Source organism: Flavobacterium sp. FlaQc-28, from assembly GCF_044007415.1.
GTDB lineage: Bacteria > Bacteroidota > Bacteroidia > Flavobacteriales > Flavobacteriaceae > Flavobacterium.
Genome location: NZ_JBIPCM010000002.1, coordinates 576,716 through 692,058, shown reverse-complemented (window position 1 = coordinate 692,058; position 115,343 = coordinate 576,716). Strand labels below are relative to the sequence as shown.

At 33.0% G+C, this 115,343-nt stretch carries 100 protein-coding genes and 1 pseudogene (2 of these 101 running past the window's edge); 60 read left to right on the top strand and 41 right to left on the bottom strand.

The window, feature by feature from the left end; genetic code table 11:
- The 13 genes from ACHRVL_RS08930 to dnaK form a co-directional block, all read right to left on the bottom strand.
- Nucleotides 1–36 carry the 5' end (the start) of a M20/M25/M40 family metallo-hydrolase gene (locus tag ACHRVL_RS08930; protein ID WP_089052278.1) on the bottom strand. The gene continues 1,356 nt to the left of window position 1, outside the view, so the window shows 36 of its 1,392 coding nt (coding positions 1–36); its start codon is at nucleotides 34–36; its stop codon lies beyond the left edge, outside the window.
- A 173-nt stretch (nucleotides 37–209) separates the two neighbouring features.
- The gene (locus tag ACHRVL_RS08925; RefSeq protein WP_395411977.1) at nucleotides 210–2,141 is read right to left on the bottom strand and encodes a family 43 glycosylhydrolase; all 1,932 of its coding nucleotides are present in this window, start codon (nucleotides 2,139–2,141) and stop codon (nucleotides 210–212) included.
- A gap of 24 nt (nucleotides 2,142–2,165) precedes the next feature.
- The gene (locus ACHRVL_RS08920; RefSeq protein WP_395411975.1) at nucleotides 2,166–2,951 is read right to left on the bottom strand and encodes a glycerophosphodiester phosphodiesterase family protein; all 786 of its coding nucleotides are present in this window, start codon (nucleotides 2,949–2,951) and stop codon (nucleotides 2,166–2,168) included.
- Nucleotides 2,952–3,044: 93 nt separating this feature from the next.
- The gene (bglX, locus tag ACHRVL_RS08915) at nucleotides 3,045–5,345 is read right to left on the bottom strand and encodes a beta-glucosidase BglX (protein WP_395411974.1); all 2,301 of its coding nucleotides are present in this window, start codon (nucleotides 5,343–5,345) and stop codon (nucleotides 3,045–3,047) included.
- 10 nt (nucleotides 5,346–5,355) lie between these two features.
- Nucleotides 5,356–6,069, bottom strand: coding sequence for a prolyl oligopeptidase family serine peptidase (locus ACHRVL_RS08910; protein ID WP_395411972.1), 714 nt, complete (start codon nucleotides 6,067–6,069; stop codon nucleotides 5,356–5,358).
- A gap of 12 nt (nucleotides 6,070–6,081) precedes the next feature.
- Nucleotides 6,082–7,455: a glucoamylase family protein gene (locus tag ACHRVL_RS08905; RefSeq protein WP_395411970.1), complete on the bottom strand. Its 1,374-nt coding sequence runs from the start codon at nucleotides 7,453–7,455 to the stop codon at nucleotides 6,082–6,084.
- 73 nt (nucleotides 7,456–7,528) lie between these two features.
- Nucleotides 7,529–8,992 (bottom strand): RagB/SusD family nutrient uptake outer membrane protein, encoded by a 1,464-nt coding sequence (locus ACHRVL_RS08900; RefSeq protein ID WP_395411968.1) that lies wholly within the window; start codon nucleotides 8,990–8,992, stop codon nucleotides 7,529–7,531.
- Nucleotides 8,993–8,996: 4 nt separating this feature from the next.
- A complete protein-coding gene (locus tag ACHRVL_RS08895; RefSeq protein ID WP_395411966.1) occupies nucleotides 8,997–12,005 on the bottom strand; it encodes a SusC/RagA family TonB-linked outer membrane protein in 3,009 nt (1,002 codons plus the stop codon).
- Nucleotides 12,006–12,249: 244 nt separating this feature from the next.
- Complete coding sequence (locus ACHRVL_RS08890; protein WP_395411964.1) at nucleotides 12,250–14,994, bottom strand: histidine kinase; 2,745 nt, start codon at nucleotides 14,992–14,994, stop codon at nucleotides 12,250–12,252.
- A gap of 105 nt (nucleotides 14,995–15,099) precedes the next feature.
- A complete protein-coding gene (locus tag ACHRVL_RS08885; RefSeq protein WP_395411962.1) occupies nucleotides 15,100–16,284 on the bottom strand; it encodes an acetate/propionate family kinase in 1,185 nt (394 codons plus the stop codon).
- Between the two features lie 89 nt (nucleotides 16,285–16,373).
- Nucleotides 16,374–18,467 (bottom strand): phosphate acetyltransferase, encoded by a 2,094-nt coding sequence (pta, locus tag ACHRVL_RS08880; RefSeq protein ID WP_395411960.1) that lies wholly within the window; start codon nucleotides 18,465–18,467, stop codon nucleotides 16,374–16,376.
- 57 nt (nucleotides 18,468–18,524) lie between these two features.
- Nucleotides 18,525–19,595, bottom strand: a complete 1,071-nt coding sequence (corA, locus tag ACHRVL_RS08875; protein WP_395411958.1) for a magnesium/cobalt transporter CorA — start codon at nucleotides 19,593–19,595, stop codon at nucleotides 18,525–18,527.
- A gap of 230 nt (nucleotides 19,596–19,825) precedes the next feature.
- A complete protein-coding gene (gene dnaK, locus ACHRVL_RS08870) occupies nucleotides 19,826–21,709 on the bottom strand; it encodes a molecular chaperone DnaK (protein WP_099719694.1) in 1,884 nt (627 codons plus the stop codon).
- Between the two features lie 427 nt (nucleotides 21,710–22,136).
- On the opposite strand from dnaK, the pseudogene ACHRVL_RS08865 reads away from it, so the two are divergent.
- The 3 genes and pseudogenes from ACHRVL_RS08865 to ACHRVL_RS08855 all read left to right on the top strand — a co-directional run bounded on the left by ACHRVL_RS08865 (nucleotide 22,137) and on the right by ACHRVL_RS08855 (nucleotide 23,510).
- A pseudogene (locus ACHRVL_RS08865) lies at nucleotides 22,137–22,533 on the top strand (NUDIX domain-containing protein).
- Between the two features lie 51 nt (nucleotides 22,534–22,584).
- Nucleotides 22,585–22,971, top strand: a complete 387-nt coding sequence (locus tag ACHRVL_RS08860; RefSeq protein ID WP_089052290.1) for an RDD family protein — start codon at nucleotides 22,585–22,587, stop codon at nucleotides 22,969–22,971.
- Between the two features lie 101 nt (nucleotides 22,972–23,072).
- Entirely contained in the window at nucleotides 23,073–23,510 is a 438-nt protein-coding gene (locus ACHRVL_RS08855) for a thioesterase family protein (protein WP_089052291.1), read from the top strand.
- Nucleotides 23,511–23,591: 81 nt separating this feature from the next.
- On the opposite strand, the gene ACHRVL_RS08850 is transcribed toward ACHRVL_RS08855, so the two are convergent.
- The gene (locus ACHRVL_RS08850) at nucleotides 23,592–24,284 is read right to left on the bottom strand and encodes a hypothetical protein (RefSeq protein ID WP_395411956.1); all 693 of its coding nucleotides are present in this window, start codon (nucleotides 24,282–24,284) and stop codon (nucleotides 23,592–23,594) included.
- Nucleotides 24,285–24,643: 359 nt separating this feature from the next.
- Here ACHRVL_RS08850 and ACHRVL_RS08845 point away from each other — a divergent pair, with 359 nt between their 5' ends.
- From ACHRVL_RS08845 to ACHRVL_RS08825, 5 genes are all read left to right on the top strand, one after another.
- Nucleotides 24,644–25,033: a DUF1398 domain-containing protein gene (locus ACHRVL_RS08845; RefSeq protein WP_089052292.1), complete on the top strand. Its 390-nt coding sequence runs from the start codon at nucleotides 24,644–24,646 to the stop codon at nucleotides 25,031–25,033.
- 63 nt (nucleotides 25,034–25,096) lie between these two features.
- Nucleotides 25,097–25,900 (top strand): ThuA domain-containing protein, encoded by an 804-nt coding sequence (locus ACHRVL_RS08840; protein WP_395411955.1) that lies wholly within the window; start codon nucleotides 25,097–25,099, stop codon nucleotides 25,898–25,900.
- 11 nt (nucleotides 25,901–25,911) lie between these two features.
- Nucleotides 25,912–26,769, top strand: a complete 858-nt coding sequence (locus ACHRVL_RS08835; protein WP_395411953.1) for a sulfurtransferase — start codon at nucleotides 25,912–25,914, stop codon at nucleotides 26,767–26,769.
- An 81-nt stretch (nucleotides 26,770–26,850) separates the two neighbouring features.
- Entirely contained in the window at nucleotides 26,851–28,092 is a 1,242-nt protein-coding gene (locus ACHRVL_RS08830; RefSeq protein WP_395411951.1) for an ATP-binding cassette domain-containing protein, read from the top strand.
- A 7-nt stretch (nucleotides 28,093–28,099) separates the two neighbouring features.
- Nucleotides 28,100–28,711, top strand: coding sequence for a family 16 glycoside hydrolase (locus tag ACHRVL_RS08825; protein WP_395411950.1), 612 nt, complete (start codon nucleotides 28,100–28,102; stop codon nucleotides 28,709–28,711).
- Between the two features lie 90 nt (nucleotides 28,712–28,801).
- Here ACHRVL_RS08825 and ACHRVL_RS08820 read toward each other — a convergent pair whose 3' ends face one another.
- A complete protein-coding gene (locus ACHRVL_RS08820) occupies nucleotides 28,802–29,845 on the bottom strand; it encodes an RluA family pseudouridine synthase (RefSeq protein ID WP_395411949.1) in 1,044 nt (347 codons plus the stop codon).
- Nucleotides 29,835–30,458, bottom strand: coding sequence for a PASTA domain-containing protein (locus ACHRVL_RS08815; RefSeq protein WP_089052298.1), 624 nt, complete (start codon nucleotides 30,456–30,458; stop codon nucleotides 29,835–29,837). Before ACHRVL_RS08815 ends, ACHRVL_RS08820 begins: the two co-directional genes overlap by 11 nt.
- Nucleotides 30,459–30,880: 422 nt before the next feature.
- Between ACHRVL_RS08815 and ACHRVL_RS08810 the strand changes: the two genes are divergently transcribed.
- From ACHRVL_RS08810 to ACHRVL_RS08795, 4 genes are all read left to right on the top strand, one after another.
- Nucleotides 30,881–31,852 (top strand): D-alanine--D-alanine ligase, encoded by a 972-nt coding sequence (locus tag ACHRVL_RS08810; RefSeq protein ID WP_395411948.1) that lies wholly within the window; start codon nucleotides 30,881–30,883, stop codon nucleotides 31,850–31,852.
- A 159-nt stretch (nucleotides 31,853–32,011) separates the two neighbouring features.
- The gene (gene coaD / locus ACHRVL_RS08805) at nucleotides 32,012–32,470 is read left to right on the top strand and encodes a pantetheine-phosphate adenylyltransferase (protein WP_395411945.1); all 459 of its coding nucleotides are present in this window, start codon (nucleotides 32,012–32,014) and stop codon (nucleotides 32,468–32,470) included.
- A 44-nt stretch (nucleotides 32,471–32,514) separates the two neighbouring features.
- Complete coding sequence (locus tag ACHRVL_RS08800) at nucleotides 32,515–33,858, top strand: WG repeat-containing protein (RefSeq protein ID WP_395411943.1); 1,344 nt, start codon at nucleotides 32,515–32,517, stop codon at nucleotides 33,856–33,858.
- An 87-nt stretch (nucleotides 33,859–33,945) separates the two neighbouring features.
- Nucleotides 33,946–34,524, top strand: a complete 579-nt coding sequence (locus tag ACHRVL_RS08795; RefSeq protein ID WP_089052303.1) for an alkylphosphonate utilization protein — start codon at nucleotides 33,946–33,948, stop codon at nucleotides 34,522–34,524.
- Between the two features lie 188 nt (nucleotides 34,525–34,712).
- On the opposite strand, the gene ACHRVL_RS08790 is transcribed toward ACHRVL_RS08795, so the two are convergent.
- Both ACHRVL_RS08790 and ACHRVL_RS08785 read right to left on the bottom strand, forming a co-directional pair.
- Nucleotides 34,713–35,162: a hypothetical protein gene (locus tag ACHRVL_RS08790; RefSeq protein WP_395411941.1), complete on the bottom strand. Its 450-nt coding sequence runs from the start codon at nucleotides 35,160–35,162 to the stop codon at nucleotides 34,713–34,715.
- 180 nt (nucleotides 35,163–35,342) lie between these two features.
- On the bottom strand, nucleotides 35,343–36,704 hold the full coding sequence (locus tag ACHRVL_RS08785; protein ID WP_395411940.1) for a DEAD/DEAH box helicase: 1,362 nt from the start codon (nucleotides 36,702–36,704) through the stop codon (nucleotides 35,343–35,345).
- A 293-nt stretch (nucleotides 36,705–36,997) separates the two neighbouring features.
- Between ACHRVL_RS08785 and ACHRVL_RS08780 the strand changes: the two genes are divergently transcribed.
- The gene (locus tag ACHRVL_RS08780) at nucleotides 36,998–38,725 is read left to right on the top strand and encodes a M14 family metallopeptidase (RefSeq protein WP_395411938.1); all 1,728 of its coding nucleotides are present in this window, start codon (nucleotides 36,998–37,000) and stop codon (nucleotides 38,723–38,725) included.
- A gap of 549 nt (nucleotides 38,726–39,274) precedes the next feature.
- Here ACHRVL_RS08780 and ACHRVL_RS08775 read toward each other — a convergent pair.
- Nucleotides 39,275–39,505, bottom strand: coding sequence for a DUF4287 domain-containing protein (locus ACHRVL_RS08775; RefSeq protein WP_129024450.1), 231 nt, complete (start codon nucleotides 39,503–39,505; stop codon nucleotides 39,275–39,277).
- Nucleotides 39,506–39,624: 119 nt separating this feature from the next.
- Nucleotides 39,625–40,233, bottom strand: a complete 609-nt coding sequence (locus ACHRVL_RS08770; protein WP_395411936.1) for an NUDIX hydrolase — start codon at nucleotides 40,231–40,233, stop codon at nucleotides 39,625–39,627.
- Nucleotides 40,234–40,240: 7 nt separating this feature from the next.
- On the opposite strand from ACHRVL_RS08770, the gene pyrE reads away from it, so the two are divergent.
- The 3 genes from pyrE (at nucleotide 40,241) to ACHRVL_RS08755 (ending at nucleotide 42,409) form a co-directional block, all read left to right on the top strand.
- On the top strand, nucleotides 40,241–40,888 hold the full coding sequence (pyrE, locus tag ACHRVL_RS08765; RefSeq protein WP_089052308.1) for an orotate phosphoribosyltransferase: 648 nt from the start codon (nucleotides 40,241–40,243) through the stop codon (nucleotides 40,886–40,888).
- A 236-nt stretch (nucleotides 40,889–41,124) separates the two neighbouring features.
- Nucleotides 41,125–41,517 (top strand): orotate phosphoribosyltransferase, encoded by a 393-nt coding sequence (locus ACHRVL_RS08760; RefSeq protein WP_089052309.1) that lies wholly within the window; start codon nucleotides 41,125–41,127, stop codon nucleotides 41,515–41,517.
- Between the two features lie 235 nt (nucleotides 41,518–41,752).
- Complete coding sequence (locus ACHRVL_RS08755) at nucleotides 41,753–42,409, top strand: hypothetical protein (protein ID WP_395411934.1); 657 nt, start codon at nucleotides 41,753–41,755, stop codon at nucleotides 42,407–42,409.
- Between the two features lie 50 nt (nucleotides 42,410–42,459).
- On the opposite strand, the gene ACHRVL_RS08750 is transcribed toward ACHRVL_RS08755, so the two are convergent.
- On the bottom strand, nucleotides 42,460–43,200 hold the full coding sequence (locus tag ACHRVL_RS08750; protein ID WP_395411932.1) for a biotin--[acetyl-CoA-carboxylase] ligase: 741 nt from the start codon (nucleotides 43,198–43,200) through the stop codon (nucleotides 42,460–42,462).
- A gap of 93 nt (nucleotides 43,201–43,293) precedes the next feature.
- Between ACHRVL_RS08750 and rsfS the strand changes: the two genes are divergently transcribed.
- The 8 genes from rsfS (at nucleotide 43,294) to ACHRVL_RS08710 (ending at nucleotide 50,041) form a co-directional block, all read left to right on the top strand.
- Nucleotides 43,294–43,665: a ribosome silencing factor gene (gene rsfS / locus ACHRVL_RS08745; protein WP_026729351.1), complete on the top strand. Its 372-nt coding sequence runs from the start codon at nucleotides 43,294–43,296 to the stop codon at nucleotides 43,663–43,665.
- A 15-nt stretch (nucleotides 43,666–43,680) separates the two neighbouring features.
- A complete protein-coding gene (gene ftsH / locus ACHRVL_RS08740) occupies nucleotides 43,681–45,606 on the top strand; it encodes an ATP-dependent zinc metalloprotease FtsH (RefSeq protein ID WP_089052312.1) in 1,926 nt (641 codons plus the stop codon).
- Nucleotides 45,607–45,721: 115 nt separating this feature from the next.
- Nucleotides 45,722–46,327, top strand: coding sequence for a lactate utilization protein B/C (locus ACHRVL_RS08735; RefSeq protein WP_089052313.1), 606 nt, complete (start codon nucleotides 45,722–45,724; stop codon nucleotides 46,325–46,327).
- A gap of 1 nt (nucleotide 46,328) precedes the next feature.
- A complete protein-coding gene (locus ACHRVL_RS08730; protein WP_395411930.1) occupies nucleotides 46,329–47,219 on the top strand; it encodes a phosphatidate cytidylyltransferase in 891 nt (296 codons plus the stop codon).
- The gene (locus ACHRVL_RS08725; RefSeq protein WP_395411929.1) at nucleotides 47,209–47,862 is read left to right on the top strand and encodes a phosphatidylserine decarboxylase family protein; all 654 of its coding nucleotides are present in this window, start codon (nucleotides 47,209–47,211) and stop codon (nucleotides 47,860–47,862) included. Before ACHRVL_RS08730 ends, ACHRVL_RS08725 begins: the two co-directional genes overlap by 11 nt.
- Entirely contained in the window at nucleotides 47,863–48,132 is a 270-nt protein-coding gene (locus tag ACHRVL_RS08720; RefSeq protein WP_089052316.1) for an acyl-CoA-binding protein, read from the top strand.
- A gap of 9 nt (nucleotides 48,133–48,141) precedes the next feature.
- On the top strand, nucleotides 48,142–48,921 hold the full coding sequence (locus tag ACHRVL_RS08715) for a superoxide dismutase (RefSeq protein ID WP_395411926.1): 780 nt from the start codon (nucleotides 48,142–48,144) through the stop codon (nucleotides 48,919–48,921).
- Between the two features lie 61 nt (nucleotides 48,922–48,982).
- Nucleotides 48,983–50,041, top strand: a complete 1,059-nt coding sequence (locus ACHRVL_RS08710; RefSeq protein ID WP_395411923.1) for a glycoside hydrolase family 130 protein — start codon at nucleotides 48,983–48,985, stop codon at nucleotides 50,039–50,041.
- A 50-nt stretch (nucleotides 50,042–50,091) separates the two neighbouring features.
- On the opposite strand, the gene ACHRVL_RS08705 is transcribed toward ACHRVL_RS08710, so the two are convergent.
- Nucleotides 50,092–51,963: an alpha-amylase family glycosyl hydrolase gene (locus ACHRVL_RS08705; protein ID WP_395411921.1), complete on the bottom strand. Its 1,872-nt coding sequence runs from the start codon at nucleotides 51,961–51,963 to the stop codon at nucleotides 50,092–50,094.
- A 334-nt stretch (nucleotides 51,964–52,297) separates the two neighbouring features.
- Here ACHRVL_RS08705 and ACHRVL_RS08700 point away from each other — a divergent pair, with 334 nt between their 5' ends.
- The 8 genes from ACHRVL_RS08700 to ACHRVL_RS08665 all read left to right on the top strand — a co-directional run bounded on the left by ACHRVL_RS08700 (nucleotide 52,298) and on the right by ACHRVL_RS08665 (nucleotide 62,054).
- The gene (locus ACHRVL_RS08700) at nucleotides 52,298–53,980 is read left to right on the top strand and encodes an OstA-like protein (RefSeq protein ID WP_395411919.1); all 1,683 of its coding nucleotides are present in this window, start codon (nucleotides 52,298–52,300) and stop codon (nucleotides 53,978–53,980) included.
- A gap of 38 nt (nucleotides 53,981–54,018) precedes the next feature.
- Entirely contained in the window at nucleotides 54,019–54,498 is a 480-nt protein-coding gene (locus ACHRVL_RS08695) for a hypothetical protein (RefSeq protein ID WP_395411916.1), read from the top strand.
- Between the two features lie 101 nt (nucleotides 54,499–54,599).
- The gene (locus ACHRVL_RS08690) at nucleotides 54,600–55,799 is read left to right on the top strand and encodes an aspartate aminotransferase family protein (protein ID WP_395411914.1); all 1,200 of its coding nucleotides are present in this window, start codon (nucleotides 54,600–54,602) and stop codon (nucleotides 55,797–55,799) included.
- A 217-nt stretch (nucleotides 55,800–56,016) separates the two neighbouring features.
- Nucleotides 56,017–57,414 (top strand): tetratricopeptide repeat protein, encoded by a 1,398-nt coding sequence (locus ACHRVL_RS08685; protein ID WP_089052322.1) that lies wholly within the window; start codon nucleotides 56,017–56,019, stop codon nucleotides 57,412–57,414.
- A complete protein-coding gene (locus ACHRVL_RS08680; RefSeq protein ID WP_089052323.1) occupies nucleotides 57,414–58,163 on the top strand; it encodes a shikimate dehydrogenase in 750 nt (249 codons plus the stop codon). The genes ACHRVL_RS08685 and ACHRVL_RS08680 overlap by 1 nt, the downstream gene beginning before the upstream one ends.
- A gap of 102 nt (nucleotides 58,164–58,265) precedes the next feature.
- Nucleotides 58,266–58,991, top strand: coding sequence for a lipid A phosphoethanolamine transferase (locus tag ACHRVL_RS08675; RefSeq protein ID WP_395411912.1), 726 nt, complete (start codon nucleotides 58,266–58,268; stop codon nucleotides 58,989–58,991).
- Between the two features lie 291 nt (nucleotides 58,992–59,282).
- On the top strand, nucleotides 59,283–61,274 hold the full coding sequence (locus ACHRVL_RS08670) for a DUF349 domain-containing protein (protein WP_395411910.1): 1,992 nt from the start codon (nucleotides 59,283–59,285) through the stop codon (nucleotides 61,272–61,274).
- Nucleotides 61,275–61,634: 360 nt separating this feature from the next.
- Nucleotides 61,635–62,054, top strand: a complete 420-nt coding sequence (locus ACHRVL_RS08665; protein ID WP_395411907.1) for an OsmC family protein — start codon at nucleotides 61,635–61,637, stop codon at nucleotides 62,052–62,054.
- A gap of 70 nt (nucleotides 62,055–62,124) precedes the next feature.
- Here ACHRVL_RS08665 and ACHRVL_RS08660 read toward each other — a convergent pair whose 3' ends face one another.
- Together ACHRVL_RS08660 and gyrA are read right to left on the bottom strand one after the other, a co-directional pair.
- Nucleotides 62,125–63,396 carry a tetratricopeptide repeat protein gene (locus ACHRVL_RS08660; RefSeq protein ID WP_395411905.1) on the bottom strand — a complete coding sequence of 424 codons (1,272 nt, stop codon included), beginning with the start codon at nucleotides 63,394–63,396 and terminating at the stop codon, nucleotides 62,125–62,127.
- 43 nt (nucleotides 63,397–63,439) lie between these two features.
- On the bottom strand, nucleotides 63,440–66,082 hold the full coding sequence (gene gyrA, locus ACHRVL_RS08655) for a DNA gyrase subunit A (RefSeq protein ID WP_395411902.1): 2,643 nt from the start codon (nucleotides 66,080–66,082) through the stop codon (nucleotides 63,440–63,442).
- A gap of 258 nt (nucleotides 66,083–66,340) precedes the next feature.
- Here gyrA and ACHRVL_RS08650 point away from each other — a divergent pair, with 258 nt between their 5' ends.
- The 4 genes from ACHRVL_RS08650 to ACHRVL_RS08635 all read left to right on the top strand — a co-directional run bounded on the left by ACHRVL_RS08650 (nucleotide 66,341) and on the right by ACHRVL_RS08635 (nucleotide 71,653).
- Nucleotides 66,341–68,887, top strand: a complete 2,547-nt coding sequence (locus ACHRVL_RS08650; protein ID WP_395411901.1) for an ATP-dependent Clp protease ATP-binding subunit — start codon at nucleotides 66,341–66,343, stop codon at nucleotides 68,885–68,887.
- A 140-nt stretch (nucleotides 68,888–69,027) separates the two neighbouring features.
- The gene (gene rimK, locus ACHRVL_RS08645; protein ID WP_089052330.1) at nucleotides 69,028–70,395 is read left to right on the top strand and encodes a 30S ribosomal protein S6--L-glutamate ligase; all 1,368 of its coding nucleotides are present in this window, start codon (nucleotides 69,028–69,030) and stop codon (nucleotides 70,393–70,395) included.
- Nucleotides 70,396–70,421: 26 nt separating this feature from the next.
- Nucleotides 70,422–71,042: a hypothetical protein gene (locus ACHRVL_RS08640; protein ID WP_395411898.1), complete on the top strand. Its 621-nt coding sequence runs from the start codon at nucleotides 70,422–70,424 to the stop codon at nucleotides 71,040–71,042.
- Between the two features lie 92 nt (nucleotides 71,043–71,134).
- Nucleotides 71,135–71,653, top strand: a complete 519-nt coding sequence (locus ACHRVL_RS08635; protein WP_395412180.1) for a DUF421 domain-containing protein — start codon at nucleotides 71,135–71,137, stop codon at nucleotides 71,651–71,653.
- An 89-nt stretch (nucleotides 71,654–71,742) separates the two neighbouring features.
- On the opposite strand, the gene ACHRVL_RS08630 is transcribed toward ACHRVL_RS08635, so the two are convergent.
- Genes ACHRVL_RS08630 through hutH form a run of 3 tightly spaced genes read right to left on the bottom strand, consistent with a single transcriptional unit; the run spans nucleotide 71,743 to nucleotide 75,324 of the window.
- Complete coding sequence (locus ACHRVL_RS08630) at nucleotides 71,743–73,086, bottom strand: anion permease (protein WP_395411896.1); 1,344 nt, start codon at nucleotides 73,084–73,086, stop codon at nucleotides 71,743–71,745.
- A gap of 30 nt (nucleotides 73,087–73,116) precedes the next feature.
- Complete coding sequence (locus ACHRVL_RS08625; protein ID WP_089052333.1) at nucleotides 73,117–73,761, bottom strand: DUF47 domain-containing protein; 645 nt, start codon at nucleotides 73,759–73,761, stop codon at nucleotides 73,117–73,119.
- A 48-nt stretch (nucleotides 73,762–73,809) separates the two neighbouring features.
- Nucleotides 73,810–75,324: a histidine ammonia-lyase gene (gene hutH / locus ACHRVL_RS08620; RefSeq protein ID WP_395411894.1), complete on the bottom strand. Its 1,515-nt coding sequence runs from the start codon at nucleotides 75,322–75,324 to the stop codon at nucleotides 73,810–73,812.
- A gap of 558 nt (nucleotides 75,325–75,882) precedes the next feature.
- Here hutH and thrA point away from each other — a divergent pair.
- The 5 genes from thrA (at nucleotide 75,883) to ACHRVL_RS08595 (ending at nucleotide 83,246) form a co-directional block, all read left to right on the top strand.
- The gene (thrA, locus tag ACHRVL_RS08615) at nucleotides 75,883–78,330 is read left to right on the top strand and encodes a bifunctional aspartate kinase/homoserine dehydrogenase I (RefSeq protein ID WP_395411893.1); all 2,448 of its coding nucleotides are present in this window, start codon (nucleotides 75,883–75,885) and stop codon (nucleotides 78,328–78,330) included.
- 145 nt (nucleotides 78,331–78,475) lie between these two features.
- Nucleotides 78,476–79,396 (top strand): homoserine kinase, encoded by a 921-nt coding sequence (locus ACHRVL_RS08610; protein WP_395411891.1) that lies wholly within the window; start codon nucleotides 78,476–78,478, stop codon nucleotides 79,394–79,396.
- 420 nt (nucleotides 79,397–79,816) lie between these two features.
- Complete coding sequence (gene thrC / locus ACHRVL_RS08605; RefSeq protein WP_395411889.1) at nucleotides 79,817–81,106, top strand: threonine synthase; 1,290 nt, start codon at nucleotides 79,817–79,819, stop codon at nucleotides 81,104–81,106.
- A 243-nt stretch (nucleotides 81,107–81,349) separates the two neighbouring features.
- Complete coding sequence (locus ACHRVL_RS08600) at nucleotides 81,350–82,576, top strand: AAA family ATPase (protein WP_395411888.1); 1,227 nt, start codon at nucleotides 81,350–81,352, stop codon at nucleotides 82,574–82,576.
- Nucleotides 82,577–82,580: 4 nt separating this feature from the next.
- Nucleotides 82,581–83,246, top strand: a complete 666-nt coding sequence (locus ACHRVL_RS08595) for an HNH endonuclease (protein ID WP_395411886.1) — start codon at nucleotides 82,581–82,583, stop codon at nucleotides 83,244–83,246.
- Between the two features lie 88 nt (nucleotides 83,247–83,334).
- Here the strand turns inward: ACHRVL_RS08595 and ACHRVL_RS08590 are convergent, their stop codons facing one another.
- Together ACHRVL_RS08590 and ACHRVL_RS08585 are read right to left on the bottom strand one after the other, a co-directional pair.
- Entirely contained in the window at nucleotides 83,335–83,730 is a 396-nt protein-coding gene (locus ACHRVL_RS08590) for a helix-turn-helix domain-containing protein (RefSeq protein WP_395411884.1), read from the bottom strand.
- A gap of 125 nt (nucleotides 83,731–83,855) precedes the next feature.
- Complete coding sequence (locus ACHRVL_RS08585) at nucleotides 83,856–84,920, bottom strand: endonuclease/exonuclease/phosphatase family protein (RefSeq protein ID WP_395411882.1); 1,065 nt, start codon at nucleotides 84,918–84,920, stop codon at nucleotides 83,856–83,858.
- A gap of 242 nt (nucleotides 84,921–85,162) precedes the next feature.
- Here ACHRVL_RS08585 and ACHRVL_RS08580 point away from each other — a divergent pair, with 242 nt between their 5' ends.
- Together ACHRVL_RS08580 and ACHRVL_RS08575 are read left to right on the top strand one after the other, a co-directional pair.
- Complete coding sequence (locus tag ACHRVL_RS08580; RefSeq protein WP_395411879.1) at nucleotides 85,163–85,750, top strand: hypothetical protein; 588 nt, start codon at nucleotides 85,163–85,165, stop codon at nucleotides 85,748–85,750.
- Nucleotides 85,751–85,773: 23 nt separating this feature from the next.
- On the top strand, nucleotides 85,774–86,280 hold the full coding sequence (locus ACHRVL_RS08575) for a GNAT family N-acetyltransferase (protein ID WP_395411877.1): 507 nt from the start codon (nucleotides 85,774–85,776) through the stop codon (nucleotides 86,278–86,280).
- A gap of 130 nt (nucleotides 86,281–86,410) precedes the next feature.
- Here the strand turns inward: ACHRVL_RS08575 and ACHRVL_RS08570 are convergent, their stop codons facing one another.
- The gene (locus ACHRVL_RS08570) at nucleotides 86,411–87,286 is read right to left on the bottom strand and encodes a hypothetical protein (RefSeq protein WP_395411875.1); all 876 of its coding nucleotides are present in this window, start codon (nucleotides 87,284–87,286) and stop codon (nucleotides 86,411–86,413) included.
- 368 nt (nucleotides 87,287–87,654) lie between these two features.
- On the opposite strand from ACHRVL_RS08570, the gene ACHRVL_RS08565 reads away from it, so the two are divergent.
- Nucleotides 87,655–88,203 carry a HutD family protein gene (locus tag ACHRVL_RS08565; protein ID WP_395411873.1) on the top strand — a complete coding sequence of 183 codons (549 nt, stop codon included), beginning with the start codon at nucleotides 87,655–87,657 and terminating at the stop codon, nucleotides 88,201–88,203.
- A gap of 303 nt (nucleotides 88,204–88,506) precedes the next feature.
- On the opposite strand, the gene ACHRVL_RS08560 is transcribed toward ACHRVL_RS08565, so the two are convergent.
- The 3 genes from ACHRVL_RS08560 to ACHRVL_RS08550 all read right to left on the bottom strand — a co-directional run bounded on the left by ACHRVL_RS08560 (nucleotide 88,507) and on the right by ACHRVL_RS08550 (nucleotide 90,762).
- Nucleotides 88,507–88,890 carry a DUF3037 domain-containing protein gene (locus ACHRVL_RS08560; RefSeq protein WP_395411871.1) on the bottom strand — a complete coding sequence of 128 codons (384 nt, stop codon included), beginning with the start codon at nucleotides 88,888–88,890 and terminating at the stop codon, nucleotides 88,507–88,509.
- The gene (locus ACHRVL_RS08555) at nucleotides 88,880–89,662 is read right to left on the bottom strand and encodes a HipA family kinase (protein WP_395411870.1); all 783 of its coding nucleotides are present in this window, start codon (nucleotides 89,660–89,662) and stop codon (nucleotides 88,880–88,882) included. The genes ACHRVL_RS08560 and ACHRVL_RS08555 overlap by 11 nt, the downstream gene beginning before the upstream one ends.
- Nucleotides 89,663–89,904: 242 nt before the next feature.
- Nucleotides 89,905–90,762, bottom strand: a complete 858-nt coding sequence (locus tag ACHRVL_RS08550; RefSeq protein ID WP_395411867.1) for an NAD(P)H-hydrate dehydratase — start codon at nucleotides 90,760–90,762, stop codon at nucleotides 89,905–89,907.
- A 391-nt stretch (nucleotides 90,763–91,153) separates the two neighbouring features.
- Between ACHRVL_RS08550 and gcvT the strand changes: the two genes are divergently transcribed.
- The 7 genes from gcvT to ACHRVL_RS08515 all read left to right on the top strand — a co-directional run bounded on the left by gcvT (nucleotide 91,154) and on the right by ACHRVL_RS08515 (nucleotide 98,111).
- Nucleotides 91,154–92,236 (top strand): glycine cleavage system aminomethyltransferase GcvT, encoded by a 1,083-nt coding sequence (gene gcvT, locus ACHRVL_RS08545; protein ID WP_370431735.1) that lies wholly within the window; start codon nucleotides 91,154–91,156, stop codon nucleotides 92,234–92,236.
- 219 nt (nucleotides 92,237–92,455) lie between these two features.
- Nucleotides 92,456–94,486, top strand: a complete 2,031-nt coding sequence (locus tag ACHRVL_RS08540; protein ID WP_395411865.1) for a S41 family peptidase — start codon at nucleotides 92,456–92,458, stop codon at nucleotides 94,484–94,486.
- Nucleotides 94,487–94,690: 204 nt separating this feature from the next.
- On the top strand, nucleotides 94,691–95,404 hold the full coding sequence (locus tag ACHRVL_RS08535; RefSeq protein WP_026729302.1) for a YebC/PmpR family DNA-binding transcriptional regulator: 714 nt from the start codon (nucleotides 94,691–94,693) through the stop codon (nucleotides 95,402–95,404).
- 380 nt (nucleotides 95,405–95,784) lie between these two features.
- Complete coding sequence (locus tag ACHRVL_RS08530) at nucleotides 95,785–96,294, top strand: hypothetical protein (protein WP_395411863.1); 510 nt, start codon at nucleotides 95,785–95,787, stop codon at nucleotides 96,292–96,294.
- A gap of 37 nt (nucleotides 96,295–96,331) precedes the next feature.
- On the top strand, nucleotides 96,332–96,925 hold the full coding sequence (locus ACHRVL_RS08525; protein WP_395411862.1) for a hypothetical protein: 594 nt from the start codon (nucleotides 96,332–96,334) through the stop codon (nucleotides 96,923–96,925).
- Nucleotides 96,926–97,082: 157 nt separating this feature from the next.
- Complete coding sequence (locus ACHRVL_RS08520; RefSeq protein WP_395411860.1) at nucleotides 97,083–97,559, top strand: hypothetical protein; 477 nt, start codon at nucleotides 97,083–97,085, stop codon at nucleotides 97,557–97,559.
- Between the two features lie 354 nt (nucleotides 97,560–97,913).
- Entirely contained in the window at nucleotides 97,914–98,111 is a 198-nt protein-coding gene (locus ACHRVL_RS08515) for a hypothetical protein (RefSeq protein WP_395411858.1), read from the top strand.
- 123 nt (nucleotides 98,112–98,234) lie between these two features.
- Here the strand turns inward: ACHRVL_RS08515 and ACHRVL_RS08510 are convergent, their stop codons facing one another.
- From ACHRVL_RS08510 to ACHRVL_RS08500, 3 genes are all read right to left on the bottom strand, one after another.
- A complete protein-coding gene (locus ACHRVL_RS08510) occupies nucleotides 98,235–99,149 on the bottom strand; it encodes a LamG domain-containing protein (protein WP_395411856.1) in 915 nt (304 codons plus the stop codon).
- Nucleotides 99,150–99,520: 371 nt separating this feature from the next.
- A complete protein-coding gene (locus ACHRVL_RS08505; RefSeq protein ID WP_089052352.1) occupies nucleotides 99,521–100,561 on the bottom strand; it encodes a PLP-dependent cysteine synthase family protein in 1,041 nt (346 codons plus the stop codon).
- A 72-nt stretch (nucleotides 100,562–100,633) separates the two neighbouring features.
- Nucleotides 100,634–102,694 (bottom strand): S9 family peptidase, encoded by a 2,061-nt coding sequence (locus ACHRVL_RS08500; RefSeq protein ID WP_395411854.1) that lies wholly within the window; start codon nucleotides 102,692–102,694, stop codon nucleotides 100,634–100,636.
- Nucleotides 102,695–102,843: 149 nt separating this feature from the next.
- On the opposite strand from ACHRVL_RS08500, the gene ACHRVL_RS08495 reads away from it, so the two are divergent.
- Nucleotides 102,844–103,164 carry a YbaB/EbfC family nucleoid-associated protein gene (locus ACHRVL_RS08495; protein ID WP_089052354.1) on the top strand — a complete coding sequence of 107 codons (321 nt, stop codon included), beginning with the start codon at nucleotides 102,844–102,846 and terminating at the stop codon, nucleotides 103,162–103,164.
- A gap of 128 nt (nucleotides 103,165–103,292) precedes the next feature.
- Here the strand turns inward: ACHRVL_RS08495 and ACHRVL_RS08490 are convergent, their stop codons facing one another.
- On the bottom strand, nucleotides 103,293–104,312 hold the full coding sequence (locus ACHRVL_RS08490; protein WP_129026167.1) for a low specificity L-threonine aldolase: 1,020 nt from the start codon (nucleotides 104,310–104,312) through the stop codon (nucleotides 103,293–103,295).
- 381 nt (nucleotides 104,313–104,693) lie between these two features.
- Here ACHRVL_RS08490 and prfB point away from each other — a divergent pair.
- The 8 genes from prfB to hemN all read left to right on the top strand — a co-directional run bounded on the left by prfB (nucleotide 104,694) and on the right by hemN (nucleotide 112,519).
- A protein-coding gene (gene prfB, locus ACHRVL_RS08485; RefSeq protein WP_123872295.1) for a peptide chain release factor 2 occupies nucleotides 104,694–105,792 on the top strand; the annotation gives its coding sequence in 2 pieces (ribosomal slippage) (nucleotides 104,694–104,756 and nucleotides 104,758–105,792; 1,098 coding nt in all).
- 63 nt (nucleotides 105,793–105,855) lie between these two features.
- On the top strand, nucleotides 105,856–106,302 hold the full coding sequence (gene msrB / locus ACHRVL_RS08480; RefSeq protein WP_395411852.1) for a peptide-methionine (R)-S-oxide reductase MsrB: 447 nt from the start codon (nucleotides 105,856–105,858) through the stop codon (nucleotides 106,300–106,302).
- Nucleotides 106,303–106,644: 342 nt separating this feature from the next.
- On the top strand, nucleotides 106,645–107,643 hold the full coding sequence (gene lpxD, locus ACHRVL_RS08475; RefSeq protein WP_395411850.1) for a UDP-3-O-(3-hydroxymyristoyl)glucosamine N-acyltransferase: 999 nt from the start codon (nucleotides 106,645–106,647) through the stop codon (nucleotides 107,641–107,643).
- 167 nt (nucleotides 107,644–107,810) lie between these two features.
- Complete coding sequence (locus ACHRVL_RS08470; protein ID WP_395411848.1) at nucleotides 107,811–109,439, top strand: acyl-CoA carboxylase subunit beta; 1,629 nt, start codon at nucleotides 107,811–107,813, stop codon at nucleotides 109,437–109,439.
- Nucleotides 109,440–109,559: 120 nt separating this feature from the next.
- The gene (locus ACHRVL_RS08465) at nucleotides 109,560–109,982 is read left to right on the top strand and encodes a DoxX family protein (RefSeq protein WP_395411845.1); all 423 of its coding nucleotides are present in this window, start codon (nucleotides 109,560–109,562) and stop codon (nucleotides 109,980–109,982) included.
- 119 nt (nucleotides 109,983–110,101) lie between these two features.
- Complete coding sequence (locus tag ACHRVL_RS08460) at nucleotides 110,102–110,449, top strand: hypothetical protein (RefSeq protein ID WP_395411844.1); 348 nt, start codon at nucleotides 110,102–110,104, stop codon at nucleotides 110,447–110,449.
- Between the two features lie 108 nt (nucleotides 110,450–110,557).
- A complete protein-coding gene (locus tag ACHRVL_RS08455) occupies nucleotides 110,558–111,028 on the top strand; it encodes a hypothetical protein (protein ID WP_395411842.1) in 471 nt (156 codons plus the stop codon).
- Nucleotides 111,029–111,154: 126 nt separating this feature from the next.
- On the top strand, nucleotides 111,155–112,519 hold the full coding sequence (gene hemN / locus ACHRVL_RS08450; RefSeq protein ID WP_395411840.1) for an oxygen-independent coproporphyrinogen III oxidase: 1,365 nt from the start codon (nucleotides 111,155–111,157) through the stop codon (nucleotides 112,517–112,519).
- A 39-nt stretch (nucleotides 112,520–112,558) separates the two neighbouring features.
- Here hemN and ACHRVL_RS08445 read toward each other — a convergent pair whose 3' ends face one another.
- The 4 genes in view from ACHRVL_RS08445 to ACHRVL_RS08430 are tightly spaced (at most 15 nt apart) and all read right to left on the bottom strand, a layout consistent with a single transcriptional unit that may run on beyond the window.
- A complete protein-coding gene (locus ACHRVL_RS08445; protein ID WP_089052364.1) occupies nucleotides 112,559–113,260 on the bottom strand; it encodes a sulfite exporter TauE/SafE family protein in 702 nt (233 codons plus the stop codon).
- 7 nt (nucleotides 113,261–113,267) lie between these two features.
- The gene (locus tag ACHRVL_RS08440; protein ID WP_395411838.1) at nucleotides 113,268–113,717 is read right to left on the bottom strand and encodes a FixH family protein; all 450 of its coding nucleotides are present in this window, start codon (nucleotides 113,715–113,717) and stop codon (nucleotides 113,268–113,270) included.
- 15 nt (nucleotides 113,718–113,732) lie between these two features.
- Nucleotides 113,733–115,151 carry a cytochrome c oxidase accessory protein CcoG gene (gene ccoG, locus ACHRVL_RS08435; RefSeq protein WP_395411837.1) on the bottom strand — a complete coding sequence of 473 codons (1,419 nt, stop codon included), beginning with the start codon at nucleotides 115,149–115,151 and terminating at the stop codon, nucleotides 113,733–113,735.
- 11 nt (nucleotides 115,152–115,162) lie between these two features.
- Nucleotides 115,163–115,343 carry the 3' portion of a cbb3-type cytochrome c oxidase N-terminal domain-containing protein gene (locus tag ACHRVL_RS08430; RefSeq protein ID WP_089052367.1) on the bottom strand. The gene runs 758 nt beyond the window's last position, so the window shows 181 of its 939 coding nt (coding positions 759–939); its start codon lies off the right edge, out of view — the gene reads right to left on this strand; its stop codon occupies nucleotides 115,163–115,165.

Below are 115,343 nucleotides of genomic sequence, written 5' to 3'. Positions count from 1 at the left end.
TAAAACTAAAGCAGTTAAAAGAATCGTTTTTTTCATAGTTTTTATAGCGTTTTGGTCTTTTGTTTGAGTTTTTTTTTAGCTTAGATCACAAAGGAACAAAATTCGTTTAAAACTGTTCGAGTTTTTCCCTAAACCTTTCTCAAAAAAAAACTCCAATCGCAAACCTGTTTCGTTTGCAATCGGAGTTCCCTTATTTTATTAGATTAAGATTACTTTACTTCGATAAGTTTAGCTTTATCTCCTATTCCGTTTTCATTAAAAGCTTCAATTGTAAAATAGTACTTTGTGCCTTTATCTAAACCTCTAAAGTCATATGTATTTTCACCGTAAACCATGATGCTGTTGTATAATTTATCAGGAGCAATTCCGTAGTAAATATTATATCCAACTGCATCTGTTTGTTTTTTCCATGAAATCATTGCATTACGTGAATCCGCTGCTTTTCTATCTACTTTAAAAGAGGAAACAGCTTTTGGTTTTGCCTGCAATCCATTTCCAAAAACTCTGAAATCTGAAACTGCAAATAAACCTGATGCATTATGAATATTAACCATCTTGATGTATCTGGCTTTTATTGACTTTGTAAGCTCAACATAATCATGGGGAACGTCTTTTGCATTTTTAGATTTATCGACAACTAATGTCCAATTTTGAGCATCATCAGACATAAAGATTTTATATTGATAATAAATATCCATTGCCTTATTGTATTGTGTTGCTTTATGATCTGCATAATTGATCTGCAAAGCCTTGATCTCCATTGGTCTTCCCAAATCCATCTGCAGCCATTCGCCAGAATCACTTGTTTTGGCTGACCAGTAGGTTTGAATATTTTCATCGGTTAGATTCTCAGGGCCGTAACAGAACTTTTCGTATACTTTTTTACCTCCGTTATCCATTCTGTGTGTTTCCACTTCCATACATTCTTCAGATGAAGAAACGGTTACCGGCTTTTTGTACGAAAGCAGCATCCATCCTGATGAGGCTCCTTTTGTTTGATCGCGCTGACTTGTTGGAAGCACAATTGGAAAATCTCCATAAGAAGTTATTGAATACATTACATCATCTTTATCAAATCCTGCTGGAAACATATCGATACGACGCTCGAAACGGTCTTTAATAGATATTTTACACGTTCCCGTATTCCAATAATTCCCATAATTATCTGCAAATGTATTTCCGTGACCTGCACCAATTACAAATCCGCCTGGTTTGTATGACATTGGATTGTGTTTTTGATAAGTAAAAGGTCCTAACGGATTATCTCCTACATGAACTCCGTTTGCATAACCTTTAAATTCTGTTGCTGGTGCACCATATTGCATATAATATTTTCCGTTGTGTTTTGTCATCCAAGCGCCTTCAATAAAATTTCCCCAAGGCGCTGGTTCCATATCATTGTTTGGTCCAAAACGTTCCCATCCATGATTTGCAGGATCCAAAATTGCAACTTCTTTTACTTGACCGTACACTTTTTGAATATCTTCAACTTCGGTAGCTTTGTACAATTCTGCATAATCAGCTTGATTTCCTTTTGGAAGCCATGTATCATAATCTACTTCTACGCCAACAAGCGGCAATTTTCCGCTTGAACCGTAATACATATATACTTTTTTATCATCGTCTTGAAAAATGGCAGGATCCCATGTTGGCAGCATTGCTTTGTCAACATGTCGCAGCCATTGACCTAATTTTGGATCATCGGTTTTCCAGATTGGATGATCTTTTTTCCAAGTAGAGCCTACATAAAATAAGGTATCGTTTACAACCCAAGCTGCCGGCGCACACTGGTCGTCATCTGCTGGTTTTCTTTGAAAACTTCCGTAGACAAATTTCCAATCAGACATATCTTTACTCCAGAAAAAGCCTGCCTGATTTGTGGCAAACAAATAGTATTCGCCTTTAAAGGTAATAATAACAGGATCTGCACTTGAACGTCGAGATATTGGAATTCCATTATGATTTTCGGTTGTATAGTTGTATCCAATGTTTATAGGATTGCAATAGGTTGTTGCAGGTTTATTTGGGTCAAACCATTCTGTTTTACCGGGAATAGTAGTGTTTTGTGCCAAAGCAATGGAACTACAAACCATTAAAAGCAACGAAAGCACTTTTGAATGTAGTGTATATCTATTTTTCATTTTTTGAAATTTGAAATTTGAAAACTATTTTTTCTCTTTTATTCTTTGTGCCAAAAGTTCAGGCTCATTTGTCGTTATATAGTTAAACTTACTCTCGATAATCCAATCCATATCAGAAGCTTCGTTAACGGTCCAGGCATTCAGAATAATATTGTTTTCTTTGGCTTCTTTAATCCATTCTGGATGTTTTTTGAAGACTGAATAATGATAATCAACGCCATTAATATTGTCTGCTTTTACTTCTTTTGGTGATTTATTTCCTTCTAAATATTGTAAAACGGTTTTGTGATCAACTGCTCTAATTTGTTTTAATATTTCATAATCAAAACTAATGTAACAGGTGATTTTATCAGCTTTCAGCTCTTTGATGGTTTCAACTACTTTCAAAGCCGTCTTTTTTCCTCGTTCTTTACTTATCTCTGATGGTTTTATTTCACAGACTAAAAGAGTGTGTTTGTTATTTTTAATCCCTTCTGAAATATACTCGTGTAATGTTGGCAGTTTCTCTCCGTTTGAAAGTTTGAACTTTATCAAATCTGCATAATTTGTTTCTTCAATAAGTAACTTGTTATAATGTGCATCGTGATTGATTACAAGGGAATCATCGGCAGTTCGCCAAACATCAAATTCAGAACCTGCATTTTTCAAATCGATAGCATGTCTTAAAGCGGCGATAGAATTCTCTGGGAGATTATTCTTTTTCCATGCACCGCGATGCGCCACAATACCATTATTCTGCACACTGCAAGAATGGAAAGCTATTATTACTACGAAAAAAAGAAGTGCTTGAAATATTTTACTAGTATTCATTTTTTTTTGAAATTATAATTGAATAAAACGTCTTTTTAGAAAAAAAGCCCTCCGTCAACCAAACGAAGGGCTTTTAACTAACCAATAAACCAACTATTTAGTTAACTCAAAACTAACTTTCTTGTCGGCAGTTGAACTTCCTCCAACGAAAATATCAAACTGTCCAGGTTCTGCTACAAATTGTAAATCAGAATTATAAAATTTTAAATCTTCAACTGTGATATCAAAAGTCACGGTTTGTTTTTCACCTTTTTTAAGTGCAATTTTTTGGAAACCTTTCAATTCTCTAACCGGTCTTGTTACTGAACCAACTAAATCTCTAATGTATAATTGAACTGTTTCTTTTCCGTCATAATTTCCAGTATTTGCTACATCAACTGTAACTTTTAATTTTCCGTTGAAATTCATTTTATCAGATGAAATTTTCAAGTTTGAATAATCAAAAGTCGTATAGCTTAAACCAAAACCAAACGGAAATAATGGCTCGTTTCTTTCATCGATATAGTTAGATCTGAATTTTTCAAATTTTCCTTCTGTGTTAGAAAGTGGTCTTCCTGTATTTTTATGTGCATAATAAATTGGCAATTGTCCAACGCTTCTTGGGAAAGTTGAAGTCAATTTTCCTGAAGGATTTACATCTCCAAATAAAACGTCAGCAATTGCATAACCTGCTTCTGAACCTGCGAACCAAACATTTAAAATAGCTGGAACAGTTTCGTTTTCTTCTTTAATAACTAACGGACGACCGTCGAATAATACTAAAACAACTGGTTTTCCTGTTTTTAATAATGCGTTTAATAAATCTTTTTGCGCTTGTGGAATTTCTAAATTCGTACGGCTGCTAGATTCTCCACTCATTTCTGCAGATTCTCCAAGAGCAGCAACAATTACATCTGATTGGTTTGCTACTTTTAAAGCTTCTGCCAATAATTCTTCTTTTGAACGAGAATCACGGTGCAATGTTTTTCCAAACATTGTTGCGTTAGTTTCAAAAGTTTCATCGTAATCTAAGTTGCTTCCTTTTGCGTATAATACTTTAGTTGATTTTCCTGCTACTTCTTTGATTCCTGCTAATAATGAGATAGCATTCTCCATTTTTGTCGCTACACTCCAAGTTCCTGGCATATTTTCTTTAGCATCTGCCAATGGCCCAATCAAAGCAATAGTTCCAGATTTTTTAAGAGGCAATACTTGGTTTTGATTTTTTAATAAAACCAATGATTGTGCAGAGATTGATCTTGCTTCTTTTCTGCTGCTTAAAGTAAAGATTTCTGTTTTTGCTCTTTTTTCGTCACAATACTTATAGGGATCACTAAATAATCCTAAATCGTATTTTGCTTCAAGAATAAGTTTAACAGCATTGTCGATTGTCGCCATTGTAACTTTTTTCTCGTCTAAAGATTTTTTCAAAGTAGTTAAAAAACCTTCTCCAACCATATCCATTTCAACACCAGCATTTAGAGATTGAGCAGAAACTGCTTGTAAATCTCCCATTCCGTGCTCGATCATTTCAGGAATTCCTGTAAAATCAGTTACTACAAAACCTTTAAAGCCCCATTGTTTTCTTAAAACATCTGTCATTAACCATTTATTTCCAGTTGCAGGAATTCCGTCAACTTCGTTAAAAGAAGCCATAACAGAACCTACACCCGCATCAACAGCAGCTTTGTAAGGAGGAAAATAATCGTTGAACATTCTAATATGACTCATGTCTACAGTATTGTAATCACGACCACCTTCTGGCGCACCATATAAAGCGAAGTGCTTTACACATGCCATAATTGAATTGTTTTTAGAAAGATCATGTTGTTGGTATCCATTGACCATTGCTTTTGCAATTTCACTTCCTAAATATGGATCTTCACCTGAACCTTCAGAAACTCTTCCCCAACGCGGGTCACGAGAAACATCAACCATTGGTGAGAATGTCCAGTTGATACCGTCTGCACTAGCTTCTTGCGCAGCAATTTGTGCACTTCTTTCGATTAATCCCATATCCCAAGTACAAGATAGTCCTAACGGAATTGGAAATGTTGTTTCGTAACCGTGAATAACATCCATACCAAAAATCAACGGAATTTTCAATCGGCTTTCTTCAACTGCAATTCTTTGTACTTCTTTAATTTTTTGAACAGATTTAATATTGAATAAACCTCCAACTTTACCTTCAGCAATTTTTTTAGCCACATCAGAACTATTTGCTTGTCCTGTTGTAATATCTCCAGAAGTTGGTAAATTAAGCTGACCTAATTTTTCGTCTAATGTCATTTTTGACAATAGTTCAGCAACAAACTCTGACTTTGGTTTAATTTTTACTGTATTTTTAGTATTCTTTTTTTGGGCATAACCCAAAACAGCACATCCTAAAAATAGTAAGACTAATTTGTTTTTCATTCTATTATATTTATTTGTTCGTATTCGTTTTTTTCTGCTTAAACATCCAGTCATAAATTTCTGGATTGTCATAAACTCTTGTCCAGCTGTCGTGATTTGCATCATCAAAAATGGTCAGCTTTATATCTTTTGCATTACATTTTTTTAATTCTTTGTAAATCGTAATCGCATAATTTACATTGACCACATCATCTAATAAACCGTGGTAAATTCTGGTTGGAATGTTGGCTATTTCACAAGCTTTTTCTAACTGAATTAAATCTACAAAACCAGCGACAGGTACATTTGCAGCAAATAGATCAGGATGTGCAAAAGCCAAATTCCATGAAGCCCAGCCTCCTGAGCTTAAACCAGTAACATATATTCGTTCTGAATCAATTTTGTTTTCTTTCTGAATTTTTATAATCAGCTGATAAATTGATTCTATATCCCAATTTTCGTCTTCTTTACATTGCGGCGCCAAAACATAAGCATCCAGCTGATGGTTTTTTAGATATTTTAAAGGCCCATTAATTTTGACTTTTTCAAGGTCAGTTCCTTTTTCTCCATCTCCTGAAATAAAAACTATTAATGGCTTTTTCTCTTTTGTATTTACCGGCTTATGCAAAACATATCCCAATTCATAATTGGTTACCACAACCGTTTTTATTTTTCCTGTTGTCTCGCTTTGTGCAAAACCAACTAGAGAAAAAAGTAATAACAATAAGCCTGCTTTATATTTCATAAATGCTAAATCTTAAATTCCGTATTTTTCGGATTTAAATCCAAGTTTTGTTAAGCCTTGTTTTACTTCTGGAGCGTTCATAAATAATTTCCATAATAGTCCTGTACGATAATTTTCAAGCATTACTACTTCTGGACCTTGATCTATAGCTAGATATCGTTTTGCCACCCAATTGTTTTCTAAACTTAATGCATCATAAAAACCAGCTTCTCCCCAAGTTTCTTTTTTATGGTTTTGATAAAGGTTTCTCATTAAAGCAATAGACTCTTTTGATGTGTATACAATTGAACTTATTGCTGCTGTTGGTGATATAACCCCCACATCATTAGTTGGAAAATGTGCATTATACCCTATTGATCCGTCAGGATTTCTAGAATAAGAAGCTGTTAATCCCCAATAATCAGCACCATAACTGCCATATTTTTTAGGATTCTCAACACAATATTCATAATCTATTTTAACCTGATTTACATTTAAATCCCAGTAGTTTGCATATTTATCGGTTAACTGATTCGGATCTAAACCTACATAAGAATAATGCGCCCAAAATAATGGCCCTCCAAATTCTTCCGCTCCATTATGCTTTAGAATTAAAGGAATATTGTATTTTGTTTTTGAAGTAACAATTCCGCCGCTTCTAGCCCAGCCTTCATGATACGCTTTTGCATCGATAGTATGCGTTGGCGATGCTGCTGCCAAAACGTATGTAATTAAACATTCGTTATATCCTTCAAGGGGAAAATTCATCTGCCAGTCGTAGTTAGGTGACCAGTGCCAGTACAGCACATTTTTATTGTTGGTATACCATTGCCAGTCCACACCTTTCCAAAGTGCATCATATTTTGCAGCAACCGCTTTTTCTTTTTCAGAACCTGTTTTAAGATATTCACGAACGGTAATCATTCCCGCAACCAAAAATGAAGTTTCGACTAAGTCGCCGCCATTATCCTTGGTTCCAAAAGGTTTTACTTTTCCTGTATTTCCGTCAATCCAATGTGACCATGCTCCGTGAAAACGATCTGCTTTGCCTAAAAAGTCAGCAATTTTGTTCAGTCTTTCTACTCCTTGTGCTTTTGTAATATAACCTTGAGACATTCCTGACACAAGTGCCATTAAACCAAAACCAGAACCTCCTGTTGTAACAATGTTTGAATCATTCTCTGGATAATTTCCGTCAGGATGATAACGCTCTCTTGCTAATCCAGAATTTGGCTCTGCATAATCCCAGAAATACTTAAAGGTTTGTTTTTGAACAATTTCAATAAGCTGTTCATCTGTCAGATTAACACTAGAAGTTTTTTCTTCTGTATTTCCTTTAGATTTAACAGCAGAGGATCCGCATCCAAAAAAAGTAAAAGCTAAAAATAAAACTGAAATTCTAATCATTATAAAAATTTAAAATATTGAATAAATAATCACTTCCTCTAAACTTTTAGAGGAAGTGATTTTAAGATGTTAATTAATAACCACCCGGATTTTGTTGAGAAAGTCCATTTGCTTCTCTTAAGAATGAAGTTGGTATAGGCCATAATTCATGTTTTCCAACAATAAAAGTTTTGCCATCTGCTGCCATAGCCGCTTCGGCTTGTCCTGTTCTAACTATATCAAACCATCTGTCGTGCTCAAAAGCAAATTCTAATCTTCTTTCTTTATAGATTGCTTTTCTGATATCTGATTGAGAAGTAAAAGGAGTATCTCCTAAACCTGCTCTTTTACGAATTTGATTTACTAAGGGAATAGCCTCTGAAGTTTGTCCTAATTCGTTTAATGCTTCAGCTTTCATTAATATAACTTCGGCATATCTTAAATATCTAAGATTTGTATCTGTAAATTCCTGATTGTAAAAAGATGATGAATATGCTTTATAATTATATCTTTCATTTGCAACAGTTGACGCCACTTCTCTACCGTCATACAAAACTGATCCTCTGAAAATAATTGTAGCCGCACGTCTAACATCTCCTGTTTCATATGCATTTGCTAAACCTTCAGTTGGTGTATTGAATCCCCAACCCCAGCCTCCAGCTCCACGAGGTGCTTGAGAAACAGTATAATTTCCAATTCCAAATCCAGGGCTTGAAGTAGAACCTACTCCATTTATTTCGAAAATAGATTCTGGACCAAATTCTCCTTCTTTTTTAAATTGTAAGGAATAATCAGGAACTAAAGAATAACCCGTTACTTTATCACAATTGTCAATTACTTTTTGCCAATTTTTTTGATACAGATTTACTTTTGCTAGTAAAGCGTATGCTGCTCCTTTAGAAGCTCTAACAACATCTGCTCCAGTATAAGCTGATTTTAAAGGCAAAGCTTCGATAGCATCATTTAAATCTTGCTCTATAAAAGCATAAACTTCTGCTACTGACTTACGTGTCAATTGCATTTTTCTGTCTTCTTCAGATACAGGAACTGTAGCTAAATGATCAATAATTGGAACTCCTCCATATCCTTTTACTAAAGTAAAATACATGAATGCTCTCATGAATTTTGTTTCTCCAACTAATCTTGCTTTTAAATCCGGTGATGCCTTATCTAGTTTAGGAAACATTGCTAATGCTTGATTACATCTGTTAATTCCAGCATAATTCGCGTTCCAAGTGGATTGAAATGATGGAGTTGAAGCGTTATAAGTCAAAGCATCAACAATATCTTTGTCTCCACCTGCATCTCCTGGGTCAGAACCTTTATCAGCATCATCACTAATAATACTTGAAACAGCATTCCATCCAAAAGATGACATTTCCCATCCTAAAAATTGATTGTAAATTGCAGTTACAAAGCCTTTAGCTCCTTCATCACTATTAACCAAAGCAGGATCTGCAGGAATAGCTTCTGTTGGATCTACATCCAAAAAGTCATTTGAACATCCGGATAATAGTAATCCAGAAAGAACAAACATTGATATATATAATCTTTTCATAATATTAAAATTTTAAATTAACTCCCATAACAAATGATCTCAATGATGGGTAAGCATCTAGCTCAACCCCTTGAGTACCTTCAACTAACTTACCATCAGACACAACATCTGGTGAAAATCCAGAGAATTTTTGTGTAATAAATGGGTTAATCGCATTTACATAAATTCGGCAATAGTTAATAAATTTATCTTCTTTAAGAGGAAGTTTGTATCCTAAAGTAATGTTATTGATTCTAAAAAAGTCTGCAGACTCCAAGTAATAAGTTGAAGCAAAAGGAGTTAAATTAGAAGGTGCCGGAATTGAAGATGTTGTATTTGTAGGTGTCCAAAAACCATTAGCCATAGAAGCTTCTACATTTTCTCCTCCAAATCTTTGTGCTTTTTTTCCATTATATACTTTTGCTCCTCCAGTTCCGTAACCGTCAACAGAAAAATCAATGTTTTTGTAATTCAATCCTAACGTAACTCCATAATTAGAAGTTGGTAAAAGAGAACCTACATATTTTTTGTCTTTAAGCTCATCTAAGCCTGATTGCGCAACTTTAGAACCATCTGCTTTGTAGTACAACATTTGACCATTTGCTTGATCAACTCCTGCATACTCATACATAAAGAAACTACCTAATGGTTGTCCTACTGAAGTATTATCAAGAATTTTGGTATTTTGACCATTTCCTAAACTTCCTCCAATAATTGGATTTAACTGAACATTTTTAAGGCTGGTAAGTTCATTTTTATTATGAGAAAAATTCCCTCCTACCCAGTAACTTAAATTATCGTTTATTCTATCATCCCAACGTAAAGAGATTTCGTAACCTTTGTTAGATACTTCCCCAACATGCGCTGGTGTAGCAACTGTAATTCCAGAAGTTGAATATGGTTTAACATTCAAAATTGTATTTGTTGTGTTTTTATCATACACGTCAAATGACCCTTTTAATCTATTGTTTAATACTTCAAAATCAAAACCTCCTGAAAGTTCTTCAACAATTTCCCAAGATAAATTTGGATCTACTTGCGAATTAATTGTAGTACCAGAACCCAAACCTGAGTAATCTAATCCAGAAGTTAATAATTGAGTATTAAGAGGTACATTTTGATTTCCTAATCTACCCCAAGAACCTCTAATTTTTAATAAATTAATTTGCTCAACATTACTTAAAAAACTTTCTTTTGAAACTACCCATCCTAAACCAACAGATGGAAATGTTCCCCAACGTTTGTCTTCAGCAAATTGCGAAGATCCATCACGTCTTACGGTACCTGTAAGTAAATATCTGTCTAACAATTTATATTGGAAACGAGCAAAATAAGAGGCCAATCTTCTTTGATTTAAAGCTTCATCTTTCAAACCTGTAACAGTACCTGCTACATTAACATCTTTTAAAGACCAATAATTCGAGTTTGCATTTACATTCTTTCTGTCAATAGTTAACTTTTCTCTAGTACCTTGCACATTCGCCTCGATACCCGCTGTAACTTCAACGTCATGAATTTCAGCAAAAACTTTATTATACGTTAAATAGTTAGATAAGTTCCAATTAAAATATTGGTCTCTATTTCTTGTCAAAGTGTTCACATTCAAATCACCAGGATATTTTGATGCTACACGAGTAGGATCTGCAGATAACCAAAGAGCTTGATTGTCTACATAATTATACTGTTTGTAAGTATAAAATTCCCCGTTGAATTGTGAAGTAAATTTTAAAGATTTAATAATGTCATAATCTAATTTTAATCCACCTTGCAACATAACAGTTTGCTGCTGCTCGTTTGTATAATCTAATTGAGCAACTGGATTTCCAACATTATTGAAAGAAGCACCTGTTTCAGCTACAACTCCATTAGAAACAAATGGCACACCATATTTCCCATCAGCATAACGCACAGGAACAAGTGGAGATTGTCTATAAGCATTAGTAAATGCGCTTAAAGGCATTGGTGTATTTTTTATCGTACTAACACTTAAGTTTTGGCTAATTTTAACTTTTTCAGAAAGTTTAAACTCGTTATTATTTCTGATAGTTGTACGTCCGTAATCAGAGCCGTTTAAAATTCCTTTTTCTTCATAATTTCCAACACTAAAAAAGTATTTCACATTTTCTGAAGACCCTGAGATTGCAATATTATTTTGAGTGTAAGACCCAGTTCTTGTAATCGCATCAAGCCAATCTGTGTTGTAAGGCTGGTTTGCAGAAAATCTGCCTTGAGGAAAATCTTTGATATAAGCAGCATTACTATAACGAACGTACTCGTCAGCATTTGCCATTTTTACCGTTTTTAGCGGCGTTCTAACTCCTGCAAAGCTTTCAACATCTACAGTCATTTTTCCTTTACCTGCTTTGGTTGTAATCATAATTACACCATTTGCACCTCTAGTTCCATAAATAGCTAATGAAGAAGCATCTTTCAAGATCTCATAAGATGTAATATCATTAGTATTAATGTTGTTGATGTTCTCAGTAGGCATACCATCTACTACATACAGAGGATTTCTTCCTCCTAATGCTGTACCAGCCCCTCTGATCAATACTGAAGGAGTACTTCCTGGTGCATCTGAAGTAGATACTTGTACACCAGCTGCTTTACCTTGGATAGCCTGAGAAGCATTTATTACCTTCATTTTGGTAATTTCCTCAGATTTGATTGAACTTACAGCAGATGTGTTATCAATCTTTTTTCTTGTACCGTATCCAATTACAACTACTTCTTTTAATGCAGTATCTTCTGCTTCTTTTAAGGTAATTGTCATTGGTGCGGCAGTTGCCGGTACAGAAACTGAATTAAAACCCAACATAGAGACTTTTAATATATCTCCTGGTTTTGCATTAATAGTAAAGTTTCCGTCGAAATCTGCATCAGCAGTAGCACGAGCATCAGATGAAGCGATTATTGCTCCAGGAATTCCCATTCCGCTGCTGTCTACTACTTTTCCTTTAATTGCTTGCGCTTGTCCCATCATATAAGATGGCAACAATAAGAGCGCTAAAAAGCTAAAAATAAAATTTTTCATACAGTATGTAATCGTTTAAGTTAGTAGAGCCAAATTAAACAATTACAACGTTGTAGTACATCAGATACCACTACAACATAACTACATCATTGTGTTAAAATTTAAAACTATACACATGATTATCAACCACATAAATGTTAAATAAAATCCATTAACACAACGTTATGATGTAGTATTGATGTATTAGAATTATATAAAAAATGAGATAGAAAAATATAAATTATACAAAATTTAAAACCAAATCTTACAGACTTAATAAGAACTTTGACAGGTTTTCTTCTTGCGTAAGACTTAATTTCTTTCTTAGACGATATCTGTGCAGTTCAACACCTCTAAAAGAAATATTCATTAAAGGAGCTATTTCCTTCGAAGAAAGGTTCATTTTAAGATACACACAAAGTTTTATATCTTTTGGAGTTAGATGAGGATACTTTTTAGAAAGGTTAATAATAAACTCATTGTGGATCTGATTCAAATTTGTTTCAAAAGTCTCCCATTCGTGTTTATTAACCTCATTTATTTTTATTGCCTTTTTGATTTCGCTTTTCAGCTTATTAAAATCTTTTTCTGTTTCAAGAATACCTTGAATATTTTCAATCATTTCGCTTTGTTTAGCAATCGACAAAGATTTACCTGCAACTTCAGATGATTTTGTCTGTAATTCAAGCTCTAGAATATGTTTCTCAAATTCTTGAATATTCAGCTCATTCTCTTTCTTAAGTTCCATTTCAAGAATCTCACGCTGATGTTTTAACTCTTCTGCCTGTAATTTTAATTTTTGTGTATAACGAAGCTTGTTCCACTTATAATAGAAAAATAAAACTGCCGCCACAACAAGTAAATAAAGCAGCACCATCCAAAATGAAAAATACCAAGGCTGCGAAACTTTAAACTCAAAACTCGAAACTTTATCATAACTAGCTCCGTCGTGTTTAAAAATCGCTACAGAATGCGATCCGCTGCTTAAGTTGTTTAAAACAATAGCACCATTTGAGATTGGGATGTATTTTTTGTCATTGTTAATTTGATAAAACAAATTTGGCTTACTGGCTCCATAAATTCCAGAAATCACATTTATTCTAAGTTCCGTATTGTGCTTTATTTTACTTTCGTCCGGAAGAAGTTCACCATTATTATAAGCTTCAATTCTTACGCCTTTGTTCTGCTTATTTTCATATTCTAATTGAAGAGAAATAAATCCATCATCAAGATTCAGTAAATAATGATTATTACTTCTAAAAATTCTTAGATTTTCATTAATCAATTTTCCTTTATAGTATTTCTCTTGAATAATATTCCAAACAAATTTATTTTCATTTGCATAAATATGATAAAGAACACCTTCTTGAAGAACAATAAAATGATTCTTATCTATGGCAACTACATCAGAGATATTTTTAAAATTGGTATTGAATAATTCATTCTCTTCTAATCTATTTGTGATCGAATTAAACGTATACCAAACGTTATTAATTAGAAAAAGGATCTCGCCTCTAAATTCAAAAATCTTAACTCCAAAATCATTTTTGATTTTACTTAGCTGTGTAATGTTCTCAACTTTCTTAGTCTTGAAATTATCATCTAAGAAAACTCTATATAAACCGCGATAATTATCTGCCGCCCAAATTTCATTTTTTTTATTCTGGGCAACATATTTTATAGGTTTTGATAATCCGTCGATTTTTTTGCTTTGAGTAAGATCCGAAGCATTGTTATATAATAAAATTCCGCTGTAAGTTGATTGAAAATAAGTATCATTAATAATACTTTTTGATAAGTTCCAACCTCCATTTACATTATTAATCTTTGTCAAACCACCATTTTCATAACAAAATGTACCATCATTATGACCTATAACATATTTACTTCCAATTTTGGTGATATTCCATCCCTGCCCCTGTGTATTGGGCATCATTTTGAAGTTTCCAGAATCAAACTCAAAAATACCATGATTTGAAGCAATTAAATATCCTTTATCAATAGTGGCAACGGAGTAAACAGAGCCCAAGATTCCAGAATTGTCGTAAAAAAACGAAATTGGAGAATTTACCTCAACATGAGCAATTCCGTTATCTAAACCCAGCCACAAATCTTCTTCTTTGTCAAAACCAATGCTTAACACCGAGTTATTCATCAAAACATTGTTTCGGTCAATATTTTTAAATGTATTAGTATTAAAATCGTAGATAAACACACCTTTATTACCGGTGCCAACCACCAATTTATTGTTTTTAATAAACTTGGCAACATTAATTCCGTTAGACTTTAATGTTTCATTCAATGGATTATTCCAAGCTCTGAGTCCTTCTTTTTCAGCAACAAAAATTCCTCGCTTTTGTGTAAAAATATAAATTTTGCCGTTATATTTTTCGATCGCATGCACAACGGTATTTTTCAAAATTTCCCAGCCTTTTGGAATTGCTATTTTTGTTCCATTCATTCTAAAAAGACCTTTCTCGACAGAAGCAACATAAAGACTCTTATCTACTACAAAGCAATAGGAAACTAAAAAAGGAAATTTAATTCTTTGAATATGTTTTCCGTTATAAATAAAAACATCGTTGAAAGATTGAAAATACAACGATCCGTTAAACCTGAATATTTTCCAGATTTCTTCGTTGTCTTTCTCATCAAATAAATGAAGGTTTTTGGTAATAGAAACATAATGCATTTTACCATTTTTTCTATACCAATATCCAAATTCTTTATACGATCCTGAATAAATTCGATCACCTTCAATCAAAATCGAGCGAATTATCGTTTTATTTGGCAAAGAATACTTTTCCCAAATGACACCATCGTAACGTAATAGATAATGATTGTTAGCAAAATACATCGCCTTATCTTTACCTTGAGCAACGTTCCAGATTTGATTATCACCTTGATAATCTGATTTATTATAATTTTCGACGAAAGGAAGTAATTCTTGTGCTTGAATTTGAAAAGCAATGAAAAAGAAGAATAGTAATTTAAAAAGTTTCGATTTCAAAATATTCGGATTTATACCTCAAAGATACTGACAAATATTTAATATGAAGCCATAAAAAAAAGCTCCTGATCAAGGAGCTTTCTTATAATCTTTAATTCAAAATCTTTAGTTATTCAGCAGTTGATAAACCTGATTTGCAATTTCATATTCTTCATCAGTTGGAACCACAAGTATCTTTGCTCTTGAACTTGATTTGTTGATTTCTCTAATTTCTTTCGAACGAATTTGATTTTTGTCATCATCAATTTCAATTCCAAAATATTCCATATCGGTACAAACTAACTTTCGCATATACGATGAGTTCTCACCAATTCCAGCTGTAAAAATTATGGCATCCAATCCGTTTAATGAAGCTGCATACGCCCCAATAGTTTTTCTAATTCTATAAGCGTTCATCAATAAAGCCAGCTGACAATCTTTATTTCCTTTTTCAGCCTCAGATTCAATATCACGCAAATCACTGTAACCTGTAAGGCCTAGCATTCCGCTTTGTTTCAACAAAATAGAATTTACTTCATCTGGCGTATAACCCAAATTTTTGACCATATAAAATATTACAGATTGATCAATATCTCCTGCTCTTGTACCCATTATTAAGCCATTTGCAGGCGAAAATCCCATTGTTGTATCAATACTTTTTCCGTCTTTTACAGCTGTCATACTACATCCGTTTCCTAAATGGATTGTGATAATTTTAGATTTATTTTCTAAGTAGTCTATTGCCTTTTCAGATACGTATTTATGACTTGTTCCATGGAATCCATATACGCGGACTTTATTCTCAGTTAAAAGATAATTTGGTATTGCATATTTATAAGCTTGAACTGGAATTGTTTGATGAAATGCAGTATCAAAAACTGCAACTTGTTTAGCTTCAGCAAATATCTCTTCTGCAACATTTATTCCTACCAAATGCGCTGGATTATGAAGCGGAGCCAATTCTGAAAGTTCTTTAATCTTTTCTTTTACTTCTTCTGTAATAATTGTTGTATCAGAGAAATAACTTCCTCCGTGCACAACTCTATGTCCTACAGCTGCAATTTCTGAAGTTGTTTTAATTACTCCTTTGTCAGCATCCAAAAGCATATCTGCCACTTTTTGCAATCCTACTTTATGAGTTGGAATCGGCAATATTTCTTCACGCGAATTTGAAGCTGTTTTAAAAGTAATATTTGATGTTTCTAGACCAATTCTGTCAATCATACCACTGCAAATCACTTCGTTTGCCGGCATAACCATTAATTGATATTTTATTGATGAACTTCCTGAGTTTATTATTAGTATTTTCATTCTTTTTAAGTTGCTAAGGTTCTAAGAAGCTAAGATTCTAAGGCTCTTAGTTTATTATTTATTTTTTAATTCTCAATTTTTAATTGAATTTACATTCCCTGCGCCTGAATTGCTGTAATTACGACCGTATTAATAATATCATCAACTGTACAACCGCGGCTTAAATCGTTTACAGGTTTATTTAATCCTTGCAGCATTGGGCCAATTGCCAAAGCTCCTGTTTCTCTTTGTACTGCTTTATAGGTATTATTTCCCGTGTTCAAATCTGGAAAAATTAGTACGCTCGCCTGTCCTGCTACTTCAGAATCTGGCATTTTACTTTTACCAACAGCGCGGTCAACTGCAGCGTCATACTGAATTGGACCTTCAATTTTTAAATCAGGACGTTTTTGTTTTACAATTTCGGTTGCTGCTCTTACTTTATCTACTTCATCCCCTTTTCCTGATGATCCAGAAGAATAAGAAAGCATTGCAATTTTTGGTTCAATTCCAAAAGCTGAACTTGATTCGGCAGATGAAATTGCGATTTCTGCCAATTGTTCTGCGGTCGGATTTGGATTGATGGCACAATCTCCAAAAACAGAAACACGGTCTTCTAAACACATAAAAAATACGGATGAAACTACTGATGAATTTGGCTTAGTTTTAATGAATTGTAAAGCTGGCAGAATGGTATGCTGAGTAGTATGTGCCGCACCTGAAACCATTCCGTCTGCGTGGCCTTTATAAACCATCATTGTTCCAAAATACGAAACGTCTTCCATTAAATCTCTCGCCATTGTAATACTTACATTCTTTGCTTTTCTAAGCTCATAATAGGTATTAGCATAGTCTTCATACAATTCAGATTCTTTTGGATTGATGATATTTACTTTAGAAAAATCAAATGCAATTCCTAATTCTGCAATTTTATTTTCAATTTGTTTTCTTTCTCCAATAATCGAAATATCAACAACATCCATCGCCAAAAGTCTCGAAGCTGCAATAATAATTCTCTCGTCATTCCCTTCAGGCAGAACGATATGTTTACGATGCTGTCTGGCTCTTTTAACCATGTTGTATTGAAACATTTTTGGCGTCATGCCTTCTGCTTCAAAAGTGATTAATCTTTCAGATAAAGCTTCGTTATTAACATATTTTTCAAATGTAGTTATCGACGTTTCAATTTTATGCGTGTTATTAGCATAGATTTCAGACTTAATGGCACCAATTCTGTTTGTAATATGGTACGTTCCGCCGTCAACCGCAATAATTGGAACAATAGCCGAAAGTCCTTCTATAAGCTTTAAAATGCTTTCTTCTGGAACGATGTTTCCAGTTAATATAATCCCCGATATTGTTGGATAATTTGCTGATTCATTAGCTTGTAAAGCTCCTAAAATAATATCAGAACGATCTCCTGGCGTAATTACAAGCGCATTATCATGCAAATGAACTAAATAGTTATGCAATTGCATAGCTCCAACACTAAAGTGACCAATTTCATTGTTTAAATAGTTTCCTCCAAACAAAACTTTAGCATCAAGTTCATTAACAATTTCCTGCATCGTTGGATTGTTCAAACTTGAAATTAGCGGAATTGTATTGACTAAAACATTCTCTGGTAAACTTTTTTGAAGACTTTTAGTTACTAATTCAATATTTTCGGGTTGTACTTTATTGGCAAAAACAGACAAAACCTCAACCTCTTTTACTTTGAATGAATCGTAAACTAAATACAAGCTGTCAACCAATTCTTCCAACGTTTTTCCTACTCCTGAACCAATAATTATTGTTGGAATTCCTAAGTTTTTGGCAATTAAAACATTCAGGTCTAATTCGATTGAAGTTCCTTCGCCGGTAAAGCTTGTTCCTTCAACCAAAACAAAATCAAAACGTTCTTCGAGTTTTTTATATTTTTCGATAATTAAATCTAAAACCTCTCCTATTTTTCCTTTATTCTTTTTCTTAATCAGCTTACTTTTTGTGATGGCATAAGCATCTTCAAACTTAATATCGAGGTTAAAATGCGATAAAACGGTTTCAATATGGTTATCTAATTCACCATCGACAAAATCCTCTACAATAGGTCTAAAATACCCTACTTTGGCTGTTTTTCCAATCAAAATACTCATCAAACCGAGTGTAATAATCGATTTTCCGCTATTGTGATCGCTCGTTGCTATATATATTGCTTTACTCATAATTTATATTTTGAAACTTAACGTATCTATTTGAATTCTGTTTTAATGTTTATAAGGTTAAAACCAACGCCTTTTCTTGAAGTAAACAATCAAGGCTATTACCAGTAAAACCATTGCCACCATTACACTATGATAACCATAACGATATTTAAGTTCCGGCATGTTTTCAAAGTTCATACCGTAAACTCCCACAATAAAAGTAAGAGGTATAAATATGGCTGAAATTATAGTAAGGGTTTTCATGATCTCGTTCATTTTTCGGCTCTGTTCCGAAAAATAAAAGTTAGAAGCACTTTCGAGTGAACTCATATCTGATTCTATTTGCTCTAAAAGCTCTAAACTTTTTTGATGCAGTCTGATAAAAAAATTAAAAGTTTCCTTTTGTATCAAACTGTTGGTGTCATCATCTTTAATCGTTTTTAAGTAATAAAGCGAATCTCGAAGAGGAACAATTGAACGCTTTAAAAAATTAAAATTATCACGGTGATTTTCAATCTTTTCTAAAATAACGGGATCTGCGCCTTTTTTAGTCAAATTGATCAATTCTTCTATTTTATCTTCCTCATCTTCAATTGTAATGTAGAAATTTTCGATTACAGCATCTAATAACAAATAAAGCAGATAATCAACTTTTTTAGTTCTTACAATTCCAGAATGCGTTCGAAGGCGCTCTCGAATATGGGTAAAAAAATCGCTTCGTTTTTCTTGAAAAGAAATCAAAATTCCATCTTTCAATATAAAACTCAGCTGTTCAACACTTATATTATCTGAATATTCAGAAGGCAAAAGTGATTTTATATTGAAAAATAAAATATTAGGCTGTTCTTCTAATTTGGTTCTTTTAGTGGTGTTTAAAATATCTGCCAATAAATAATCGTCCAATTTAAAATGTGCTCCAATAGTTTTAAGCAAACCAATGTCATTTAAACCGTGAATATTGAGCCAGTTATTTTTAGTGTAATCAAAACAAGAATTTAGAGCCAAAACAGTAAATTTATCATATTCAACAACATCTGTATCGTTATATACAAAAAGCTGCATCTCGGTTTCATGCTCTTTATGCGAGCCTGTATACTCTAAAGTAATATGTTGCAGCTTTCTCCCTTTCTTGTATTTGATCTTTCTCATTCAAAAAAATTTACAATAGTAATATTACGAAAAAGAATCCGAATGAGAAATGACATTTATCATTTTGCTCAGAAAGATTTAACAAAGGGCATTGCTTTTAAAAAGCATTCTTTATTATTGTTTCCACTACTTAAATGTGAATTATATCCATAAAAAAAACCGAGCCATTTCTGACTCGGTTTTCATATTCAATTGCAAAGACACATAATTATGCGTCTCTACGTAGTAAATTATTTTACCTCTTCGAATTCAACGTCTTCAACGTTGTCTCCTTGAGATTGCTCTTGTTGTGGAGCAGCTTGTTGTCCTGCATCACCTTGAGCGTACATTGCTTCTGTAGCTGTTTTCCAAGCTGCATTAACATTGTCTAATCCTTTTTGGATTGCGTCAAGATCTTGAGATTGGTGAGCCATTCTCAATTCAGTTAAAGCATATTCGATAGCTGTTTTGTGCTCATCTGTAATTTTATCTCCCAATTCTTTCAATTGACTTTCAGTTTGGAAAATAGTACTATCAGCTTCGTTCAATTTCTCAGCTCTTTCTTTTGCAATTCTGTCAGCATCAGCGTTAGCTTCAGCATCTTTTTTCATTTTTTCGATTTCTTCAGCTGTTAATCCAGAAGAAGCCTCGATACGGATATCGTGAGATTTTCCAGTTCCTTTGTCAGTTGCAGAAACTTTAATGATACCATTAGCATCAATATCAAAAGTAACCTCGATTTGAGGAACTCCTCTTGGTGCTGGCGGGATACCATCTAAGTGGAAACGACCGATAGTTTTGTTATCAGCAGCCATTGCTCTTTCTCCTTGTAATACGTGAATTTCAACAGATGGTTGAGAATCAGCAGCAGTAGAGAATACTTGAGATTTTTTAGTTGGGATAGTTGTGTTAGACTCGATTAATTTAGTCAATACACCACCCATAGTTTCGATACCTAAAGAAAGAGGTGTTACGTCAAGTAACAATACATCTTTTACATCTCCAGATAAAACTCCACCTTGAATAGCAGCTCCAATAGCAACAACCTCATCAGGGTTAACACCTTTAGAAGCTTTTTTACCGAAGAATTTCTCCACTTCGTCAGCGATTCTTGGCATACGAGTAGAACCTCCAACAAGGATTACTTCGTCGATATCAGATGTAGATAAACCTGCATCTTTTAATGCTTTAGCAACTGGCTCCATAGAACGTTTTACTAAAGTATCAGATAATTGCTCAAATTTAGCTCTAGATAATTTTTTCACTAAGTGTTTTGGTCCAGAAGCAGTAGCAGTTACGTAAGGTAAGTTGATTTCTGTTTCAGCAGAAGATGATAATTCAATCTTAGCTTTCTCAGCAGCTTCTTTCAAACGTTGTAATGACATTGGATCTAAACGTAAATCAATACCTTCTTCAGTTTTGAATTCGTCAGCTAACCAGTCAATAATAACTTGGTCAAAATCATCACCACCTAAGTGAGTATCACCGTTTGTAGATAATACTTCAAATACACCGTCTCCTAATTCAAGAACAGAGATATCAAAAGTACCTCCACCTAAATCGTAAACAGCAATTTTTTGATCAGTTCCTTTTTTATCTAATCCGTAAGCAAGTGCAGCAGCAGTTGGCTCGTTGATGATACGCATAACTTTAAGACCAGCAATTTCACCAGCTTCTTTAGTAGCTTGACGTTGTGCATCGTTAAAGTAAGCAGGAACAGTAATAACCGCTTCAGTTACAGTTTGACCTAAATAGTCTTCAGCAGTTTTTTTCATTTTTTGAAGTGTCATTGCAGACAATTCTTGAGCAGTGTATAAACGACCGTCAATATCCACACGTGGAGTATTGTTGTCACCTTTTACAACACTGTAAGGAACTCTTTTTGCCTCTTCTTGAGTTTCAGCAAAAGTGTGTCCCATAAAACGTTTAATAGAAGCAATCGTTTTTGTAGGATTCGTTACTGCTTGTCTTTTTGCAGGATCACCTACTTTAATTTCGCCACCTTCAACAAAAGCGATGATAGATGGAGTTGTTCTTTTTCCTTCTGCGTTAGGAATAACAACTGCTTCGTTACCTTCCATTACAGAAACACAAGAGTTCGTCGTACCTAAGTCAATTCCGATTATTTTACCCATTTTTTATATATTTAATTTTTGATTTAAATTTTATAACTCAGGTGGCATAAGTCAATCTTTGTGCCAATATAAAAAACTAAATAAAATTGTCAGTTTTATTATTGGCACAACAATAATCGGCTGACAACATGGCATTTTTTAAACCTGACACACGTGGCATAATTAAATAATTCATGTCATTATTTAGGAGACTTCTTGTTTCTTTCTTTCCAAATCTCCTAAATAAAACCCTGTCGCAAATCTATTTACATAAAAACTTTTAAAACTCAATCCTGTCAAAATCAATTTAGAACATCCACAATTAAAACACATTCAAAAATGATTAATGCTATAAGTAATTAATACGAAAACATCTTACATTTGAAAAATAATAAGCTCTATAGAAGAACAAAAAACAAAGTAAAAAAAATTACAATTAAAAACAATGATGATCGAAATTGATAAAATTGCATTAATAAAAATTGAAAACGGTCAAATTTTAAGCACAAGATCAAAAGGAAAAAACAAATATTATATTCCAGGCGGAAAAAGAGAAAATAATTAAACCGATGAACAAACTCTAATTAGAGAAATCCAAGAAGAATTAAGTGTTGACATAATTCCTGAATCTATTGAATATAGGGACTTTCAAAGCGCAATCAGATGGAGATGTGAAAGGAATTATTGTAAAAATGACATGCTACAAAGCGGATTATATAGGAACGCCGAAAGAAAGCAGTGAAATTGCCGAAATTAAATGGTTAAACTTTACTGATTTAAATATAATATCTGAGGTTGATAAAATTATTTTTAAACACCTAAAAGAAACCAAGTTGTTAATTTAAATAATAAAGAACAGAAATGGAAAACTTGTTTTTGTAATTTGCTAAAAAAATATGGAAGAAAAATACCCTTTTATGCTCGAAAGAATTCAATCGATTCTTATTGACTCTGTTTTAATTATTGCCTGCATGATTCTTATTTCTGATATTTTATCCAATTTCAAGAATGTTCCTGATTGGTTAAGAGCCGTTTTATTGATCCTAATATTTTTGTACGAACCAATTATGACCACTTTTGGAGGAACTATTGGTAACAATATTAAAAGAATTCGTGTTCGCAAAAATTCAGATGAAACCCAATCGATTAATCTTTTTCAAGCCATCATTCGTTATTTTTTCAAACTTCTCTTAGGATGGCTTTCTTTCATCACCATCTTTTCAAGCAATAAAAAAAGAGCTGTTCATGATATCATAAGCGGAACTGTAATGATAAAAATTTAGAGTCAACCTACTTAATATGCGTGCATAATAATCTGTATATTCATAACACTTTTCCTTTTTTATTCGTAATTTCGATTTCTCATTAAAATTACAATTACAAAATGGCATCATTTACAAAAGAAATATCTTTTCGCTGGTCAGATCTAGACCCAAACTTTCACGTTCGTCATAGCGCCTATTATGATTTTGGCGCACAGCATCGTATAGAAATTCTTGAAGAATTAGGATTAACTTTAAGAGTAATGCAGACACAAGGATTTGGTCCTGTTTTGTTTAGAGAAGAATGTGTTTTTAGAAAAGAATTAAAACTCTCAGATAAAATATTCATTCATACTAAAACGTCAAAAATGAAAGCCGATGCTTCTCGCTGGTCTATCATTCATGAATTTAGACGTGAAGACGATACACTTTGTGCCGTTATTACCGTTGATGGTGCATGGATGGATACTAAACTAAGAAAGTTAGCTTCTCCAACACCGGAAATTGCAATACAAGCATTAAGTATTTTTCCTAAAAGCGATGATTTTGTTGGATTATAAAATTAAATCTGACTGCATATAAAACATTAAAATCCGAAAAGCGATCACTTTTCGGATTTTTTATTTTCTTTTAAATCAAAGCTATTCAAACTTCAATCCAAAATTTACCCTGTCAAAAGTAGTACTGCAAGAAATAGCAAATCGGCCAATATTTACAGTCCCAAAAATTCCCTCAACACCATGTCCAGAATAAAATCCGCCGGCCGAGAATCTGCTAACCTGATATTTCAAGGCAATATCATTAACCCTGCTGCTTAATTGTCCGAAAACAATAAAATTTGGGACAAACTCGTAACTAGCAAAAACCTTCGGAACCATTTTTTGATAATAATCAAAACTTTCATCCGTTTCATAATCCATACTTACAGAATGTACATTTTCTAAATTTCCTCCCACATAAGTATTCTCTCCAAAATGATACGAAATACTAAATCCTGTAAATGTTCCTTGATAACCGCTTCGAGAATCAACATAACCTATCCCGATTGTAGCTCTAAATTTATCGCATATTTTACCAATATAACCAATATAAGTCCTGTCGATCTCAGATTTATCAATCCCAGCACCAAAAATAATATCTTCCTGACACATCGCAAGAGCATATTGAAAATACGCTGAGTATTGATCTTTATTAGCTGCAACAACGCTCCTTCCTTTATCAAGATCAATATTAGCAGATATCAAAGTAGAGTTTATAACAGCAAAATCAAATGTGTTAATTTCCTGAGCAAATGCAGAGACGGAAAGCAAGAGTATAAGTATTGTTTTTTTCATAATACCAATTTTAGCTGACAACATTCTTACACTAATTTAAAGACATTTTTCCTGTTAATAAAAGAAGTCCCTCCAAGTACCACATTACTCGTTTAAATACATTATTTTCATAATCAGAATCATTTAATCGATAAAAACACAATAAATAATCGATAAATGGCTTCAAAAACTACAAAACAACCTAGAATACCAGTTTTCTGATAACTTTATGACACTGTTCTTTGTATTTCAAAATGCTTAACAGTAATTTTATACTTTTACAATTTCTCAACCTTATTAATGATACATTACTTAATTTGATTCGTTAATAAAATCAATAATCGTATTTTTGAAAAAGTAATTAATTAAAAACAAAACATATGTTTACTATAGAGCAAATCAAAGAGGCTCACGCCAAAGTACAAAGCGGTGCCGACTTTCCTAATTATATACAAGACCTGATTATTCTAGGCGTAAAAGGCTATGACACATTTGTACACGATGGTCATGTCGAATATTACGGAGTAAACAATTATACTGTTACTTCTGATGAAAAATACAGCCCAATTGCAATTGCTCCAACAGTTAATAAAGAGCTTTTTATAGAATTTTTAGTAAAACATCAACATGGCGAAACAGATTATATTACTTTTTGTAACCATTCGGGTCAATGCGGAATAGCAAAATGGAGAGTTGATATTATAGAAATGACGTGCACATATTTTGATAGTGCAGAAAACGAAATTCTAATTGAGAAAATTCCAAGTTAAGCTGCCTTAGAAATGCTTATTTTCAATAACACAAAATATTTTACAACTAAAAAAAATATCCTTATGATGCTTTTTTTAGTTTGCTTTACAGGATTTTCACAACAAAAAAAAGAAAAACTTAAATTTAAGGTTATTGCTTTTTACACTGCAAAAAATGATCAAGCACATATTAGTTTTGTTCATGAAGCCAATAAACGATTTCCTAAAATAGCCCAAGAAAATCATTTTGTTTATGATTCAACTGATAATTGGAATAACTTGAACGCAAAATTTTTAGCCAATTATCAAGTCGTTTTATTTTTAGATACCAGACCTGAAACTCAAGAACAGCGAAAAGCCTTCGAAAAATACATGAAAGGCGGTGGAGGTTTTATAGGTTTTCACTTTTCTGCCTTTGCCTTAAATGATTCAGATTATCCACAAAACTGGAATTGGTATCACAATACTTTTTTAGGTTCTGGTGAATACGGAAGTAATACATGGAAACCTACAACGGCAGTTTTAAGAATTGAGAATCAGCATCCCATAACTAAAGACATTCCTAAAACATTCAAATCAGCACCAAATGAATGGTACAGATGGAGTAACGATTTAAGAAAAAATAAAGACATAAAAATTCTTGTCGCAATTGATGAAAGCAGTTTTCCGTTAGGAACAGGACCAAAAGCCAACGAAATTTGGCATAACGGTTATTATCCTGTTGTCTGGACAAATAAAAACTACAAAATGATCTATATCAATATGGGACATAACGATATAGATTATGAAAACGGAACTAACAAAACGCTTTCGTATACTTTTGAAAATGAAACTCAAACTAAATTAATTACAAACAGCTTACTCTGGTTAGGAAGCTCTAAAAAATAAATTTATCCAAAATGGCAGTGAAACTTTCTCCAATTATAAATGCTGAAGAATTATTAAATCTGAGCAATTTATCTGAAATCATATTGATTGACGCCAGAGCAGGAATTAATGCCGAAGAAAATTTCAAAACCCAACATTTACAAGATGCTCGTTACGTTGATTTAAACAAAGATTTAGCAACGATCGAGAATCCTGCAAACGGCGGCAGACATCCATTGCCTTCTTTCTCTAAATTTTCTGAAGTTCTTTCTAAATTAGGAATTTCACCAACATCGCATATTGTCATTTATGATGACAAAAACGGCTCAAACGCCGCTTCTAGATTTTGGTGGATGTTAAAAGCAATTGGTCACGAACACGTTCAGATTTTAAATGGAGGTTTACAAGAAGCCATAAAAGCAGGCTTTCCTGTAAGTTCTGAAATCGGATCTTTTGAAGCGGTAGAAAATTATCCCATTTCTGAATGGAAACTAAAACTAGCTGATATTGAAGAGGTTGAGAAAGCCCGAAACAACAGCAAAAATATTGTAATTGATGTAAGAGATAAAAATCGCTTTGATGGACTTACAGAACCGTTAGATTTAATTGCCGGACACATTCCCGGTGCCATAAATGTTCCGTTTAGCGAAAACCTAGATGAAAATGGTCTTTTTAAATCGTCAATAGTTTTAGCAGAAAAATATGCAGCAATTTTAAAAGACAAACCATCCGAAAATATAATTGTACATTGCGGATCAGGTGTTACAGCTTGTCACACATTATTAGCGATGGATTATGCCGGAATAGAAATTCCAAAGCTTTATGTCGGATCATGGAGCGAATGGTCTAGAAATGATCGTGAAATGACAGTAAAAAACCAAAATAAATAGTTTTTGTCGCTTCCAATAACTTTCGGGAACAGCAAAAAGACTCAAAACACAACACAACCAACAATTTTTTAAAATACAGAAATGCAGCATTGGGATATACTTTTATCAAATCAAGTAAATAAAAAAGCTTTTATAGACAGTTTGCTTTCAAGCGAAGCAAAAGGAGAATTAGCCGTTTTTAACAATCAAAAAGGGATTTTGTTCTCAGACATTGCAATTGAAAAATTCATTGAAAAAGAATATCAATACGATAGTGTCGAAGCATTACCAGAATCGCACAGACAGCTTCGTACGTTTTCATCAGGCGAACGTAAAAAAGAATTTTTAAAATACTGTATCAATCAAAAACCTGATTTTATCATTTTCGATAATCCGTTTGATCATTTAGATCAGGCTTCTCGTGTAGTTTTGGCAGAATCTTTAAAAAGCTTAACAAATGAAATTGCTATTATTCAACTTCTAAATCGTACCGTTGATGTTCTTGATTTTGTTCCAAATAAAGCACAGATTAACGACAATACATTTGAACTTCATCCAATTTCAAAAACCGAAAATCATTTTAAAACCCTAAATACAGCTGCAATTCCTAGAGCGATTGAATCGCATACTTTTCACGAAAATGTATTAATTAAACTGGAAAATGTTTCTGTAAGCTACGACGAAAGAAAAATTCTTGACACTATTTCTTGGACAATAAAGCAAGGTGAATTTTGGCAGTTAATCGGTCCTAATGGATCAGGAAAAAGTACTATTCTATCTTTAATCACAGGCGATAACCCAAAAGGATTTGGTCAGGATTTGTTTTTATTTGGAAGAAAAAAAGGAAGCGGCGAAAGCGTTTGGGACATCAAAAAGCAAATTGGAATCTTTGCAACTTCAATGACTGATTTATTTCAAAAAAGCCATACACTTGAAGAAATGATTCTTTCTGGATTCTTTGATTCTATTGGACTTTACATTGAGCCAACAACACATCAAAAACAAATTGTTTCGCAATGGCTTGAAGTTATCGAAATGAAACATTTAAGAAAAAAACGTTTTATAGATCTTTCTATCGGACAACAGCGAGTGGCATTAATTGTTCGCGCCGTTTTAAAACATCCGCCATTATTAATTCTAGACGAACCTGTAGAAGGTTTAGACGACGAAAATGTAGATTTAGTAATTCAGCTGATCAACACAATCAAGCAGGAAACTAATGTTACTGTGTTATATGTTTCGCATCGAATTGAATCTGGACTTGCTCCTACTTCTGTTTTTGAGCTTTTGCCAGCACCAACAGGTTCTATTGGTAAAATAAAATACCATTCAGAATTAAATTAAACAAAAAATGAGATTTAGCTATTATACAACTGTATTTGCAATACTTCTGCTTACCTCCTGCTCCACTTCAATTTCTACAGTTAGAAAAGAGTACAAGCTCGCTGAAGTTTCAAAACTAAAATCAGATTGGAACAGCGATTCAAAAGAATGGTTTCTGAAAAAAGATACCTTGATAGGAAATGGGAATCTACAGCATTGGGGTGTTATACTATCCAAAAAACAGCTTTCCAAAAACTACGAAATTGATTTTAAAGCAAACTTAACCAAAGGATCTTTGTTTGAAATTATGCTAAACTCTGACAAAGAAAACTACATCAGAACCTACCTGTATCAAATCGATCAAAATATTGTTATTGGAAAAGGAGTTTACGACAAAAATAGTGATGAATATGGCAAACGAGGCGGAAAAAGTCTATTTACCAAACCAATGAAATTAGAGAATAACAAATGGTACACCATAAAAATAAAAGTTCAAAATAATCAATTACTCTTTTCCGTAAACAATCAAACCTCTTTAGAATGTTCCTTAGAAAAAAGCAATCTAAGTCAAAAAGGAAAACTAGGTTTCATAACCAACGGAGAAGTCAAAATAACCGATTTAAGTATCAAAACACTGTAAAAAACAGTTACAGTTAAAACAAAAAAGCTCCATCAGGAGCTTTTTCAATATAACAAATTATCTAATTTTCTAATTGACAAATTATCTAATTTAATTCTCTTCGTCTTCTGTATTATGCGATTTGACATAATTACGCCATTTTTCAATACAGTCCTTAAAATCCTGTGGCAGTTCCGTATCAAAACGCATCATTTCACCTGTATTTGGATGTACAAAACCAAGCGTTTTAGCATGCAGAGCCTGACGCGGCAATGCTTTAAAACAATTCTCTATAAACTGTTTGTATTTTGTAAAAGTAGTTCCCTTCAAAATCAAATGTCCGCCATAACGCTCATCATTAAACAACGGATGTCCAATGTGTTTCATATGTGCACGAATTTGATGCGTCCTTCCTGTTTCTAATTTACAAGAAATCAAAGTAACATATCCAAAACGCTCCAAAACTTTATAATGCGTAATTGCAGGTTTTCCAATTTCTGGATCAGCAAAAACCGCCATTTGCATACGGTCTTTTAAATGCCTTGCTAAGTTTCCTTCAATTGTTCTCTCTTCTTCTGTAACATTTCCCCAAACAAGAGCAATATATTCACGTTCAGAAGTTTTAGCTTCAAATTGTTTTGCTAAATGAGTCATTGCCGCCTCCGTTTTAGCCACAACCAAAAGTCCTGATGTATCTTTATCAATTCTATGCACCAGCCCTGGACGTTCACTGCTGTTCATTGGCAGATTATCAAAATGATGTGCCAAAGCATTAACCAGCGTTCCTGTATAATTACCATGACCTGGATGCACAACCATGCCAGGCTCTTTATTAATCAATAAAAGAGCATCATCTTCATACACAATATTCAACGGAATATCTTCTGGCAGAATATGGTTTTCAAACGGCGGATGCGATAACATAACCGTTACAACATCAAATGGTTTTACTTTATAATTTGATTTTACTGGAATATCATTTACAAAGATATTCCCTTCTGTTGCAGCGTTCTGAATTTTATTTCGCGTTGCATTCTGAATCAAATTCATTAAATATTTGTCAATACGCAAAAGCGCCTGACCTTTAGGGACTTCAAATCTAAAATGCTCGAATAATTCGTCTTCTAGATCTAAATTTTCAATATTATTGTTCATCTTGTGGGGTTTCAGTAGTTGGTGCAGCTGTACTGTCTGCAGCCTGACCTTCATCTTCATAAGTTGCTTTTCCGTCTCCTAAAACCAAATCGATTTTTGAAGCCTTCAACACACGATCTCCTACTTTTAAATTTCTTCCTTTATAACGCATCTCCAAAACCATATCTTTTCCAAGATTCGGAATATAAGTAATTGTTCCCGGTTCAAGCCCTAAAGCTTTTAAAGTTGGAACCGCTTCACGATACGTTTTTTCAATTAAATCAGGAATTCTAACAGACGAGAATCCTGATGAATTAATTTTAATATATATTTTTCTTCCCACTTTTACTTTTGTTCCCGGCAATGGATCTTGCTCAACAACACTATATTTTGGAAATTCACTACGATAATCAACACTATCCAAAAGCACATAATCTAAATCCAGTTCATCCAGTTTTTGCTCTACCTGCTCCTCTGTCAGTTTAGCTAAATTTGGAACCGCGATTTCATGACCATGATCTGTGGTAAAAGTCAGCCAATGCATAAACAAATAACCTAAAACGGCAATAATAGCAGCCGCACTTAATACTTGAATAAAAAATACTCGGCTTGTTAAATACTTACGTAAACTCATAAATTTATTTTTATTAGTGGCAAAGATAAAGCTATTTCGTTTCAAAAAAAATGATAATTTTGTTTTAAACAAGAAAGCTTTTAATATGCTTTATGATAAGGAGCTGTTTCCTGCTGTCCGCTGTATCTTTTATGCCGAACACCGGCACAAAAGGATGCCGCTTCCATCAGGGCTAGGGCACTTGGTTTCAAAAGAAGATTTTTGTTCTTTATTTTAATAACGCAACCACAATATTGTCAGGCTGAGCGAAGTCGAAGCCCCCGCAAAGTGATTCAGCAAACGATGCTTCGACTCCGCTCAGCCTGACAAACAAAACGAATAAAAAAACAATTCGTGAAAATTTGAGAAATTCGTGACAAACAAACAGTTAAACGAATAAAAAATTAAACAAATAAAAAGATTAAACAAATAAACATCATAGAATGAAAAACATTGCCATCATCATGGGCGGATATTCAAGCGAATACAAAATCTCGCTTATCAGCGGAAACGTTGTATATCAATATCTTGACAAAACAAAATACAACGGATTCCGTATTCATATTTTTAAAGAAAAATGGGTATATGTAGACGAAAAAGAAGCAGAATACGCAATCGATAAAAACGACTTTTCTGTAACTATAAACGATCAGAAAATTACTTTTGACTGTGTTTTCAATGCAATACACGGAACTCCAGGAGAAGATGGATTAATGCAGGCTTATTTTGAATTATTAGGAATTCCGCAATCTTCTTGCGATTACTATCAATCAGCTTTAACATTCAATAAAAGAGATTTATTATCTGTTTTAAAACCTTACGGAATCAAAACAGCAATCTCATATTACTTAAACAAAGGTGATGTTATTAATACTGCCGAAATCGTTAAAAAAGTAGGTTTGCCATGTTTTGTAAAACCAAACAAAGCTGGATCTAGTTTTGGAATTTCAAAAGTAAAAACAGAAGCTGAACTTCCAATTGCCATTGAAGTTGCTTACAAAGAAGACAACGAAATCATTATTGAAAGTTTCCTTGATGGAACCGAAGTTTCTGTCGGCGTAATCAATTACAAAGGCGAAATTAAAGTATTACCAATTACCGAAATCGTATCTGACAATGACTTCTTCGATTATGAAGCGAAATACGAAGGAAAATCACAAGAAATCACACCAGCCAGAATCTCTGATGAATTAACACAAAAAGTAAGTGATGTTGCCAAACGCGCTTACGAAGTTCTAAAAATGAAAGGATTCTCAAGAAGTGAATTTATCATTGTAGACAACGAACCGTATATGCTGGAAATGAATACAATTCCAGGTTTAACAACCGAAAGTTTGATTCCGCAGCAAGCAAGAGCAGCCGGGATTTCTCTCGAAGATTTGTTTACAAATGCAATTGAACTGGCTCTTTCTTAAAGACGCTAAGATACTAAGGTGCTAAGGTTCTATGATCTTAGCACTTTCGTTTTTAAACACAATATTACCACACTGAGCAAAGTCGAAGTCTTCCAAAGAACCTTTTAACCTAAAAACTCAGAACCTTAGAATCTCAGAACCTTAGAACCTTAAAAAAAAATGCGAAAAGCCCTATTCCCAGGATCATTTGACCCAATTACTTTAGGTCACGAAGATATTATCAAAAGAGGAATTTCTTTATTTGATGAAATCGTAATTGCAATTGGTGTAAACGCCGAAAAAAAATACATGTTTTCATTAGAAGAAAGAAAACGTTTTATAGAAGAAACTTTCAAAAACGAACCAAAAGTTTCGGTTATCACTTATGAAGGTCTGACAATAGATCTCGCCAAAAAACAAAAAGCTGATTTCATATTAAGAGGTTTGCGTAACCCTGCCGATTTCGAATTCGAAAAAGCCATTGCGCACACCAATAGAAAACTTTCTAAAATTGAAACTGTCTTTTTATTAACTGCTGCAAGCACATCGTATATAAGTTCAAGTATTGTTCGTGATGTACTGCGTAATGGCGGCGAATATGAAATGCTCGTTCCAGAAGCGGTTAGAGTTAAAAAATAATTTTAGCTCCAATATCTAAGTCATCATCAAATTAAACTTAAACAATGAAATTATACATTTCGGTTTTATTTACAATTTTATTTATAAATAGTTCTTATTCTCAAGTTAGTTCAGAAATCTCATTAACCGCATCACAAAGTCAAGTTTTAATAAGTAAAAAAGGAGAAACATTTCAATTAACAGATCAAGATGGAAAAATAGTAATTTCAGATATAGACAGTCTTTATCAGAAGAAAAAATCAGATTTTATCTTTATTAAAAAAAAAGGACTATGGGGTGTTGTTTCTAATTATGGTAAGATATTGATTCCTATTAATTTTAATAAAACAGAAAGAATTTACAATGAATTCTGGGCAGTCACCAAAAATCAAAAAAAAGGAGTATTTAGTATAACCAAAGGAGAAATACTTCCTGTTGAATTTGATAATATCGAATTCTCTCAGTCTTATAACCAAGAATTTATTGTAAAAAAAGACGGCAAAAAAGGTGTATTCAATTATTTAGGAAAGGAAACAATTCCAATTGATTATGAGGAGATAAAAAAGAAAAACGGCGTTCTGGTTCTTTCTAAAAACAACAAAACAAACTATTTTTTAAATAATAAAATCATTTCAGATTCTTTAGTTTTAGATAAAAGTTTTGAAATCTATGGAGACTATATCTCAGATAAAAAAACTTTCTATGTTTTCTATAAAAACAAAAAACAAGGCATAATAGACAGTGAAAACAATGTTCTTATTCAAGCAAAATATGACAATATCGAATACAAGCGCTTGATTGAAAACCCTAAAAAAGAAATTTTTTTAATAGTTAAAGAAGGAGATCTTTACGGTATGATTGATTTAAGTGAAAAAGAAATAATTCCAATTAAATATCAAAATATCGAGATAATAACTGCAGATTTTGCAGTTTTAACAATCAATAATTTAAAGCATTTTTATAATTTCAGAACTAAAAAATTAAATACCAATTTCGGTTTTGAGAAATTTGATATGTACAGCAGACAATTCACACGAATAAAAAAAGGTGATAAAGAGACATTAGTTTTGAATGACGATTTTTCCAATCTCTTATTTCCATTTATGTATGAAGACGTTTCTCAAAATGATAATCTATTTGTTGTCAAACTAAATTCTAAATATGGGCTTGTTGACAAGAATAATAAGGTAATAATTCCAATTCTTTATGAGCAATTATACATATCTTGTAACAAAGTGATTGCGCAAATAAATAATAAATATGGCATCTTATCATTAGGAAATAAAATAGTAATGCCATTCGAATATCCAAACATTGTTGGGTATTCTGAAAAAACAGAAGTAACCCAAAAAGATTTTAAAACCAAAACATACGATTGCGACTTATTATGTATTGAAAATTGTAATTAGTCTACCCCAAAAAAACTGTGTAAAATATAAACTTGCAATGAAACTATATTATAAGTAATTTCGCATTTTTAAAATAAACAATAAGTAATGAGTATCGAAAGAGAATTAAACAAACGAAGTGGATCTAAATGCGAACTTTGCGGCGCTGAAGAAAACCTAAAAGTATATCAAGTATTACCAACTCAAAAAGGCGGTCTTGACGAAAGTATTTTAGCTTGTACTACCTGTATTGACCAAATTGAAAATCCTGACAACGTCGATTTAAATCACTGGAGATGCCTTAACGACAGTATGTGGAATGAAAATGTAGCTGTACAAGTTGTGGCTTGGAGAATGTTAAGCCGTATGCGCGCTGCAGGATGGCCGCAGGAATTACTTGACATGATGTATTTAGACGAAGATACACTGGCGTGGGCACAAGCTACAGGCGAAGGCGAAGACGACGAAAACAAATTGGTTCACCGTGACAGCAATGGCGTAGTTTTACAACACGGAGATTCGGTAGTTTTAATCAAAGATCTTAAAGTAAAAGGATCAAGTATGGTTGCTAAACAAGGAACCGCAGTAAGAAACATTCGTCTTGACCATGAAAATGCCGAATATATTGAAGGAAAAGTAGATGGACAACAAATTGTTATTATTACACAATATGTCAAAAAGATATAATCTTTTTTTAGGTTCATAGTTGCAAAGGCACAAAGCAGCAAAGTTTTTTGCTTGACTCATGAAACCTGAACTTAAAACTTGAAACTTGAAACCAAAAAAAGGCTGTTCAAAATTTTGAACAGCCTTTTTTATTTTATGGTTCTGGAAGTAACTTGAAACAAATTAAACCTGAAACCTGAAACTAAAAATTATCTTTGAAATAATTTATTGATTTGCTCTTTGATCAACGGTTCAGAAACATTGTTTGTTGCAGCATCTTTATCTTTGCTTGAAACCATAAACTGAACTGTAGCTTTGTCTGGAACAACGTTTCCTGTGTAGTGCAACCAAATATAATTGTTTGGTAATTCTAATTTTATATCATACAACGGAGTTGCTGTAAAACCATTTACAATAATGTTATAAAGATTTACATAATCGTTGTCAACATTTTTAAACGTAAATTTTCTTAAACTTGATGCGTCTTCATCATCGTTTTGAATACTAGTGTAATACACTGTGTATTCATCTCCAATTTTCTGAATGTAATTGTTATTTACTTTTCCTAATTTTTCAACAGGAACTGTTTCAAGAACTTTAATTTGTGCAAACGACACAAAACTAAAGAACAAAACGGCAATGGTAATAGTTCTTTTCATAATAAATTTGGGATTTATATTTTTTACTGCAACAAAAAAACACAGAAATAATGAAAAAACACCTATCAAATCATTATTTTTTTAACATAAAATCACAAACCTCAAATACATAAAAATTAAAAACCTGATATCCAATTACATAAAATCAAAACTGGTAAATTACCCTCAATTTTATACCATTTAATATTTATTGTTCTTCTCCTCCTCTTTCTTTACCACATTTCGAGCCACCTCAATTTTAAACTTTTTCCCCTTCATTTTTTCATCTTTAATGTTCTTAAGCAGTTCTTTTACTTTTCCAAATTTTACTGCCGCAAACGAAACAAAATCTTTTACTTCGATAAGTCCCAAATCCCCTTTTTCTAATTTCCCTTTCTGAGAAAAGAAACCAACGATATCAAACTTATTCAATTTTGTTTTCTTACCTCCGCTAATGTAAATTGTTTGAAATTCTGGTGGTTTTGGCAGAGCTGTCGTATTTTTCACATCAAGGATTTCCATATCATAATCGATATAATCCAATTGTTTTTCACTTTCATGAACAATAATATACGCCGTTCCTGTTGCCTGCATACGTGCTGTACGTCCGTTACGATGTGTAAATTCGTCTTCCTTTAAAGGCAAGTGATAATGAATAACATGTTTCATTTCGGGAATATCCAATCCACGCGCAGCAAGATCAGTTGTGACAAGATAACTTACACTTCCGTTTCTAAACTGAATCAAAGCACGTTCACGCTCATCCTGATCCATTCCGCCATGATAATACGTAGCGTAAATCCCTTTTTCGTTCAAAGTGTCGCTGATACGTTCTGCAGCATCACGGTGATTACAAAATATAATAGCCGATTGCGATTTTAAAGAACAAATCAAATTAAACAAACTTTCTAATTTGTCTTTTGAAGGTGACAAAATCATTTTCATAGAAAGATTAGTCTTTTCCTCTTCTTCAGGAATAAAATCCAAAACAGTTGGGTTAACCACTCTTGTATATTTTGGAATCTCAATATCAGACGTTGCCGAAACCAAAACTCTTTTATTCACTTTAGGTAATCTTCCAATTATAAAAGACATCTGCTCATGAAACCCTAATTGAAGCGATTTATCAAACTCGTCCAAAATTAAAGTCTGAACCTTATCTGTTCTAAAAGTATCTCTGTCAATATGATCTGCAATTCTTCCTGGAGTTCCAATTAAAACAGCCGGCGGATTACTCAAATTTTTAATTTCAGTATCAATCGAGTGACCTCCGTAACAAATGTTTACTTTGTACTGCGTTCCCATTTTTTTCCAAACCTGTTCAATCTGCAGCCCTAGTTCGCGCGAAGGCACTAAAATTAAACATTGAACTGAAAGTATCTCAGGCTGTAATAATTCTAAAACAGGAAGCAAAAAAGCCAATGTTTTTCCTGATCCTGTTGGAGAAAGCAGCAAAACATTGTTTTCGTTCAAAATGGCATCTTGCGCCATTTCCTGCATTTCGTTTAGGCTTTCAATACCTAAATTCGAAAGTATATTGTTGGAATGGTGTTTTTTATTCATTTTGCAAAAGTAGGGAAAAAAAATTGTTTCAAGTTTTTGTTTGTTTCAGGTTTCAAGTTCGAAATGCTTTGTGTTTTTTTTTACCGCAAAGCACGCAAAGTTTTTTCGCAAAGTTCACAAAGTTATATTCACAAAGCTTTGCGAACTTTGTGTTTTTACAAAACCCTCGAAATTAAAATAACTTTGCGTGCTTTGCGGTAAAATCTCAAAGTTGCTCTACTCCTATTTTCAACCTGAAACCTGAAACCTGAAACAAAAAACCTTTATATTTGATTCCTATTAAAAACCTAACCATGAGACTTTTTACGCTTCCCATTTTACTTTTTACAATAACCCTTTTCGCTCAAAACAATAAAAAATACGATACCTTTTTTGAGAAAGGAAACGGAAATCAAACCGCTTCTTATCAAGAAACTATTGCCTATTACAAACTATTGGCTGCTGATTTTCCAACGATTCAAATGAAAGAAATGGGTTTGACGGATTCTGGAGAACCTTTGCACATGATTGTTTATAATCCTGACAAGGAATTTGATTTTGATAAAATTCAGAAAAACAAAGCTGTTCTTTTTATCAATAACGGCATTCATGCTGGTGAACCTGACGGAATCGATGCCACAATGCAATTTTACAGAGATTTAGCAATTGGAAAACTAAACGCACCAAAAAACACAGTTTTAGTTACTATTCCTGTTTACAATATTGGCGGCGCTTTAAACCGAAATTCAACAACAAGAGCCAATCAAGATGGACCAGAAATTTATGGTTTTAGAGGAAATGCCAGAAACTATGATTTGAATCGCGATTTAATGAAATCTGACACTCGAAATACGAAAAGTTTTGTCGAGATTTTCCAAAAAATAAATCCAGATGTTTTTATCGATAATCACGTAAGCAACGGATCTGATTATCAATACAAATTAACCTATATTATGACACAGCATAATAAGTTAGGAACTGTTTTGGGCGATTTTATGAATACCGAAATGATGCCCGCTTTAGTGAAAGATTTACAGAAAAAGAAAATTGAAACAACGCCATACGTAGATTCTTTTAAAGACACACCAGACAAAGGTTTTGGGCAATTTGTAGATAATCCGAGATATACAACAGGATATACATCTCTATTTAATACAATTGGTTTTGTGGTTGAAACACATATGCTGAAAAAATATGCCGAACGTGTAAAAATGACCTACGAATACACAAAATCGACTTTGGATTTTACTGATGCGAATTATCAAAAAATAAAAAATTTAAGAGTAAAAAATTTAGAGCAATATCAACCCAAAAAATCTTATACTTTAAAATGGGAATTGGATAGCACAAAAGCGACTACATTTTCGTTTTTAGGCTATGAAGCAGGATACAAAAAAAGCGAAGCCACAACAGGAAACCGTTTGTATTATGACCAAAATAAACCATATAAAAAAGACGTTCCCTATATCAAAGAATTCAAGTCGGTGAAAGAAGTCGTGATTCCAACAGCTTATATTATTCCGCGTGGATATTGGAATATTATTGATCTTTTAAAGAATAACAATATCTCTTATTCTCAGCTTAAAAACGATACGATTATCGAGGTTGAAAGCTATAAAATTGCCGATTTTAAAACGGTTCCAAACGCTTACGAAGGACATTATTTACACTACAATACCGCAATAACTTCTAAAATTGTAAAAATGGCTTTCGCCAAAGGGGATTACTTGGTTCCAACAAACCAAAAAGGCGTAAAATATCTTGTAGAAGCTTTTGAACCCGAAGGCGTTGATTCGTTCTTTAACTGGAATTTCTTCGATCCTATTTTACAGCAAAAAGAACATTATTCAGAATATATTTTTGAAGATACAGCTGCAAAACTTCTAAAAGATAATCCAGCTTTAAAGGTTGAATTAGAAACTAAAAAACAAAACGATGCCGAATTTGCGAAAAGCCCTGATGCACAGTTAAACTGGATTTACAAACATTCTGTTTATTATGAAAAGGCGTATTTGCAGTATCCTGTTTATCGTGTTTTGTAGTTTTTTTTTATGATAGCACAGATTTTTTTACCGCAAAGTGCACTAATATTTTTTCTTTGATTGCGTTAGGCTTGCGATAAGATCGCAAAGCTTTGTGCGTAGAACTTTGTCAAAGTTTTTACATAAAGTTTGTCATTTCGACGAAGGAGAAATCGCACTCGTGAGTCTACAACGAAAATCGCAAATCTTTGTCGAGCTTCTAGTGCGATTTCTCCTTCGTTGAAATGACAAGCAAACTCTTTCTCAATGATATTAGAGATATAAATATGGTTTACAAAAAACTAACTAATGATGATTTTGTTATCGTTAGAAATTCCCAGCTCCGAAAAGTGTCGCACGCTGCGAAAATGTCTGTGACTTTGCGCCCGCAACGATAAGTTGTAAAGACTTTAAAAAGAAAAACGCAACTCTGCGTGAGGGATAGAAGCCAGCTGCCGAAGCAGCGCTCCCGATAGCTATCGGGACGACAGCATTTGTAAAAAGACCCAATGAACGCAAAGTTCATTGGGTCTTTTTGTAATTGGTGGCACGCCCAGATCCTTAAAATCATTATTTGCTGTTTTCGTCTTTAATACCTTTTAGCAAAGCGTAAATTGCCATTGAATGTCCTTGTCCTAAATCAAAATCTTCTTTAAGCCAGTTTACAATTTCGCCGGCTTTTACTTCGGGTTTAAGTTTCCCGTCTAATGTAAAGCTTTTTTGTTCTGCCAAAACTCTAAATTCAGCTGGACCATTGCCCGTTTTTTCTTTAATTGTCTTTAAATACGCTTGAAATGACATAGAATTTACATTTAATGAGTTAATTTACATGTAAACGAAAATACAAATTAAATTTAATTTCTACACTCTAATATTCAGCTTATTACTACAAAAAAAATAGTTTTATATCAGAAAAAAAATTAATCTGTTTTAACCTTTTTCTCTTCTTCAAATAATAATTTAATATTCTCGTAAGAGTTTTTTAAAGCTTCTTTGATTTGTTCAGGATTCAGCCACGCCACTTTTTCGATTCCTTCTTCAAGCTGACCTTGTGGAGTTCCTTCAAAATCAGAATGCATTTCGAACCAATGCGTGATTTTAAGTTTATACTTTCCGTTGCGTTTAAAGATATGATATGTCTTTTGCAGTTTATTTGTTATTCGAAGTTGGTTTACGCCCGTTTCTTCTTCAACTTCGCGCATTGCAGTTGCTTCGATTTCTTCGCCTTTCTCGATGCCGCCTTTTGGTAAGTCCCATTTTCCATTTCTAAAGATAAATAAAACCTCTCCTTTTTTATTGTAGACAAAACCGCCTCCAGCTTTATTTACAGGAATTTTGGCTTTAAGAGTCTTCATAATCTCCTTTTCGTCAGGATGATACAAATAAGCCTTTTGAATTTTATTTTGAAACATTTTGACAATAAGATGTTCAATATCAATACTCTCTAACAAGAATAATTGAAAATCAGTCTCTCTTGAGATTTCATTTGTCAAAAAAAGTGGTTTGTCGTTCACAAAAACTTTATACATTTGTACTATGATTTTTAATAAAGATACTGCCGAAAAAACAGCCGAATTGCTTTTGCAAATAAATGCAATTAAATTGAATCCCGAAAATCCTTTTACATGGGCTTCTGGTTGGAAATCTCCTATTTACTGCGATAATAGGTTAATTCTTTCATTTCCAAGCATCCGAAATTACGTTCGTGATGAGTTTGCGAAAAACATTGAAAAACAATTTGGAAAACCTGACGTAATTGCCGGTGTTGCTACTGGAGCGATTGGAGTTGGTATTCTGGTAGCTGAAAGTCTTGGACTGCCGTTTGTATACGTGCGTCCAGAAGCAAAAAAGCACGGAAGACAAAACCAAGTTGAAGGTTTTTTACAAAAAGGACAAAATGTTGTTGTTGTTGAAGATTTAATCAGTACTGGAAACAGCAGTTTGATGGCTGTTGAAGCTTTACGCAATGAAGGTGCAAACATTAAAGGTATGGCAGCGATTTTTACTTATGGCTTTAATGTTGCCGAAGAAAACTTCAAAAACGCTAATATCGATTTGTATACATTAAGCAACTACGAAAATCTGCTTGATTTAGCTGTTCAAAAACAATACATTACCGAAGATCAACAATCAACTTTACTTGAGTGGAACGAAAGTCCATCGACTTGGGGACAACCTGAATAGATTTTAGATTTTAGATTTTAGATTTTAGATTTTAGATTTTAGATTTTAGATTTTAGATTTTAGATTTTAGATTTTAGATTTTAGATTTTAGATTTTAGATTTTCTAAAAAATCGCTTCGCTCTTTTTTAATTCCAGCTATGCGAACTTAAATAAAATCAAAGTAAGATAAAAAACCTTGTGTCCTTTGCGGTAAAAAACATTTGCAGTAAAAAACAAATAACAAAAACAAAAAAATATGAACTTAGAAAGTCCAAAAGTTACAGTTCAGAAATCAGCTCAGGATCTATTTGATTTATTGACTGATGTTAAGAATTTCGAAAAATTAATGCCGGATAATATTGCTAAATTTGAAGTAATTGGTGAAGACGCTTTTATTTTTGGATTGAAAGGTATGCCGGAAATCAAACTTAAAATGAAAGAAAAAACAGCTCCAAACAAAATTGTTTTGGGTGCTGCAAGCGATAAACTTCCGTTTACTTTAGTTTCAAATATTGATAGTGTTTCTGATTCAGAAAGTGCTGTTCAATTAGTATTTGATGGTGAATTTAACGCCATGATGGGAATGATGATCAAAGGTCCTATCAGCAAGTTTATTGAAACTTTAGCAACTAATATGACGAAATTATAATCGCTGATTATTAGTTCCCGACTTACATAAAACATAAATGCCTGATTTAACAATCGGGCTTTTTTTTGGTTTACTGCGAAAACACAATGACATTAAAAAAATTAAACTTTGTGCCTTAGCATCTTCACTGCACCCTCCCCAACTCATCCTCAAAAAAATACAATTCAGTACTATAAATTATTACAAAATAAATTATTGCCCGAAGTTTGATCCATCAAAACTAACAAACCACAAAATGGAATCAACTATTAAGATCTTAATTTACATTCACGCTTTTTTTGGCGGAATTGGGTTAATTACTGGAATTGGAAGCATCATCGTTAAAAAAGGCGGCGTATTACACAAAAGAATGGGAAAGCTTTTCTCTATCGGAATGATTACTAGTTCACTTATCTCTATTCCTATTTGCTGGATGCCAAAACATCAAAATATCTTTTTATTCTTAATCGGTTTATTTACCATTTATCTGGTTATTTCTGGAAATAGAGCGTTAACTTTTAAACACAAACAAAAAGCTGATTTTACAGACAAACTAATTTCGGGAAGTATGTTATTCTTTTCTATGCTAATGATTTCTATTGGATTGTACTGCCAACTGAACTCTATTGAAAATGGTATTTTATTTACTTTCTTTGGCTCTTTTGGATTCTATATGACTGTAAAGGATTTTATTTTCTTCAAAAATGTTTCAGCAATAAAGAAAAAATGGCTGTCAAAACATATTGGCAAAATGATTGGCGCATTAATTGCCTCTATAACAGCTTTTATTGTCGCAGGAATTGGGTTAGGAAACATTATTACTTGGATGGCACCCTCTATTTTAGGAACAATTTACATCATGTATTGGAATAGAAAAATAGCACCAAAAAATACAAAAGTAGTAGAGGTTTAAAAACAAAATAAAGATTTAGCAGATAAAAAACCTCTGAACCTTTACCCCTATCAATAAAGCATCTGTATCTCCTTAATATCAAATTCGGAAACTGAATCATCTTCTAACAAAACCTGCAATTTACCAACCGAAGATACTCCTTGAATAATTCCCATAAAATTATATCCAGATGTTTTTGGATTAAGGTCTTTAAAAGGCATTGGAATTCCTTTTCGAAATAAGAAATTAAAATAATCGTCCCAGAAAAATGAAGCTGACGACTGCCATAAATCTATTTTTTGCTTCATTTTTTCAACGATCAAAACTACTAAAGATTCTTTATCGAAAGTATTGCCCGAAATAACGGCAAGCGAAGAAGCGTTTGGCAATTCATCATAATTAGTTTGATTGACATTTAATCCTAATCCGACAACTGACACGATTCTGCCATCGCTTTTTAAGGTATTTTCAATAAGTATGCCACCTATTTTTTTATTATATGACATAATGTCGTTTGGCCATTTTATAGATAATTCAGGAATATTTAATTCTTTTAAGACTTCTAAAACACTTAAAGAAACAACAATGCTTAAATTAAAAACCTGTTCATAATCAAACACAAAATCCTTTACCAAAACACTCATAATTAAGTTTTTACCTAGCTCAGACTCCCACTTCGCACCCATTTGTCCTTTGCCTTTTGTTTGATTTTCAGCAGTTACGACCATAAAATTTTCCAGTTCATCTTGACTTGACAATGATTTTAAGAAATCATTTGTAGAATCTATGGCATCGAGTTTGATTAGTTTCATCTAAGTAATTTAAATAACTTAATTTAATATTTTGTTAAGCATCAAAAATAATCACAAAATTTGGTAACTTTACAAATTCATATAAAATAATTCATGGCGAAAAAGACTATTAATAATGATGTTCTATTGGCGAACATAATCAAAGGGATTGAAGAAGTAAAAGGAAATGACATCGATATTCTTGACTTAAGAGATATAGATACGGCAGTTTGCGACTATTTTGTAATTTGCAACGGAACCTCAAATACCCAAGTTAACGCCATTGTCAACTCAATTCAAAAAACAGTTTCTAAAGATTTAAAAGACAAACCTTGGCACGTAGAAGGAACCGATAATGCAGAATGGGTTCTGATGGATTATGTGCACATCGTGGTACATGTTTTCCAGAAGCACATTCGTGAATACTACAATATCGAGAGTCTTTGGGGTGATGCCAAAATAACTACAATCGAAAACAAATACTAAAGAAAATTTTTTCTAATGGCTAAAGATAATAATCCAAATCCGAGTAAATTTAAAATAAGTCCTTGGTTAATATACACCGCAATACTTCTAGTTTTTTTATTTATAAGTTTTGCAACCGGTGGATCAAGTATGAGCGAACCAGCTCAATTAACTTCATCTAAATTCAATACTTTATTAGAGAAAGGTCAAATTGAAAAAGTTATCGTTTATAACAAAGCTGAGGCCGAAGTTTACTTAACTCAAGCAGCTCTTAAAGATGCTGCAAATAAAAAAGTTTCTAAAGATATTTTTGAAAGGCCAAACAAAGGTCCACACTATACTTTAGAAATTGGTAACGATCAAATCTTTCAAACAAAACTTGAAAAAGCAGTTGGCGAAGGCAAACTGAAAGATTTCAATTTCTTGCAAAAAAACAATTGGAGCGACATTTTAATCAGTCTGCTTCCAATCATCATCATTATTGGTGTATGGATTTTTATTATGCGTAAAATGTCAGGCGGTGCTGGAGGCGGCGGCGGACAAATTTTTAACATTGGAAAATCGAAAGCTAAACTTTTTGATGAGAAAACAGATATCAAAACTACATTTAAAGATGTTGCTGGTTTAGAAGGTGCAAAAGAAGAAATTCAAGAGATTGTAGAATTCCTGAAAAACCCCGAAAAATATACTAATCTTGGAGGTAAAATTCCTAAAGGAGCTTTACTTGTAGGACCTCCGGGAACCGGTAAAACATTATTAGCTAAAGCTGTTGCCGGCGAAGCGCAAGTTCCATTTTTCTCATTATCAGGTTCTGATTTCGTAGAAATGTTTGTTGGAGTTGGTGCATCGCGTGTACGTGACTTATTCAAACAAGCTAAAGAAAAATCTCCTGCTATTATCTTTATTGATGAGATTGATGCTGTAGGTAGAGCAAGAGGAAAAAGCAATATGTCTGGCGGAAATGACGAAAGAGAAAACACTTTGAACCAATTATTGACTGAAATGGATGGTTTTGGTACAAACTCTAACGTAATTGTTCTTGCAGCAACCAATAGAGCCGATGTTCTTGACAAAGCTTTAATGCGTGCAGGTCGTTTTGACAGACAAATTTTTGTAGACTTACCAGACATTCGCGAAAGAGCAGAAATTTTTGCAGTGCATTTAGCACCAATCAAAAAAGTTGAAGGTCTTGATTTAGATTTCTTAGCAAAACAAACTCCAGGATTCTCAGGTGCTGATATTGCAAACGTTTGTAACGAAGCCGCTTTAATTGCAGCTCGTAACAACAAAACCGCAGTTGACAGACAAGATTTCCTTGATGCTGTAGATAGAATCATTGGCGGTTTAGAAAAGAAAAACAAAATTATTACTCCAGACGAAAAGAGAGCAATTGCTATTCACGAAGCTGGTCACGCTACTGTAAGCTGGATGCTGGAACACGCTGCACCACTTATTAAAGTAACTATTGTACCTCGCGGGCAAAGTTTAGGAGCTGCGTGGTACTTACCAGAGGAAAGACAAATCGTAAGAACAGATCAAATGTTAGACGAAATGTGCGCTACTATGGGAGGAAGAGCTGCTGAAAAAGTAACTTTCGACAGAATTTCTACTGGTGCATTAAGCGATTTAGAAAAAGTAACACGTCAAGCTCGTGCTATGGTAACCATTTACGGTTTGAATGATAAAATTGGAAATGTTACTTATTATGATTCAAGCGGACAAAGTGAATACAATTTCTCAAAACCATATTCTGACGAAACTGCTAAAATTATTGACAAAGAAATTTCAGAATTAATTGAAGGTCAATACCAAAGAGCAATTGAGATTCTTGAAGAAAATAAAGACAAGTTAAATCAGCTTGCTGATATCTTAATAGAAAAAGAAGTTATCTTTAAAGACGACTTAGAAGCAATTTTCGGAAAACGTACTTTTGATAAAAATTTAGAAGAAGTGGTTTCGTAAATTAATCAGGAAATATGTAATATTTTTTAAAATCTTAATTCAAAATAGCCTTTTGAATTAAGATTTTTTTATCTTTGAACGTTTTCAATTAACATGTAAAGCATTTCATATAAAAATGAATTTTTTCAAAAAAATATTTGGGTCCAGTGAATCCGCTTCTGACGAAGAACATGAAAGTGAATATGGAGGAAATCCAGTCCAAAATAGTCATTTGTCTCTTGACGAACAATTCATTTTCAATTTCAAAAAAAATGGCGGAAAATTCTTGTATTGCGAAAACAACCAAGAACTTGCTGAACAGTTTGAAAACATCCTTGAAGAAAATGATTGGTTTGAAAGTGAAGTATTATGCTACGAACCAGCTCTATTTAATTTATTAGATGAAAATAAATTATTTTATACTGCACCAACTAAACCAAAATTTCTTTTAGCGGTGTGTGAAAATCTTATAGCCGATGAAGGTTCTATTTTATTTTCATCAAAACAAATTAGACAAAACAAACCAAACGAGTTACCGGCAAATATTGTAATCATTGCCACTACAAGTCAAATTCTACCTATGAAAAGTGATGGTTTAACAGCCATTAAACGTAAATACGATAGAGATATTCCAACTAATATTACCACAATAAAATATTTCGAAAAAGCAAAAGAAGAAGATTTTACGCAATACGGAAGTGTTGCCAAGAATTTGTATTTACTGCTCTTAGAAGATCTTTAAGATGAATGAAACACTCAAGAGAACCATTTCTGGTGCTGTTTATATTGCTCTGTTATTAACTTCAATCTTGTTTTCGACTGAAAGCTTTATCCTCCTTTTTGGCATTTTTCTAATTATTACGATTTATGAGTTTTCTAATTTAGTAAATCTCAATAAAGTCTTTTCAATTTTATTTGGAACCTTGCTTTACAGCGCCATAGTACTTGTGAGCCATTACGGTAAACAAACAGCCGCTTACTTAAACAATTTATTCAAGTCAAATTTAAACTTAGAACTCAATATACAGCAGTTAGATTTAGTACTTCTTGCTGTTACAATTGTCGTTTCAATTAAATGTATTCTATTCTTATTTTATGACTCCGTTCAAAAAGTAAGCATCTCATCTAAATACTTATATTTATTAGGCTACATTACACTTCCTTTTATTTTTATTGTCAAAATTTCCTTCGGAACTAATGATTATAACCCAAAAATTATTCTTGGCTTATTCATCTTAATTTGGACTAATGACACTTTTGCTTATTTAGTTGGAAAATCTATGGGAAAACACAAACTTTTTGAGCGTGTTTCTCCTAAAAAAACAATTGAAGGATTTCTAGGCGGAGCTGTATTTGCTGCTTTTGCAGGTTTTTTGATTTCAAAATTATACATTCAGCCCAATCCTGCTTTTAGTAGTAAATCTATTTTAATATGGACTATAATCGCTTTAATTGTAAGTGTTTTTGGCACTATTGGTGATTTGATTGAATCAAAATTTAAAAGAATTGCAGGCGTAAAAGACAGCGGTTCTATCATGCCGGGACACGGCGGTATCTTAGATCGATTAGATAGTGTTATATTTGTAGCACCAATTATATTTTTATTTTATCAAATTTTATATTATGTTTCATAAAGAAGGAGCCCCATCTATTTTATTAGGAACAGTTTTTACTGTTGCCGTACTTGTAATTGCTGATAGATTTATAGATATCAATTGGCTGAGAATGCTTGTTCAAATAGCAGCATTATTAATTTTAATTATCATCTTACAATTTTTCAGAAACCCAAAAAGAATTGCGGTTAGAAACAGCGATCATATTCTTGCTCCTGTTGATGGAAAAGTGGTAGTTATTGAAGAAGTTTATGAAGGAGAGTATTTTAAAGATAAACGTTTACAAGTTTCTATCTTTATGTCGCCAATAAATGTTCACGTTACACGTTACGCAATGGACGGAATCATTAAATTCAGCAAATACCACCCTGGAAAATTTTTGGTTGCATGGCACCCAAAAGCTAGTGAAGAAAATGAAAGAACAACTGTGGTAATCGAAAATGACACTTTCGGACAAATACTATATAGACAAATTGCAGGTGCTTTGGCACGCAGAATTGTAAATTACGCTCAAGAAGGAATGCAGGTTATTCAAGGTACTGATGCCGGGTTTATAAAATTTGGTTCGAGAGTAGATTTATTTTTACCTTTAGGCACGCCAATTAATGTGGTTCTGGACCAAAAAGCAATTGGCGGAAAAACTATTATCGCTACAAAAGCTTAAATGACAAAAAAAGATTTAGATACTCGTTTTTCAGAGGCTGTTGAAACTGCTCTAAAAATGACTCAAGCCTCACTGCCGCAAGATGTGCAGCTAAGACTTTATGCCTATTACAAACAAGCAACTTTTGGAACTGCTGTGTATAATCAATCTGAGAATTTTGATTTACGAGATGCTTTCAAAACCAATGCTTGGATGCAGATTAGTCATATTTCTGTTGATGAAGCTAAAGAGTGTTATATCGAGATCATCAATTCATTAACATCAAAATAAATTAACATTATGAAGAAAAACATTGTCCTTTTCAGCATTTTGCCTTCATTTTTACTATTATTTTCTTGTAACGATAATAAACTAACTGAAGTTGTCGAGGTTCCTCTTCCTACTAAAGAAGAAAAAATAATGATCGGGTCGCCAAATGATGTAAAGGCAGATCCAGGCTCATTTGAAATGACAAAACTTCCTTTTGGATACGATGGATTATCTCCTGCAATAAGATCATTGACTTTAGAAACACATTATTCTAAGCACTATCTAACGTACACAAATAATTTCAACAAAGAAATTGTGTCTACTGAGTACGAAAATATGCCAATTGCAGACATTCTAAAAAAATTAGATTTAAGCAACGCAAAGCTTCGTCAGAATGCAGGAGGATATTACAATCATACTCTTTATTTCAATATCTTAACTCAAAAAGAACAAACTCCAAAAGATACTCTAGCAGGATCTATTAATAAAGAGTTTGGGTCTTTTAACAACTTAACCAATCAGTTTAAAGGACAGGCCGAAAAACAATTTGGTTCTGGATGGGTTTGGCTCGTTGTTGACAGATATGGAAAATTACAAATTACCACAACTGAAGATCAAGATAATCCATTAATGAAAAATGCATTAATTCCTGGAACACCAATTTTAGGTATTGACTTATGGGAACATGCCTATTATTTGGATTATCAAAATAGAAAAGGAAGTTATATCGATGCTTTTTACGAACATATAAACTGGGAAAAAGTAAACGAAAATTATATTGAAGCTTTGAAAAAAGTAAAAAAAGTATAACACAAAAAAGCTGATACAAAATTTGTATCAGCTTTTTTTATTTACCAAAGAAATACAATGTATGAAAGATATAGCCATTCGTTTTACAGAAAATCCATTGTTGTCGCCTTCCGATTTAACTCCAAGCAAAGAAGGATTGGAAATTACCTGTCTTTTAAATCCTGGAGTATTTCAATTTCAAAATAAAACTTGGCTCCTTGTAAGAGTTGCTGAGCGACCAAAACAAATCGAAAACAGTATCTCTTTTCCAATATTAACCAATAACGGTACTATTGAAATCATTAAGATTAAAAAAGACGATCCCGAATTAATAGCAACAGACGCAAGAGTAATAAACTATAAAGGTGCTGATTATTTAACCACACTTTCACATCTTCGCTTATTATGCAGTGAAGATGGCCACACTTTTTATGAGCCAGAAAATTACCCATCACTGGTTGGAGAAGGCATACTGGAAACGTTTGGAATCGAAGATTGCCGCGTTGTCTTGATTGATGGAGTTTATTATCTGACTTTTACTGCTGTATCAGAAAATGGTGTTGGTGTTGGCTTACGAACTACTGTAGATTGGCAAAAATTTAAAAAGCACGGCATGATATTACCTCCTCACAATAAAGATTGTGCTATTTTTGATGAAAAAATAAACGGCTTATTTTACGCATTACACCGTCCCAGCAGCGTAGACATCGGAGGCAATTATATCTGGATAGCTTCATCTCCAGATGGTATTCACTGGGGAAATCATCATTGCATTATCAAAACTAGAAACGAATATTGGGACAGTAAAAGAGTTGGCGCCGGAGCTTCACCTATAAAAACCACAAAAGGCTGGTTAGAAATTTATCATGGAGCCAATGAAAATCATCAATATTGTTTAGGTGCTTTTTTAATGGATCTTGAAGACCCAACAAAAGTTCTTGCCAGAACGGAAGACCCAATTATGTTTCCTAAAACAAATTACGAATTAAGCGGATTTTTTGGAAATGTTGTATTTACAAATGGTCATATTTTAGATCCCAATGAAGAAAGACTGACTATTTATTATGGTGCATCAGATGAGTTTGTCTGCGGTGCTCAATTTTCGATTACAGAAATCCTTTCCCTTTTAATAGATATCTAAAAAGCTTGTTTAAAGAATCAAATAATCACTTCAAACAAGCTTTTTTTATATTATTGCAGCTCAAAAATAAATGATTCAGAAGGCAGAATTTTAATTTTAGCCTTGCCTACTCCATTTTCCACTTTTAGCAATACAGAATTTTGCTGATACAATTGATTTGTAAGTTTATACTCTCCCTCTTTTAAATTCCATTTTACAATGACATCCGCGGGAATTTTCAATTCGAATTCACTAGTTTTTTCTGAAGAAAAATTAGCAATAACAACCAGTTTTTGATTTTCAGACCAGCGAACAAACGAATAAATAAACTCATCATAATTAACTGTACTTTGACGGTTTACTGATTGTATTTCCTGAAAACTTCCCATTAAAGCTGAACTTTTTAGCGAGAAGTTCAATAATCGTTTATAAAAGTCACGTAAAGTTTTTTCAGAATCGGATAATTGTCCGCCATCAAACTTTCCGTCATTCATCCATTTTTGATGATTTGGAACTCCGATATAATCGAAAATTGATGTTCTGGAACGTTTTCCAAAACCAGCATCTTCATTGCCAGCCTCTCCTACTTCTTGTCCAAAATAAATCATCGTAGGCGATGTGCTTAAAGTTGTCGAAACCACCATTAAAGGTTTTCCTTTTTCTGGAGTTCCTGCAAACTCAGGACTTGCCAAACGCTGCTCATCATGATTGTCTAAAAAATGAAGCATATGATGCTCAATATCTGCCATTCCTTTTTGAATATCTGATAATCCATCTGGAGAAGATTTCCCTCGAATAATATCTTTCAGTTTATCATATGTTTCTACTTTATCATACAAATAATCCATTTTTCCTAAACGAATATAATTCCTATATTCATTTGGATTATAAACTTCTGCCAATAAAAAAGCATTCGGATTATTCATTTTGATTGAAGAGTTCATATAACTCCAAAATTCGTAAGGTACCATTTCGGCCATATCATAACGGAAACCATCAACTCCTTTTGCTGTCCAATAAAGTGCAATATCCTTGAACTTTTTCCAAGAATCTGGAACATCTTTATCCTGCCAAAATGCAAAATGCTCTTGATAGGATTTTTGGTCAAAGCCAGCAGGAAGTTCAGGAAAATCTTTAGTTCCGTCTGGACGCACTCCATAGTTTACTTTTACAGTTTCATACCAATCGTTTTGATCTGGTTTTACTTTACGCGAACCATTTCCTGTCCATTTTGCAGGATTCTCATCAAAAAAACCATCAACCATAGGATTTTTTTCTCCGTTTAACGGAATATCTCCATCAGGAATTTCAAAATGTGCTTTTGGAATGTAGTAAAAGTTGTTATCTCTTTTATATTCAACATTTGCATCGTCATCGGCGCCAAAATCTCTTACTCCTTCAGGGTTATTTTTTCCTTCATATTTTCTCGCAATATGATTGGGAACAATATCAATAATCAATTTTAGACCCGCTTTATGCGTTCGAGTAATTAAGTTGTCAAATTCCTGTAATCTATTTGCTGGATTTACTGCCAAATCTGGATTTACATTATAATAATCCTTAACCGCATAAGGCGATCCTGCACGACCTTTTACTACCTCGGGATCATCATTTGAAATTCCGTATGCTGTATAATCACCTACCAAAGCATGATGCGGAACACCGGTATACCAAATATAAGTAACGCCTAAATCTTTAATTTCATGAAGTGCTTTATCAGTAAAATCATTAAACTTCCCTACTCCATTCTCTTCAATTGTTCCCCAAGGTTTATTGGTTTTATTTATATTACCAAACAATCGGGTAAAAACCTGATACACTACAACTTTATGTTCTTTTGAATTTTCTTCTTTTACTTCACTCATTTTTAAATCTTTTGTTTTACAGCCCGAAAACAAAATTGTTACGGCTGTTCCAACAGCAAATAATTTACTTTTTATCATATTTTTAAATCTAAGACATACTTTCTTGAACCAGAAACTTAAATTCTAATCCATGAACTAATTCCTAAATTTAGTTTATTTTCTACAACTCAAAGAACACAAATTTTTGATTTACACTTTTTAACTTCAAAAATGCATCACTACAACGTGAGAGTTAAACGTTTTGTTGATAAATTCAAATGAAGGTTCAAAGGCTCAAAGTGACAGAGGTTTTAAAATTGGAAAAACTTTGAACCTTTGCGACTCTGAACCTAAAAATAAACATTTATAAATTAATGCTAATAACAATATAAGGTTGTAACCTTTTTCATAAATTTGACAAAAATTTAATCACTTGAAGAAATTACTCTTTTTTATATCTTGTCTGCTTTTATTAAGCATACAATTCATTTCTGCACAAGCTTCAAAAACTGCTCAGACGCCAAAAAAAATTAACATAGAGCATTCTGATTTCTTAGATGTTGATCAAGTTTTGGTACCTGATGGAATTTTACTAACTGGAAATGTAAAGGTAAATCATGATGGTGTTGTTCTTACTTGCAACAAAGCCTACTTTTTTCAAAAAGAAAACTACTTAAAAGCCTTCGGAAATGTACAGTTGGTTCAAGGTGACACCTTGTTTCTAAACAGTAAATATGCAGAGTACAGCGGAAATATCAAAAAAGCATTTGCAACAGGAAACGCTGTAATGACTTCGCCAGATGCAACTTTACAAACAGATGCAATCAATTTTGATCGAAATGTTCAAGAAGTTTTTTATAACACTAAAGGAACTATCATCAACAAAGACAATACGTTAGTTAGTAAATCAGGAAAGTACTTTGTTTCAGAGAAAAAATTTCAGTTTTTAACTGCAGTTACACTTACAAACCCAAAATATGTTGTAAAATCAAACCATTTAGATTATTACAGTAATTCGGGACACACCTATTTACTTGGACCATCAACCATAACTAGTAAAGCCAACTATATTTATACAGAAAAAGGGTTTTATGATACCAAAAAAAACCTCGCCCATTTTTTGCGAAAATCGTATATAAAATATGATGATCGACTTATAGAAGGTGATAGTTTGTATTATAACCGAAATACCGAATTTGCATCGGCAACTCGAAATGTAAAAATAACCGATTCTATAAATCGAGGTATTGTAAAAGGCCATTATGCCGAAGTTTACAAACTAAAAGACTCCATGTTTGTAACCAAAAGAGCTGTTGCGGTTAACTTTGTAGAAAATGACTCTGTATATATTCATGGTCAAAAACTGATGGTTACAGGAAAAGAAGGCGAACGTATTTTAAGGGCTTTTAAAAATGTACGTTTTTTCAAAACAGACATGAGTGGTAAATGTGATTCGATACATTCTAATTCTAAAACGGCTTTAACCAAACTTATTGGAAATCCAATTTTATGGAATGGAGGCAGTCAGATTACTGGTGATATTATGCACCTAATTGGCGATAATAATACTAAAAAACTAGATTCTTTAAAAGTCCTCAATAATACTTTCCTTATCTCAAAAGATACATTAGGAACGGGCTACAATCAAGTCAAGGGCCTTAATTTATTTGGAAAATTCAGAGAGGGCAAACTTCATGATGTAGATGTTATTAAAAACACCGAAGTTGTCTATTTTATGAGGAATGACGCCAATGAATTAATTGGGATCAATAAAAATGTAAGCAGTAAAATTAATTTGATTCTAGAAAATAACGCGGTAGAAACTATTACATTCTTTAACAAGGTCGACGGCGATATTTATCCTGAAGAAGATTTACCTGAAAATGCACGTAAATTGAGAGGTTTCGTTTGGCGCGGCGACGAAAGGATAAAATCAAAAGATGATATTTTTACTGCCGAGGATAATGAAATGAATGACAAACTTGTAAAACAAGGAAAGGACGAGGAAGCTAAAGAGAATGTCCCAATGAAAGTCAGGAAAGAGACACGAGATTACGACAAAAAGAAATCCGCTGCTAAACCTGTTGCCAAAGAAAATAAAAAAAGCAGCAAGTGATAGCTCTCAAATTCTAAGTTTACACAGCGTTCACAAAAATGAAAATATTTCCAACAAGTAATTACAGCTTCAAAACAATTGGAGAACCAGTAGAATCTCTTGAACGTTTAAAGAGAAAAACACAAATTTCTGAGAGCTTAAGCTCGAAAATTACAGATAAATCTTTTCTTGGAATTATTAACAACAATAGCTTTCGAATAATTTCATCTGAAATTGGAAAAGGTGCATTCTGTGTTTTAAATGGAGAGATTAGTAACAAAAACGGAACTGTAAGCATAGAGATAAACAAAACTTTTCAAATTTTGTTAAGCATCATTTTATGTCTGCCAATTGCAGGTCTTATCGCTCAATTATTTAGTCAAGAACCGAATTTGGTTGTTATATTAATTACAGCCACGACAGTTCAAATCCTAATGATTCGGTTTATTTTTATTGAATTAGCATTTAGACGTTTATCCAAAAGAAGTTTAAGCCGATTGAGTGATGTATTAGATATTGAGTCTATTGAAAAAATATAACAAATCATCAAATGTATTTAGGCTCTAATTTTAAAGATTACATACAATTAGCTTTAAGACTTTTAAACCTTAGTACCTTTGTTACTTTGAACCTTTAAAAAATGAATCCAGATTTTATAAAATACCAAGCACAAACATCTCCATATCCATTAGGAATGGAAGTTTCGCATGCCATTGGTTCCTATATTTACGATACTAGTAATAAAAAATATTTAGACTTTGTTGCCGGGGTTTCGGCTTGTACATTAGGACATCAACACCCAAGAGTCAATCAAGCCATAAAAGACCAATTAGACAAATATTCTCACGTAATGGTTTACGGAGAATACTCGCAAAGTCCTGCTGTTCAATATTGCAAATTAATGGCTTCTCTGCTTCCTGAATCTTTAAATAAAACCTATTTAGTAAATTCAGGTACAGAAGCAATTGAAGGTGCCTTAAAACTAGCCAAAAGAGTAACTGGACGAAGCCAGCTTATTTCTTGTCACAACGCATATCACGGAAACACAATGGGCTCTATGAGCGTTATGGGATTTGAAGAGCGCAAACAAGCTTTTCGCCCTTTACTTCCTGATGTAGATTTTATTACTTTTAATAACGAAGCTGATTTAGAAAAAATCACAACTAGAACAGCGGCAATTTTATTAGAAACTATTCAAGGCGGAGCTGGTTTTATTCAGCCTGAGAATAATTTTCTGCAAAAGGTACGCAAGCGTTGTGATGAAGTTGGTGCAATGTTTATTGTAGATGAAATTCAACCTGGATTTGGAAGAACCGGAAAACTTTTTGGCTTTCAAAACTACGACGTTATTCCCGATATTGTAGTAATGGGAAAAGGCATGGGAGGCGGAATGCCTGTGGGAGCTTTTACAGCTTCAGCAGAAAAAATGGATCTTCTAACCGAAAATCCAAAACTTGGACATATTACTACTTTTGGAGGTCATCCTGTCATTGCGTCAGCCTGTCTTGCTACTTTGCAGGAATTAACTGAAACAAATTTAATGCAGCAAACTTTAGAGAAAGAAAAACTCTTTAGATCGCTTTTGGTACATCCTTTGATAAAAGAAGTAAGAGGAAAGGGATTAATGCTTGCCGCTATGACTGAAACGGCCGAAATAACCAATCAGGTCATTTTAAACTGTCAAGACAAAGGACTAATTTTATTCTGGCTGCTCTTTGAAGGATGCGCTATAAGAATAACACCGCCATTAACTATTTCAGAAGAAGAAATAAAGGAAGGCTGTGCCATAATTTTAAGTGTTATGGATGAAATATTGAAAAAGGAACAAACTAAAAATTAAGCCTTATTTCAACAGCAAATGGAACTTGCTTGACATCTCAGTTACTAAATATAATAATCAAATAATCTTTTTGTTATCAGAAGATTATGACTAAAAACAGAAACGGAATTCTGTCCATATTGTTAATTAAATTGTTCACAACAATTAATTTTCCTTTCCCACATCAATAATATGGTTGCCTAATTTTATAACAGGCTAATTTCAAATAAAACAAAGTATGCAATTAAGCAACGAAGAAGAAGATTATAACCTATCCCTATCCAAATTTGAGTCGATGTTAAAAACTAACAAAGTACTCTTTTTTGATTCTGAAGAATTTGAAGAAATCATTCTTCATTATTTAGACATAGGCAAGGCTAATTTAGCAAAAAAGGCCTTAAAACTTGCATTAGACCAACATCCAAAATCTACAGGCTTAAAATTAGTACAAGTAGAAATGCTGGTTTATGACGACAAACTTGAAATCGCTGAAAAGCTTTTAAACGAGTTATATGCGATTGAACCTAACAACGAGGAAATTTATATCCAGAAAGCCAATATTTGTTCAAAAAGAGATCAACACGAAAAAGCGGTAGAATTACTTAAAATAGCGCTGCAATATACAGATGACTACGCTGACGTGTATAACTTAATTGGAATGGAATATCTTTTTATGGATAACCTCGAAATGGCAAAAGACAGCTTTATCAAATGTCTTGAAGAAGACTTAGAAGATCAATCTGCCTTATACAATGTGGTTTATTGTTTTGAATTTTTAGATCAAAATCAAGAAGCCATTCTCTATCTTAATGAGTACATTAACAAAAATCCGTACAGCGAAATTGCTTGGCATCAGCTTGGGCGCTTGCATTACGGAGTAAAAGAATACGAAAATGCAATTCGCGCTTTTGATTATGCAACCTTAATCGACGATGAGTTTTTAGGTGCATTTATGGAAAAAGCCAAAGCTTATGAACGTCTAAAAAAATACAATGAAGCGATAGAAAGCTATAATCGTACAATCGAATTAGACGACGCAACTTCTTATGCCTTATTACGTATTGGAAAATGCTACGAAAAACTTGGAAATTCGATAAAAGCGTTACAATATTACAATCAAACTGTACACGAAGATCCACTTTTAGATAAAGGATGGATTGCGATTACAGATTTTTATGTTCGCCAAAAGAACTTTCAAAAAGCGTTGTTTTTTGTCAATAAAGCTTTAGCTATCGACAATCAAAATCGCTTATACTGGAAGCGCTATGCAACTATAAACAAACAAATGAACTTTTTTGAAGAAGCTGAATTTGGTTATAGAAAAGCAGTCGAATTTGGAGATCATGCTTTAGATACCTGGTTATTTTGGGTTGATATTCTTCAGTTTTTAGGAGAATTTGACAGCGCAATACAAACCTTATTACAAGCTTCTGAATATTTTCCAGAAGAAAATGAAATCGAATATCGTTTGGCAGGATTGTACTTTATGATTCAGGATAACACAAAAGCAAAATTTCATTTAAGTAATGGATTACGCTTAAACTTCGATAATTATATTTTAATCGAAGATTTATTTCCAGTAGTTTGGACAAAAAAAACAGTTAGAAATTATATCGAAAAACACAGAAAACAATAATGATTGGTATTTTAAAAAGACGTTTTGGCTTACTAGGTCGTAATATTAGTTACTCATTTTCAAAAGGTTATTTCACAGAGAAATTCAACGATGAAGTTTTTGCCGGTAACACCTATGAAAATTTTGATATTTCTGAAATTGACCATTTCAAAGGATTAATCAAGAATAATCCTGATTTAAAAGGACTAAATGTAACAATTCCTTACAAAGAGCAAGTCATTCCCTTTTTAGATAAACTTTCAAAAAAAGCAGCTCTAATTGGCGCTGTAAACACAATTAAATTCACTAAAAAAGGCAAACTAAAAGGATACAATACTGATTATTATGGTTTTAAAAAATCGTTAAAACCTTTATTAGAACCACATCATAAAAAAGCACTTATTCTAGGCACAGGCGGCGCATCAAAAGGCGTTGCCTTTGCTCTAGATGAACTTGATATTCCGTACATTTTTGTTTCAAGAGAAGCAAAAGAAAATATCATTGATTATAATTTAATCAACGCTACTACTTTTGATAATTTCAAAATCATCATCAATTGTACACCAGTAGGCACAAGTCCAAACATAGAAGCTTGTCCAGATCTTCCGTACGAGTTTTTTACAGACAAGCATATTGCTTATGACTTAATTTACAATCCGGCAGAAACTCAATTCTTAAAAAATGCGAAAGAAAGAGGAGCTGTAATAAAAAATGGATACGATATGCTTATTTTTCAGGCAGAAAAAGCTTGGAAAATATGGAACAAGTAATATGCACATAAAATAAAAATAGTAAAGTATTTTTTTATAAATTAGACTACTCATTAATAAGTAGTTATGAAAAAATCGCCGCTATTTTTTTTTATATGCTTTTTGATTACATTTTCTGCAGAGGCACAGGACTCTAGTGATATCGACATAAATTCATCAAACCTTTATTCAGAAGCCCGTTATCATTACTATCTAAAAACAATTTTACTTTTTAATGAATATTTAGATACAGACAATGGCTCGTTTAATACAACTGAACTTCGATTCTTACATCCAATTGCAAACAAAGCTTGGAATTTAAGAGTTGATCTTCCATTAGTTTCCGCCAATACTTCTTCTATCAATAAAACCGGGATTGGAGATATTGGTGTTGGCGTAAGCTATATTCCTTACTTAGAACAAAAAAATGGCGGAATTGCTTTTCGTGCACGAATACTTTCAAATTCAGCGGCCGATCCTGCTTTAGGATCTGGAAAATGGATATTTGCTCCTGCAGTATTTTTTGGAAAATATCTAATTCCGAATAAACTTCTATGGATTACTTCATTAGAAAATCAAAGCAGTTTTGCAGGATCCAGTAATAGAAATGACATTAATACCACAGCATTCGAAAACTACTTTATGTACATTATGGGTAAAAACTGGATTGCTGCCGACGCCGCTTTTAGATACAATGCCATAAATAAAGGCTTTCCTAATAATGCTTTTATAGAATTTGGCAGAAAAATTACTAAAAATGATATGGCGTATATTCATCCAAGTATTGCATTTGGCGGTTACAAAACCTACAACTTTGGTATCGAAGTCGGAATGCTAATCTTGTTTTAAGCTCTTTCTTTAGAAGATTGTTTAACAGTCGCTCCTTTCTCCATTCAACTAACAAAAGCAATATTCCTCAATAGAAGTGCAAATTTCAAAGCTTTTTTCTTAAAAGAATATCTATTCTCAATTTAAATTTACTTCAAAAAAAAATCTAAAAAACAGATATCATATTTCTAAACATCTTCATTAAATAAGAATTTCATCGTAAAATAGCGTATAAACAAACGATTTATTTTGTATTTAGAAACACCTTTACTATCTTTCGCACTGTTAAAGTAAAAACCTTATACATTTAAAATGTTAGAAGAAAAGAATGATAACCTGCAAGAAGCAGACGGAAAATTAGAAATCGATACTACTGATTCTACACAAAACGATACTATAGAAACACCCGTTTCTGAAACAGTATCTGAAAATTCAATTTCGAATACTGAAGTTGAAGAAGAAAAAAATGTAGAAACTGAAGAGACAGATCATCAAAATGCGCTGGATGCCATCACAAATTCTAATGCTGAAGAAAGTGAAGATGAAACGCTGAAAGAGCGTCATGATATTCCTATGAAGGATTATCACACTTTTACATTGGACGCCCTTGTTGACGAGTTAAAGAAATTGGTAAACATAGACAAAATAATGTCTGTAAAAGACCATATTGAAGAAATAAAGAAATCATTTTTACTACAATACAATCATCTTATAGAAGAGAAAAAAGAAGAATTTAATGCTTCAAAAGAAGATCCAAACGAAGAGTTTGAATATCATTCTCCTTTGAAATCTAAATTTGATGAATATTATAATGTTTTTAGAGAGAAAAGAAATGCTCACTTTAAACATTTACAAAGCAACTTAAAATCAAACTTAGACAATCGTCTTGCGATTGTAGAAGAGTTAAAAGAGTTGATAAATCCGCAGGAAAACATAAAAGACACTCTTAAACACTTTAATGATCTAAGAGAAAGATGGAAAAATGCCGGAGCAATTCCTAAAGATAAATACAATCACGTTTGGAACAACTACCATTTTCATGTAGAAAATTTTTATGATTATCTGCATTTAGATCGTGAAGCCAGAGATTTAGACTTTAAACACAATTTAGAGCAAAAACAAAAAATTATTGCAAGAGTTGAAGAACTTGTAAATGAAAGCGATATAAGCAAAGCTTTCCGTGAATTACAAGATTTACATAGACTTTGGAAGGAAGATATTGGTCCTGTTTCTAAAGAACACCGTGATACAATCTGGAACAAGTTTAGTGAACTGACAAAAAAGATTCATGACAAAAGAGAACTTTTGTTTGAAAGTCAGCGTGCAAACGAACACAACAATCTTGAAGCAAAAAAAGAAATCATTGCTAAGATTGAAGTTTTAGGAACAGAGAAAGTAAATTCGCACTCGCAATGGCTGGTTCAAATTCAAAAAGTTGAAACACTTAGAAATGAGTTTTTCGCAGCAGGAAAAGTACCATCTGAAGTAAATGAAGAAACTTGGGCTGCATTCAAAACTGCCGTAAGAAACTTTAATGCATTTAAAAATTCGTTTTATAAAGACATTAAAAAAGATCAAAACGACAATTTGAACAAGAAAATGGCTCTTGTTGCTAAAGCTAAAGAATTACAGGAAAGCGTTGACTTTAACACAACTACTCCAATCATGAAACAAATTCAAGAAGAATGGAAACAGATTGGTCACGTTCCTAAAAAATATTCAGACAAAATCTGGAAAGAATTTAAGGATGCCTGCAATCATTATTTTGACAAACTAAAAGAACATAAATCAGAAGAAAACGGTGACGAAGTTGCTGCTTTTGACAACAAAAAAGCCTACTTAGATATTCTTCGTACTTATCAGTTGACAGGAGATCACAAAACTGATTTAGATGCGATTAAAAAACATATTGAAATCTGGAAAGGTTACGGAAAAGTTCCATTTTCAAGACGTCATATTGAAGGAAAATTCAATAAAATCCTTGATGCTCTTTTTGAAAAATTAAGTTTAAGCAAAAAAGAAACTGAAATGATTCGTTTTTCTAATCGAATTGATTCATTGAGCGACAGTAATGATACGCGCAAATTAGACAATGAAAAGATTTTCTTGATGCGTAAAATTGAGGAAGTTCAAAATGAAATTTTCCAATTAGAAAATAATATTCAGTTTTTTGCCAATACTAAAAACGCCAAAAAAGAGAATTCAATTGTTCTTGAAGTTCGCAAAAATATAGCGATCCACAAAGAAAGCCTTGATGTTTGGAAAGATAAATTGAAACAATTAAGAAACTTAGGTCAAGAATAACGTTTTAAGTTTAAACAATAAAAAAAGGTGTAATGATTTATTCGTTGCACCTTTTTTATGTTAAAACGTTTTTTTTGACCGCAAAGCACGCTAAATTTTTATATGCAAACTTGTTATAAACACACAAAGTTCGCAAAGCTTATTCAATACAAAGCTTTGCGAACTTTGTGTTTTTCTAACCGCAATGTAAAACAAAAATCTTAGCGTGCTTTGCGGTAAAATTCGTCCCAACCTTAATCTCATTTCAACCCGAGATTTAACATTATCATCAAATTTCGTAAAACCGTTCTAAAAAATATTGTTTATATTTGATAATCAACAAAGTAACCACACTAGTATTAATTCTAATAACGACAGAAAATGAAATTTACAAGAAAAGCAAATGCCAACTGGCAAGGAACCGGTATGGAAGGAAAAGGAACTATAAGTACACAAAGCACAACTTTAGACAAAGCACAACTCTCTTTTAAGACAAGATTTGCAGATGGCGTTGGTACAAATCCTGAAGAATTAGTCGCTGCAGCTCATTCAGGCTGTTTTACGATGCAATTAAGTTTTTTACTTAACGAAGCTGGTTTTACCGCTGATGATTTATCTACAGAAGCAACAGTAACTTTTGAAGATGGTTCAATTACTTTAATTCATTTGGATTTAAAAGGAAAAGTTCCTGGAATTTCTGTAGAAGAATTTGAAAAAACAGCCGCAAAAGCAAAAGAAATCTGTCCGATTTCTAAACTCTTAAACACAACAATCACTCTTTCAGCCGCACTTGTAAATTAAGCTGAAAACAAAGCATAAAAAAAACATCAGCCGCGGCTGATGTTTTTTTTTATATAACAGGTAAAAGCTATTAGTTCATTGTAGCTTTTAAAGCTTTTGCTTCAGCAGTCATTTCTAACGCTTTGTAAACTCCTAATAATGTTTTAGAAACATCTTCGTTTTTAGGATCTAACTCGTTTGCTTTTTTAAGGTAAGGAATTACTCCTTTGAAAACTTGCTCTCTTTGCGCTTTTAAAACATCGTAACGTTTCATATCTTTTGCAGAAGTTCCCAATTTATTCATTTCATCAATAATTGGTCTTTCAGCTTCTAATTTTAATGCAGCAAGGTTAAGATATGCATTAGTATAACTAGGATTGATTTCGATAGCTTTTAAGTAATATTTCTCAGCATCAGCAGCATTCTTTGCATTTGCGCTTAATACTCCTAAATTAAAAACTAAATCAGCATTGTTTGGTTCTTTTTCTAATGCTTCACCAACCAATTTTTTATACATATCGAAATCTTTAGTTTCTAAATATAAGTTGGCTTCTGTCAAAATCAAAGAAGTATCTTCTGGGTTTGTTTTTCTAGCATCAGAAATCGCTTTCTTAGCATCTTCAGTACGTCCTTTTTGAACTAAAATCAACGCTAAGTTTTTATAAATTTCACCTCTTTTTGAAGGAATAGTTTCTGTTTTAGGTTTTTCGTGAGTTCCTAATTTTACAGCTAAATCTCTTTCTTTTGCATTGTTAAAACCATCATCACTACCGCTTGCTTTATTTATTGCAGTATACATAGTTCCTTTTCCTGAATAGTTTAATTTTTTCAACTCTTCATACATTGGAAGTGCAGTATCAAAATCTTGAGCATTTACTGCTGTCGAAGCTGCATAATACAAATTGATAGTATCGTTTTTATCTAACAAATACGCTTCATATAATTTTTTAGCCCCTTCAGCACTTTTGTTCGATTGAGTATCAGCAATTGCAGAATTAATCAATTTACCTTTAATTTCCGTAATTGATGCTGCAGCCTGAGTTGAATACTTTTGTTTTCCAGATGCTTTTTCAACTTCAATTAATTTTTTATAACTGTCAGCAGCTGCAGATAAGTTTTTACTTTCTTCAACTTTTTTGTTTGCTAACTCTAAAAAAGCATTCCCTTGTACAAAATAGTACTGAGCCTGCTCAACATCTTTAGCATTAGCGATCAAGTTTTGAGCATCTTTTAATATAGTGATCGCTCCTTGAGCATCACCGCCTTTTAATGCCTTCTCAGCATTTTTAATTTGATCTTTTTGAGCAAAAGTAGCTACTGAAATCAGTAGAGCTGATGCAAGTATTACATATTTACTTTTCATAATGTTCAATTTGTATATTTAATTTTATTTTAGTGGTTTATAATTATTCTTCTGATTCTTCTTCATCTGAATCATCTTCGTCTTCAATTTCTTCTTCAGAGTCATCATCATCGTCATCTTCTACAACACCGTCGTCTTCAAGAACTTCTAAATCTGGCTTAACTCTTTCGATTGCACTCTCAATAACGTTGCCATCTTCGTCTACAACAACTTCTTCAACATCATCTTTCATTACTTTTGTAACAGCAGCGATAGAATCTTTTCCTTTAAGGTTAATCAATCTCACACCTTGAGTTGCACGTCCCATAACACGTAAATCCTCAATAGCCATTCTAATCGTCAATCCAGATTTATTAATAATCATTAAATCATCCGCATCTGTTACAGCACTAATTGAGATAAGTTTTCCTGTTTTCTCAGTGATATTAAGAGTTTTAACCCCTTTACCTCCACGGTTTGTAATTCTATAAACGTCTTCACCATCTTCGTCTACTAATTTGGTACGTTTTCCGTATCCATTTTCAGTTACAACAAGAATTTGCGAATCATTTACATCATTTTTAGCAACAGTAACCATACCAATTACTTCATCAGTTTCATCTTTTAAAGTAATTCCACGAACTCCTGAAGCCGTTCTTCCCATCGGACGTGTTTTTGTTTCTTCGAAACGAACTAGTTTACCTGATTTTACTGCTAAAATAATTTGGCTTTCTCCATCAGTTAATTTCGCTTCAAGTAACTCATCTCCTTCTTTAATTGTAATAGCGGCAACACCATTTGCACGAGGTTTAGAATATTTCTCTAAAGAAGTTTTCTTAACCTGTCCTTGTTTAGTAACCATTACAAGATTATGAGTATTGATATAATCTTTATCTTTTAAGTCTTGTGTACAAATGAAAGCTTTTACTTTATCATCGCTTTCGATATTCACTAAATTCTGAATTGCTCTTCCTTTAGCTGTTTTACTTCCTTCTGGAATTTCGTAAACACGCATCCAGAAACATTTTCCTTTTTGCGTAAAGAACATCATATATTGGTGGTTTGTTGCAACGAACATATGCTCAAGGAAATCTTGATCTCTTGTTCCTGCGCTTTTTTGCCCAACTCCACCTCTATTTTGAGTTTTGTATTCAGTAAGATTTGTACGTTTAATATAACCAGCGTGAGAAATTGTAATGACTACATTTTCGTCAGCAATTAAATCCTCGATACTTACGTCTCCACCTGAATATTCAATTTGAGAACGACGATCATCGCCATATTTATCGCGAATTTCCTCCAATTCTTCTTTAATCAAATTCGTTCTTAAATTAACATCAGCTAATAAAGCTTTCAAATGCTCGATTAATTTCATTAATTCTTCAAACTCAGCTCTTAATTTATCTTGCTCCAGACCTGTTAACTGACGTAAACGCATCTCTACAATAGCACGAGCTTGAATATCTGACAAACTAAATCTTTCGATTAATTTATCACGAGCTTCTTCAGTATTTTTAGAACCTCTAATAATTGCAATTACTTCATCAATATTATCCGAAGCAATAATTAAACCTTCTAAAATATGAGCTCTTTCTTCTGCTTTGCGTAACTCAAACTGCGTTCTTCTAACTACTACATCATGTCGGTGCTCAATAAAGTAGTGAATCATATCTTTTAGATTCAACAATTGAGGACGCCCTTTAACCAATGCAATATTATTTACACTGAAAGAAGATTGTAATGATGTATATTTATATAAGGTATTTAAAACTACGTTTGGTGTAGCATCACGTTTCAAAATGTAAACGATACGCATACCATTTCTATCAGACTCGTCACGGATATTTGCAATACCTTCAATCTTTTTCTCGTTTACTAAATCAGCCGTACGTTTGATCATCTCGGCTTTGTTAACTTGATAAGGTATTTCAGTTACAATAATAGACTCTCTTCCGTCAACTTCTTCAAAACCAACTTTAGCACGCATTACAATACGTCCTCTACCTGTTTTAAAAGCTTCACGAACTCCTTCATAACCATATATTACACCACCAGTTGGAAAATCTGGAGCTTTAATATGTGTCATTAATTCGTCTACTTCAATATCATTATTATCTAAGTACGCTAGTGTACCATTGATAACTTCAGTTAAGTTATGCGGCGGCATGTTAGTTGCCATACCTACTGCAATACCTGTAGCTCCGTTTACTAATAAAGTAGGAACTCTTGTAGGCATTACTTTTGGCTCATATAATGTATCGTCAAAGTTTAATTGAAAATCAACGGTTTCTTTTTCGATATCTGCCATAATTTCTTCAGAAATCTTGCGCATTCTGGCCTCAGTATAACGCATTGCTGCAGGGCTGTCTCCATCTACAGATCCAAAGTTACCTTGACCATCCACTAATAAATAACGCATACTCCATTCTTGAGCCATACGCACCATTGCATCATATACCGAAGTATCTCCGTGCGGGTGATACTTACCCAGAACCTCTCCTACAATTCTCGCAGATTTTTTATGGGCAGATCTCGAAGTCACACCTAAATCATACATTCCGTAAAGAACTCTTCGATGTACTGGTTTCAAGCCATCTCTAACATCCGGAAGCGCTCTCGATACAATTACTGACATCGAATAATCGATGTAAGCTGATTTCATTTCATCTTCAATGTTAATAGGAATTAACTTTTCTCCTTCAGACATAAGTTGTTATGTTTAAATAATTATATTAGTTTCAAAGCGTGCCAAGATACGTTTTTTTGGAATTTTTTCAGCTATTTACTTACACTTATTTCAATGATTTATTAACAACTTTATTTTGCCTTTTAGTTAATAAATTAAGCGTTTTTTAACTGTTTTTTTATTATTTTTTTTGTCAATTAGCTGACAGGAGTTCTCGATGGGTACGGTTTTTGTTTTTCAAACAGTAATTCACTAAATTTACAATACCAATTATATATTATGGATGATAATTTTTCACCAAGAGTAAAAGATGTTATTACATACAGTAAAGAAGAGGCCCTTCGTTTAGGACACGACTTTATTGGTACTGAACATCTAATGCTGGGCATTTTAAGAGATGGTAACGGAAAAGCTATTCATATACTTAATAACCTAGCAGTCGATTTAGATCATTTACGCAGGAAAGTAGAAATACTGAGTCCAGCTAACCACAGCGTGGAAGTAAATGCCGAAAAGAAAAATCTTCATCTTACCCGACAGGCCGAAAGAGCCCTGAAGACCACTTTTCTTGAAGCTAAAGTATTCCAAAGCTCATCAATCAGCACAGCTCACTTGCTTTTATGCATCTTACGAAACGAAAACGATCCAACAACCAAGCTGTTGAATAAACTAAAAATAGATTATGATATAGCTAAAGAACAATATTTAAACATGACGCCAAACGAAGAAGAATTCTTAGAAAACTTGCCAAGAAACGAATCGTACAATGACGATTCAGGACAAGATGACAGTCTAAAAGAAAGTAGTTTCAATAATCCAGCCAATAAGTCAAACAAAAAATCTAAAACTCCTGTTTTGGATAATTTTGGGAGAGATTTAACAGAAATGGCGGAAGAAGGAAAACTAGATCCAGTTGTTGGACGCGAAAAAGAAATTGAACGTGTTTCACAAATTCTAAGCCGTAGAAAAAAGAACAATCCACTTCTTATTGGAGAACCTGGAGTTGGTAAATCTGCTATTGCAGAAGGACTTGCTTTGCGTATTATTCAAAAGAAAGTATCTCGTATCCTTTTCCACAAACGTGTTGTAACGCTTGATTTAGCAAGTTTAGTTGCTGGAACAAAATACAGAGGACAGTTTGAAGAAAGAATGAAAGCCGTGATGAACGAGCTTGAAAAAAACGACGATATTATTCTTTTTATTGATGAAATTCACACTATTGTAGGTGCCGGCGGAGCAACAGGTTCTCTTGATGCTTCAAACATGTTTAAACCTGCATTAGCAAGAGGAGAAATTCAATGTATTGGTGCTACTACTCTAGACGAGTACAGACAATATATTGAGAAAGACGGAGCTTTAGAAAGACGTTTCCAAAAAGTAATTGTTGAACCAACTTCTGTTGAAGAAACAATTGCAATTTTAAATAACGTAAAAGACAAATACGAAGATCATCACAACGTGACTTACACCCAAGAAGCAATTGAAGCCTGTGTTAAATTAACAAACAGATATATGTCTGAGCGTTTCTTACCAGACAAAGCTATCGATGCTCTTGACGAAGCTGGATCTCGCGTTCACATCACTAATATTGACGTTCCAAAACAAATTCTTGATTTAGAACGCCAGTTAGAAGAAGTTCGTGAAATGAAAAACATGGTAGTTAAAAAACAAAAATATGAAGAAGCTGCCAAACTTCGCGACGATGAAAAACGCATCGAAAAAGATCTAGCTGCTGCCCAAGAACAATGGGAAGAAGATTCTAAAAACAACAGAATTGAAGTTACAGAAGATAACGTGGCCGATGTTGTATCAATGATGACAGGTATTCCTGTAAACAGAATTGCACAAACAGAAAGCAACAAATTAGCTCAATTACCTGAATTGATTCAGAACAAAGTAATTGGTCAAAATGAGGCTGTTCTAAAAATTGCACGTTCTATTCAACGTAACAGAGCCGGACTTAAAGATCCTAACAAACCAATTGGTTCATTTATTTTCTTAGGTCAGACTGGTGTTGGTAAAACGCAATTAGCAAAAGTATTAGCAAAAGAATTATTCGATTCTGAAGATGCATTAATTCGTATCGACATGAGCGAATACATGGAGAAATTTGCTATTTCTCGTTTAGTTGGAGCGCCTCCAGGATACGTAGGTTACGAAGAAGGCGGGCAATTGACTGAAAAAGTTCGCAGAAAACCATATTGTGTTGTTCTTTTAGATGAGATCGAAAAAGCACATCCAGATGTGTTTAATATGATGCTTCAGGTTTTAGATGATGGATATTTAACAGATAGTTTAGGTCGCAAAATCGACTTTAAAAACACGATCATTATCATGACATCTAACGTTGGTGCACGTCAATTAAAAGATTTTGGACAAGGCGTAGGATTCGGAACTGCTGCGAAAGTGGCTCAAGCCGATGAAAACTCAAAAAGCATTATCGAAAATGCTTTGAAGAAAACTTTTGCTCCTGAATTCTTAAACAGAATTGACGACGTAATTGTATTCAACGCATTAGAAAAAGCTGATATCGATTTAATCATCGAAATTGAACTTAAAAAACTATATTCTCGTATTGCTGAATTAGGTTACAAACTAAGCTTAACTGACAAAGCAAAAGCGTTTATTGCTGAAAAAGGCTTTGACAGACAATTTGGTGCAAGACCATTGAAAAGAGCAATTCAGAAATATGTTGAAGATTTATTAGCCGAAGAAATCATCACTTCAAAAATTCATTCTGGCGATGAAATCATGATGGATTTAAAAGATGACTCACAAGAGCTTTCGGTAGAAATTCACAAAGCTGAAGAACCTACAAATCAATAAAATGATTTAAATTTATAACAGAAATAATATACCCGTTACGTTTTCATAACATAACGGGTATTTTTTTTGGATAATTTACTATCTTTAGTAAAAGCAAATAGCTATTTTTGGATATTAAATTCTATAATAAAAAACAACGTATGCTTCAACACAAAGTCATTTTAGGCAGCGAAGAATGGTGCTCATTTCCAGAACTAGGAATCCCGACAATCAAGGCTCGGGTTGATTCTGGTGCCAAAACATCAGCAATGCACGCCATAAACATAGCTCCTTTTATAAAAAATGATGCCAATTGGGTAAAATTTGACATTAATCCAATTCAAAATAACATCAAAACCATCATTCATTGTGAAGCACCGCTGGTTGACAAAAGAATTGTAAAAAGCTCAAGCGGCTTTAGAGAACATCGTTACGTAATTCAAACCAGCATTAAAATTGGCGACTCAAAATGGCCAATCGAAATGACGTTGACCAATCGTGACTCTATGGGTTTTAGAATGCTTTTGGGCCGTGAAGCCATGAGTGGTCGTGTATTGGTCGATCCAGAAGAAAAATACCTTCTTGGACAGCCAACTCCAGAATCTCTTAAAGAATTATATCAAAATTCAGAAAAAGCCAGTTCAGGTTTACGAATTGGACTTCTAGCCAGCAATCCTGAATTGTACAGCAATAAAAGAATCATGGAAGCAGGAGAAATGCGCGGTCATGAAATGCATTTTTTAAACATCAAAGAATGCTACATGAAACTGGACGCTAAAACTCCAGAAATTCATTATAGAGGCGGAAAAATATTAAACCAGTTTGATGCTATTATTCCGAGAATTAGACCGAGCATTACTTTTTATGGCTGTGCTTTAACACGTCAATTTGAAGCTTTGAAAGTTTTCTGTTTAAACTCAGCAACAGCTATAACACAATCTCGCGACAAATTATATTCACTGCAATTGCTTTTAAACAGCGGAATTGACATTCCAACAACTGGTTTTGCCAATTCTCCGCTTGACACAGACAACTTAATCAAAATGGTTGGCGGTTCACCTTTAATTGTCAAATTATTAGAAGGAACGCAAGGAAAAGGAGTTGTTTTAGCCGAAACTAAAAAAGCAGCAGAAAGTGTTATCAATGCTTTTAAAAGTTTAAATGCTAATATTCTAGTTCAGGAATTCATTAAAGAAGCAAACGGAAAAGACATTCGCTGCTTTGTGATTGACGGAAAAGTAGTTGCCGCCATTCAGCGTGAAGCTATGCCGGGCGAGTTTAGAGCCAATATTCACCTTGGCGGAACTGCATCTGTAATAAAAGTAACAGCCGAAGAAAAAAAGATCGCTATAAAAGCCGCAAAAGCAATGGATTTAAAAGTGGCTGGAGTCGATATTATTCGTTCCTCTAAAGGACCTTTATTACTAGAAGTAAACTCTTCTCCAGGTCTTGAAGGAATCGAAGGAGCAACAAACAAAGATGTTGCAGGAGAAATGATTAAAGCTATTGAGAAAAACTTCAAACTATAATTAAAAAATCTTTAAGTAATTTATTAATGAAGAAATTCACAATCTTTCTAATCTTAATTATATTTGGTTGCAATAAAAATGATTGCACCAATAATGAAAAAATTAGAAAGATTGAAACTGAAAAAATAGTAGAAACGCTTCTACATCAAAATTTTATTGAAAATTCTAAAGATTCTTACAGTGTTTGCAGCAGTTTTAAAAAACTTAAAATCAATACTGAAGGTATAAATGCAAAATCAACTAAAGAACCAGTAATTATAAAGCTCCCTCCACGTTTACCACGAATTCTAGAGAATACAGAAATATATATTGAAATGTTATTGAATGCCAATATAGAAGGAAAAAAAATATTCAAAATCAAAGATTCAATAAATTTTGTAGAACAAAACAACTGCTTTTTAAAGTATACATTACCAGAAAAGACATCCAAAAAACTAAAAACAATTCCGGCATCAGAAATAGATAAAGCGAATGATTACATAATATTATCAATTCCTATATTTTCTGAAGACAACAAAAAAGCCTACATGGAAATTGATTGCTATTCCAAAGAATTACCATATGGAAGATCAGTGTACTTAGAAAAAAAAGATAATGTTTGGAAAATCATTGACACTAGAGATATCTGGGTAAAATGCGCTGGTTAAGAAAACAATTAATTATTTAAGAGCTTTGTCAAAGTTTCGAACTTTGACAAAGCTCTTTTATTTAACTTTAATAAAACAAAAGAATAAAAATGATGCAATTCCCTTATTTAGATATAATAATCAGAAGTGTTGCCGTCTATTTTTTCATGACAATAGCACTCCGCATTTTTGGTAAAAAAGAACTTTCGCAATTAAATACAGCCGATATAATTTTAATTCTGCTGATCAGTAATTCCGTTCAGAATGCAATGGTCGGCCCAGATACTAGTCTTCTCGGCGGTTTAATCGCTGCCTTGGTTTTGTTTGTAATCAACTTTACGATAAAAAAACTCACGCATCGTTATAAATCACTAAACAATTTACTTTTGGACAAACCCGAAATTCTTATTCACAACGGAAAACTTGATTTTAAAGCCTTAAGCAAATTAGACATTTCACACGACGAATTAAAAGAAGCAGCACGTGAACATGGTTTAGAACATTTAACAGATATAAAGCTCGCTATGCTAGAAATAGACGGTACTATTAGTATTGTTTCGCAAGACCAAAAGAAATTAAAACAAACGCATTATAAACGAAAACACAATCGTAAAAATCTTCAAAAGTTTTAAAACAAAAAAAAGCCGATTTCAAATTGAAATCGGCTTTTTAAATATTTAAACAAAATGCAATTTATAACTCACATTTCATAATACTCATTTTACGAAATAAATATGCTTAGTACAAAATAAACTAAACCTGCTAATAAAGCTGAAATTGGAATAGTTAATACCCAAGCCCAAATTAAACTTACCGTAACTCCCCATCTTACTGCAGATACACGCTTAGTTAGTCCAACCCCAATGATAGATCCAGTAATAGTATGCGTTGTACTTACAGGAATTTTTAAATGCTCTGTAAAATAAAGCGTTAATGCACCAGCAGTTTCTGCCGCAACACCTTCAAATGAACTTACTTTCGTGATTTTAGAACCCATTGTTTTCACAATTTTCCATCCACCGCTTAAAGTTCCAGCTGCAATTGCAGAATAACACGCTAACGGAATCCATCCCGGCATTACACCTTTAACACCAGTATCATCATTTGGTAAAACAACATCTAACCAAGCATCCATATGAACTCCTGGATTTGTATTAATGTAAACCGCAACCGCAGCCGCGATAATACCCATTACTTTTTGAGAATCATTTCCTCCGTGACCTAAACTAAAAGCCGCAGAAGATAACAATTGCATTTTTTTCAAAGCAGCATCAGCCTGATGAAGATTCAGACTACTGAATACTAAACAGAATGCGCTTACTGTTAAGATAATAAAAGCAACTAAAAACCATTTAATATTATGAGAATCAAAAACTACACTCCAAAAATGAGAATCAAAGCGAGGTTTTCCATGCTCTAAAATTTCTTCATAAGAAACCATCTGAGCATACACAAACCAAATCGTTGCAAGCATTAAAGCTACAGTAAAGATTTTTGGACCAATACTTTTACGAGAAGCATTTAAAAGCCAGATCGAAATTAAATACGAAGCCAAAGCTCCTAATAAAGGCGCTAAAACAATAAATGCAATGATAATAAGAACTCCCGAAGGCATTGCACCATCTTTTCCTGCTTTGTACCAGCTTACAATTTCATACCAATAATGTGTTGTTCCGTCTTCACCAATATAACCAGAGAAACCATGAACTGCAATTGCATGTGCAACAGCCGCTCCAGCAAAACCTCCAATTAAAGTATGTGAAGAACTTGAAGGAATTCCTAGCCACCAAGTTAGTAAGTTCCAACAAATTGCCGCAATAACACCGGCAAGAATTACCACTAGGTTAATTTCCATTGTGTGCGCTGTTTTAGCAACAGTATCCGCAACACCAAATCCGAAAACCCAATAAGCCAGAAAGTTAAAAAATGCTGCCCAAAGAACGGCCTGAAAAGGCGTTAAAACCTTTGTAGCAACAACAGTCGCTATAGCATTTGCCGCATCATGAAAACCATTGATGTAATCAAATATTAAAGCTAATACTATAATTAATATAAGTAGCGTCATAAAATTATAACTTCAGAATGAAAAATTGAATTAAGAATGTTTTACAGAAATAGATTCTAGTATGTTCGCAACACTCTTACACTTGTCTGTTGCTGATTCTAAAACAGATAACACTTCTTTATATTTAATAATATTTTTAGCATCTGTTTCGTTTTCAAAAATTTCAAAAACTGCTTTGTTATATACATTATCAGACTTGTTTTCCAGCTTGTTAATTCTAGCACAAGAATCTTTGATAACTTTAAAATTCTTTAAGTTTCTCAACTCTTTTACTGCACTGTCAATATTTTGACAAGCTTCAAGGTTGATTTCTGTCATCTTTCTGATCGATTTTGTAATCTTATCAACTTGATACAATTTCATACGGCTTGCTGCTCCATGAAGGTAATCAGCAACGTTATCAATAGAAGTAATAAGGGTATGAATATCCTCTCTATCAAATGGAGTAATAAAATTTCTACTCAATTCAAGATTGGTTTGACGCGTAATATCTTCACCTTTTTGCTCTAATTCATCAATTTTTTGAAAAAGAACTTCTCTTTCTTTCAATGGAAGGTTTACAGCTTCGTGTAAGTTAGATGCTAATTCAATTAAATTGCTTGAAGCCTCTTCAAAAAGTGGAAAGAATTTCTTGTCTTTCGGCACTAAAAATTGGAAAATACTGTTTATTGACATTTTTATATTTTTGATAGTGCAAAATTACTTCAATAATATTTTACAATGTTAAGCCATTGTTAACAAATCGTTTTCAATTTGGAAACTATCAAGGAACGAAATGGTCTTTTCAATATCATAATGTAAGATTCTATCCTCTTTTACCAAAGGCACTACTTCTCTATAACTATTCAAAAACATCTCTATAAAATCGCTGGATTTCAAAGGCTCTCTATAGGCAATTGCTTGTGAAGCATTTAACAATTCGATTGCCAAAATTCGCTCTAAATTATCCATAACACGCAAAGCTTTAGTAGCTCCGTTTGCTCCCATACTCACGTGATCTTCTTGTCCATTACTCGAAACAATACTATCTATACTTGACGGAGTTGCTAGTTGTTTGTTCTGACTTGCAATACTTGCTGCTGTATATTGCGGAATCATAAAACCAGAATTCAATCCTGGATTATCAACTAAAAAAGCTGGAAGATTGCGCAATCCTGAAATCAATTGATAGGTTCTTCTTTCAGAAATACTTCCTAATTCAGCCAAAGCAATTGCCATAAAATCTAACGCTAACGCTAAAGGCTGTCCGTGGAAATTTCCGCCAGAAATAATCTGATCCGCTTCAATAAATATATTTGGATTATCTGTAACCGAGTTAATCTCTGTTTTAAATACTTTTCTAACATAATCAATTGCATCTTTTGATGCGCCATGAACCTGAGGCATACAACGGAAAGAATACGGGTCCTGAACGTGTTTTTTCTCTTGAGCAATAATTTCGCTTCCGTCCAAAAATTCAGTAATGCGTTTTGCCGTTACAATCTGTCCTTTATGCGGACGTATATAATGTATCAATTCATTAAACGGCTCAATTCTTCCATCAAAACCTTCCAATGAAATTGTTCCGATTAAATCTGCCAAATACGAATATTTATAGGCTTTTAATAAAATGTGAGCTCCATAAGCGCTCATAAACTGCGTTCCGTTTAGCAAAGCCAAACCTTCTTTTGACTGAAGCACAATTGGTTCCCAGTTAAAATGTTTTAAAACTTCGGCAGAAGCCATTCTTTTACCTTCAAAAAACACTTCACCTTCGCCTAATAACGGTAAAGATAAATGTGCCAATGGCGCCAAATCTCCAGAAGCTCCTAATGAACCTTGTGTATAAATAACCGGTAGAATATCATTATTATAAAAATCAACCAAACGCTCTAATGTAACAAGCTGTACGCCAGAATGTCCGTAACTTAAAGACTGAATCTTAAGTAAAAGCATCAATTTTACAACTGCTGCAGGAACTTCTTCGCCAGTTCCGCAAGCATGCGACTTAACAAGATTCTCCTGAAGCTGAGATAAATTTTCGTTAGAAATTTTCACATTGCAAAGCGACCCAAAACCTGTATTGATTCCGTAAATTGGTTCTGAATGTGAAGCCATCTTTTTATCTAGATAATCACGGCATTTTTGCACGTTTACTTTTGCCTCTTCAGACAATTCTAGTTTTTTATCTAGAACGATGATTTCTTGTAAAGCTTCTAAACTTAATGTTTCTGTACTTATATAATGGATTTCTCTCATGATGTTTTTCAATTTAAGATGTCAAAATTCAACAAATCAATATTAAAATGCAACATTTTATCACAATAATTAAAATTTCAATGCAAGTCATTCTTCACTTTTATTTTTTTCTCAATGCTAAAAACGGAGTCTTTTACTGCTTTTTGATTATTTTTTCATTAAAAATCAACTCATTGCAATAGGTTTTTATTGCAAAATGCGTTCTTAATAATATCAAAACCTCAATTTAGGTTATCTAATTTTAACAAATACTCAATATTGAAATTTTGAGATTTGAATTATTAAAATATTCGTAAAAAGGCTCAAGGAGTTTTAATTACATCTAAAAAACAGTACTTTTGAAAAATCAAAATGAAAAGTAACAGCACAAAATATCATTCTACAATAACAACTCAAACTAGAGTTGCAATTGCTGCTACCATTATTTCTACTACAACAACTACTACCCCTTAGGGGTATACATTTTTACATATAATCCTAGGTTACCTATACTTTTTTCTTGAAAGAAGAGAGTTATTGGATAGATAAAATATTTGCATAAAAGAAAAAAACATCAAAATGAAAGTATTAAAATTTGGCGGAACTTCGGTAGCCAATGCTCAAAATATAAAACTCGTTCTCGAAATTGTTAATCAAAAATCAAAAACAGATCAATTAGTTGTTGTAGTTTCTGCGCTTAGCAAAGTGACCGATTTATTGCAATCAGCAGCTGCAAAAGCGGCAGCGAGCGATGAAAGCTTTAGAGATATTGTTGCCGAAATAGAGAAAAAACATCTTGAAACGCTAAAAGAACTTATACCTGTAAGCGAGCAAAGCAGTTTGTTGAGCCACGTAAAAAGAATTATAAATCATCTGGAAACTTTACTAGACGGTTGTTTTTTATTAGGAGAATTATCTCCAAGAACTGCTGATACTATTTTGAGTTTTGGCGAATTACTTTCGTCTTTTATCATCGCTCAGGCTTATCAGCAAATTGACAAAAATGCAGTTTATAAAGACAGCCGCGAATTGATCAAAACAAATAACAATTTTGGTAAAGCGGTTGTAAATTTTGAAGCATCAAACAATTTGATTCAAGAATATTTTGCACAAAATCAAGCGCAAATCAATATTTTACCTGGTTTTATAGCACAAACTCCTGACGGAATTACTACTACTTTAGGCCGCGGCGGGTCTGATTATACAGCTGCAATTGTTGCAGGTGCTCTTGAAGCGGAACAATTAGAAATTTGGACTGATGTAAACGGAATGTTTACTGCAAATCCAAAAATTGTTAAGCAAGCAAGACCTATTGCCGACATTTCGTATCAGGAAGCGATGGAATTATCGCATTTTGGAGCCAAAGTGTTATATCCACCAACAATTCAGCCGGTTTTAAGAAAAAACATTCCCATTTTAATCAAAAATACTTTTGAACCAGAAGCCGAAGGAACTTTAATTTCCAGTCATGTTTCCTCAAAAGATACTGTTGTAAAAGGAATCAGTCATATCGATAATATTTCGCTTGTAACACTTGAAGGTCCAGGAATGATTGGAGTTTCAGGTTCTTCAAAACGTTTATTTGAAGTTTTATCTCAGGAAAAAATCAATGTTATATTTATTACTCAGGCTTCTTCTGAGCATTCTATCTGTATTGGAATTTTAAATTCGGATGCTGATAATGCCGAAGCTGCGATTAATAGAGCTTTTGAAATTGAAATTCTTCAAAACAAAATTGATCCGTGTATCCTCGAAAAAGACCTTTGCATTATTGCTTTGGTAGGTGAAAACATGAAAAACCACCAAGGTTTAAGCGGAAGAATGTTCAGTACTTTAGGAAAAAACAACGTAAACATTCGTGCCATTGCTCAAGGTGCTTCTGAAAGAAACATTTCGACTGTAATTAACGAAAGAGACGTTAAAAAAGCATTGAATACTTTACACGAAAATTTCTTTGAAGAAAACACAAAACAGCTCAACTTATTTGTAATGGGAGTTGGAAATGTGGGCGAAAAATTCATTGAGCAAATTCACAATCAAAGAAAATTTTTAAAAGACAATTTAAAAATTAATGTCCGTGTAATCGCTTTGTCAAACTCTAGAAAAATGCTTTTTGACGAAGACGGAATTTCATTAAAAGACTGGAAATCGGCTTTAGACAAAGGCGAACCAGTTAATGCAGCAGAATTTATCCTGCGCGCAAAAGAAATGAATTTACGTAATAGTATTTTTGTTGACATTACAGCAAATGCAAGCGTTTCTGAATTGTACGAGCAATTCTTAAAACAAAGTATTGCGGTTGTAACTTGCAACAAAATTGCGTGTTCATCTGCTTATGATAATTATAAAAAACTAAAAAGCTTATCTCGCCAATACAACGCTCCGTTTTTATTTGAAACAAATGTTGGTGCGGGATTACCAATTATAGACACGGTAAAAAACTTAATTGCTTCTGGCGATAAAGTGCATAAAATTCAGGCAGTTTTATCTGGAAGTTTGAACTTCATTTTCAATAATTTCGATAAAAACAATTCTTTCCACGATGTGGTAAAAGAAGCCGGAGTTCAAGGATTTACAGAACCAGATCCAAAAATTGACTTAAGCGGAATCGACGTAGCACGTAAAATCCTGATTCTTATTCGTGAAAGCGGTTACGAAATGGATATTGACGCGATTGCAAACGAATCGTTCTTGCCAGCAGATTGTTTAGCGACAACAAACAACGAAGACTTTTTTGCTTCGTTAATCAAACACGCTTCTCATTTTGAAGGTATTTACAACGAAGCTTTAGCCAAAGATTCAAGATTGAAATACGTTGCACAATTCGAAAACGGAAAAGCAAGCGTTGGTCTGCAATTCATCCCGAAAGATCACCCTTTTTACAACTTAGAAGGAAAAGACAATATTGTATTGTTTTACACAGATCGCTATGTAGATCAGCCTTTATTGATAAAAGGAGCCGGAGCCGGAGCGGCTGTTACCGCTTCAGGAATTTTTGCGGATGTAATTCGAATAGGTAATATCTAAACAGGTACAAAGGCTCAAAGGTGCAAAGGGACAAAGTTAAAAACCTTTGAACCTATGAACCTTTGCCACTATGAACCTTAAAAAACAATAAGTAGTAAAGCCTCTGAACCTTTGAGCCTTTGCCACTCTGAACCTTTAAAAAGAAATGGAAATAAAACTATTTTGCCCAGCAACTATCGCAAATCTTTCGTGCGGATTTGATGTACTTGGACTTTGCTTAGACAATGCGGGCGATGAAATGATTGTTCGAAAAGTCGATCAAAAAGGAGTTCGAATCACTAAAATTGTGGGTGCTGATCTGCCTTTGGAAACCGAGAAAAACGTTTCCGGAGTTGCGGCTTTGGCCATGCTTGAAACTTTAGGCGATTTGGATTTTGGATTTGAAATCGAAATTTACAAACACATAAAAGCGGGAAGCGGAATTGGAAGCAGTGCTGCAAGTTCGGCCGGAGCGGTTTTTGGAATTAATGAATTATTAGGAAGACCTTATTCTCGCAAAGATTTAGTTCAGTTTGCGATGCAGGGCGAAAAATTAGCCAGCGGAAATGCGCATGCAGATAACGTTGCTCCTGCCCTTTTAGGCGGATTTACTTTGGTAAGAAGTTATGCGCCGCTTGATATTATTAGAATTGACAGTCCTGAAGAATTGTACGCAACGGTGGTTCACCCACAAATTGAGCTGAAAACGTCTGATGCTCGTTCGGTTTTAAAACAAAACGTTTCACTGAAAAGCGCCATTATGCAATGGGGAAATGTAGGCGGACTTGTTGCAGGTCTTTACACCAAAGATTACGATTTGATTGGAAGATCGCTTCATGACGAAATCGTTGAGCCTTTAAGAAGTGTTTTAATTCCGGGATTCGATCAAATCAAACAAACGGCTTACGAAAACGGCGCTTTAGGTTCTGGTATTTCAGGTTCTGGCCCATCTATTTTCGCTTTAAGCAGAGGAAAAGAAACCGCTGAAAAAATCGCAAAAGCCATGAGCGACGTTTACGAAAAAATGAGTTTACCGTATGAAATTCACGTTTCGAAGATTAATCCTGATGGCGTAAGAATTATATAACACCAATTTCACGAATTTGCTCGAATTGGTTTGTGCAATAATTCAAATAAAAAGGGAAAACACAACGTTTGTCAGGCTGAACGAAGTCGAAGCCGCACAAAGTATAGACACGATACATAACCGTGCAGTTTGTCATTTCGACGGAGGAGAAATCACACTAGTTTGTCGACAAAGATTGGCGAATTTCTGTACGGAGTTACGAGTGCGATTTCTCGTTCCTCGAAATGACAAACTGGACGTGCCGTACCTTGCTCGAGGCTTCTCCCGAAGCCTCGGGACCGCTCAGCCTGACAGAACTAAAACATAATTGAAAATATAATTTATTGAAATAAAGAATAGTACCACAAAGCTTTGCGCTCTCTGCGTTTTCAAAAGAAACCAATTCTTTGCGCTCTTTGCGGTTAAATAAAAAAACAACCAATGAAATACTACAGTTTAAACCACAATGCCCCAAAAGTTTCTTTTCAGGAAGCTGTTATACAAGGATTAGCGAGTGATAAAGGATTATATTTCCCAGAAAATATCACCGCTTTAGATGCATCATTTTTTGATAAAATCGAAAGTTTAAGTCACGAAGAAATTGCTTTTGAAGCGATTAAACAATTCGTTGGCGACGAAATACCTGCAGACAAATTAAAAGAAATCATTGCCGAAACTTTAGTTTTTGATTTTCCGGTTGTGAAAGTCGAAGACGGAATCTATTCGTTAGAATTATTTCACGGCCCAACAATGGCGTTTAAAGACGTTGGAGCTCGTTTTATGTCACGTTGTTTGGGCTATTTTAATAAAGACAAAAAAGACGCTAAAAACACCGTTTTAGTAGCCACTTCTGGAGATACAGGAGGAGCCGTTGCCAGCGGATTTTTAGGCGTTGACGGCGTTGATGTTGTCATTTTATATCCGTCAGGAAAAGTGAGCGACATTCAGGAAAAACAATTGACTACTTTAGGGCAAAATATTAAAGCTCTTGAAGTTGACGGTGTTTTTGACGATTGTCAGGATATGGTAAAAAAAGCGTTTTTAGACGAAACTTTAGCGCATAAAAACCTTACCTCAGCAAACTCTATTAATATTGCACGCTGGTTACCGCAAATGTTTTATTTCTTCTTTGCTTACAAAGCTTTGAAAAGCCAAAACAAACCTTTAGTTTTCTCTTGCCCAAGCGGAAACTTTGGAAATATCTGCGCCGGAATTATGGCAAAGAAATTAGGTTTGCCAATTGAGCATTTTGTAGCGTCTACAAACGTAAACGACACGGTACCAAGATTTTTAGAAAACGGAAAATACGATCCAAAACCTTCTAAAGCAACAATCTCTAACGCAATGGACGTTGGAAACCCAAGTAACTTTATTAGAATTCAGGAATTGTACAATAATGACTTAAAAGCTTTCGAAAAAGACTTCTCTTCTTATAGTTATACTGATGAAGAAACGCTTGAAGCTCTAAAGAAAATCTACAAAACAGACGGTTATATCGCAGAACCGCATGGTGCTGTTGGTTATTTAGGTTTGAAAAAAGAATTAGAAAAACACCCTAACGCCATTGGGATTTTCTTAGAAACAGCACACCCTATTAAATTCTTAGATGTTGTTGAACCTGCTTTAGGAATTACACTTCCTATTCCTGCTCAAATTGAGAGTGTTATTAATGAGGAAAAAGTTAGTGTGAAGATTGGGACTTATGAGGAGTTGAAGGCTTTCTTGGGGTAACAAACTTATAATAAATGATTAAAGCGAGTAAAATATTTTTGCTCGCTTTTTTATTGTATTATCATTAATTATTTTGAATAAATAAAAATATTAAGTACGGAAATCCGTAAAAATTGGCAAGAAAAAATACATATATTTGGAAACAAAAAAGTAAGTTAACTTTGGCTAATATAATTTATTAATATTGAAATGTTAGCTGTAAACTTATTACCAAAACATCAAAAGACTAAGAGATAAAATATTATGACTGAAAATTTCATTACAAGCATCTATATTGAAAATTCTAGAAATATCAAAGATTTCGAAATCCCACTTTCTAGCGATACTCGTCAACATTTAATATTGACTGGAAAAAATGGAAGTGGAAAAACAAGTTTATTAATTGAGATAAATAAATTTTTAGCAAGAATTGATGATGGTAGTTTTAATCATATTGCAAGTCAAATAGATCAACGAAAGCGACTTGAACAAAGCTTATTAACTTCTAATCTAAGCCCTGAGGGAAGGTTAAGTATTGAACAATCAATAAAAGGAATTCAAAATTGGTTCGAAAACTTTGGCGGTACTAAAATAAAATTTTCCGGAAGCGAAAGAAATATTTTCGAAAAGAGTGAAAAAGGAGAATTTTTATTGGCTTTTTTTGACGCTAAAAGACATATAAATCTGACTATACCAAAAGGAATTAATAAAATAAATTTAAAAAAGAAATATCAATTAAGTGAAAAAGCAAATACAAACTTCATTCAATATATTGTAAATCTTAAGGCAGATCGCTCTTTTGCAAGAGATGATAATGAGATGGATATAGTTGAAAAAATTGATAAATGGTTTGAAAGACTAGAAAATAGATTAAAACAAATTTTTGACGTGAGTAATCTTGAACTAAAATTTGATAGAAAATCTTACAACTTTGAAATTGTAACTGACAAAAGTGCACCTTTTAACTTTAATAACCTATCAGACGGATATTCCGCAATTATAAGTATTGTTACAGAACTACTTTTGAGAATGGAAGCACACCAAGTTAAATCTTATGATCTTGAAGGTATCATAATTATAGATGAAATTGAGACTCATCTACATGTTGATTTACAAAAAAAAATTCTACCATTCCTCGTTGACTTTTTTCCAAAACTTCAATTTATTGTAACTACACATTCTCCTTTTGTTTTATCTTCTTTATCAAATGCTACAATTTGCGATTTAGAAACTAAAACAGTTACAACAGATTTGTCTAGCTACTCATATGATGCCTTAATTGAAAGTTATTTTAGAGCTGATAAATATTCTGCTGAATTAAAAGAGAAAATTAAAACATTTGAAATATTAATTGAAAAAACCGACAGAAAAACAGAAGAAGAAATTCAGTTAAAAGAACTACGTAATTATTTTGCACATAGTCCGAAATATCTTTCTAATGAATTATTAGTAAAGCTTCAACAAATTGAATTAAAAGAATTAAATAAGTAATCGAATGGTGTATTTTGAAAAATCGCAACCAGCACCCGATTGCTTAGCCATAGAAAAAGCAAAAGCATCCGGTGATTACAAATGTGCTGATGTTTTAGAAAAAATTAAAAATGATTTCAAAAACAAATGTTATATCTGTGAAAACAAAGAGCCTTTATCAATAAATATTGAGCATTTTATACCACACAAAGGTGATAAAGATTTGAAATTTGATTGGAATAACTTATTTTGGTCTTGTTCACATTGTAACAACATCAAATTGGATAATTTTGTAAATATTTTAAACTGTACTGATTCAACACACAATGTTGATAAGAAACTAAGATATTTTATGAATCCATTCCCTTGCGAAAAAGTTATTATTGAAGCAATGGAGCAAACTCCAAAGATCCTTGAAACAAAGGAACTTTTAAATGCTGTTTACAATGGAACAACTAAACTAAAAACAATTGAATCAGCTAATCTTCGTAATAAATTATTAGAAGAAATAAGTGACTTTCAAAAATGGCTATGCGAATATTATAAAGCAACCACACAATCCGTAAAAGATTATTCACAATTAAAAATTATAGAGCATTTAAGTCGTGGTGCAAATTTTTCAGCTTTTAAAAGATGGATAATTTTAGACAACCAGATGAGAAAAGATGACTTTGAGCAGTTTTTCGATTAAATGTTTACGAGCCTATCGCTTATGAACACAAATAAAAAAAGAGACCTCCTAAAAGGTCTCTTTTCAATTTAATATATCTTCAAAACGTCTATTTCCCGTTCAATAACTTCTCTAAATACTCAACTTTATCTTTTTCAGCTTGCACCAAACGTTCGTAAAGTTCTACAACTTTATCTAAAGGATTAAAAGTACAATTGCAATTGTAATCACCTGAAGCAATTGCACTATGATCTTGAAAAGTATTTCCAATAATATTAAAAACCGCTTCATCCGAAAAGTTTTTAATTGCCTCAACAGAAACACCAAGAGCGTTTGCGATCTCAACTAATCTTTGTTCATCAACCGTTTCGCTGTTTTCAATATTCGAAATGGTCTGTTGGGTTATTCCTAAAGCAAATGCCAGTGCATCCTGTTTCATATCTTTAAGCTCCCTAATACGGCTTATATTTCTGCCGATATGTTTTGGTTTTATTGCTGTACTCATAATTCAAAGATATTTAAAATTCTTAAACGAAAATAAATTTCGGTAAAAAACAAAGTTGTTTTTGTAAGATACGCTTTTCAGAACCAATGTTTACCAAGTCAAGAGACTTCGTGTAACGTTAGTACTTAATCCGCAATCAAAAAAGCAGCCAAAACCCCTTTATGATCTGAAGGCCAAATACCATTTGGTTTCAAAAATGTATCTCCGTCGGGAGTTTCCATTCCTTTTCCTTTTACAACACTTGCTACAGGTCCAACAATTACAGTATCTGTCAGCGACAACTTTTTATTTGGATAAAAATAGATAAAGTCAATACGATCTCTTTCGTCGGCGTCTTTTGCCCATAATAGTTTTGACAATTCTACATCAGTATTATAAGCCGGCCAAGTAAATCCTGGATTTTTAACAGGGTCAGGGTATTTTACTCGGTAAGCGTCTAGAAAACCATTATTTTTAAGCGTCACACTATTATGCCACGGTACAATAACGCCGTTATGATCAAACAAATCTTTTGTTGCTGCTGTCCAATCTAAATGCGAAGGTTCGTTAAAATCGCCTCCTAAAAGCACTAGATTTCCTTTTTGACGTTCTATTTGAGCATCTTTTACAAAAAGCGCTATTTCTTCGTCACGCTGCGAATCGATATTTTGTTTCAGAATTTTTTCCGTATCTAAAATGGGTTCTGGTAATTTTTTCCAATCCACTCCATCGTAACCTCTTGGTAAATAACAAGCATAATGTGTGTAATCTAAATGTGCGGCATATACCGCAACACTGGTTTTCTTGTTTAACCTAATCATACATTTTATTAAGGATTCTGAACTAATCGATGTCGTAGATTCGATAGGAAATTTAGACAAAACAACGGCGTCCGTTTTAAGGCTCGAGCCATAAAAAATCTTGCCTTTGGCTTTTAAAGCTTCTAAAATATGCGGTGTAAACAATACTTCTTTATAATTGCGTATTTCACTCAATAAAACAATATCTGCATCAGATTGAAGAATTACGTCTACAATCGCGTCAAATCCTCCTTTTACTGTAGTTCCTTCGTGCCAAGTATTTAATGACAGAACTTTTAACTCTTTCTTAAAATTATCTTCCGCCAAAGATTTAACACTAAAAGCTGACACAGAACTAATTGCTGCTCCAAAAAACAGCAAAGAAACAAGGAATAGTATTTTATTTTTCATTGAATATCTTAAAAAAATTAGACTGAGTTTTTCTCTCGTCTGCATTATTGATTTGCTAAATTCAAATATACATTATAATACAAATCAAGAGATAAAGTTGTTAAAAATTAATACAAAAATGGCTTCAATCAAAAAACGTTTGTATTTTGGCTAAAGCCAATCTTCAATATTGTAATTTTGTTTTTCCTGCTAAAACAGAAGGCAAATTTCATTATGATTATTAAAACTTTAAAAATAAAACTATGCTAAAAAAACTTGCTTTCTTTTTATTAATTCTCTTGTTCTCTTGTCGAGAAAATGAAACCCACCGCACAAGTAATGAAGAACCAAAAGCATTTCAGGAAAAAAGTATCGATATAGGAAGATTTAGAAAAGGCCATGATTTAGTCGAAGACTTGTATCAGGAACTTGTAGATAAATCTCCTGAATTGAAATCTTTAGAAAAAGAGTTAAGTGAGTTGAATCCAAGAGATACAACAAATATTTTTTATAATTATAATAAAAAATCCGATGATTATTACAATTCTGCAGAAAGCCATATAACTGGCATAAGGGATAGTATAATGAAACAGAAAATTATAAACTTAATTAAGAAAAGTAACGATAAATATATATCACAAAAAGCTGATCTGGAAAATTTAATAGATACTATCAATAAAAAACAAACCGAAATAAATAATTATCATAATGCCTTGAAAATTATTTTAACGATTCCGCTTATTGAACAATATCAAAAGCAACATTTGCCAGACAAATCTCCATTTAAAAAATTGATTGAAAAAGAAGATCAACTACTTCAAAAAACAAAAATGAATACTCCAAAATATTAATTGGAAAGAAATTATTATATATCATGATTACCAAAGCATTACTACAAGACATTTCCGCATTAGTAACATTAATTAACTCAGCCTACAGAGGCGAATCTTCAAAAAAAGGCTGGACGACCGAAGCGCATTTACTGGAAGGAAAAAGAACTGATGAAGAAGAAATGACCCAAATTTTACAGGATTCTAAAAATACGATTCTGAAATTTACCGAGAATGATAAAATTATTGGTTCGGTTTTATTGGTCGAAAAAGGACATCAACTATATCTAGGAATGCTGACGGTTTCGCCAGAACTTCAAAATAGCGGAATTGGAAAAAAGCTTTTGGCTGAAGCCGAAATTCACGCTAAAACTCTTGGTTTATCCAGCATTATTATGACAGTTATTTCGGTTCGCGAAGAACTAATCGCTTGGTACAAACGCCACGGTTATGTTGATACGGGCGAAAGAGAAGCTTTTCCTGAAAGTGGTATTCACGTTACGGTTTCTGAAAAGCCTTTGGAGTTTATTTATTTAGAAAAAAAGCTTTAAGAAAGTTTCACCAGAAATTCACTGGATTTTTCATATATCGCAAAGAAGCCAAGTTGCAAAGTTTTTTTATTACTTTGTAACTTGGCTTCTTTACTAGTTTATATATAACTTTCCCTAAATAAGCTGAAATTTATTTGTACTCGAAAATAACTTTTTCGTCGACAAAATTTGTTGCAGAATTTAGTGGATTACTTGTGACACAACTTCCAGAAATTATAATTTCGCTTATTCTTCCTGATTTATCTAAATTTCTTTTGAAATTAACAGTTTTATAAGATTTTTGAAATGGAGTTTCAGTAAAGACATTTTCCATTGAAATTACATTATTTTTATTTCTTTTTCCAAGTTTATCGTGAGTTAAAATTTCATACCCATCAACCTTAAACAATGGTGTTTCATAAGCCATATCTCCCAAAAGGATATTTGGTTCAGAATCGTATTTATAATTACTGATTACAACATCTCCATACTCAAGGGTTTTAACTTGTGTAATATTACCATTAGTAACTATAAAATCAGTTTGTTTATCAAGACGATATTTTCCGTCACCATCAACAGACATTTTGTGATATTTAACAATTTTAGCTATATATTCATTGTCATAAGTATACACAGTTGAATCTCTTTCGATACTATAAACTTCTCCAGTTGTTCTTTTGAAAACAGTATTACTAATAACCAATGCAATATTTTTATTCTTTAATATAATAGATGTCTTATTTTTAATGTCGGCATTAGACACATTATCTCCTAAATTTGTGGTTTCAATCAAGTCATCATTGACATATGTTATAGCATAATAACTTCCTATTAAGTTAATACGCCTTTTATCGTCATATTTGAATTCTTGCTTATCAGTCATATACGCCATATTAGTACTAGTAGGAAACGTAATAGAAACCAAATTTTGTGTTGCCGGATCAATTGTTTCCGGTTGATCTGATTTTGGAGAATCCTCTGATGAGCACGCAGATAAATTAAGTAAAATGATAGTTAATGATAACAATGAAAAAAAATTTAATTTCATATTTGGTAGGTTTTAAAAGTGAAATATTTTAATTAATTGGGCTATTATAATTTATGGCAAACTTAAAAAATACTAAACAATAATAAGCATTTTCTTTAAAAAAAGCAGAAATTATAAAACAACTGATTAAACAACTATTTAAAGATTAAAAAAAGTCAGCTGGAAATAAGGAGACAAAATCTCTAACTTTTCTTTACCAATAGATCTTCCGAACTTGGCGTATTGTAAGATTTTTAAATTATATCCTAGCGAACTGCTGTACGCCTCTACAAAAAACCATTACCTCTTTGTAACTTTGAACCTTTTTTTAATGAAGAACTTAAACTAATCCCGTGAAATAATAAAAAATGAATATACTCCTTTTGTATAAAAAAGATAGTAAAGCCTCAATTTGGAGCGGCGGATTGACCTATGAATACATGATACATCCAAAAACCGCAAATTATGCCGATAGAGATTTTGTATTCAGAATAAGCAGCGCTACCATAGAGGACTTTCCTTCAGAATTCACCAAATTTAAGGGCTATCACCGATACTTGGTTATGCTGGATAACTGCTTGGATGTTGAGGTAAACAAAGAAAAAAAAGCATACGAGAAATACGAAATCATGGAATTTAATTCGGATGATGAAGTGACTTCTTATACAAAAGGGATTGATTTTAATTGGATGATTTCTGAAAAAATATCGCATCATAAACTGGAAATAACAAATCGTAATCAGAATTGTAATGCTGAAATAGTAATTGTATTTTCTTTACAGACAACCGTTATTACAATTAATGAAAAGCGTTACTCTTTAGAACCTTATGATTTATTGGTGATTGAAAATCAAGAAAAGGAAAATATAATTCTTGATTTTTCTACTGAATGCCTTTTTGGAATATTAGATTTTTAATCTGATCCTGTATTTGGTTTAACCGCAAAAGTTCACAAGGGTTTACGCAAAGTTCACAAGTTTTTTTTATCTCGAAATCCCGATCGCTATCGCGAGTAAACTTACAAAGGTTTTTTGATAAAGTTTCCATACCGTTTATCATTTCGAGGTACGAGAAATCTTCGCAAGTAACTCCGCAACAGAAATCCAATCTTTGTCGAGCTTCTCACGAAGATTTCTCCTTTGTCTAAATGACAAGATTGAGGAATAAATGCATTAAATAAAACCTTTGTCCCTTTGCTCCTCTGTACCTTTGAACCTTCCTTAAAGAACCAACTCTTCAAACAAACGCTGAATCGTTTTCTCCAAATCCTGACACAAACCCGGATGAGGTCTTGAAGTTTGGATCGCTGAACTTCTAATTGCGGTTAACCAGCGAAAACGCTCGGGAATATCAAATTCCGCAATTGGACCGCCGTCTCTGGCTCCGTTTGTGATTTTTTCTAGTGAGGTCAAATTGCATTCTAATTGTTCGATATCAAAATCATCAGAAAGTGCTTGTATTTTTTCTTTATTGAGATGAAAAAGAACTTTGATAAATTTGGCTTTTTTACAAAACAAAATAATTCCGATATTCAGAAATTCTTCGCGTTCTACCCTTGGTACAACTCGAATCACGGCATACTCATATAAGTGATTATCTTGCATTTTGAGCCTGATTTACAAAGGTTTCTGAATTTTCTAATCTGGTTTTTAAAAACTGTAAATACACATTTCTTAAACCTTCGGACGTTTCGTCGGTATCTTCCCATTGCAGCCATTCGAGCGGAATTGTATTTACAATATCTTCTAAAATTTCTGTTGTTAAAAGTGCTTTAAATTCGGCATCAACTTCTTTTAAAAGTGAAGCCTGCGGCAGTAAAACGTGGTCTTTTATCAATGCAAACGGACTTTTGGCATGCTGTTCCCAATTGTTCCAAGAATGATGAAAATACAAACACGCACCATGATCAATCAGCCATAGTTCTTTATGCCAAATCAGCATATTGGTATTTTTAAAAGTTCTGTCGACGTTTGTAATATAAGCATCAAGCCACACAATCTGCGAAGCCAATTTAGCATCTACAGTTGTTACAACTGGATCAAAAGTAATAGCACCTGATAAAAAATGAAGTGCGAGGTTTAATCCCTGACTTCCTTGCAGTAAATCCTGAATTTCCTCATCGCCTTCGGTTCTTCCAAAAGCTTCGTCTAGGTTTGCGAAAACTAATTCTGGTAATTGTAGTTTTAAGGCTTTTGCAATTTGTCCGCCTACTAATTCGGCTATAAGTGCTTTTACACCGTGTCCGGCTCCTTTAAATTTTAAGACGTATTTAAAATCGTCATCGGCTTCTGCCAAAGCGGGTAAAGAACCGCCTTCACGCAAAGGTGTAATATAACGAGTAACATTTACCGTTCTAAGATCGAAGTTGTTTTTCATTTTTTAAAGATTCAAAGATGCTAAGGTACTGAGTTGCTAAGTTTCTAATCTTTGACATTACAAACTTACGTTTTTTTGATTTTAGATCGTAGAGGGTAGATTTTAGATTTTTTATTAAACCGTAAATTATTTCACGCAGATTTAAAAAGATTTAAGCTGATATACGCAGATTATTCATCCTCAATTTTGTCATCATGAAGAATGACAAACTGTATATATAGACAAACAAAATTATCTAATTATCAAATTGACACATTTTCTAATTCAAGAAAAGCTTTTCCAAGATATTTAATAATTGTAGAAGCCGTAAAAGACTCATAACCCGTTTTTGGCAAAGCTAAATCGGCTGTTAATCCGTGCAGGTAAACGCCTAGTTTTGACGCATATTTGGGTTCATAGCCTTGTGCAAGAAGACTTGTTAGAATTCCTGTTAAGACGTCGCCGCTTCCTGCGGTTGCAAGAGCAGCATTTCCGCTCGTGTTTTCGTAGACTGAAGTTCTATTGATAATGTAAGTTGGTGCTCCTTTCATGACCACAATAACTTTGTATTTTTCTGAAAAAGCAATCGTTTTTTGAAATTTCTCTGCTTCTGAATTCCACTTTCCAATCAAACGCTCTAATTCTTTTGGATGCGGAGTCAGGATGGTATCTTCTGGAACTAATTCAAGCCAAGATAAATTTTCGGCTAAAATATTCAATGCGTCTGCATCGATAACTAAAGGCGCTTTGTTGATTCTTAAAAATTCAAATAAGGCTTTTTGTGTTCCGAGTTCCTTCCCTATTCCTGGTCCAATTCCAACCGCCTGCGGAATTAACGGCAAATGAATGTTAGTAATGAAATTTGTGTTTTCATCTGTAACTGTCATCACCTCTGGAATTGAGATTTGAAGAATCTGATAACCGCATTTTGGGATAAAAGTCGTTACGAGTCCGCATCCTGATTTTAAACAAGCTTTTGAGGCTAAAACGGCGGCTCCAATTTTTCCGTAACTTCCTGCAATAATAACTGCATGACCTTGAAGTCCTTTATGTGTATGAGGATTTACGGGTTTGTAGACTCTTAAAACTTCTTCTTTTGTGATTAAATATGGAGATTTCATTTGATGCTTTTTTATTTTAAACACATAGAATCATAGCTTTTCTTTGCGAATAAAGGCGTTTCACTTGTTTGAACAAACATAGCTGATTATGAAAACTTTGGATAAAGGATTCTTTTATGTTTCTTGATTAAAGTTACATAAAAAATCGAATGCACGAATGTTTCTTTTAAACGGTCAGCCCTAGTCCTGATTACTTCACTATATTTTTATTTTTTATTGGAGTTCAGTGAACTTCGTTTGAAGCGGCATCCTTTTACTTTTTTCTTTAAAAAGTAAAAGATATAGCGGATAGCAGTAAATAGCTCCTAATCATTGCGAAATTTATAATTTATACCGTTCAAATTTGATATTTTTTAAATAAATTTGCGATTCAATTTTATAAAACAACACAATGAAAAATACTGCGCTTACGCACATACATGAGAGTTTGGGAGCAAAAATGCTGCCTTTTGCGGGTTACAATATGCCTATTACATACGAAGGTGTAAATGCTGAACATGAAACTGTTCGAAACAGTGTAGGTGTTTTTGACGTTTCGCATATGGGCGAATTTTTACTTACTGGTCCAAATGCTTTGGCTTTGATTCAAAAAGTAACTTCAAACGATGCTTCGACTTTGACAATTGGAAGAGCGCAATATTCTTGTCTGCCAAATAATGAAGGCGGAATTGTAGATGATTTGATTGTATATAAAATGAAAGAAGAAGAGTATTTACTTGTTGTAAATGCTTCGAATATTGAAAAAGACTGGAACTGGATTTCATCTCACAATGATTTAGGTGTTGATATGAAAAACCTTTCTGACGATTATTCTTTGTTGGCAATTCAAGGGCCAAAAGCGGTTGAGGCAATGCAGCCATTATCGTCATTAGATTTAGCTGCAATTCCTTATTACCATTTTGAAGTTGGTGATTTTGCAGGGTTTAGTGATGTAATTATTTCTGCTACTGGATATACTGGTTCTGGCGGATTTGAAATTTATTGCAAAAATGCAGATGCTGAAGCAATCTGGAACAAAGTTTTTGAAGCTGGTGCGGCTTACGGAATCAAACCTATTGGTCTTGCTGCTCGTGATACTTTACGTTTAGAAATGGGATTTTGTTTGTACGGAAACGATATAAACGACACAACTTCTCCTCTTGAAGCTGGTTTAGGATGGATTACAAAGTTTACTAAAGATTTTACCAATTCTGAAAGTTTGAAAAAACAAAAAGAAGCTGGTGTTACAAAAAAATTAGTAGCTTTTGAAATGCAGGAACGTGCAGTGCCAAGACACGATTATGAAATCGTTGATGCTCAAGGTGAGGTAATTGGTATTGTAACTTCTGGAACAATGTCTCCGTCTATGAACAAAGGTATTGGTTTAGGATATGTTACTGTTGCAAACAGCGCTGTTGACAGTGATGTTTTTATTAGAATTAGAAAAAATGATGTTCCTGCAAAAGTGGTAAAACTGCCTTTTTACAAGAAATAATATGTTCCTAAAATATTTAGAAAATGCATTACAAATTGTAATGCATTTTTTTTGGGCCAAAAATTAAAGTATTTACAAGAAAAAATGATTTAATCCGTATTATTCTCAAATGCATTTAAGGCTGTAAAAACATTTACTCGCGTGTAAGATTTTTTAGAAAAAACGTAATTTTTATGAAAAAATAAACGTAATTTTAGTCTAAACGAAGATCTTCGATTTATGAAAAAAATAGTATTAGTATTGATGTTAACTGCCAACGTTCTATTTAGTCAAAATAGTGCCAACACCTGCGAAATACTAAACAAAATAAATGCAATAATCCAATCAGAACATCTACGCCCAAAACCAGTCGATGACAGTTTATCGGTTTTTGTTTTCGATAATCTAATTAATGAATTAGATCCTTCTAGAAACATCTTTTTTAAGAGCGAATACGATGAAATGGCAGCAAAATATCGTTTAAACTTAGATAATTTAATTCTAGAAAACGACTGCAGTTTTTTGACTGACATTACATCAAAATACATTTCCGGATTAGAAAGAACAAAAAATATCCTTGAAAAAATTCAAGCCGCACCTTTTGATTACAGCAAAAAAGATACGATTAGATTTTATAAAAAATCATTTCCATTTTATTTGAAAAAAGAAGATTTAGAGAAAGTATGGCGAAAAAAAATACGTTATCAAATTCTGGATGATATTGCAGAGACAAGCGATAATTTAGATTCTATTAAAGTCAATTTTAAATCTATAGAAGCAAAATCTAGAAAATTGATTTTATCAAATGAAATCTGTCGTATTAATACGCTGCTAGAAACCAAAACAAATCAAAACGAGAATCTTTATAATTTTTTCTGCACTTATTTTGATCCGCATACTGCTTATTTTAGCGATGATTCTAAATCGAGCTTTGTTGCGTCGTTGTCGAAAGAGCATTTATCATTGGGAATGACGGTAAATCTTAATGAAAAAAATGAAATTATTGTACAAGAACTTGACCCAAATGGCCCTGCATATCAAACTGGTCAGATAAAAAAAGGCGATCAAATTGTTTCTGTTTCCAATCAAAAAGAAACACTTCAGGTTTCTTGCGCTTCACTAGAATCTATTTCGACCATGATTTTATCTGAAGCGAATAAAAGCTTAACCATAACTCTTAAAAGAAATTCAGGTAAAAGTTTTGAGGTTTACATTGAAAAGCAAGTAATGAAAGATGAAGAAAACTCGGTTTTTAGCTTTATAATTGGTAAAGACAGTAAAATTGGATACATTAAAATCCCTAGTTTTTATGCTGATCTGGACGGAAACAGCAGAAAAGGCTGTGCTGATGATGTAGCCAGAGAAATTATAAAATTAGAAAGAGACAATATCAAAGGTCTTGTTATAGATTTAATAGATAATGGCGGCGGTTCTATGGAAGAAGCCATAAAACTGGCAGGAATGTTTGTTGATTATGGTCCACTTTCGATTGTTATTGATCATACTAAAGAAAAATCTATTATAAATGATCCTTTTAAAGGTGTTATTTACAAAGGTCCTATTGTGATACTTGTTAATAGCAATACAGCATCAGCCAGCGAGTTTTTCTCCTCTATTATGCAAGATTATAATCGTGCTCTCTTATTAGGCAGCAGTACTCTTGGTAAAGCTACTATGCAGACAATCCTTTCGCTTGACGAAACAAAAAACACTGATTTTCTAAAAATTACGATTAATAAATTTTACCGAGTAACTGGAAAAAGTCATCAATACATAGGTGTAACTCCAGATGTGGTTCTTCCTGAGTTTTATGAAGATGTTTATCAAAAAGAAAGCGATTTTCCAACTGCGATTAAAAATGACAGCATTACCTCAACGCTAAAATACCGCCCGTACGTAAAACGAACTTTAATTGATAAACTGGCAAAAAACAGTAAAACGAGACTGGCAGATAATTTTTATTTTAATGATATTAAAAAGATCAATCTTAAAATAGATCAATTGGTAAACACTCCAAAAGCGGAGGTACCAATGACCATCGACGCTGTCTTTAATCAGAAAAAAATAGTAAATTCTTTGTGGAAAGAAATCAATACTTTTAATGACGAAAATAATCCGCTGGACGTTTACAACTCCACAGTAAACCAGTATTTATTGAGTGCTTATCCTAATGACAAAACAATAAATCAGTACCAAATCGATCATTTAAAAATAAACCCATACTTAAATGAAGCGGTCAATATTATAAATGACTTTAATTCTTCGAAATAAAAGTTTTTGTTTCAAGTTTTTTTGTTTCAAGTTTCAGATTTTACACATAGCGTGCTAAAGTTTACGCAATATTGTACCAACTTGAAACCTAAAACCTGAAACTTGAAACCTTAACCTCAAAACAAATCAAAAAAAACTTAAATTTTGATTTTGGAAAAATTAAGGAATAACCGTATTTTTGCATCACAAAACTAAAAATTAGAAATGGGAAGAGCGTTCGAATTTAGAAAAGGAAGAAAAATGAAACGTTGGTCAGCAATGGCTAAAACATTTACCAGAATTGGTAAAGATATCGTTATGGCAGTTAAAGAAGGTGGTCCAAACCCTGATGCCAATTCTAGATTAAGAGCTGTTATACAAAATGCAAAAGCCGCAAACATGCCGAAAGACAATGTGGAGCGCGCGATAAAAAATGCAAGTAATAAAGATACTGCTAACTATAAGGAAATTTTATTTGAAGGATATGCGCCTCACGGAATTGCAATCTTGATTGAAACTGCATCTGATAACAATAACAGAACGGTTGCTAATATTCGCAGTTATTTTAACAAATGCAACGGAACAATGGGAACTCAAGGTTCTGTTGAGTTTATGTTTGACCATACTTGTAACTTTAGAATTGCAAATAATGGTCTTGATGCTGAAGAATTAGAGCTTGAATTAATTGATTTTGGTGCTGAAGAGGTTTTTGAAGATGAAGACGGAATCTTAATCTACGCTCCTTTTGGAAGTTTTGGTGCTTTGCAAAAAGAATTAGAAAACAGAGGACTTGAAATTTTATCATCAGGTTTTGAGCGTATTCCACAAATCACTAAAGAATTAACAGAAGCTCAAATCGCTGACGTTGAAAAATTAATCGAAAAAATCGAAGAAGATGATGACGTAATGAACGTTTATCATACTATGAAAGAGGAATAATATTCTCTTTTTATATTACAAAATTGAACTCTGGAGAAATCTGGAGTTTTTTTTATTTATTATCGAAAGTCAGTTCGTAAATAATCGTCAGTCAAAATTTTCTAATCTTGTTTTTCATTGTAATAAGTCAATCATAGTAATCTTTAAATTTCAACTTCTTATTGCTCCAGAAATTAATCTTTTACATTTTTTTCACTGCATATTACATTCATATTTTAAAAGTATCTTACATTTAAAGTTCTAGACTACATGAAATTTCCGTTTTCTTAAAGTAGATTTGTATATAAATAATGTACCGTCAGAGATATTTGCAGAGCATTACAGAAGAACACTTAGAAAAACTAGGGTGGAAAAATTCAAACTTTTTATTTCAAATAATCATGAAGTACGTTTTAAAAAACAGAACTAAAAAAAATGGCATAATCTATAAATTAGATATTGATTTCATTCCTGAGAATTTAGTTCTTTCATCATTTTTTGTACAACTTCGATTAGAGAATTATCCTGATTTTATAAATGATATTGCAAACTCTCATAGTAGTGGCTACGAGTTTGTAAGCATTCGATTTTTTAATGACATTGATTGTGATGATCAATCTTGGGTAAAAAGTATGGAGGGAAGAGAACTTGAAGATGGAGAAGTTTTTGTTTATAGTGAAGAAATAGGCAGCTGTATTTTATTGGAAACAATATTTGATGATGTTCTACGCAGTTATTCTTTAAAACTTATAGATATTTATGCAACAGACAATAATTTACAAGAAACATACAAAAAACACTATCAAAAATACAATGGAAATCATCCCTTTTTTATTAAAAATCCTATTTGGGAAAGAGCAATGCAATATTCTTTATCTAAATTATTAAAAAAAAGTAATCATTCCAACTAAACAATTATACTCCCACAAAAGATAATAAACTAAAACTATGATCAAAAATTGGAAAAAATTTAATGAAACTGGTATTTATATTCCTATTGATATTTTAAATCCAAATACATTTCATTACGAGAAAATTGAAAACAGTATTAGAGAAGAATTTTTAAAAGGCAAAAGACATGGGATGTATTGGGAGTATAAAGAAAAAAAAATAAGTATTTCTGATAAAAATGGAAGTGTAGAAGGATTCCCTCTTTCTAATTTACAATATATAGTTGCAATATTTAAAAATAGTAAAACTTATCCTTATCCTAATAATGCTGTAATTTTAAACCTGGACGGAACATTTGAAAAAAAAATACAATTACCTCCCTTTAAATCCGAAATCATTATCGAAGAAATAGAAAAGAAAAACGAATCAAATCCTCCTATCGAAAATTTTTTAAATGGAAAAAGATTGTGTTTCAACAATTATTCGAGATACATAAATGAAGAACAAATGGAGTTTGATATAATTGATATTGATTATGATCTAGATTATACAGAATCTCAAATACTAGACCTAGATACATTAGAATTAGCCGATTTCCTAAAAGTCCGTTTTGACAGATATTCTTATTGGAACAAAAAGTATAAACCATAATTTTAAACTTTAAAATCAAATATAATCACAAAATACGCATTATATTACTAGTAGTCCAATTCATAGTAATCTGCTAGAGAAACAAAAGCCAAAGAAAAAATCATATATTAAATTCTTGCAAACAGATAAAACAACACCAATAAAATATTATTAGCTAATGAAAACACTTTGTTTAATTCTTATATTTTTGGGATTATCTATAATTGGAATAGAAGCAATAAATGATTTCTCAAAAACTAAAATCTTTTATGCATCGTTGAATCCTGATGAAAATTACTCTAAAGACATACTGGTAGTAAATGAAAAAATACCACCGTCAAATAGCGGCAGCAATAAAACTTCTTGGGTATTTTATGGGTATTGCAAATCTGATAAACTAAAAAGCGGAATCGCAATACCAATAAATATTATTGAAAGTGGAAGCTTAAATACAAGCCAGATTCCGATTTGGAGAATTAAAACGGTAAAGGAAAAAATCCTGTATAGAAGAGAGAATAATACAATTAATAGTCCATTTTCATATGAAATGCGTCAATATTGGGTTACTCCATTATTTATGATTGTAATACTGCCGGCACTATTTTGTTATTTAAAAATAAGACGAAGAGAAAACACACGCAAACCCTCACTCTAGATTTAAATACAATGATAAAGACGTTAGAAATTGTTAAGTCTTTATGGATTACATCGTTCCCATTCTGATAGTATTGACAATTCTATGTTGTACAGGTATCCCAAAATACCTAAAAAGAACCCCATAATCAAAAAAACTATTATATTTGTTTTTCTCAAGACAAAATTAATTTAAAAATAAAGAACAATGCAAACCTCAAAATACACAAAATTCGCTGTAATAATTTTAGTTATCTTATTTATAGTAATAAGCGTTATAAGCTAAAAAAAAAACTTTAACCACTCTACTTTTGTTATAACGATAGTGAAGTAAAGTAGAATTTATATTTATTCCCCATTCACAGATAGACGAAAAATGCAAACATCTAAATACACTAAATATATTATAATCGTAATGGTTATTTTATTTGTAATCATCAGCGCTATAAGCTGCTCAACTCATACGCACACTTACAGCAGCGGTCCAAAAAAAGTACCGCCTGGACAAGCAAAGAAAATGTCTGGCAGCAAGAGCGCAAAAGCTTATGCTCCAGGACAGCAAAAAAAGCGTTAATACTATAAAGCAAAAAGCCTTCTGAAAATTCAGAAGGCTTTTTTACTATTCCAAAACCTGAGTGCTACTAAAAATATAAAAAACTAACTAACTAACTAACTATTATAAAAATAACGTAATGCCTTATTTTGAAGTAATTTTCTTGGCTGGTGAATTTGTTATTTTCAGCAGATAAGTTCCCTCTGGAAGATCATTAACATTTAATGAACTAGTATTTCCAAGTACCTTCTGCCCTTGCGAAAACACTTCAATATTTTTTGTTCCTGCATTTACATCACTGTTCGTTATTATAGAACCTGATGCTGCAGATTTTGTATTTGTATTTATTTTAGACTTTAAAACTGCCGGCTTTGCTACCGCCGCTGCTGCTATAGTAACAACTGCTTTAGAGCTATTATAAAGTTCCGTAACCTGTTGATCTGTCAAAGCTGTATCATAGATCTTTAAATCGTCGATATCAGCGTTAATTCCAACTGTCGTATTTACTTCTCCTAATCTAAAAATATTTCCTTTTGTTGAACGTGTTATACCGCTTAACGATTTCAACAATTCTCCGTTTCTATAAATTTTAGAAACTGTACCATCATACGTAATAGTATATTGATACCATGTGTCTTTGCTTAAAGTGGTTGAAACAATAACATCGTTAGTTGCACCCCAGCCTGCTAAACTTAAATCTGAATTTGACGATGAGGTACCTTGCTGTAATAATCCGCAATACTGCGCATTGTAAGCTGTACCGTAACCCCAAATATAATTTGCCGTAGTAATATCATTAAACTTAACCCAAATACTTACTGTTCTTGCGTTATTTGCCATTGGCAGATTATCAATAACAGCTTCCATAGCCTTGCCATTTAGTCTTTGTGCATTTGCAGCAACTCCCGCTCTATCAGCAACAAAATTATTTGTTCCGATAAAAGAAGTCGTATTTGCTGTATTATTTAAAGTCTCATTGAAACTAAACTCCTGAATTGGATTTTGAGCAGTCGCATTCAAATAACTTACAAACAAAAATGAGAGTAGTAATTTTTTCATGATATGTAGATTTAGGGATTAAAAAAACATTGTGTCATTTTAACACTGCTAAACTAGATTATTATGTTTTTGAGCTGAAATTTATCCGACAACTAACATAAATAATCGTTCAAATAACCAAAATTGATGATTTTTAGTCAACAATTAGAATTATTTATACCATATAATATTATATTAAAATTTTAAACATCTCATAATTAAAATAAAAATTTCTTACGTATAAATACGGTATTCTCATTTGAAACAAATATATTCATAATTCAAAAAACCAATAATTATACCCAACCGTATTATCGACTTAAAATCGTTCCATAAAAAAACTCCATTCGCAAATACGAATGGAGTTCTAATATCTAAAAAAGAGGTCTAACCTACTTTACAAATTCAATTTTTTGAGCTTCTTCTTCATTAACGCTGTCAAAGAAACCTTGTTCATTCATCCAGTCATCGCTAAATACTTTACTCATATAGCGTGAACCATGATCTGGGAAAATTGCTATAATATTACTGTCTTTTGTAAACTCTCCTTCTTCTGCATATTGTTTAATAGCCTGCATTACTGCTCCAGAAGTATAACCTACAAACAACCCTTCTTTTCGAGTGATTTCTCTAGCTGAGTGCGCACTCTCCTCATCGGTCACTTTCATGAATTTATCAATAATATCAAAATCTGTAGCTGATGGAATTAAATTCTTTCCTAAACCTTCAATTCGGTATGGATAAATCTCTTTATTATCAAACTCTTTTGTTTCGTGATATTTCTTCAATACTGATCCAAAAGCATCAACACCTAAAATTCTAATATTCGGATTTTGCTCTTTTAAAAATTTCGCTGTTCCAGAAATTGTTCCTCCGGTTCCGCTGCAAGCAATAAGATGTGTAATTTTTCCTTTTGTTTGTTCCCAAATTTCAGGGCCAGTAGTGTTGTAGTGGGCATCAATATTTAATTGATTAAAATATTGATTGATATAAACTGATCCTTTTGTTTCCTCGTGAAGTCGTTTAGCTACATTGTAATACGATCTTTCATCATCTGCAGAAACGTGAGCAGGGCAAACATATACTTTGGCACCTAGACTTCGCAGCATGTCAATTTTATCTTTGGATGATTTTGAACTTACGGCCAAAATACAATTGTAACCTTTTATAATGCTTACCATTGCCAAACTAAAACCTGTGTTACCTGATGTAGTTTCGATAATAGTATCACCTGGTGATAAAATTCCCTTTTTCTCGGCTTCTTCGATAATATATAACGCTATTCTATCTTTTGAGGAATGACCTGGATTAAAAGCTTCTACCTTTGCGTAGAAATTTCCTTCTAACTCTTCGGTGACTTTATTTAGCTTAATAAGCGGGGTGTTACCTATTAATTCTAAAACATTATTATAAGCGTTTATTTCTTCTTTCATAAAAAAATAGTTAATCGAGATGGTATTTTAAAATAACCTCGATAGGTTGCAAATTTAACAAAAAATTTTTAATTAGCTTTTAATTTTTTCTAAATCTAATAAAAAACTAAATTCCTTTGCTAAGTCTCTCAAAGCCTCAAAACGTCCCGAAGCCCCGCCATGTCCAGCATCCATATTGGTATCTAAAAACAAAAAATTATTATTTGTTTTTAAATCTCTCAATTTAGCCACCCATTTAGCTGGCTCCCAATATTGTACCTGCGAATCGTGCAATCCTGTTGATACATACATATTAGGATAGTTTTGCGCTTTTACATTATCATACGGTGAGTACGATAACATATAATCGTAATACTTTTTATTATTTGGGTTACCCCATTCGTCATATTCTCCGGTTGTAAGCGGTATGCTGTCGTCCAGCATCGTTGTAATAACATCTACAAAAGGCACTTGAGCAATAACTCCATTGTATAATTCTGGAGCTTCATTAACTACAACTCCCATTAAAAGTCCTCCTGCAGATCCTCCTTCAGCATACAAATGTTCTGGAGATGTATAATTTTCGTTAATTACAAATTTAGAGCAATCGATGAAATCTGTAAAGGTATTTTTCTTTTTTAACAGTTTTCCATCTTCATACCATTGTCTTCCTAAGTCTTCTCCTCCTCTAATATGTGCGATCGCATAAACAAAACCGCGATCTAACAAAGAAAGTCTTGTCGAAGAAAAATAAGTATCCATTGTAATTCCGTAAGAACCATAAGAGTATAACAACAACGGATTTTTTCCGTTTTTCTTCAATCCTTTTCTATAAATCATCGAAATTGGCACTTTAACACCATCTCTAGCCGTTGCCCAAACACGTTCTTCGGTATAATTTTCTTTATCAAACTTTCCTCCTAAAACCTGTTGTTCTTTTAAAATCTCTTTGGTTTTGGTTTTCATATTAAAATCAATAACAGACGACGGTGTAGCAAGCGATTGATAGCTGTATCGCAAAACATCTGTATCAAAATCAATATTTGTTGTAGTATAGGCGTTATAAGTTTCACTGCCAAATGGCAGGTAATAATCTTTATCTTCACCCCAAGGCATGATTCGAATGTGATTTAAACCGTTTGAGCGCTCTTCTACAACCAAAAAGTTTTTAAAAATCTCAATATCTTCTAACAAAACATCTTCACGATGCGGAATAAGATCTACCCAATTTTTCTTTCCTGTCTTATTTTCAGGCGTTTTCATTAATTTAAAATTAGTCGCCTTATCTTTATTCGTTAAGATATAAAAAGAATCTTCGTAGTGCGAAATACTATACTCTAAACCACGAACACGAGGCTGAAAAACCTCAAATTCACCGTCAGGATTATCTGAATTCAAAATTCTATATTCAGTTGTTAAAGTACTTCCTGAACTTATTACAATATATTTTCTTGACTTTTCTTTACTTACCGAAACATTAAAAGTATCATCAACTTCATCATAAACCAAAACATCATTTTTAGAATCTGTATTTAGTTTATGTCTAAAAATTTTATCAGCTCTTAAAGTAACTTCATCTTGTCTGGTGTAAAAAATAGTCTTATTATCATTTGCCCAAACAGATCCTCCTGTTGCATTTTCGATTTTATCTGACAATATTTCTCCAGTTTCAAGATTTTTAATCTGAATCGTGTAAATCCTTCTTCCAACAATGTCAACTCCAAAAGTGACAAATTTATTATCTGGACTTATACTTAAACCTCCTAATTTGAAATAAGCATGACCCTTTGCTAATTCATTACAGTTGAATAAAATTTCTTCATCTGCAGAAAGACTGCCTTTTTTTCTAGCAAATATTGGATAATCCTGACCGGTTTCAAATCGTGTAATATAAAAATATCCGTTGTAGAAATAAGGAACTGATGAATCATCTTCTTTAATTCTCGCTTTCATTTCCTCATACAATGATTCTTGTAAATCCTTTGTATGAGCGGTCATTTTTTGATAAAACTCATTCTCTTTATTCAAATAATCAATAACTTCTGGATTCTCTCGATCGTTCAGCCAAAAATAATTATCTATCCTAGATTCTTTATGTTTCTTTAATGTTTTTGGAATTTCTTTAGCCTTTGGAGCCAATATATCGTTTTGCATTATTTAATTAAGCATTAGTTTTTAAATACGGAAAGGCAAAAATACTACAATCAGAATAGAACGGGAATTAATTTTTTCATAAAATATTCTATTGTAATCATAAAGCAATATACTAATTTTGTATGAAATAATTTAAAAATCAACAAAAAATGGATTTAATGGGAATGATGGGAAAACTTAAAGAAACCCAGCAAAAAATTGAAGATACAAAGAAACGCCTAGATACTGTTTTAATTGACGAACAAAGCGCTGACGGATTATTGAAAGTAACATTAACTGCCAATAGAAAAATAAAAACAATCTCTATAGACGATTCTCTATTAGAAGACAAAGAACAGCTTGAAGATTACTTAATTGTAACTTTAAATAAGGCAATTGAAAAAGCAACAAGCGTTAACGAAAGAGAATTAGATGCTGTTGCAAAAATGGATATGCCAATGATTCCTGGAATGGATAATCTTTTTAAGTAAGAGACAAAGGTTCAAAGTTACATAGTGACAAAGGTTTCTTATGACCTAAAACAAAAAAGACGCTTAATTAAGCGTCTTTTTTATTAACCTTTGTCCCTTTGCTACTATGTAACTTTGAGCCTTCTTTCCTAAATCTTCGAAAGCATTTCCACTACATAACTATGCATAACCTCTTTATAATCCAAATGCGTTACAATTCGGAGTTTATTATGTCCAAGCGAACTTATTATAATATTTTTCTGTTTTAATTTTTCTATTAAAAGCTGATCGCTGTATCCTTCAGCTAAAGAAAAAATCAAAATATTAGTTTCTACCGGTTCTACTGAGGCAACCCATGATTTTGTACTCAAAATAGCTCCAATTTCTTTTGCTCTTCTATGATCTTCTGCCAGACGTTCAATATTATTTGCCAAAGCATATAATCCTGCAGCTGCCAAATAACCAACTTGACGCATTCCTCCGCCTAATATCTTCCTGATTCTCAACGCTCTATGAATATCAGCTTTACTTCCAAGCAAAACAGAACCAATTGGCGCTCCTAATCCTTTTGACAAACAAACTGATATAGTGTCGAAAATCGCCCCAAATTCTTTCGGATTTTGTCTTTTTGCTACTAATGCATTCCAGATTCTAGCGCCATCTAAATGGAATTTTAAATTATTTGCATCACAGACTCTTTTTATTTCTCTTAGATCTTCCAATTCATAACAAGCACCACCACCTTTGTTAGTCGTGTTTTCTACACAAACCAAACTTGTTAAAGGACTATGATAAAATTCAGGATCATTGATAGCTGCCGCAACCTGCTTGGCATTTATCATACCGCGATGTCCGTCTAATAAACAGCAGGAAACTCCGCTGTTAAAAGAAACTCCTCCTCCTTCATAATGATAAACGTGTGCATATTTATCAGCAATTAATTGCTCACCCGGCTGCGTATGCAGTTTTATTGCTGTTTGGTTTGCCATAGTTCCTGACGGAAAAAAAAGTCCAGCTTCCATACCAAAAAACTCAGCTACTCTTGTTTCTAATTCTATAACCGTAGGATCTTGTTTGTATACATCATCGCCAACATGAGCGTTAAACATATACTGCAGCATCTCCTGTGTAGGTTTAGTTATGGTATCGCTAATTAAATTTATTTCCATATAAAACTATATCTTTTTTTTGGACAGCAAAATTACATATTACTGTTAGTTTTTGATCGCAAGTTTTAATAAATTTTAACTTGCTGCGTAACTATAGAACCAAATTAACGTAATATTTATAAAAAACATATAAATCATGCCTTAATAATTCAAAAAATAAGTTGTTATTTTTTAAACGCTTTTCAACTAAATCAAAAATATATCCTCCTAATTAGTATTAATCAATCTTTTTTAGACAAATAGTATTTCCTGATATTATCCCTGATGATTTAGTGTAAATTCTAAAAACTATATCTTATTTTTGTACAACGAAATTACGTTGTATTTTTTTCTATAGAAACGTAATAGCGGTAAAAAACAAACAAAAACACTTATTAATTTATGACAACAGCCGAACAAGTAAAAGGTATTGTGGAGCGCCTTGGTGCGTTGAGGAGGTATCTTTGACGTCGATGCCAAGCTAATCGAAATTGCAAACGAAGAAGAAAAAACTTTCGCTCCTGATTTCTGGAATAATCCCAAGGAAGCCGAAAGTATTGTAAAAAATCTTCGAAACAAGAAAAAATGGATTGAAGATTATGACAAAGCTGTTTCACTTACAGAAGAATTGCAGCTGGCGTATGATTTTTATAAAGAAGGAGAACTTTCTGCTGACGAACTTGATGAACAATATAACGTTACACAATCTCATATAGAAAACATCGAATTCAAAAACATGCTTTCTGATGAAGGTGACAGTTTAAGTGCTGTTCTTCAAATTACTGCTGGTGCAGGCGGAACTGAAAGCTGCGATTGGGCAGGAATGCTAATGCGTATGTATATGATGTGGGGAGAAAGTTATGGTTATAAAATAAAAGAGCTGAACTTTCAAGCTGGTGATGTTGCCGGAATCAAAACGGTTACTTTAGAATTTGAAGGCGATTATTCATTTGGCTATTTAAAAGGAGAAAACGGCGTACATCGCTTAGTTAGAATTTCACCTTTTGACAGTAATGCAAAACGTCACACCTCATTTGCTTCTGTGTATGTTTATCCGCTGGTTGACGACAGTATCGAAATTGACATTAATCCTGCTGATATCGAAATTACTACTTCTCGTTCGAGTGGTGCTGGAGGACAAAACGTAAATAAAGTAGAAACAAAAGTTCAATTGGTTCACAAGCCAACCGGAATCCAGATTCAGTGTTCTGAAACAAGATCTCAGCAAGATAATAGACAACGTGCTATGCAAATGCTTCGTTCTCAGTTGTACGAAATTGAATTAAAAAAACAACAAGCACAACGTGCTGATATTGAAGCCGGAAAAATGAAAATTGAATGGGGTTCGCAAATACGTAATTATGTAATGCAGCCATATAAATTAGTAAAAGATGTTCGTACTGGTTATGAAACAAGCGATGTAGATGGCGTAATGAACGGAAATATTGACCCGTTCCTGAAAGCATTTTTAATGATGATGGGACAAAAAGAAGAGGAATAGTCAAAAGTGGTCATTGCTTAGTCTTTAGTAGTTAGTTTATAGTAAACTTTAAAGAAAAAAATTATGATAAAATGGGCAGATGTAATTCATTTTACAAATAAAGGGAATCCAGCTCCTGAAAAAAGAGTTGAAAAAACTGAAGATGAATGGAAACAGCTTTTAACTCCTGAAGAGTTTCAAGTAACACGTTTAAAAGGAACTGAGAGATCTTTTAGCTCTGAGCTTTGCAGTTTATTTGATCCTGGAATTTATGAGTGTAAATGCTGCAGTACTTTACTTTTTGATGCTTCTGAAAAATTCGAATCAGGAACAGGCTGGCCCTCTTTTACACAGCCAATAAAAGAAAATGCAATTGCTTATCATGCTGATAAGTCATACGGAATGATTCGCGTTGAAGTTGTATGCAATGTATGTGATGCACATTTAGGACATGTTTTTCCAGACGGACCACAACCAAGCGGCTTGAGATATTGCATTAATGCAATTTCACTCTCTAAAATTAAAGACTAACAAAAAGCGATTCCTTTACTCAAAAAAGGAATCGCTTTTTTTTACACAAATTTAAAATATTAATTAACATTAAAAATGTAAGTCACTACCTATCAATAAAATGATTCTCTTTTATAACCGTATTTTTTACAATATTTAATTGCTTAAACATCTATAATACAAGAAAAGGCACTACACAAAATTAGAATACATTCACTAAATTAATAGGTAAAATGTTAATTTTGTAATATTTAAACTATTATTATAAACTTTTATCAAAAAACTTGAAAATTTTATTAGGTAATTAAAATCTATTTCATTTTATTTGGCAAAAAATAAACCCTTAGTCAATTAAACTTATCAATGAAATCCTATTCTATTCAAGAAATTAATGAAGTAATTAATGGTGTAATCTACGGCACAACTTCACAAAGCGTAACCGCAACCGAGCAATTAGAAAAAGCCACCACTTCTGAAATTTCGTTTATAGGAAACAAAAAATATGAAAAATATTGGTCAGCATCAAATGCTTCAATTGCAGTTGTTAATGAAGATATTTCGATCGAGCCGGGAGAAAATCGTGCTTTTATTAAAGTGAAAAACGCAGATTTAGCTATGTCACAAATTCTAAATCTTTTCGCCCCTCCTGCCCCAATATTTCATACAAATATTCATAAAACTGCAACTGTCGATGAGACTGCAATAATTGGCGAAGGCGCTAGGATTGGTGCAGGATGTTATATTGGTCCAAAAGTTGAAATTGGAGCAAATGCAACTTTATATCCAAATGTGACAATTTTAGACGAATGCACTATCGGGAAAAACACTGTTGTTTGGTCAGGATCAGTAGTTCGTGAGCGCTGCCATATTGGTAACGATTGCATCATTCACCCAAATGCTACAATTGGAGCAGACGGTTTTGGATTTCGCCCATGTTCTGAAAAAGGTTTAGTCAAAATTCCACAAATTGGAAACGTAATTATAGGAAACGGCGTTGAAATTGGAGCAAACTCTTGCGTTGACCGTGGAAAATTCAGCTCGACAATTTTAGGCGACGGCTGTAAAATTGATAATTTAGTTCAAATTGGACATAACAGTAAATTAGGAAAATTTTGTATTATGGCCGGAAACAGCGGTTTGGCTGGATCAGTAACTTTAGGAAACGGAGTTATTATTGGTGGAAGCGCTTCTATAAAAGATCACACGACAATTGGCGACGGTGCTGTTATTGGTGCTGGATCTGGTGTTATAGGCGATGTTCCTGCAGGAAAAACAATGTTGGGCTATCCAGCTGTTGAAGCACGTGATGCTTTAAAACAATGGGCAACATTAAAAAGAATGGCTTGCAATCCTAAAAAATAACACAATTTACATAGCTATAGAAAAAGCAGAAGCCAACCGCTTCTGCTTTTTTATTTAAGGAAATAAAATCCTCTAAAATTAAAGTTCAGACAAATTCGAAATACTCTATTTATTTCAATTGATTTTGTAAATTAGCCAACACTATTTTACAAAATCAATACTATATCATGGATTTAAACTTCAATAAAAACGAAGATCATAATAAATTACTCCTTTCTGAATTAAAACAAAAATTTGCCAAAGTAAAATTGGGCGGCGGTGAAAAACGCATTGAGAAATTACATTCAGAAGGAAAAATGACAGCTCGTGAACGAATCGCTTATTTATTGGATGAAAACTCAAATAGTATTGAAGTTGGCGGTTTTGCAGGCGAAGGAATGTACAAAGAACATGGCGGATGTCCTTCTGGCGGTGTGGTTGTTAAAATTGGTTATGTAAAAGGCAAACAATGTATTGTTGTTGCAAATGATGCTACTGTAAAAGCAGGAGCTTGGTTTCCTATAACTGCCAAAAAAAATCTGCGAGCGCAGGAAATTGCGATCGAAAACAAACTTCCCATTATTTATTTAGTTGACAGTGCAGGTGTTTATCTGCCGCTTCAAGATGAAATTTTTCCAGACAAAGAACATTTTGGGCGAATCTTTAGAAACAACGCTCAAATGAGCAGTATGGGTATTACGCAAATTGCCGCTGTAATGGGCAGTTGTGTTGCTGGCGGGGCTTATCTTCCAATTATGAGCGACGAAGCCTTAATTGTAGATAAAACCGGTAGTATTTTCCTTGCTGGAAGTTATTTAGTAAAAGCAGCTATTGGAGAAACAATAGATAATGAAACTTTGGGAGGTGCAACAACACATTGCGAGATTTCAGGCGTGACTGATTATAAGGCTAAGGATGATAAAGATGCTCTAGACAAAATTAAAAATATAGTCGATAAAATTGGTGATTTTGATAAAGCAGGTTATAGTCGAATCAAAGCCGAAAAACCAGCATTAGAACCTGCTGATATCTACGGAATTTTGCCAAAAGCCCGAAATGAGCAGTATGATATGATGGAAATAATCAATCGTTTGGTTGACAATTCAGAATTTGAAGCTTATAAAGATGGTTATGGTCAATCATTAATTACTGGATATGCAAGAATTGACGGCTGGGCTGTAGGAATTGTTGCTAATCAACGAAAAGTAGTTAAAACAAAAAAAGGCGAAATGCAATTTGGCGGTGTTATTTATTCTGACAGTGCCGACAAAGCAACCCGATTTATTGCCAATTGCAATCAAAAGAAAATTCCTTTAGTATTTCTGCAAGATGTCACTGGTTTTATGGTAGGATCAAAGTCTGAACATGGCGGAATTATAAAAGATGGTGCCAAAATGGTCAATGCCGTAAGCAATTCGGTTGTACCTAAATTCACCGTAATTGTAGGAAACTCTTATGGAGCAGGAAACTATGCCATGTGCGGTAAAGCTTATGATCCAAGATTAATTTTTGCATGGCCGAGTGCTGAACTTGCTGTTATGGGTGGGACTCAGGCAGCAAAAGTTTTAGCGCAAATTGAAGCTTCTTCACTTAAAGCGAAAGGAGAAATTATTGACGAAGAAAAAGAAACTGAACTTTTTAATAAAATAAAAGCACGTTACAACGAACAGACTTCTCCTTATTATGCTGCATCTAGATTATGGACAGATGCTATAATCGATCCGCTGGACACTCGTAAATGGATTTCAATGGGAATTGAAGCGGCAAACCACGCTCCTATTCAAAAGCCATTTAACTTAGGAGTAATTCAAGTTTAAATTATGCACTACTTTTTAAACGTGTTAAAATAATATCAAAAAACTTATTTCCAGATACTTAAATTAAATATATCACTAAAAATTAGTAACTTAGTATATAATTTTTAATCTCGTTGTATCATGGAAAATGTAAAAAGCTTGAATAAGTGGGCAAACTCGCACACTTATTTACCAGTAGATTTAGTACGTGTAATATTGGGGGTTTTCTTATTTATGAAAGGAGTTTCTTTTGTAACGAACGTTCAATATCTGCATGATTTGATTTCTCCAATCGATCAATTTGGAGGCGGAATGTTTCTTTTACATTATATTGCCCCCGCACATATGATTGGAGGTATAATGATCTTTTTTGGGCTGCTTACCCGCTGGGCAATCGCCGCTCAATTACCAATACTATTTGGAGCAGTTCTTATCAATTTCATGGGACACATGCATTCTGAAAGCTTAGCTTTAGCAATCGTTGTATTGTTACTTTGCATATTTTTCTTGTTTTATGGCGGTGGAAAACACTCTGCTGACTATTATTTTAAAATACAGCAATAATGTTTTATTATCCTCAATTTAATCAAAATAAATTGAGGATAATTTAATAAACCATTTTTTAAGAAGTAATTAGCACTCTAAATTTCTTTTATTGTATTTTATGAACTAATTTCGCCCGCATGAATTGGATTCGTAAAATTGTATTTTTTATATCACTCTTGATTATTGGACTTTTTGCTGCTCAAGCAGAAAGCTCTGTGGTGCAAAAAATCGAAACTCAAAAAACGGATACCAATTTCGGTAAAGAAACACCAGATTCATCTGCATTTATTCAACCGCAGGCGGGTTATCAATTGGCGGCGAATATTAAACACACCAATTCTGGTGTAATAAAGAGGTTTGATTCTTTATTACTGGCTATTCCACACTATAGAATTGAAAAGCCAGCTTCAAACTTTGTCAATCAATTTTCTACTCAGAGCAAGAAAATCTTAATAATGCTCTACCCTTTCCACTTTTTTTGGTAGTATAACTATGAAATTTTAAGGAAGATTTTTTTTCTTCTAACACTCGTAAACCGTTTTCTTTCAGGAAAACCGTTTATAATTTCATGTATTTATCAAAATTTAAAAAAAATGGACACAAGTATTACAATAATAGGCATTGTGATTGCGATCATAGTTGCCGTACCAGTATATTTTTCTGCACGATCGAGCGCAGCAAACAAATCAAAAATTCTAGACATAAAAAAGAAGTTCAACCCAAATCATCCCGAAGATTTTGATTTAACGGAATCACAAAACAACAAAACACTTACAATAGATCAAAAAAACCGAAAGTTTATTTTAATGAACTTCAATCCTAACCAACAAGAATCGATTTTTGTTGACTTAAAAAGTGTATCATCATGCAAATTAGTTTTAACCACCGAAGGCAATTCGGAAACCATTGTTAAAATTGATTTTGAATTTCAGGATAAAGAAACTTCTAAAAAGATTACAATTCCATTCTATGATTTTGACGATGACCGCATCAAACAGATAAGCGTATACCAAGATCATATGTTTGCAAAAAAATGGCTTAAAATCATTCAGGATTCTATTTAATGTTAGTTATTTAATTCAGTAAAGGGAGGCTCATTATGAGTCTCCCTTTTTTTGATCGATACATGACATTTGTCATTTTACATCTTCTTATCAATAACTAACTTTGGGGGAAAATAAATTTGTCTTATGAAAATTTCACTAACCCAGAAGTACAATGTACCAGGCCCTAGATACACAAGTTACCCAACTGTTCCTTATTGGAACGAATCTGCCTTTACTGTAGAACAATGGAAGTCTTCTTTTCAAAAATCCTTCTCAGAGAGTAATTCACAAAACGGAATTAGTTTATACCTGCATCTGCCATTCTGCGAAAGCATGTGTACCTTTTGCGGCTGCAACAAAAGAATTACAAAAAATCATTCTGTTGAGGAGATATACATAAGTGCAATTTTAAAAGAGTGGAGATTATACTGTGAATTGCTTCCTGAAAAACCTTTTATAAAAGAAATTCATTTAGGCGGCGGTACTCCAACCTTTTTTTCTACAGAAAATTTAGAATATTTAATTAATGGCATTTTTAAATTAGCCGACAAAGCCGACAATTATGAATTTAGCTTTGAAGGACATCCTAATAATACTACCTACGAGCAATTAAAAAAACTATATGATTTAGGCTTCCGTCGAGTTAGTTTTGGTGTTCAGGATTATGCCGAAAAAGTACAAAAAGCAATACATCGTATACAGCCTTTTCATAATGTCGCAAAAGTTACTTTTTGGGCAAAAGAAATTGGTTATAAATCTATAGGACACGATATTATCTTTGGTCTGCCATTTCAAACTGTTGATGATGTAATTGACACAGTCGAGAAAACAAATTCATTAAAACCCGACCGTTTGGCGTTTTACAGCTATGCTCATGTGCCTTGGATAAAAGGAAACGGACAACGCGGCTTTAATGAAGAAAACCTGCCTAAAGACGCAGAGAAAAGACAACTATACGAAACTGGAAAACAATTGCTTTCTGCCAATGGTTATCATGAAATAGGTATGGATCATTTTGCTTTGTCTTCTGACAGTTTATTTCACGCCGCGCATAATAAAAAAATGCATCGAAACTTTATGGGATACAGTGCATCTAAAACGCAGCTTATGATAGGCTTAGGAGTTTCATCTATCAGCGACAGCTGGTATAGTTTTGCTCAAAACACAAAAAGTCTTGAAGAATATTACCGAATTTTAAGGGAAGATCAACTGCCAATCGTAAAAGGGCATATTTTAAACGATGAAGATTTAATTATTAGAAAACACATTTTAAACCTTACTTGCGATCTTGAAACTTCATGGAGTAACGAATCACTTTACTTTAAAGAATTACCATCTGTATTATTAGATCTTGAAGAAATTGAGAAAGACAAATTAATTGTAATTGAAGAAAATAAACTAAAAATTACTGAAGCTGGAAGACCATTTGTTCGTAATATCTGTATGGCTTTTGATTTACATTTGAAAAGAAAATCTCCCGAGACTAATTTATTCTCAATGACGGTTTAAAAAACATCAAACTTAAAGGAAATTTGATAGTAGAAAGTTTTAATGACAATTTGGAGTTGCCTGAACAAACAAATTCATATTAGAAGGAGATAAATAAGGAATTCCTAATCCTAAACCTCTCAAAATAAACAATGCTCCAATTATTACTGCAACATAAGGAATTGCTTTTTGAATTTTATTTCTAAAGGGTAATTTTAGTAATGAATTAATATAAACTACAACTGTCATTAAAGGAATAGTTCCTAATCCATACAGCAGCATATACAACACACCAAGTCCTGCGCTCTGCATGGCAATTGCACCAAACAAGGCAACATAAACCATTCCGCATGGTAAAAAGCCATTTAATAAACCAATTGTAAAAAGAGACTTGTAACTTTTCTTTTTAAACTGGCTTCCCAGGCTTGATTTTATATTTGAAATAATTTTATATACTGGTTTCGAAAAATTGTATTTAGCAAATACTTTTTCTGGAATTAGAACGATTAAAATCATTGCAACACCAATAAAAATTGACATATTTTGCTGCATTCCGGCAAGAAAAAAACCTCTCCCTAACAATCCAAAAACCAATCCAATTGTAGCGTAAGCAGATAATCGTCCTAAATGATAAGTTATAATCTGCGCTGCCTTCTTAGTTTCATTGTTATGATCTACTGGAAGCATCATCGCTATTGGTCCGCACATTCCAACACAATGCAGACTGCTTATAAGGCCAAATATTAGAGCAGAAAATAACATTTTATGATTAATTTACGTAGATAACTTCTTTTGTCAGGTATTTTTTCCCTTCGTATTGCCACTCCATATTAACATCCCAACGTCCTTTTATTAATTTTTTCTGCGGAATTAGTAATGAAGAATTTGTTAAAGCAAGTTGAGTATCAAAATCAAATTTTTTATTTGAAGGTCTATACAATAAGACATTCCCTTTTACTTTACTGCTTTCAAAGTTCGTAGGAAAGGTAACTTGTAGACCATCTTGACTATATTTAATAGATGGCTTATGCTGCAAATCATGTGCATTTTGAATTCTTGCCATTTCTTCCTGAAAATGAGTGTCATGCTTGTAATACTCTTCTACAACCAAATCATTATCATATTTACTATTTGATTGTACTTCGAAAACAAAGTATAATATAAATGTCATAAACAATGCAAATGCAATGACAATTCCAGTTCCCCAATTAATTTTCATGATACTTGTCTTTATTTAGTTAAAACTTCTTGGTCCTAAGAAATTTGTATTCGTTGTTTCAAGTAATTCGGTACCATTATAGACCCCAATTTTTACTTTGGTTTTGTCACTTTCTAACAATACTTCATTTATTTCAATAAATAACGTTCCTTGCGAAATTCCTTCTTTTGGAACTTTAAAATGTTGTTTTCCTACGTTTCTAATTTCTCCTTTTTGATCGATTAACTCAAAATGAATATCATTGTAATCTTTCATTGTTTTGTTAACAATCTTGTAGGTATAAACATTGCTGATTTTATCTCCTTTATGTTGAAAAAGCTGTCCCGGTAAACGTAAAACAACTGCTTGAACATTTGTTCTTAAAAATAACATTCCAACAAAAATACTCAATAAAATAAACAGTACAGCAGTATAGCCTTTCATTCTTGCTGTGAACTTAAAAGGCTCTTTTTTAGCAATTTCATCTTCAGAAGCATAACGAATAAGTCCTTTAGGCAATCCTACACTTTCCATAATATGATCACACTCATCTATACAAGCCGTACAATTTGTGCATTCAAGCTGAGTTCCGTTTCTAATATCAATACCCATTGGGCATACATGAACACATTGAAGACAATCAATGCAATCACCTTTTCCTGTTAATGCTCTATCTTCTTTTTTATTGAATTTGGCTCTTCCATTTTCTTTTTCGCCTCGTACGAAATCATACGCAACATTTATTGATTTATTATCTAATAAAACACCTTGTAATCGTCCGTAAGGACAGGCAATAATACAAACCTGTTCACGAAACCATACAAAAACGAAATAAAAAACTCCTGTAAAAATAAGAAGTGCTATAAAATTGCTTGCTTGTTTAACAGGTCCTTGTTCAACCATTAAAAATAAAGCGTCGGAGCCAACTAAATAAGCAAGAAATATATTTGCTATACCAAAAGAGATTAAAAAGAAAATGGTCCATTTAACAACTCTTTTTCTAATTTTTTCTGCATTCCACTCTTGCTTTGCTAAACGAGACTGTGCACCACGATCTCCGTCAATCCAATACTCGATTCGGCGAAATACCATTTCTAAAAAAATAGTCTGCGGACATATCCATCCACAAAAAATTCGTCCAAAAACTACTGTAAACAAAATAACAAATACAACACCGACAAGTATTGAAATAACGAAAAGGTAGAAATCCTGGGGCCAAAAGGGAAATCCGAAAATATTAAAACGACGTTCAAGTATGTTGAACATCATAAATTGGTTTCCGTTTACTTTGATAAACGGATTAACAATTAAAATAGTCAGTAAAATGTAACTGACTATTTTTCTGTAGTTATAAAATTTACCAGACGGTTTCTTAGGGAATATAAATTTCCTGTTACCGCCTTCATCTATAGTTCCAATGGTATCTCTAAAAGCTTCGTCTGGTAAATTTGACATGATATTCTAAATTATTTTTTAACTTCTGTGGTATCTTTTGGTGTGTTTGCTGCAGTATCTGCTTGAGGAGCACCTTCTCCTGCCCATACTTCGCCTTCAGCTTCTTTTGGGTCTTTTGGATTACTTCCCTGCAATGATAAAATGTAGCTGGCAACCTTTTGAATTTCTTTTGGTTTAAGAGTTCCTTTCCAA

Excerpts from the sequence above, each read along its gene's own strand:
- ACHRVL_RS08925 (WP_395411977.1), bottom strand. The coding sequence starts at position 2,141 with ATGAAAAATAGATATACACTACATTCAAAAGTGCTTTCGTTGCTTTTA.
- ACHRVL_RS08920 (WP_395411975.1), bottom strand. The coding sequence starts at position 2,951 with ATGAATACTAGTAAAATATTTCAAGCACTTCTTTTTTTCGTAGTAATA.
- bglX (WP_395411974.1), bottom strand. The coding sequence starts at position 5,345 with ATGAAAAACAAATTAGTCTTACTATTTTTAGGATGTGCTGTTTTGGGT.
- ACHRVL_RS08910 (WP_395411972.1), bottom strand. The coding sequence starts at position 6,069 with ATGAAATATAAAGCAGGCTTATTGTTATTACTTTTTTCTCTAGTTGGT.
- ACHRVL_RS08905 (WP_395411970.1), bottom strand. The coding sequence starts at position 7,455 with ATGATTAGAATTTCAGTTTTATTTTTAGCTTTTACTTTTTTTGGATGC.
- ACHRVL_RS08900 (WP_395411968.1), bottom strand. The coding sequence starts at position 8,992 with ATGAAAAGATTATATATATCAATGTTTGTTCTTTCTGGATTACTATTA.
- ACHRVL_RS08895 (WP_395411966.1), bottom strand. The coding sequence starts at position 12,005 with ATGAAAAATTTTATTTTTAGCTTTTTAGCGCTCTTATTGTTGCCATCT.
- ACHRVL_RS08885 (WP_395411962.1), bottom strand. The coding sequence starts at position 16,284 with ATGAAAATACTAATAATAAACTCAGGAAGTTCATCAATAAAATATCAA.
- pta (WP_395411960.1), bottom strand. The coding sequence starts at position 18,467 with ATGAGTAAAGCAATATATATAGCAACGAGCGATCACAATAGCGGAAAA.
- corA (WP_395411958.1), bottom strand. The coding sequence starts at position 19,595 with ATGAGAAAGATCAAATACAAGAAAGGGAGAAAGCTGCAACATATTACT.
- dnaK (WP_099719694.1), bottom strand. The coding sequence starts at position 21,709 with ATGGGTAAAATAATCGGAATTGACTTAGGTACGACGAACTCTTGTGTT.
- ACHRVL_RS08860 (WP_089052290.1), top strand. The coding sequence starts at position 22,585 with ATGGAAGAAAAATACCCTTTTATGCTCGAAAGAATTCAATCGATTCTT.
- ACHRVL_RS08855 (WP_089052291.1), top strand. The coding sequence starts at position 23,073 with ATGGCATCATTTACAAAAGAAATATCTTTTCGCTGGTCAGATCTAGAC.
- ACHRVL_RS08850 (WP_395411956.1), bottom strand. The coding sequence starts at position 24,284 with ATGAAAAAAACAATACTTATACTCTTGCTTTCCGTCTCTGCATTTGCT.
- ACHRVL_RS08845 (WP_089052292.1), top strand. The coding sequence starts at position 24,644 with ATGTTTACTATAGAGCAAATCAAAGAGGCTCACGCCAAAGTACAAAGC.
- ACHRVL_RS08840 (WP_395411955.1), top strand. The coding sequence starts at position 25,097 with ATGATGCTTTTTTTAGTTTGCTTTACAGGATTTTCACAACAAAAAAAA.
- ACHRVL_RS08835 (WP_395411953.1), top strand. The coding sequence starts at position 25,912 with ATGGCAGTGAAACTTTCTCCAATTATAAATGCTGAAGAATTATTAAAT.
- ACHRVL_RS08830 (WP_395411951.1), top strand. The coding sequence starts at position 26,851 with ATGCAGCATTGGGATATACTTTTATCAAATCAAGTAAATAAAAAAGCT.
- ACHRVL_RS08825 (WP_395411950.1), top strand. The coding sequence starts at position 28,100 with ATGAGATTTAGCTATTATACAACTGTATTTGCAATACTTCTGCTTACC.
- ACHRVL_RS08820 (WP_395411949.1), bottom strand. The coding sequence starts at position 29,845 with ATGAACAATAATATTGAAAATTTAGATCTAGAAGACGAATTATTCGAG.
- ACHRVL_RS08815 (WP_089052298.1), bottom strand. The coding sequence starts at position 30,458 with ATGAGTTTACGTAAGTATTTAACAAGCCGAGTATTTTTTATTCAAGTA.
- ACHRVL_RS08810 (WP_395411948.1), top strand. The coding sequence starts at position 30,881 with ATGAAAAACATTGCCATCATCATGGGCGGATATTCAAGCGAATACAAA.
- coaD (WP_395411945.1), top strand. The coding sequence starts at position 32,012 with ATGCGAAAAGCCCTATTCCCAGGATCATTTGACCCAATTACTTTAGGT.
- ACHRVL_RS08800 (WP_395411943.1), top strand. The coding sequence starts at position 32,515 with ATGAAATTATACATTTCGGTTTTATTTACAATTTTATTTATAAATAGT.
- ACHRVL_RS08795 (WP_089052303.1), top strand. The coding sequence starts at position 33,946 with ATGAGTATCGAAAGAGAATTAAACAAACGAAGTGGATCTAAATGCGAA.
- ACHRVL_RS08790 (WP_395411941.1), bottom strand. The coding sequence starts at position 35,162 with ATGAAAAGAACTATTACCATTGCCGTTTTGTTCTTTAGTTTTGTGTCG.
- ACHRVL_RS08785 (WP_395411940.1), bottom strand. The coding sequence starts at position 36,704 with ATGAATAAAAAACACCATTCCAACAATATACTTTCGAATTTAGGTATT.
- ACHRVL_RS08780 (WP_395411938.1), top strand. The coding sequence starts at position 36,998 with ATGAGACTTTTTACGCTTCCCATTTTACTTTTTACAATAACCCTTTTC.
- ACHRVL_RS08775 (WP_129024450.1), bottom strand. The coding sequence starts at position 39,505 with ATGTCATTTCAAGCGTATTTAAAGACAATTAAAGAAAAAACGGGCAAT.
- ACHRVL_RS08770 (WP_395411936.1), bottom strand. The coding sequence starts at position 40,233 with ATGTATAAAGTTTTTGTGAACGACAAACCACTTTTTTTGACAAATGAA.
- pyrE (WP_089052308.1), top strand. The coding sequence starts at position 40,241 with ATGATTTTTAATAAAGATACTGCCGAAAAAACAGCCGAATTGCTTTTG.
- ACHRVL_RS08760 (WP_089052309.1), top strand. The coding sequence starts at position 41,125 with ATGAACTTAGAAAGTCCAAAAGTTACAGTTCAGAAATCAGCTCAGGAT.
- ACHRVL_RS08755 (WP_395411934.1), top strand. The coding sequence starts at position 41,753 with ATGGAATCAACTATTAAGATCTTAATTTACATTCACGCTTTTTTTGGC.
- ACHRVL_RS08750 (WP_395411932.1), bottom strand. The coding sequence starts at position 43,200 with ATGAAACTAATCAAACTCGATGCCATAGATTCTACAAATGATTTCTTA.
- rsfS (WP_026729351.1), top strand. The coding sequence starts at position 43,294 with ATGGCGAAAAAGACTATTAATAATGATGTTCTATTGGCGAACATAATC.
- ftsH (WP_089052312.1), top strand. The coding sequence starts at position 43,681 with ATGGCTAAAGATAATAATCCAAATCCGAGTAAATTTAAAATAAGTCCT.
- ACHRVL_RS08735 (WP_089052313.1), top strand. The coding sequence starts at position 45,722 with ATGAATTTTTTCAAAAAAATATTTGGGTCCAGTGAATCCGCTTCTGAC.
- ACHRVL_RS08730 (WP_395411930.1), top strand. The coding sequence starts at position 46,329 with ATGAATGAAACACTCAAGAGAACCATTTCTGGTGCTGTTTATATTGCT.
- ACHRVL_RS08725 (WP_395411929.1), top strand. The coding sequence starts at position 47,209 with ATGTTTCATAAAGAAGGAGCCCCATCTATTTTATTAGGAACAGTTTTT.
- ACHRVL_RS08720 (WP_089052316.1), top strand. The coding sequence starts at position 47,863 with ATGACAAAAAAAGATTTAGATACTCGTTTTTCAGAGGCTGTTGAAACT.
- ACHRVL_RS08715 (WP_395411926.1), top strand. The coding sequence starts at position 48,142 with ATGAAGAAAAACATTGTCCTTTTCAGCATTTTGCCTTCATTTTTACTA.
- ACHRVL_RS08710 (WP_395411923.1), top strand. The coding sequence starts at position 48,983 with ATGAAAGATATAGCCATTCGTTTTACAGAAAATCCATTGTTGTCGCCT.
- ACHRVL_RS08705 (WP_395411921.1), bottom strand. The coding sequence starts at position 51,963 with ATGATAAAAAGTAAATTATTTGCTGTTGGAACAGCCGTAACAATTTTG.
- ACHRVL_RS08695 (WP_395411916.1), top strand. The coding sequence starts at position 54,019 with ATGAAAATATTTCCAACAAGTAATTACAGCTTCAAAACAATTGGAGAA.
- ACHRVL_RS08690 (WP_395411914.1), top strand. The coding sequence starts at position 54,600 with ATGAATCCAGATTTTATAAAATACCAAGCACAAACATCTCCATATCCA.
- ACHRVL_RS08685 (WP_089052322.1), top strand. The coding sequence starts at position 56,017 with ATGCAATTAAGCAACGAAGAAGAAGATTATAACCTATCCCTATCCAAA.
- ACHRVL_RS08680 (WP_089052323.1), top strand. The coding sequence starts at position 57,414 with ATGATTGGTATTTTAAAAAGACGTTTTGGCTTACTAGGTCGTAATATT.
- ACHRVL_RS08670 (WP_395411910.1), top strand. The coding sequence starts at position 59,283 with ATGTTAGAAGAAAAGAATGATAACCTGCAAGAAGCAGACGGAAAATTA.
- ACHRVL_RS08665 (WP_395411907.1), top strand. The coding sequence starts at position 61,635 with ATGAAATTTACAAGAAAAGCAAATGCCAACTGGCAAGGAACCGGTATG.
- ACHRVL_RS08660 (WP_395411905.1), bottom strand. The coding sequence starts at position 63,396 with ATGAAAAGTAAATATGTAATACTTGCATCAGCTCTACTGATTTCAGTA.
- gyrA (WP_395411902.1), bottom strand. The coding sequence starts at position 66,082 with ATGTCTGAAGGAGAAAAGTTAATTCCTATTAACATTGAAGATGAAATG.
- ACHRVL_RS08650 (WP_395411901.1), top strand. The coding sequence starts at position 66,341 with ATGGATGATAATTTTTCACCAAGAGTAAAAGATGTTATTACATACAGT.
- rimK (WP_089052330.1), top strand. The coding sequence starts at position 69,028 with ATGCTTCAACACAAAGTCATTTTAGGCAGCGAAGAATGGTGCTCATTT.
- ACHRVL_RS08640 (WP_395411898.1), top strand. The coding sequence starts at position 70,422 with ATGAAGAAATTCACAATCTTTCTAATCTTAATTATATTTGGTTGCAAT.
- ACHRVL_RS08635 (WP_395412180.1), top strand. The coding sequence starts at position 71,135 with ATGCAATTCCCTTATTTAGATATAATAATCAGAAGTGTTGCCGTCTAT.
- ACHRVL_RS08630 (WP_395411896.1), bottom strand. The coding sequence starts at position 73,086 with ATGACGCTACTTATATTAATTATAGTATTAGCTTTAATATTTGATTAC.
- ACHRVL_RS08625 (WP_089052333.1), bottom strand. The coding sequence starts at position 73,761 with ATGTCAATAAACAGTATTTTCCAATTTTTAGTGCCGAAAGACAAGAAA.
- hutH (WP_395411894.1), bottom strand. The coding sequence starts at position 75,324 with ATGAGAGAAATCCATTATATAAGTACAGAAACATTAAGTTTAGAAGCT.
- thrA (WP_395411893.1), top strand. The coding sequence starts at position 75,883 with ATGAAAGTATTAAAATTTGGCGGAACTTCGGTAGCCAATGCTCAAAAT.
- ACHRVL_RS08610 (WP_395411891.1), top strand. The coding sequence starts at position 78,476 with ATGGAAATAAAACTATTTTGCCCAGCAACTATCGCAAATCTTTCGTGC.
- thrC (WP_395411889.1), top strand. The coding sequence starts at position 79,817 with ATGAAATACTACAGTTTAAACCACAATGCCCCAAAAGTTTCTTTTCAG.
- ACHRVL_RS08600 (WP_395411888.1), top strand. The coding sequence starts at position 81,350 with ATGACTGAAAATTTCATTACAAGCATCTATATTGAAAATTCTAGAAAT.
- ACHRVL_RS08595 (WP_395411886.1), top strand. The coding sequence starts at position 82,581 with ATGGTGTATTTTGAAAAATCGCAACCAGCACCCGATTGCTTAGCCATA.
- ACHRVL_RS08590 (WP_395411884.1), bottom strand. The coding sequence starts at position 83,730 with ATGAGTACAGCAATAAAACCAAAACATATCGGCAGAAATATAAGCCGT.
- ACHRVL_RS08585 (WP_395411882.1), bottom strand. The coding sequence starts at position 84,920 with ATGAAAAATAAAATACTATTCCTTGTTTCTTTGCTGTTTTTTGGAGCA.
- ACHRVL_RS08580 (WP_395411879.1), top strand. The coding sequence starts at position 85,163 with ATGCTAAAAAAACTTGCTTTCTTTTTATTAATTCTCTTGTTCTCTTGT.
- ACHRVL_RS08575 (WP_395411877.1), top strand. The coding sequence starts at position 85,774 with ATGATTACCAAAGCATTACTACAAGACATTTCCGCATTAGTAACATTA.
- ACHRVL_RS08565 (WP_395411873.1), top strand. The coding sequence starts at position 87,655 with ATGAATATACTCCTTTTGTATAAAAAAGATAGTAAAGCCTCAATTTGG.
- ACHRVL_RS08560 (WP_395411871.1), bottom strand. The coding sequence starts at position 88,890 with ATGCAAGATAATCACTTATATGAGTATGCCGTGATTCGAGTTGTACCA.
- ACHRVL_RS08555 (WP_395411870.1), bottom strand. The coding sequence starts at position 89,662 with ATGAAAAACAACTTCGATCTTAGAACGGTAAATGTTACTCGTTATATT.
- ACHRVL_RS08550 (WP_395411867.1), bottom strand. The coding sequence starts at position 90,762 with ATGAAATCTCCATATTTAATCACAAAAGAAGAAGTTTTAAGAGTCTAC.
- gcvT (WP_370431735.1), top strand. The coding sequence starts at position 91,154 with ATGAAAAATACTGCGCTTACGCACATACATGAGAGTTTGGGAGCAAAA.
- ACHRVL_RS08540 (WP_395411865.1), top strand. The coding sequence starts at position 92,456 with ATGAAAAAAATAGTATTAGTATTGATGTTAACTGCCAACGTTCTATTT.
- ACHRVL_RS08535 (WP_026729302.1), top strand. The coding sequence starts at position 94,691 with ATGGGAAGAGCGTTCGAATTTAGAAAAGGAAGAAAAATGAAACGTTGG.
- ACHRVL_RS08530 (WP_395411863.1), top strand. The coding sequence starts at position 95,785 with ATGAAGTACGTTTTAAAAAACAGAACTAAAAAAAATGGCATAATCTAT.
- ACHRVL_RS08525 (WP_395411862.1), top strand. The coding sequence starts at position 96,332 with ATGATCAAAAATTGGAAAAAATTTAATGAAACTGGTATTTATATTCCT.
- ACHRVL_RS08520 (WP_395411860.1), top strand. The coding sequence starts at position 97,083 with ATGAAAACACTTTGTTTAATTCTTATATTTTTGGGATTATCTATAATT.
- ACHRVL_RS08515 (WP_395411858.1), top strand. The coding sequence starts at position 97,914 with ATGCAAACATCTAAATACACTAAATATATTATAATCGTAATGGTTATT.
- ACHRVL_RS08510 (WP_395411856.1), bottom strand. The coding sequence starts at position 99,149 with ATGAAAAAATTACTACTCTCATTTTTGTTTGTAAGTTATTTGAATGCG.
- ACHRVL_RS08505 (WP_089052352.1), bottom strand. The coding sequence starts at position 100,561 with ATGAAAGAAGAAATAAACGCTTATAATAATGTTTTAGAATTAATAGGT.
- ACHRVL_RS08500 (WP_395411854.1), bottom strand. The coding sequence starts at position 102,694 with ATGCAAAACGATATATTGGCTCCAAAGGCTAAAGAAATTCCAAAAACA.
- ACHRVL_RS08495 (WP_089052354.1), top strand. The coding sequence starts at position 102,844 with ATGGATTTAATGGGAATGATGGGAAAACTTAAAGAAACCCAGCAAAAA.
- ACHRVL_RS08490 (WP_129026167.1), bottom strand. The coding sequence starts at position 104,312 with ATGGAAATAAATTTAATTAGCGATACCATAACTAAACCTACACAGGAG.
- msrB (WP_395411852.1), top strand. The coding sequence starts at position 105,856 with ATGATAAAATGGGCAGATGTAATTCATTTTACAAATAAAGGGAATCCA.
- lpxD (WP_395411850.1), top strand. The coding sequence starts at position 106,645 with ATGAAATCCTATTCTATTCAAGAAATTAATGAAGTAATTAATGGTGTA.
- ACHRVL_RS08470 (WP_395411848.1), top strand. The coding sequence starts at position 107,811 with ATGGATTTAAACTTCAATAAAAACGAAGATCATAATAAATTACTCCTT.
- ACHRVL_RS08465 (WP_395411845.1), top strand. The coding sequence starts at position 109,560 with ATGGAAAATGTAAAAAGCTTGAATAAGTGGGCAAACTCGCACACTTAT.
- ACHRVL_RS08460 (WP_395411844.1), top strand. The coding sequence starts at position 110,102 with ATGAATTGGATTCGTAAAATTGTATTTTTTATATCACTCTTGATTATT.
- ACHRVL_RS08455 (WP_395411842.1), top strand. The coding sequence starts at position 110,558 with ATGGACACAAGTATTACAATAATAGGCATTGTGATTGCGATCATAGTT.
- hemN (WP_395411840.1), top strand. The coding sequence starts at position 111,155 with ATGAAAATTTCACTAACCCAGAAGTACAATGTACCAGGCCCTAGATAC.
- ACHRVL_RS08445 (WP_089052364.1), bottom strand. The coding sequence starts at position 113,260 with ATGTTATTTTCTGCTCTAATATTTGGCCTTATAAGCAGTCTGCATTGT.
- ACHRVL_RS08440 (WP_395411838.1), bottom strand. The coding sequence starts at position 113,717 with ATGAAAATTAATTGGGGAACTGGAATTGTCATTGCATTTGCATTGTTT.
- ccoG (WP_395411837.1), bottom strand. The coding sequence starts at position 115,151 with ATGTCAAATTTACCAGACGAAGCTTTTAGAGATACCATTGGAACTATA.